The sequence below is a fragment of the Geomonas sp. RF6 genome (assembly GCF_021044625.1).
GTDB lineage: Bacteria > Desulfobacterota > Desulfuromonadia > Geobacterales > Geobacteraceae > RF6.
Genome location: NZ_CP087999.1, coordinates 954,736 through 1,070,078, shown reverse-complemented (window position 1 = coordinate 1,070,078; position 115,343 = coordinate 954,736). Strand labels below are relative to the sequence as shown.

At 59.4% G+C, this 115,343-nt stretch carries 89 protein-coding genes, 2 pseudogenes and 3 riboswitches (1 of these 94 running past the window's edge); of the genes and pseudogenes, 67 read left to right on the top strand and 24 right to left on the bottom strand.

Annotation, left to right across the window (positions count from 1 at the left end):
- Positions 1-49, top strand: partial view of a sensor histidine kinase gene (locus LPW11_RS04520; RefSeq protein ID WP_230996944.1) — the final stretch only. It extends 1,796 nt beyond the left edge of the window; the window shows 49 of its 1,845 coding nt (coding positions 1,797-1,845); its start codon lies beyond the left edge, outside the window; it ends in the stop codon at positions 47-49.
- Positions 50-283: 234 nt separating this feature from the next.
- Here LPW11_RS04520 and LPW11_RS04515 read toward each other — a convergent pair whose 3' ends face one another.
- Together LPW11_RS04515 and LPW11_RS04510 are read right to left on the bottom strand one after the other, a co-directional pair.
- Positions 284-1,384 carry an ankyrin repeat domain-containing protein gene (locus tag LPW11_RS04515; protein WP_230996943.1) on the bottom strand — a complete coding sequence of 367 codons (1,101 nt, stop codon included), beginning with the start codon at positions 1,382-1,384 and terminating at the stop codon, positions 284-286.
- A 33-nt stretch (positions 1,385-1,417) separates the two neighbouring features.
- A complete protein-coding gene (locus tag LPW11_RS04510) occupies positions 1,418-2,704 on the bottom strand; it encodes a heavy metal-binding domain-containing protein (RefSeq protein ID WP_230996942.1) in 1,287 nt (428 codons plus the stop codon).
- A gap of 301 nt (positions 2,705-3,005) precedes the next feature.
- On the opposite strand from LPW11_RS04510, the gene LPW11_RS04505 reads away from it, so the two are divergent.
- From LPW11_RS04505 to LPW11_RS04495, 3 genes are all read left to right on the top strand, one after another.
- The gene (locus tag LPW11_RS04505) at positions 3,006-3,338 is read left to right on the top strand and encodes a hypothetical protein (RefSeq protein ID WP_230996941.1); all 333 of its coding nucleotides are present in this window, start codon (positions 3,006-3,008) and stop codon (positions 3,336-3,338) included.
- Positions 3,339-3,584: 246 nt separating this feature from the next.
- Positions 3,585-5,054 (top strand): PQQ-dependent sugar dehydrogenase, encoded by a 1,470-nt coding sequence (locus LPW11_RS04500; protein ID WP_230996940.1) that lies wholly within the window; start codon positions 3,585-3,587, stop codon positions 5,052-5,054.
- Positions 5,055-5,085: 31 nt separating this feature from the next.
- Positions 5,086-5,430 (top strand): c-type cytochrome, encoded by a 345-nt coding sequence (locus LPW11_RS04495; protein ID WP_230996939.1) that lies wholly within the window; start codon positions 5,086-5,088, stop codon positions 5,428-5,430.
- A gap of 85 nt (positions 5,431-5,515) precedes the next feature.
- On the opposite strand, the gene LPW11_RS04490 is transcribed toward LPW11_RS04495, so the two are convergent.
- The 3 genes from LPW11_RS04490 to LPW11_RS04480 all read right to left on the bottom strand — a co-directional run bounded on the left by LPW11_RS04490 (position 5,516) and on the right by LPW11_RS04480 (position 9,523).
- Positions 5,516-6,442: a DMT family transporter gene (locus LPW11_RS04490; protein ID WP_230996938.1), complete on the bottom strand. Its 927-nt coding sequence runs from the start codon at positions 6,440-6,442 to the stop codon at positions 5,516-5,518.
- A 446-nt stretch (positions 6,443-6,888) separates the two neighbouring features.
- Positions 6,889-8,094 (bottom strand): tetratricopeptide repeat protein, encoded by a 1,206-nt coding sequence (locus LPW11_RS04485; protein ID WP_230996937.1) that lies wholly within the window; start codon positions 8,092-8,094, stop codon positions 6,889-6,891.
- 205 nt (positions 8,095-8,299) lie between these two features.
- Positions 8,300-9,523 (bottom strand): ISL3 family transposase, encoded by a 1,224-nt coding sequence (locus tag LPW11_RS04480; RefSeq protein WP_230996936.1) that lies wholly within the window; start codon positions 9,521-9,523, stop codon positions 8,300-8,302.
- A 351-nt stretch (positions 9,524-9,874) separates the two neighbouring features.
- Between LPW11_RS04480 and LPW11_RS04475 the strand changes: the two genes are divergently transcribed.
- The 4 genes from LPW11_RS04475 to LPW11_RS04460 all read left to right on the top strand — a co-directional run bounded on the left by LPW11_RS04475 (position 9,875) and on the right by LPW11_RS04460 (position 12,649).
- Positions 9,875-10,360, top strand: a complete 486-nt coding sequence (locus LPW11_RS04475; RefSeq protein WP_230996935.1) for a hypothetical protein — start codon at positions 9,875-9,877, stop codon at positions 10,358-10,360.
- Between the two features lie 87 nt (positions 10,361-10,447).
- Entirely contained in the window at positions 10,448-11,779 is a 1,332-nt protein-coding gene (locus LPW11_RS04470; RefSeq protein WP_230996934.1) for an acetyl-CoA hydrolase/transferase C-terminal domain-containing protein, read from the top strand.
- A gap of 52 nt (positions 11,780-11,831) precedes the next feature.
- A complete protein-coding gene (locus tag LPW11_RS04465; protein ID WP_230996933.1) occupies positions 11,832-12,290 on the top strand; it encodes a carboxymuconolactone decarboxylase family protein in 459 nt (152 codons plus the stop codon).
- A gap of 179 nt (positions 12,291-12,469) precedes the next feature.
- The gene (locus tag LPW11_RS04460) at positions 12,470-12,649 is read left to right on the top strand and encodes a hypothetical protein (protein WP_230996932.1); all 180 of its coding nucleotides are present in this window, start codon (positions 12,470-12,472) and stop codon (positions 12,647-12,649) included.
- Between the two features lie 80 nt (positions 12,650-12,729).
- Here LPW11_RS04460 and LPW11_RS04455 read toward each other — a convergent pair whose 3' ends face one another.
- Complete coding sequence (locus LPW11_RS04455) at positions 12,730-13,416, bottom strand: hypothetical protein (protein ID WP_230996931.1); 687 nt, start codon at positions 13,414-13,416, stop codon at positions 12,730-12,732.
- Positions 13,382-14,776 carry a selenium-binding family protein gene (locus tag LPW11_RS04450; protein ID WP_230996930.1) on the bottom strand — a complete coding sequence of 465 codons (1,395 nt, stop codon included), beginning with the start codon at positions 14,774-14,776 and terminating at the stop codon, positions 13,382-13,384. The genes LPW11_RS04455 and LPW11_RS04450 overlap by 35 nt, the downstream gene beginning before the upstream one ends.
- A gap of 252 nt (positions 14,777-15,028) precedes the next feature.
- On the opposite strand from LPW11_RS04450, the gene LPW11_RS04445 reads away from it, so the two are divergent.
- The 9 genes from LPW11_RS04445 (at position 15,029) to LPW11_RS04405 (ending at position 27,265) form a co-directional block, all read left to right on the top strand.
- Entirely contained in the window at positions 15,029-16,156 is a 1,128-nt protein-coding gene (locus LPW11_RS04445) for a DUF3616 domain-containing protein (RefSeq protein ID WP_230996929.1), read from the top strand.
- Between the two features lie 397 nt (positions 16,157-16,553).
- On the top strand, positions 16,554-17,951 hold the full coding sequence (locus LPW11_RS04440; protein WP_230996928.1) for a radical SAM/SPASM domain-containing protein: 1,398 nt from the start codon (positions 16,554-16,556) through the stop codon (positions 17,949-17,951).
- 235 nt (positions 17,952-18,186) lie between these two features.
- Positions 18,187-19,032, top strand: coding sequence for a ChaN family lipoprotein (locus LPW11_RS04435; RefSeq protein ID WP_230996927.1), 846 nt, complete (start codon positions 18,187-18,189; stop codon positions 19,030-19,032).
- A 271-nt stretch (positions 19,033-19,303) separates the two neighbouring features.
- Entirely contained in the window at positions 19,304-21,676 is a 2,373-nt protein-coding gene (locus LPW11_RS04430) for a hypothetical protein (RefSeq protein WP_230996926.1), read from the top strand.
- Positions 21,669-22,928, top strand: coding sequence for a hypothetical protein (locus LPW11_RS04425; RefSeq protein WP_230996925.1), 1,260 nt, complete (start codon positions 21,669-21,671; stop codon positions 22,926-22,928). Before LPW11_RS04430 ends, LPW11_RS04425 begins: the two co-directional genes overlap by 8 nt.
- Before the next feature lie 12 nt (positions 22,929-22,940).
- On the top strand, positions 22,941-23,372 hold the full coding sequence (locus tag LPW11_RS04420) for a hypothetical protein (RefSeq protein ID WP_230996924.1): 432 nt from the start codon (positions 22,941-22,943) through the stop codon (positions 23,370-23,372).
- A 10-nt stretch (positions 23,373-23,382) separates the two neighbouring features.
- Positions 23,383-24,510, top strand: coding sequence for a hypothetical protein (locus LPW11_RS04415; RefSeq protein WP_230996923.1), 1,128 nt, complete (start codon positions 23,383-23,385; stop codon positions 24,508-24,510).
- 36 nt (positions 24,511-24,546) lie between these two features.
- Positions 24,547-24,858, top strand: a complete 312-nt coding sequence (locus tag LPW11_RS04410; RefSeq protein WP_230996922.1) for a hypothetical protein — start codon at positions 24,547-24,549, stop codon at positions 24,856-24,858.
- Between the two features lie 7 nt (positions 24,859-24,865).
- Positions 24,866-27,265: a hypothetical protein gene (locus LPW11_RS04405; RefSeq protein WP_230996921.1), complete on the top strand. Its 2,400-nt coding sequence runs from the start codon at positions 24,866-24,868 to the stop codon at positions 27,263-27,265.
- A gap of 218 nt (positions 27,266-27,483) precedes the next feature.
- Here LPW11_RS04405 and LPW11_RS04400 read toward each other — a convergent pair whose 3' ends face one another.
- Positions 27,484-28,176 carry a M48 family metallopeptidase gene (locus LPW11_RS04400; protein WP_230996920.1) on the bottom strand — a complete coding sequence of 231 codons (693 nt, stop codon included), beginning with the start codon at positions 28,174-28,176 and terminating at the stop codon, positions 27,484-27,486.
- Between the two features lie 580 nt (positions 28,177-28,756).
- Here LPW11_RS04400 and LPW11_RS04395 point away from each other — a divergent pair.
- The 3 genes from LPW11_RS04395 to pssA all read left to right on the top strand — a co-directional run bounded on the left by LPW11_RS04395 (position 28,757) and on the right by pssA (position 30,878).
- Complete coding sequence (locus tag LPW11_RS04395; RefSeq protein WP_230996919.1) at positions 28,757-29,359, top strand: hypothetical protein; 603 nt, start codon at positions 28,757-28,759, stop codon at positions 29,357-29,359.
- A 146-nt stretch (positions 29,360-29,505) separates the two neighbouring features.
- Complete coding sequence (locus tag LPW11_RS04390; protein ID WP_230996918.1) at positions 29,506-30,153, top strand: DUF6448 family protein; 648 nt, start codon at positions 29,506-29,508, stop codon at positions 30,151-30,153.
- Between the two features lie 131 nt (positions 30,154-30,284).
- Positions 30,285-30,878, top strand: coding sequence for a CDP-diacylglycerol--serine O-phosphatidyltransferase (gene pssA, locus LPW11_RS04385; protein ID WP_230996917.1), 594 nt, complete (start codon positions 30,285-30,287; stop codon positions 30,876-30,878).
- A 28-nt stretch (positions 30,879-30,906) separates the two neighbouring features.
- Here pssA and LPW11_RS04380 read toward each other — a convergent pair whose 3' ends face one another.
- From LPW11_RS04380 to LPW11_RS04370, 3 genes are all read right to left on the bottom strand, one after another.
- On the bottom strand, positions 30,907-31,911 hold the full coding sequence (locus LPW11_RS04380) for a L,D-transpeptidase family protein (protein ID WP_230996916.1): 1,005 nt from the start codon (positions 31,909-31,911) through the stop codon (positions 30,907-30,909).
- 130 nt (positions 31,912-32,041) lie between these two features.
- A complete protein-coding gene (locus LPW11_RS04375) occupies positions 32,042-32,383 on the bottom strand; it encodes an Lpp/OprI family alanine-zipper lipoprotein (RefSeq protein ID WP_230996915.1) in 342 nt (113 codons plus the stop codon).
- Between the two features lie 111 nt (positions 32,384-32,494).
- Positions 32,495-33,829 carry a L,D-transpeptidase family protein gene (locus LPW11_RS04370; protein ID WP_230996914.1) on the bottom strand — a complete coding sequence of 445 codons (1,335 nt, stop codon included), beginning with the start codon at positions 33,827-33,829 and terminating at the stop codon, positions 32,495-32,497.
- A 63-nt stretch (positions 33,830-33,892) separates the two neighbouring features.
- Positions 33,893-33,969: riboswitch (cyclic di-GMP riboswitch) on the bottom strand.
- Positions 33,970-34,112: 143 nt separating this feature from the next.
- Positions 34,113-34,189, bottom strand: a riboswitch (cyclic di-GMP riboswitch).
- Between the two features lie 79 nt (positions 34,190-34,268).
- On the opposite strand from LPW11_RS04370, the gene LPW11_RS04365 reads away from it, so the two are divergent.
- The 10 genes and pseudogenes from LPW11_RS04365 (at position 34,269) to LPW11_RS04315 (ending at position 48,602) form a co-directional block, all read left to right on the top strand.
- Positions 34,269-34,418 carry a hypothetical protein gene (locus LPW11_RS04365; protein ID WP_230996913.1) on the top strand — a complete coding sequence of 50 codons (150 nt, stop codon included), beginning with the start codon at positions 34,269-34,271 and terminating at the stop codon, positions 34,416-34,418.
- Between the two features lie 609 nt (positions 34,419-35,027).
- Positions 35,028-36,197, top strand: coding sequence for an IS4 family transposase (locus LPW11_RS04360; RefSeq protein WP_230996629.1), 1,170 nt, complete (start codon positions 35,028-35,030; stop codon positions 36,195-36,197).
- 488 nt (positions 36,198-36,685) lie between these two features.
- Entirely contained in the window at positions 36,686-38,212 is a 1,527-nt protein-coding gene (locus LPW11_RS04355; protein WP_230996912.1) for a methyl-accepting chemotaxis protein, read from the top strand.
- 278 nt (positions 38,213-38,490) lie between these two features.
- A pseudogene (locus LPW11_RS04350) lies at positions 38,491-41,228 on the top strand (methyl-accepting chemotaxis protein).
- A gap of 482 nt (positions 41,229-41,710) precedes the next feature.
- A complete protein-coding gene (locus LPW11_RS04340; protein ID WP_230996909.1) occupies positions 41,711-43,372 on the top strand; it encodes a C1 family peptidase in 1,662 nt (553 codons plus the stop codon).
- Between the two features lie 335 nt (positions 43,373-43,707).
- Positions 43,708-44,490 carry a DUF899 domain-containing protein gene (locus LPW11_RS04335; RefSeq protein WP_230996908.1) on the top strand — a complete coding sequence of 261 codons (783 nt, stop codon included), beginning with the start codon at positions 43,708-43,710 and terminating at the stop codon, positions 44,488-44,490.
- Positions 44,491-44,753: 263 nt separating this feature from the next.
- A riboswitch (cyclic di-GMP riboswitch) is annotated at positions 44,754-44,830 on the top strand.
- Between the two features lie 93 nt (positions 44,831-44,923).
- Positions 44,924-46,192 (top strand): sensor histidine kinase, encoded by a 1,269-nt coding sequence (locus tag LPW11_RS04330; RefSeq protein WP_230996907.1) that lies wholly within the window; start codon positions 44,924-44,926, stop codon positions 46,190-46,192.
- Between the two features lie 36 nt (positions 46,193-46,228).
- A complete protein-coding gene (locus tag LPW11_RS04325) occupies positions 46,229-46,996 on the top strand; it encodes a PAS domain-containing protein (RefSeq protein WP_230996906.1) in 768 nt (255 codons plus the stop codon).
- A gap of 39 nt (positions 46,997-47,035) precedes the next feature.
- Complete coding sequence (locus LPW11_RS04320) at positions 47,036-47,896, top strand: response regulator (protein ID WP_230996905.1); 861 nt, start codon at positions 47,036-47,038, stop codon at positions 47,894-47,896.
- Positions 47,897-47,963: 67 nt separating this feature from the next.
- Entirely contained in the window at positions 47,964-48,602 is a 639-nt protein-coding gene (locus tag LPW11_RS04315) for a response regulator transcription factor (RefSeq protein ID WP_230996904.1), read from the top strand.
- A 205-nt stretch (positions 48,603-48,807) separates the two neighbouring features.
- On the opposite strand, the gene LPW11_RS04305 is transcribed toward LPW11_RS04315, so the two are convergent.
- Positions 48,808-49,065, bottom strand: coding sequence for a DUF2442 domain-containing protein (locus LPW11_RS04305; RefSeq protein WP_230998241.1), 258 nt, complete (start codon positions 49,063-49,065; stop codon positions 48,808-48,810).
- A 338-nt stretch (positions 49,066-49,403) separates the two neighbouring features.
- On the opposite strand from LPW11_RS04305, the gene scpB reads away from it, so the two are divergent.
- The 4 genes from scpB (at position 49,404) to LPW11_RS04285 (ending at position 57,676) form a co-directional block, all read left to right on the top strand.
- Positions 49,404-50,183 carry a methylmalonyl-CoA decarboxylase gene (gene scpB / locus LPW11_RS04300; RefSeq protein ID WP_230996902.1) on the top strand — a complete coding sequence of 260 codons (780 nt, stop codon included), beginning with the start codon at positions 49,404-49,406 and terminating at the stop codon, positions 50,181-50,183.
- A 272-nt stretch (positions 50,184-50,455) separates the two neighbouring features.
- Positions 50,456-52,714 carry a PAS domain S-box protein gene (locus LPW11_RS04295; protein WP_230996901.1) on the top strand — a complete coding sequence of 753 codons (2,259 nt, stop codon included), beginning with the start codon at positions 50,456-50,458 and terminating at the stop codon, positions 52,712-52,714.
- A gap of 1,613 nt (positions 52,715-54,327) precedes the next feature.
- Entirely contained in the window at positions 54,328-56,997 is a 2,670-nt protein-coding gene (locus LPW11_RS04290) for a hybrid sensor histidine kinase/response regulator (protein ID WP_230996900.1), read from the top strand.
- A gap of 511 nt (positions 56,998-57,508) precedes the next feature.
- Positions 57,509-57,676 carry a LexA family protein gene (locus LPW11_RS04285; protein WP_230996899.1) on the top strand — a complete coding sequence of 56 codons (168 nt, stop codon included), beginning with the start codon at positions 57,509-57,511 and terminating at the stop codon, positions 57,674-57,676.
- Between the two features lie 354 nt (positions 57,677-58,030).
- Here LPW11_RS04285 and LPW11_RS04280 read toward each other — a convergent pair whose 3' ends face one another.
- On the bottom strand, positions 58,031-58,777 hold the full coding sequence (locus LPW11_RS04280; protein ID WP_230996898.1) for an SAM-dependent methyltransferase: 747 nt from the start codon (positions 58,775-58,777) through the stop codon (positions 58,031-58,033).
- 817 nt (positions 58,778-59,594) lie between these two features.
- Here LPW11_RS04280 and lexA point away from each other — a divergent pair.
- From lexA to LPW11_RS04250, 6 genes are all read left to right on the top strand, one after another.
- Entirely contained in the window at positions 59,595-60,215 is a 621-nt protein-coding gene (gene lexA, locus LPW11_RS04275; RefSeq protein ID WP_230996897.1) for a transcriptional repressor LexA, read from the top strand.
- Positions 60,191-61,447, top strand: a complete 1,257-nt coding sequence (locus LPW11_RS04270; RefSeq protein WP_230996896.1) for a DNA polymerase Y family protein — start codon at positions 60,191-60,193, stop codon at positions 61,445-61,447. Before lexA ends, LPW11_RS04270 begins: the two co-directional genes overlap by 25 nt.
- Positions 61,448-61,933: 486 nt before the next feature.
- A complete protein-coding gene (locus LPW11_RS04265; protein ID WP_230996895.1) occupies positions 61,934-64,927 on the top strand; it encodes a DNA polymerase III subunit alpha in 2,994 nt (997 codons plus the stop codon).
- Between the two features lie 285 nt (positions 64,928-65,212).
- Positions 65,213-67,510: an ATP-binding protein gene (locus LPW11_RS04260; protein ID WP_230996894.1), complete on the top strand. Its 2,298-nt coding sequence runs from the start codon at positions 65,213-65,215 to the stop codon at positions 67,508-67,510.
- Between the two features lie 18 nt (positions 67,511-67,528).
- On the top strand, positions 67,529-68,923 hold the full coding sequence (locus tag LPW11_RS04255; protein WP_230996893.1) for a sigma-54-dependent transcriptional regulator: 1,395 nt from the start codon (positions 67,529-67,531) through the stop codon (positions 68,921-68,923).
- A 351-nt stretch (positions 68,924-69,274) separates the two neighbouring features.
- Positions 69,275-69,493, top strand: coding sequence for a hypothetical protein (locus LPW11_RS04250; RefSeq protein WP_230996892.1), 219 nt, complete (start codon positions 69,275-69,277; stop codon positions 69,491-69,493).
- A 274-nt stretch (positions 69,494-69,767) separates the two neighbouring features.
- Here the strand turns inward: LPW11_RS04250 and LPW11_RS04245 are convergent, their stop codons facing one another.
- Positions 69,768-71,444, bottom strand: coding sequence for a B12-binding domain-containing radical SAM protein (locus LPW11_RS04245; protein WP_230996891.1), 1,677 nt, complete (start codon positions 71,442-71,444; stop codon positions 69,768-69,770).
- Positions 71,445-71,634: 190 nt separating this feature from the next.
- Between LPW11_RS04245 and LPW11_RS04240 the strand changes: the two genes are divergently transcribed.
- On the top strand, positions 71,635-72,960 hold the full coding sequence (locus LPW11_RS04240; protein ID WP_230996890.1) for a radical SAM protein: 1,326 nt from the start codon (positions 71,635-71,637) through the stop codon (positions 72,958-72,960).
- A 175-nt stretch (positions 72,961-73,135) separates the two neighbouring features.
- Here the strand turns inward: LPW11_RS04240 and LPW11_RS04235 are convergent, their stop codons facing one another.
- Both LPW11_RS04235 and proC read right to left on the bottom strand, forming a co-directional pair.
- Entirely contained in the window at positions 73,136-73,420 is a 285-nt protein-coding gene (locus LPW11_RS04235) for an acylphosphatase (RefSeq protein WP_230996889.1), read from the bottom strand.
- On the bottom strand, positions 73,417-74,229 hold the full coding sequence (proC, locus tag LPW11_RS04230; protein WP_230996888.1) for a pyrroline-5-carboxylate reductase: 813 nt from the start codon (positions 74,227-74,229) through the stop codon (positions 73,417-73,419). The genes LPW11_RS04235 and proC overlap by 4 nt, the downstream gene beginning before the upstream one ends.
- A 498-nt stretch (positions 74,230-74,727) precedes the next feature.
- Here proC and LPW11_RS04225 point away from each other — a divergent pair, with 498 nt between their 5' ends.
- The 13 genes from LPW11_RS04225 to LPW11_RS04165 all read left to right on the top strand — a co-directional run bounded on the left by LPW11_RS04225 (position 74,728) and on the right by LPW11_RS04165 (position 93,619).
- Entirely contained in the window at positions 74,728-75,897 is a 1,170-nt protein-coding gene (locus tag LPW11_RS04225) for an MFS transporter (protein ID WP_230996887.1), read from the top strand.
- A 712-nt stretch (positions 75,898-76,609) separates the two neighbouring features.
- The gene (locus LPW11_RS04220) at positions 76,610-77,530 is read left to right on the top strand and encodes a carboxypeptidase regulatory-like domain-containing protein (protein ID WP_230996886.1); all 921 of its coding nucleotides are present in this window, start codon (positions 76,610-76,612) and stop codon (positions 77,528-77,530) included.
- A 93-nt stretch (positions 77,531-77,623) separates the two neighbouring features.
- Positions 77,624-79,786, top strand: a complete 2,163-nt coding sequence (locus LPW11_RS04215; RefSeq protein WP_230996885.1) for a hypothetical protein — start codon at positions 77,624-77,626, stop codon at positions 79,784-79,786.
- A gap of 153 nt (positions 79,787-79,939) precedes the next feature.
- The gene (locus LPW11_RS04210) at positions 79,940-81,964 is read left to right on the top strand and encodes a cytochrome c3 family protein (RefSeq protein ID WP_230996884.1); all 2,025 of its coding nucleotides are present in this window, start codon (positions 79,940-79,942) and stop codon (positions 81,962-81,964) included.
- 336 nt (positions 81,965-82,300) lie between these two features.
- Entirely contained in the window at positions 82,301-83,638 is a 1,338-nt protein-coding gene (locus LPW11_RS04205) for a hypothetical protein (RefSeq protein WP_230996883.1), read from the top strand.
- Positions 83,635-84,108 (top strand): cytochrome C, encoded by a 474-nt coding sequence (locus tag LPW11_RS04200; protein WP_230996882.1) that lies wholly within the window; start codon positions 83,635-83,637, stop codon positions 84,106-84,108. The genes LPW11_RS04205 and LPW11_RS04200 overlap by 4 nt, the downstream gene beginning before the upstream one ends.
- 9 nt (positions 84,109-84,117) lie before the next feature.
- Positions 84,118-85,833, top strand: coding sequence for a CxxxxCH/CxxCH domain c-type cytochrome (locus tag LPW11_RS04195; protein WP_230996881.1), 1,716 nt, complete (start codon positions 84,118-84,120; stop codon positions 85,831-85,833).
- A gap of 398 nt (positions 85,834-86,231) precedes the next feature.
- A complete protein-coding gene (locus tag LPW11_RS04190) occupies positions 86,232-86,459 on the top strand; it encodes a GSU3473 family protein (RefSeq protein ID WP_230996880.1) in 228 nt (75 codons plus the stop codon).
- Between the two features lie 173 nt (positions 86,460-86,632).
- Positions 86,633-88,123: a glycerol kinase GlpK gene (gene glpK / locus LPW11_RS04185; protein WP_230996879.1), complete on the top strand. Its 1,491-nt coding sequence runs from the start codon at positions 86,633-86,635 to the stop codon at positions 88,121-88,123.
- A gap of 446 nt (positions 88,124-88,569) precedes the next feature.
- The gene (locus LPW11_RS04180; protein WP_230996878.1) at positions 88,570-89,829 is read left to right on the top strand and encodes a hypothetical protein; all 1,260 of its coding nucleotides are present in this window, start codon (positions 88,570-88,572) and stop codon (positions 89,827-89,829) included.
- A gap of 15 nt (positions 89,830-89,844) precedes the next feature.
- Complete coding sequence (locus tag LPW11_RS04175; protein WP_230996877.1) at positions 89,845-90,537, top strand: cytochrome C; 693 nt, start codon at positions 89,845-89,847, stop codon at positions 90,535-90,537.
- A 31-nt stretch (positions 90,538-90,568) separates the two neighbouring features.
- Positions 90,569-92,371, top strand: a complete 1,803-nt coding sequence (locus LPW11_RS04170) for a hypothetical protein (protein WP_230996876.1) — start codon at positions 90,569-90,571, stop codon at positions 92,369-92,371.
- A gap of 174 nt (positions 92,372-92,545) precedes the next feature.
- Complete coding sequence (locus tag LPW11_RS04165) at positions 92,546-93,619, top strand: DUF3108 domain-containing protein (protein WP_230996875.1); 1,074 nt, start codon at positions 92,546-92,548, stop codon at positions 93,617-93,619.
- Between the two features lie 193 nt (positions 93,620-93,812).
- On the opposite strand, the gene LPW11_RS04160 is transcribed toward LPW11_RS04165, so the two are convergent.
- Together LPW11_RS04160 and LPW11_RS04155 are read right to left on the bottom strand one after the other, a co-directional pair.
- Complete coding sequence (locus LPW11_RS04160) at positions 93,813-94,340, bottom strand: DinB family protein (RefSeq protein WP_230996874.1); 528 nt, start codon at positions 94,338-94,340, stop codon at positions 93,813-93,815.
- A gap of 165 nt (positions 94,341-94,505) precedes the next feature.
- On the bottom strand, positions 94,506-95,501 hold the full coding sequence (locus tag LPW11_RS04155) for an IS30 family transposase (RefSeq protein ID WP_230994357.1): 996 nt from the start codon (positions 95,499-95,501) through the stop codon (positions 94,506-94,508).
- Between the two features lie 364 nt (positions 95,502-95,865).
- Between LPW11_RS04155 and LPW11_RS04150 the strand changes: the two genes are divergently transcribed.
- The 4 genes from LPW11_RS04150 to LPW11_RS04135 are packed head-to-tail and all read left to right on the top strand — an operon-like array spanning position 95,866 to position 99,713.
- On the top strand, positions 95,866-97,320 hold the full coding sequence (locus LPW11_RS04150; RefSeq protein WP_230996873.1) for an ATPase domain-containing protein: 1,455 nt from the start codon (positions 95,866-95,868) through the stop codon (positions 97,318-97,320).
- The gene (locus tag LPW11_RS04145; protein WP_230996872.1) at positions 97,317-97,691 is read left to right on the top strand and encodes a response regulator; all 375 of its coding nucleotides are present in this window, start codon (positions 97,317-97,319) and stop codon (positions 97,689-97,691) included. Before LPW11_RS04150 ends, LPW11_RS04145 begins: the two co-directional genes overlap by 4 nt.
- A 1-nt stretch (position 97,692) precedes the next feature.
- Complete coding sequence (locus tag LPW11_RS04140; protein ID WP_230996871.1) at positions 97,693-98,451, top strand: PAS domain S-box protein; 759 nt, start codon at positions 97,693-97,695, stop codon at positions 98,449-98,451.
- Entirely contained in the window at positions 98,340-99,713 is a 1,374-nt protein-coding gene (locus tag LPW11_RS04135; protein ID WP_230996870.1) for an ATP-binding protein, read from the top strand. Before LPW11_RS04140 ends, LPW11_RS04135 begins: the two co-directional genes overlap by 112 nt.
- 426 nt (positions 99,714-100,139) lie before the next feature.
- Here the strand turns inward: LPW11_RS04135 and LPW11_RS04130 are convergent, their stop codons facing one another.
- Positions 100,140-100,622, bottom strand: coding sequence for a helix-turn-helix domain-containing protein (locus LPW11_RS04130; RefSeq protein ID WP_230996869.1), 483 nt, complete (start codon positions 100,620-100,622; stop codon positions 100,140-100,142).
- 104 nt (positions 100,623-100,726) lie between these two features.
- Here LPW11_RS04130 and LPW11_RS04125 point away from each other — a divergent pair, with 104 nt between their 5' ends.
- From LPW11_RS04125 to LPW11_RS04105, 6 genes are all read left to right on the top strand, one after another.
- Positions 100,727-100,909 (top strand): hypothetical protein, encoded by a 183-nt coding sequence (locus LPW11_RS04125; RefSeq protein ID WP_230996868.1) that lies wholly within the window; start codon positions 100,727-100,729, stop codon positions 100,907-100,909.
- 330 nt (positions 100,910-101,239) lie between these two features.
- The gene (locus tag LPW11_RS22485; RefSeq protein WP_442899803.1) at positions 101,240-101,440 is read left to right on the top strand and encodes a helix-turn-helix transcriptional regulator; all 201 of its coding nucleotides are present in this window, start codon (positions 101,240-101,242) and stop codon (positions 101,438-101,440) included.
- Positions 101,441-101,442: 2 nt separating this feature from the next.
- Entirely contained in the window at positions 101,443-102,816 is a 1,374-nt protein-coding gene (locus tag LPW11_RS04120) for an AAA family ATPase (protein WP_269145385.1), read from the top strand.
- A gap of 144 nt (positions 102,817-102,960) precedes the next feature.
- Positions 102,961-103,575, top strand: coding sequence for a hypothetical protein (locus LPW11_RS04115; RefSeq protein WP_230996866.1), 615 nt, complete (start codon positions 102,961-102,963; stop codon positions 103,573-103,575).
- Positions 103,576-103,579: 4 nt separating this feature from the next.
- Positions 103,580-104,467, top strand: a complete 888-nt coding sequence (locus LPW11_RS04110) for a terminase small subunit (protein WP_230996865.1) — start codon at positions 103,580-103,582, stop codon at positions 104,465-104,467.
- Complete coding sequence (locus LPW11_RS04105; RefSeq protein ID WP_230996864.1) at positions 104,464-105,996, top strand: hypothetical protein; 1,533 nt, start codon at positions 104,464-104,466, stop codon at positions 105,994-105,996. Before LPW11_RS04110 ends, LPW11_RS04105 begins: the two co-directional genes overlap by 4 nt.
- A 671-nt stretch (positions 105,997-106,667) precedes the next feature.
- Here the strand turns inward: LPW11_RS04105 and LPW11_RS04100 are convergent.
- The 4 genes from LPW11_RS04100 to LPW11_RS04090 form a co-directional block, all read right to left on the bottom strand.
- Positions 106,668-107,270: a PEP-CTERM sorting domain-containing protein gene (locus LPW11_RS04100; RefSeq protein WP_230996863.1), complete on the bottom strand. Its 603-nt coding sequence runs from the start codon at positions 107,268-107,270 to the stop codon at positions 106,668-106,670.
- 567 nt (positions 107,271-107,837) lie between these two features.
- A complete protein-coding gene (locus LPW11_RS22480; RefSeq protein ID WP_442899816.1) occupies positions 107,838-108,014 on the bottom strand; it encodes an integrase catalytic domain-containing protein in 177 nt (58 codons plus the stop codon).
- A gap of 378 nt (positions 108,015-108,392) precedes the next feature.
- A complete protein-coding gene (locus LPW11_RS04095; RefSeq protein WP_230996862.1) occupies positions 108,393-109,442 on the bottom strand; it encodes an Ig-like domain-containing protein in 1,050 nt (349 codons plus the stop codon).
- Between the two features lie 409 nt (positions 109,443-109,851).
- On the bottom strand, positions 109,852-110,496 hold the full coding sequence (locus LPW11_RS04090; RefSeq protein ID WP_230996861.1) for a LuxR C-terminal-related transcriptional regulator: 645 nt from the start codon (positions 110,494-110,496) through the stop codon (positions 109,852-109,854).
- 738 nt (positions 110,497-111,234) lie between these two features.
- Between LPW11_RS04090 and LPW11_RS22475 the strand changes: the two are divergent.
- Together LPW11_RS22475 and LPW11_RS04085 are read left to right on the top strand one after the other, a co-directional pair.
- Positions 111,235-111,657 (top strand): annotated as a pseudogene (locus LPW11_RS22475) (PKD domain-containing protein); the annotation flags it as partial.
- Between the two features lie 30 nt (positions 111,658-111,687).
- Positions 111,688-113,877 (top strand): HYR domain-containing protein, encoded by a 2,190-nt coding sequence (locus tag LPW11_RS04085; protein ID WP_331001609.1) that lies wholly within the window; start codon positions 111,688-111,690, stop codon positions 113,875-113,877.
- Between the two features lie 193 nt (positions 113,878-114,070).
- On the opposite strand, the gene LPW11_RS04080 is transcribed toward LPW11_RS04085, so the two are convergent.
- Entirely contained in the window at positions 114,071-114,658 is a 588-nt protein-coding gene (locus LPW11_RS04080; protein WP_230996859.1) for a recombinase family protein, read from the bottom strand.
- Between the two features lie 476 nt (positions 114,659-115,134).
- Between LPW11_RS04080 and LPW11_RS04075 the strand changes: the two genes are divergently transcribed.
- Positions 115,135-115,341, top strand: a complete 207-nt coding sequence (locus LPW11_RS04075; RefSeq protein WP_230996858.1) for an SAM-dependent methyltransferase — start codon at positions 115,135-115,137, stop codon at positions 115,339-115,341.
- Positions 115,342-115,343: the final 2 nt, after the last annotated feature.

Genomic DNA, 115,343 nt, shown 5'->3' with positions numbered 1-115,343 from the left:
CAGCGCGCGCAACGCCGACGGGGGCGCGGAGTTCAGGATCGAGGTGTGACTCTCCCCCCGCTTGCCACTACCCGCCTTTTTGAGGCTCATCCGAGAATTCCGGGGAAGCCGTAGTATTTTCCAATGAACGCCGCACGAGGCCTCGCGTCCCCCCCTTTGCGAAGGGGGGAACGCTAGGGCTTCTGCAGTGCTTCGTGGCAATGTACCCACGCTCCCCCGGAATTCCCGGAAGAACCGCTTTTTCGCCATCGATCCCGCTTCCACTCGTTACTTCATTCTCCCGTCACTCAATCGCTCCCGCTTTTTTCAGCAATGCCGTCATCTCCGGGAAGGGGCCGGACGTGGCGTCTCGCTGCGCCGTGCTGATCTTGAGCGGCGTCACCCCCTGGGCGTCTTTTGCTGAAACGTCTGCGCCCTTTTCGATCAAAAGTTTCACGGCGTCGAGATTGAGGGCGGCGACGGCGCAGTGCAGCGGCGTATAGTTGATCGCGGTCTTCACATTGATCTCTGCTCCTGCGTCGATGAGCATCTTGACGATCTCCGTCTTCTTGATCCCCAACATGAGCGGCGTGTACCCCGACTTGTCGCGGGCGTTGACATCTGCTCCGTTGCCGATGAGGAGCTTCACCATGTCGGCCCGCCCGGTCCGGGCGGCCTCCATCAGAGGGGTATTGCCGTAGCGATCGCGGATGTTGGCGGATTTGCCGTGCTCCATCAGCATGCGCACCATCACCAGGTCGCCGTTCTGGACAGCCTGGACCAGTGGCGCATGCCCCTTCGGCGTCAGCTCCTGCAGGGGGGCATTGAGGTTTAGCAGGCACGACACGGAGGCGGGGAGGTCCTTTGCAATGCACTCCTGGATCAGTGAGGGATCGTCCGCCGCGCGGTTGAAGGAGAGGCTCGCGCCCCCCTGCACAAGGAGCGTGGCGATCTCCGTGTATTCCTTCCCGAGCGCGGCCTCCAGCGGCGTTTTCCCGTTCTCCACAAAGTTGGGATCCGTCTTCGCAGAGAGGAGGCGCCTAACCGTCGCCACGTCGTTTTGCTGGACGGCATGGAAAAGCTTCGAGGCGTTCTCCGCCGGCGAAAGAGACCCCGACGTCACTCTCTTCAGCTCTTCCTTTCCGCCGAAGAAAACGATCGGGATCGCTCCTGCCGCTAGAAGAAGGAGGGCCCAGAGCAAGGTTTTCATGCCGCCTCTTGCCGGAGCTCCCTCACCTGCTCCCTTGAGAGCGGCGGACGCGATCCGGGCCTGGCGGTGCAGGTACTTCTCCACCACGATCCCGCAGCGGGGACAGATCGTGAGCGTTCCGCTACTCAGGTAACCGCAGGACGGGCACTTCTCGGCATCTTCATCAACAGGGTTCGTGGTAGGAGCTCTATCCATGGGCCGCCTCCCTGCACTTTGTCTGCCTGCTCCCTAGTGGTGTCGCAACAGTGGCATGATGAAGTTGAAGAGAAAGAAGACGAACATTGCCAGCGTGACGATTATGGCGATCGGCCCCCCCTGGGTGGAAGACGCCGACGCCTTCCTGCTCTCTCCCAGATCCATGGAGCGCCCCCTCTGCGGCACGCCCTCAAAAAAGGTATCACGATCCCGGATAATTGCCTGCGGTATCAGTACCGGTGAGCGCGTAGTGACCCCTTCCATCTTCTTCACCGCCGTCCCGATGGCGAGGAACTCGATAAGCCCTCCCCCCAGCTGGTAGACGTGGATCTTCACCCCGACGACGTGATCGGCGCCGCAGCGGTCGGCGTCGCGCTGCACGCGGTCCAGCGCTTTCTCGCGCGCCTCGTACAGCAGGGAGGTGAGCGGGGTGACTTCGCCGCGCACCATCGACTGCAGTATCGACTTCAACCCCCCCACAATGCCGAGCGAGTACACTGAGACCCCCATGACCAGCCGCAGCGGCAGGTAGCCGATGTTGATCATGTTCCACATCTCCTCGTTCGTCATGTCGCTGGTGACGGGGTTCTGGGCGTAGGCGGCAAGGGCAGGGTGGTTTGAGGCGGTGCCGAGAAGGAGCATCTCCTGCGCCCCCATGAAGGGGGTGATGGTGGTGTTGATGCCGACGACCGCATTCGCCTTGCACTGGCGGGCTTCGCGGGTGATCCTCTCCAGGGCGAGGTGGCGGGTCTGGTCGAATATTTCCGAGTACTCGCGCACCTCCCCGCGGGCGAGGCTGCGGAAGAAGCCGCCGATATTGCCTCCGACGCCGATGGAGTAGGCGACGTTTCCGAGAACGTAGTGGACCGGGCGAAACCCGGCGTCGACCTGGCAGTACAATTCCTGTGCGTCCGCCGAGGTGGAAAAGGCGACCTTCTCGCTTTCCCCCGAGGAGCGGTGGATGAGGGACCCGATGGAGAGGAATTCGATGTTGCTGGCGTGGTTGATGAGCTCGGTGGTCACCCCGGTGACGCCGTACCCGCCGCACGCTTCAGCCTCCTTCAGCATGCGGCTTATGGCATTGACCCGGCCGTCGTGAATCAGTCCCGTCACCTCGGGGATCTCGCCGCCCACGAGGATGTTCAGTCCGGCGGTGAGGCTCCCCTTGATGCCGAGGGCGTAGACGCTGTTGCCGACACAGAGGTTCCCGGGGGAGAGCCCCATCTTCTGGAGGCAGAATATCTCGTTTCCCGAAAGGCCGCTTACCCGGCTGTGGGATCTGGGGTCATATCCGGAGACGTTGGGGGTAGCTCGGTTCAAGAAAGACCTCCTCGAAAGAGTGGGGTAGGGGCCCCGCCGGCACCGGTGCCGGAGAGACGCGAGGTGATCCTAATGTCTTTATGAAAGGAATGCAACTTCATAGGTGGCTGCTGTTCAGTAGCGTCCAAATACCCAAATGCAAAGCCTGACCCCTGGGGTCAGGCTTTGCATTTACGTATTCTTGGCGTGGCATTCGTCTTTCCTGTGATCTAAAACCTTAACTTTTCAGGGCTTTTTCTGTACTGTCTCTGGTGGCGTGCATGGGGTGCGCCGGTGGCGGCGATCGGACGGGAGGTGGAATATGTCAGTGTCGGTGGCGGAAGACAGGTCGATGTGCATTCAGCCGGATCAGGTGGTGAAGTCGGACTGGATCGAGATCGACTGCTGCAAGCTCGGTAATCATGCGATGATGACGCCGGAAGCGGTGGAGAAAAAGTGGAGGCGCTTGCTGCAACAGGGGGATGCCGCCTGCTGGCCGCCGATCGTCGGGCACTGGGAGGGGGAGAGGTTCATCGTCTGCGACGGCCGTCATGAATACATCGCCTCCCTCATGCTGGGACGCACCAGGATTTATGTGGCGTGGCTGGAGAAGAAAATGGAATCGACCATCCATGTCTTCAGGGAAGTAAGCTGAATGACACCGGGCGCATAGATGCGAGGTGCGCCCCCTCCTTTACCAACGATATCCTCAGTCCTTGCACTTCTTTTGAGGCAAAAGCGGCAGCACCCGAAACAGGGATGCTGCCGTTTTCATTTCTGCATCTCTTACTCTCTTGAGTCGACCACAACTCTTACTTCCTGCCTGCCGCCGGCTGCCTTGACAGAAGATGGCACCCCTCTACAATCGTCTTGACTTAAATCTCGCAAATGAGGGGCGATCATGTACAGATTCATTACGACGGCAGGTGTGGCGGCGCTTTGCCTGGTTCTCTCCGGGTGCTTGGGGATGCGCCCCACGTCAGGGGGAGGGAAGATCACGAAGCTCCCGGCGGGGGGTGAGCGGTTGCTGAATCCGGACGACGTTGCCGTGCCGGAGGGTTACCAGGTCGAGGTCGTCGCCACGGGACTAACCTTCCCGACCGGTGTCGCTTTTGATGAAAAGGGGACACCGTATGTGGTGGAGGCCGGCTACTCCTACGGTGAGGTGTGGGAGGTGCCGCGCCTTTTGCGGGTAGAGGACGGGAAGCTCACGGTGGTCGCCAAGGGGGAGAAGAACGGACCGTGGACCGGGGTGGCGAGGTACGGCGAGTCCTTCTACATCGCGGAGGGGGGGGAGCTCGAAGGGGGAAGAATTCTGCGCGTCGCCCACGACGGCACGGTTTCCGTCCTTGCCGACAACCTCCCGACCCGCGGCGATCATCACACAAACGGCCCGGCAGTCGGACCTGACGGCTGGATCTACTTCGGCCTCGGCACCGTCACCAACTCCGGCGTCGTCGGCGAGGACAACCTCAAGTTCGGGTGGCTGAAGCGCTATCCCCAGTTCCACGACATCGCCTGCCAGGACGTCACCCTCACCGGTGAAAACTACCGCACCCCCGATTTTTTGAAGGGAAGCGGCGAGGTATCGACCGGAGCCTATGTCCCTTTCGGCACGTCGACCTCCAAGGGAGAGGTCATCAAGGGGCGGGTGCCTTGTAACGGCGCGGTACTCAAGGTCTCTCCGGCAGGGGGCGCCCCCCAGCTCGTCGCCTGGGGCTTTCGCAATCCATTCGGCATCGCCTTTTCTGCCGAGGGGAAGCTTTTTGTGACGGACAACGGGTACGACGAGCGAGGCGCCCGTCCGGTGTACGGTGCGGGAGACCCCCTGTGGGAGGTGCAGCGCGGTGGGTGGTACGGGTGGCCCGACTTCAGCGGCGGCTTGCGTCTCGACGAAGGGAGCCAGTTCAAGCCGTTGCTTCAGGAAAGACCGAAGCTCCTGCTGGAGAAGTATCCCGCGCGACCTCCTCGTCCGGCTGCCTTGCTTCCGGTTCATGCCTCGGCAAACGGCTTTGACTTTTCCCGCAGCGAAGAGTTTGGCCACCGCGGCGAGGCCTTCATCGCCCTCTTCGGCGATCAGTCGCCGACGACCGGAAAACTTGCCGCTCCCGCGGGTTTCAAGGTCGTGCGCGTCGATGTGAAGACTGGGGTGATCCGTCAGTTTGCGGTCAACAAGGGAAAGAAGAGCGGCCCGGCTTCCGCCCTTTATAGCGGCGGCCTGGAACGCCCCGTGGCTGCGCGCTTCGACCCGACCGGAAAGGCGCTGTACGTGGTCGACTTCGGGGTGCTGAAGGAGACGGAAATGGGCGCTCTGCCGGTGCAGAAGACAGGAGTTCTCTGGAAGATTACGCGGACCGCGACCGGACGATGAGCCGGAAGATATGCAGAGACAGGAGGGGAAGATGCGCGTGAGGCTTTATGTTGCCGCCTTGGTTATGGTCCTGCTAGCGGGGTGCGGAACTGCGCGCCGGGGTGAGCCGATTGCAGAGCCCATACAGATCGATTCCCAGAAAGTGGCGCGCGGGGAGCGGGCCTACATGTACCACTGCAACAAGTGCCATCCCGGCGGCGAGGCGGGACTCGGATTTGCGCTCAACAACAAGCCGCTGCCGGCGGCGATGATCAAGACACAGGTCCGGGTCGGGGCAGGGGCCATGCCTGCCTTTTCGAAAGAACTTCTCCCCGACAACGAACTGGACGACATCGTGGCCTACCTCCAGACGCTCAGGAAGAGCGACGGGAAGTAGAGCATCTTGCCTTCCCCCCATGTATGCTCGGGGCTCACCTTTCCGCACAGGGAGAGCCCCCGGCGGAACTCAAATGACCGCAGCGTCACGGTTTAGCCTCGTCTGCACTGACCATTGGCATTGAAGCCGTTCTCGTCCGGCACCGCGACCGGCTGCCCCAATAGACCCCCATTATCACCATCGCACCCCCCAGAAGTTGAGCAGGGATCAGCTTTTCCTTCAGAAAGACCGACGCGAGCAGTGCGCCGAAGACAGGCACGAGGTTAACGAAGGCTGCGGCCCTGGCCGTCCCGATCCTCTGCACTCCCTGATACCACCACACAAATCCCACCACCGTCCCCAGAAGGGCCAGTTGCACTATTGCCAGCCAGCCGAGGAAGGAGAAGCCCGGGACAGGCGCCCCGGCTGCCGCATGCTCAAGAAGCGCAGCAGGTATCAGGAGGAGCGTGCCGAAGGCGGATGCATAGGCTGTTGCCGCGAGAGGGGTGAAGCTCGCGAGGATCTTCTTTCCGAGGATCGAGTACAGCGCCCAGCAAAGCGGCGCCCCCAGCATGATAACGTCTCCCTTGTTGAACGAGAGGCTGGAGATCACCTGCAGGGACCCTTTGGCAACGACGACAAAGACTCCCGCAAGGGAGAGGGTGATGCCGGCGACCTGGACGGAGTTCACCTTCTCCCGCAGCCACAGCGCGGAGAGGACCGCGGTGAGAAGAGGGTTTATCGCCACGATCAGCGCGCCGCTGGTGGCGGTAGTGAGCTTGAGCCCGGTGAAGAAGATGGCGTTGTAGAGAAAGACGCCGGTGAGGCCAAGGCTGAAGAGACCTGCTGCCTGCCGCAGGCTCGCCGGGACAGGAAAGGAGTGCCCCTGGCGATGTGACTGCAGCGCGGTGAGGAGGGCAAGGACCACCGAGGCGATGAGGAAGCGGCAGCTGGCCGCAAAAAATGGTGGAGCCTCGCTGACTGCATAGCGGGCGGAGACGAAAGTTCCGCCCCAGAAGAAGGTGGTTACCACGAGTTTCCAATATACGCTGTTGATGGTTTTCTCCTTTCCAGCGCCGCTACGGGGTGAGCCTCCGCCAGCCGTTAATGTGGTCACTGTAGGCCGGGATAAGCCGCCGGGCGTTCCCGGCAGTCCACCCATGGACGCAGTCGGCACCAGCGCATGCCGGAAACGCTACGCTTATTCCGGCCTACATATCAGCGCGCCTAACGCGACGCTCTCGCCAGCCGTTGATGTGGTCACTGTAGGCCGGGATAAGCCGCCAGGCGTTCCCGGCAGTCCACCCATGGACGCGGTCGGCACCAGCGCATGCCGGAAACGCTACGCTTATTCCCGCCAACAGTCTGGACGCACTGCCGGGCGCTTTAGCTTTCGAGAACTATGGAAACTATGGAAAAGATAGGGGACGCGCCCGTACAGACACGTCCCCTTCATGTTCCGGCTATAAAGGAAGCTCCCTAGGCCGGCGCCGCTGCAGCGTTTGCCAATATCTCCTGCACGACCGCGTCGTCCGGGGCCTGCGACTGCGCTTTCTTCAGGTGCTCCAGCGCTTCCTCTCTCCGTCCCAGCCGGAGACAGGCGCTGCCGAAGTCCTTGTGAAGGTTCGGGAGCTCATCGTCTATCTGTGCTGCCGCGGAGAAGTGCGACAGCGCTTCCGCGTTGTCGCTGGCGGCGAGGAGGTTCCCCATTGCGTGATGCGCCTCCGCAAATGCAGGGGCAATGGCGATCGCCTTGCGGTACAGCTCGAGTACCTTTTCGATATTGCTGCCGACTGACTGCTCGGCAGAGGCAAGACCGAAGTACGCCATGGGGAGATTGCTGTTCAGCGCGATCGCCTCGGTGAAGCACTCGCGGGCGCTGGCAAAATCCTCCATCAGGAGGTGGATGTTCCCAAGGTTGATTTTTACAAAGGGAGAAGAGGGATCGAGCTTTGCGGCCGCGGTGCAGCGGGAAAGGGCTTCCTCCAGGCGGTTCACCCTCAGAAGCGCCGCGCCGAGGTTGTTCTGGCAGTTCACGTGGTCGGGATTGAGCCACGCTGCTTTTTCGTAATGCGGTATCGCCTCTTCGTTGCGCCCGATATCCTGGAGCAGAACCGCGTAGGTGTACATGGCGCCCCAGTGGTTGGGGGCGACTTTCAGCGCCTGCTGGAGGACGGACTCTGCATACTCGTACATGCGCAGATCGTGCAGCGTGTCGCCGAGCTTGTAGAGCACATTTGCCCGATCCGGGACGAGTGCGGCGGCGACCTCGAAGCAGACCCCGCACTCCTGGACGAATCCCTGCTGTTTGAGGTTGTCCCCCAGCGCCTCGATTATGTTGGCAACTGCAGGGATGCTGATCAGCGGCTCGTGACCAACCTGTGCGACCAGGTCGAGGGAAAGGGCGTGGGACATGCTCTCGCCGGATGCCGCGATGCGCCGGCTGATGGTGCGAAGGGCTTCGGCCGCTTCAGCGGTCTTTCCGGCTGCCGCGTTTATGGCTGCCGCAAAAAACGGTGCAAGATTGTCGTCGGGGACGGCTTCCGCAATTGCCTGATACGCAGTCAGTGCCGGGGCGGTGTCGCCGCGCAGGTGCAGATCGAGAGCAGAAACGAAACCGGCTACCCCAGGTTTGGCTGCGGAATTTTCCTCTTTGTTTCCGAAGATGTTGCTGAAAAAGCCCATGTGTCCTTCCTTTAGTGATTTGCGGCTTACGACGTGGCATCGGTAATTTGCAGAGATGAAGCGGGAGCTAGGTTGGACATGTTGACTATCTTACTTTCATTCGCAAGTCAACTAGATCCTGACCTTTCGAAGATGCGAATTGTCGTCATCGGCCCCCTCCAGTTGGCGCCAAGGCAAATCCCCCCTGCCCCCCCTTCGCGAAGGTTCATCCGGGAATTCCGGGGAAGGCCGCTCTAATCTTTAGAAAGAAGTAGTCATGGTCCCGGAAGCCATAGGCCATTCTCTTGATCACTTTGATCTTGTTGTTGATGCCTTCGAGGATGCCGGTGTGCAGTTGATAAAGGCAGTGATTCAGGATGCCCTGGAGGTAGGGCTGCAACCGCTTTGCAAACGTCGTGAGCTGTTCAATATTGCTTTCCATCGCTCGTCGGTGCCACTGCTCCCAGAACAGCTTCGCTTCCTCGGTACACCTGAAACGCCATAACTGTTTGAGGTCCTCTTTCAGCAGATAAACCGTCAGGAGGTTCTGGTTTGCTTCCAATAGTTCCTGCAAACGAAGCATGTCGTCACCTTTGACATTCCGGCTATTCCGCAGCAACAACCACCGCGAGGTTCTGATTACCTTGCGGGCTTTCTTGTCATCTTTGAGGCGGTCCGCTTCAGCGTTGCGGACCTTGTCCAGGACCTCTCTGCTGTACTTTGCTACGACATGGAAAAGGTCATAGACGATTGCGGCCTGAGGGCAGTTAGCTTTCACCTCCGTCTCAAAGGCACCATTCATATCCATAGCAACGGCTTTGAGTCGTTTGCACCCCTCTTCCCCAAGTTGCTGAAAGAACGGACGAATGCTCTCGCGGCCCCTCCCCGTTGCCACGAACAGCACTTTCCTGCGGTGCGGCTCCACGATGACAGTTGCATAATCGTGCCCCTTTCGAAGGGCAAATTCGTCCATGCCGATTACCTCGACGTCCGAGAGATCAACGCTGCCGAATCCGTTTTGCAGAGACCGTTTGTCGATCTCCTTAACCTGATCCCAGGATAGCCCGTAGAACTCTGCCACCTGCTTTATTGGGAGAACGCAGCACAACTTCGCTACGCTCTCAGCAAGTCTGGCTGTGACGCGAGCGTACTTCTCCAACCATGGCAACGCCTCAAGGACAGGTCCGCATCGGGGACACCAGAGTCTGCGACGCCGAACCCTCAGATACGTTTGGGCATCCAGTATCGGCAGGTCGCGTATGAGTCGGACACTGGTGTCGTGAACCCCTGTGCAGCGCTTACCACAACTGGGGCACAGCAACTTCTCCTGAAACCTTGGAACCAGCACTATCTCGAACCGTTTCTGCTTGTCTGTGCCTGAAGTGGTGACCTTGGCAATACGATATCCTTCCCACCCTCCGAGATATGATATAAGATCGGTTTGCGACAACGGCAGCCTCCTGAGTATTTGATGTTGGGGAACCTCAAAATAACCCAGTGCTGTCGTTGTCGCTTTATTTTTTTTAACTTTCCCCAGAATTCCCAGAAGAACCTTCGCAAAGGGGGGAACGTTGGGCCTTCTGCAGTGCTTCGTGGCAATGGGCCCACGCTCCCCCGGAATTCCCGGATGAACCTTCGCAAAGGGGGGGACGCGAGGTCTCGTCTGGCGCTTCGCCAACCCTTCGCAAAGGAGGGGACACGAGTTCTCGTGTAGCGGTCAGGAGAAGACGCGGCAATGGCGGGAGCTATAATTAGGTACTGGTGCCATAGGCAAGGGCGAGAAGCATGACAGGAGGTTCCAATGGGTGCTACACGGTACCGCGTGAGGCTGGCGCGTCCGGTTTTTCAGACGGTCGTTGTCGAGGTGGAGGCGGAAAACCGGGACGAAGCTTTGGCAAAGGCTGTGAGTCACGCGGGGATGATCCCTGATGAAGAGTGGAGCGGTGCTTTTGACGGCGAGAACTATATCTATGAGACCCAGCAGATAACGGAAGTGGAAGACGCCCCGGATGATGCTGCTGTATTTGCCTACACAGTCGATCGTTACACCCGCTACCTTTTGCTGAAGGCAGACACTTTCCTCGGGGAAGGGAGTGTCATTGCTCAGCCGTGGGTAAAAACCGTTTCCGGCAGTGTCATTTCGGACCTGTGCTCCAACTGGGCTGCAGAACTCGCAAAAGCAAGAGACGGAGGTCCTCTCACCGTTGTTGAGCCGGAGAAAAAACGACCGGAGACCACCGGCCTCGCCAAGGTCATCCCGATCAAACGCTCCGGTCCGAAACGTTGACCTCTTCCAGAGTGTGAATCGCCTCGGCTGGACTGCTGCGCGGTTGCCATTTATCCTCACTTCTATACATCGGAGAGGGCGGACGCGATGGTTTACGAGGAATACCGGCAAAAGCTGGTCTCGGCGGAAAAAGCCGCAAGGGTCGTGAAGTCCGGCGAGTGGGTCGACTACGGCTTCGGGCTCGGGCATCCGGTTGCGACAGATGTGGCGCTGGCTGCGCGCGCGGAGGAGCTGACTGGGGTAAGGGTGAGGGGTGGCATCACGATGTGGATGCCCGCCATCTGCAGCATCCCTGAAGCCTCGAAGCACTTTTCCTGGAATACCTGGCACTGCAGTGCGATCGATCGCAGGATCATCGAAGCCGGGTGCGGCTGCTACAGCCCCATGCGCTATTCGGAATTGCCGCGCTACTACCGGCAGAACCTGCACGTTGATACGGCGATCTTTCAGGTCGCTCCCATGGATGAAGAAGGGTACTTCAACTTCGGGACCCAGTGCTCTCATCTCATGGCGGTATGCGACCGTGCGCGAAACATCATCGTCGAGGTCAATGAGCTGATGCCCTGTTGCATCGGCGGCCCGGAACAGCGCATTCATCTCTCGCGGGTGCGCTATGTCGTGGAGGGGGACAACCCGCCGCTGACGGAGCTGCCACGATCTGCAGTGACCGATGCCGACCGCAAAGTCGCGGAATTGATCATGGGGGAGATAGGGGACGGCGCCTCCCTGCAACTGGGGATCGGCGGGATGCCTGCTGCGGTGGGAATGTTGATCGGGGAGTCGGGGCTGGCCGATCTCGGCGTGCACACAGAGCTGTACACCGATGCTTTCATGGATCTGGCCCTGAGCGGGAAGATCAACGGATCGAGAAAGAATATCGACCGCGGCCGCCAGGTTCTGACCTTCGCGCTCGGCACCCGAAACCTGTACGAATACATGCACAACAACCCGGAGTTGCTGAGCCGCTCCGTGGAGTACACAAACGACGCCCGGACGCTCGCGATGCTCGACAATGTGGTTTCCATAAACGGAGCCCTTGAGATCGATCTATTTGGGCAGGCATCCTCGGAGTCATGCGGCACGAGGCAGATCAGCGGCTCCGGCGGCCAGCTCGATTTCGTTGCCGGAGCGTACCTGTCGAAAGGGGGGAAAAGCTTCATCTGCCTCTCCTCCACCTACCAGAAGTCAGGTAAAACCACATCGCGCATCGTCCCCACACTCGCCTGCGGCAGCAACGTCACCGCCCCGCGCAGCACGGTGCACTGGGTGGTGACCGAGTTCGGCAAGGTGAACCTCAAAGGGCTAAGCACGTGGGAGCGGGCAGAAGCGCTGATCTCCATAGCTCACCCCGATTTTCGTGAAGATCTGGTGCAAGCCGCTGCAGAGATGAAAATCTGGAGAAGCAGTATCCGGATCTAGCGTGTGCGCAGGTGGCCGCGAAGCTCCGACTTCCACTGAAGGAGGCAAAAAAATGGCATCACGAATAGCATTCAACAAGGTAGCGCCGGGAGCGATCGAGGCGATGCTTGGGCTCGAGAGATACCTGCGCGACTGCGGGCTGGAGTCTTCTCTCCTTCACCTCATAAAGATGAGGGCCTCCCAGATCAACGGCTGCGCGTACTGCCTCGACATGCACGCCAAAGACGCCCGTGCCGCCGGCGAGACGGAGCAGCGTCTGTACCTGCTGGGCGCCTGGCGCGACGCGCCGATTTTCACCGAGCGCGAACGGGCGGCGTTGGCGTGGACGGAGGCGGTAACCAGAGTGGCAGAGGGACATGTGCCGGACGAGGTCTACAAAGTGGCGCGTGAGTACTTCAGTGAAAAGGAGCTGGTGGATCTCAGCCTGGCGATCGTGGCCATCAACGGGTGGAACCGCCTCGCCGTCGCCTTTCGCTCCGAACCGGGCGGGTATCGTTCAGGGGGGAGATAGGCGGGGGGGGGGGGCGAAGCCGACCCCCTCATTGCTTCGATTTTCGTTTCTGAGGCGCTCCCGCTATAATGGAATTGTCTCACCCCGCCCGGAGGCGGAAGTGATCGGTTCTTGCAGGAAGCGTAGGGCCGGCGCTGTGGCCGGGGTACCAAGCAGTTGTGACACAAAGGAGGCAACGTATGCCCAACATCGATCTATCCGAAAAAGAGGCTGCCATCCTGACAGATGAACTGGAGTCTTGCCTTGAAGACCTGAAGACGGAAAGAGTGCGGACGGACAAAAGGGATCTGCACGCACAGTTCCTTGAACGCGAAAACGTCCTGTCCGGTGTCATCACTCGTCTCAAAGCCCAGAGATGACAGAGAAGCGGATTGCGCCGTCGCCACTCACGGAGGCGGCGCATCATTGCCTCGACCGCTGCGCCGGAGAAGCCGCGCGATCAGTGATGCCCTCCGCCGGAGAGGGCACCGAATAACGCCACCACCCCTACAGCCAGCAGCGCACCCGCCCACAGCAGGTCAAAGTTCAGCCACCCTTTTCTGAGCACAGCAAGACCGAGCTTCTTGTAGACCACCCACGCCACCAGCCCCATGACCCCGAGCATCGCCGCGGTGTGCACCGATATGGCGAGGAGCATGACGACTGCGGAGGTTATTTCTTCCTCTGCCGCTGTGTGGAGACCGTGCGGCCTTGTCAGCGAGAGGAGAACGGGGGCCACCATGACCCCTGCGCCATGAGCGGAGGCCATCAGAAAGGACCAGAAGAAGAGGTCGCGCATCCCCACCTGCATCCCCACCCAGAGTGGATGGCGATAGTAGCGAAAGAGCTTGTACACGCCAAAGGCCAGCAGCGTCGCTGCCGTTACCACCCGAAGCACCGCCGGGTCCATCAGGTGCCCGGCCGCCAGAACGAGCGCTGCCACCACCGTGACAGCAGCTCCGTGTCCGAGAGCGATGGGGATAAGGGAGGACCACACCGCCCTCTCGCTTTGCAACTGCAGTCCCCTGGAAAGGGAAAAGAGCCATCCCATTCCGGGATTGAGCCCGTGGTAGGCCCCGAACCCGATCATGGCGAGCCAGCTGATCAGCGCGTCATGATGGATAGCAGAATGTATCAGTGGATGCATCGCCACCCTCGAGCCTCACCTGGTGCGCACGAGTCTCTCCAAAATCGACGAAGAAGTTGCCGTCCAGCGCGATCCCGCCGTTCGGGTCGACGTCCACCTTCGCCATCCATCCCGACATCTTGTCCGGATAGAACTGGTCGTCCACTATGCCGTACAGCGAGTTGGTGAAATAGACCCGTCTGCCGTCGCGGCTGATTTCCACCATCTGAGGTCCCCCCAGGAGCGGGCCGCTCTTCGGGTGCGCCATCCGGCGGACGATCCCCCCGAGCTTTATCGACCCGGTCTGCCGGGGGTGGAACGGGTCGGAAACGTCGTACTGCAGTAGCTCCCCTGTTCCCCAGCAGGAAACGTAGAGAAAACGGTCATCCAGCGAGAGATCGATGTCCGTCACCAGGGGGGGGACGGCGCCGAACCCCTGCAGGGGTGGCGGCAGAAGCTTCGCGTCGGCAGGCTCTGCCGGGATGTCGATGACCTTCGTGATCCCCCAGCTGCCGCTACTCTCCCGGTGCCACATCCAGATCGAGCTGGAGAGATCCTTGAGCCCGAGCACCACACAGACGAATCCGTACGTCTTGTTCGGCTCATGCGCGGGGCGCACCTCGAACACCAGCTGGTAGTCGTTGCCAAAGGAGACGGTCTGGACGTTCTTGCGCCTCCTCAGGTCCCAGAAGTGCAGGTTCTTTCCGTAGCGGGAATTGATCAGGTCGTCCAGGATGAGGCCGTTTTCGAACTGCGCAGGCTTTCCCCATTCGCTGGTGATCATAACGTCGTGGGTGAAGTGCCACCAGAAATCGTAGGAGAGGTCCTGGGCGCCGCGGTCCTCTTCCCAGGGGCCGAGCACGTTGAAGTTGAAGTGATCCATCATGAATATGCCGCCCGACCCTTTGCCGTTGGCCGACGCCAGAGCGCTCACGTATATGGCGTCGGGGCCGCAGTGCACCGTATGGGGGCGGCTATAGCCGGACATCTCCATCAACTCTTCCGGCTCGATGATCTTGCTGATGGTGGGGCGCGCGGGATCGGGCTTTGTATCGATGATATAGATCCGCGAGCTCCTGAGGCCCGGAACGATCAGGTAGCGTCGTTCCTGGTGCGGATGGGGAGCGGCGGGGCAGAGGGCTGAGCTGCAGCAGTTCCACCCGTAGTGATGCAACTCGTCTCCGATGTAGGGCATTTCGAGGCGGTGGATTATCTCGCCGTACCCCTTCGACGCCGGGTCGAGGTCGACCACGGCCAAGGCGTCCGGTTTGGGGGCGCCGCCATAGTTGAGTGTTGCCACATAGCCAACCTTCTCCGGCGGAGCGTCCATCGCCATACGCGGAGAAGGATAAAAGGTCGGATCTGGTCTGAATAAAGTCATAGAGCATCTCCTCGATTCGGCACGAAAATCTTTGGTGCCGCGCTGCTTTACGTCTCCTTTTTAAGGAAATCTTATGACCGTGTGGAGGGCAATGCAAGGCTAATGGAGTGGAGTTCACGTTGACGCGGATATCCGGCTAACTGATCTGGATCAGACATGGGATGCATCCCTGAGGGACATGCCCCCATGATGGCAGGATGCTGATACACTCTCATGGCAGGATGGTTTTACTGTGGCGAGAAGAGGTGCGATATGGCGCGAAAAGGGGTTGTGGTCCTCGATTTCGATGCGGCGCTCGATGCCGACGGCAAGAAACTGCGGGACGGGTTGTCGGGCGTGGTGCAGGTCGGCAGCACGCTGTGGGTGGCCAACGATGAGACGGTGACCCTTGAGCGTCTCACCTATAAAGGGAGCGATGCCGGGGGCGTCCACCACTACGGCGACCACGCGCGTTTTTCTCTCGGCGACTATCTCCGGCTTCCCGTACCGGCTCCGCCCGACTCGAAAGACGTGGAGGAGGCGGACCTGGAGGGTCTCGACTACCGTGACGGCTACCTGTGGCTGATCGGTTCCCACAGCCTGAAGCGCAAGAAGCCGGAGGAGGGGGACTCGGCGGAGAAGAACATAAAGCGTCTCGCCAAGGTCTCGCGCGACGGCAACCGCTGCCTCCTCGCGCGCATTCCGCTCGTTGAGGAGAACGGTACCTATGTGCTGAAAGACGCAGCAGTGATCGGCGGCAAGAAACTCGCTGCAGCAAAGTTGCGCGGAGACGACAAGGAGAGCGCCCTCACGGCGGCGCTGGAGTCGGACAAGCACCTGCAGCCGTTCCTCACGGTGCCGGGGAAGGATAACGGCCTCGATTTCGAGGGACTCGCCGTGGCAGGTGCGCGCGTTTTCATCGGGATGCGCGGTCCGGTTCTTCGTGGCTGGGCGGTGATCCTCGAGATTGAACCGGAAGAAGATGCCGACGACACCGCCACCCTCAGGCTGCGAAACCTCGGCAGCGGGCACTCCACCTATCAGAAGCACTTTCTGCAACTGAACGGCCTCGGCATCCGCGACCTGTGCGTGCGGGGCGACGACCTGCTGATACTTGCCGGGCCGACGATGGATCTGGACGGACCGGTGACCCTGTTCCGTTGGCCGGGGGGAGCACAGGCCAAAAGCGAAGACAGCGTGGTGTTTGCCGGTAGTCTGGAGGTTGTCGTCGATGTTCCGTACGGTGAAGGGAGCGACAAAGGAACCGATCATGCAGAGGGAATCACCTGCTTCGCCGCGCAGGGTGTTGCCGACAACTCTCTCCTGGTCGTCTACGACTCCAGCGCCACCGGGAGGAAAGAGGGGGAGAACGGCGTGGCGGCGGATCTATTTTCAACCTGACCGGGAGTCGCCCGCTTCACATCTGTTCATCGGGCGGGGAAGATTGCTACGAGGATGCGGGTGCCCCCGCGCTGGAGCGTACGCATCTTCCCTGCGATGGCGGCGCAGCCGGGCCGCCACAGACCGCGCGGCTGGCGCCGCGGCTACAGGCTGGGGAAGCCTGTGCTCCAGCGCGGCGCCGCTGGCGTCCCCTCCCTCAATGAAGCGTACGCCACGCAGAGCTCCCCTTCACATGACACCGCCTGTGACGTAAACGTTTCCCATCGCCAAAGTTGTTGACTCGGACCTTCCTGCCGCATAGATTGAACCCGATGTCCTCCCCGCAACTCCGAGTATTTCTCCTCATCCGCAGGCATCAATCAAAACTCCGCTTTGCCACCCGCTTTAAGAGGAACAGATGACCCTTCAGAATTGGAACCGCCTGGCAGATCTCTGCAACGGCAGAATACCGTCCAGCGCCCCGGTAGCGACAGCACCCCTTCCCCCCGCAGATGCAGAAGGGAAGGCATTCCGCCCGCACCCGAGCAAGCTCTTTGTCGAGACCACCACCTACTGCAACCTCCAGTGCAGCATGTGCGTGAAATACACCCCGGGAAGCGACATCTCCGAGGGGCACCTCTCGCTGGAAACCTTCAAGGCTCTGGAGCCCCTTTTTCCCACCGCAGAGTCCCTAGTGCTGAACGGCATCGGCGAGCCGCTCCTGCACCCGCGGCTGGAGGAATTCGTGACGATCGCGCGGGCTTCCATGCCTGCAGAGTCGTGGATCGGCTTTCAGTCAAACGGCCTTCTCCTGACCGAGCGCAGGGCTGTTGCCCTCATGGAGGCGGGGCTGGATCGGATCTGCATTTCCGTCGACTCCGTCTCCCCCGAGACCTTTCGTGCCGTGCGCGAGGGGGGAGAGTTGCACGATGTGGAAAAAGCGTTCGCCGTTCTCACGAGCGCGAGGGAGAAGTGCGGCAGACGAGACTTCCGCATCGGAATGGAGTTTGTCCTCATGCGGGAGAATATGCGCGAGCTTCCCGCCGTCCTGCGCTGGGCGGCGTCCCGCGGGGTTGATTTCGCCATTGTCTCGCACCTGCTACCGTATGACCCTGCCGCCGTGGACCTTGTTGCGTACGACCGCAACACCCCCGAAGCGGTCGCGATCTTCGAGAGCTGGATGAGCCGGGCCGAAGCGGAAGGGATCGACATCAGCGATTACTTCAGGATCGCCTTCCAGAGCGGCAGGAGCACCGAAGAGGAAAAGAGGATCATCGCTCACGTGCAGGCCATGATGGCCGACGCCCGCGCCCGCGGGATCTTCCTCAACGTGGAGATGCTCCTCAAGCGTGACGGTGCCTGGTTTGCGGAGGTTGAAAAGACTTTTGCAGCGGCGCGGGAGGTAGCCGAGGAACTCGGCCTGGAGATCACGCTGCCGGCCGCCGCGCCGCAAGACCACCGAAACTGCGACTTCATAGAAAACGGCAGCCTCTTTCTCGCCTGGGACGGCAAGGTGCACCCCTGCTACTTCCTGTGGCACAAGTATGCCTGCTACCTCACGAACCATAAGAAATACGTCTCTGCCAGGTCTTTTGGAGAAGTGGGGGAAGGGGCGGCGCTGGAGATCTGGAATGGCCTGGAGTACCGCTCCTTCAGAGCAGAAGTCATGCGCCACGAATACCCCTTCTGCGCAAACTGCGGCCTCAACCCCTGCGAATACCTCTACTGCGAGGAATTCGAACAGGACTGCTATACCAACACCGTTCCCTGCGGCGACTGCTTCTGGGCGATGGGTCTCTTCAACTGCATGCGTTGAGGCATCAAAGAAAAGGGGACAGGCTACTTTTTGCTGTCCCCTCTCCCCTTTCGTCCTCCTAAAAAAGCCTCTCCCCTTTTCCACCCTCCCCGCGCTGGCGCCGTCATCCGCAAAACTCTCCCGGCCTTGCCGCTACAACCTTGCGCGAAAATACCAAACTCCGTGGCTTTGCACGCCCGTTAGCGGTAGCCTTGAAGGTGAGTGTTTTTTAACCGTAGAGATTGTGGAGGTGCCAATGTCCAGAAAGTTCAGCATCTTGTGCGTGTTGTCGCTGCTCTTCCTTTTCGCGGCAGATTCGTGGGGGCATGCAATCATCACCCGCATGAGCGACAAGCAAGTTATCAGTCTCACAGAGTTTACGGCGGCAGCCTCCGGCTCCGACGTCATACTCATGGGGGAGTCGCATGACAACAAGGATCATCACGACCTACAACTCGAGGTGATGCGCTCCCTCTTTGCGAAGAACGTGCGGTTGTCCATCGGGCTGGAAATGATAGAAGCAGGCTATCAGCGGCAGCTAGACGAGTGGATCGCCGGGAGGATGACTGAGGCGGCCATGGAGAGGATCTTTGAAATGAACTGGTCCGGCTGGGAGCTATACCGGGACATCTTCCTTTTCGCGCGGGACAACCACATCCCGATGGTCGCCCTCAACGTGCCAGCACAAATCGTGAAGAAGGTCGCGCACAGTGGTTTTGCTTCGCTCACCGCAGAAGAGAAGAAAGGGCTCCCGGAGGGAACGAAGTGCGACCTGCGCAATCCGCAGATGGCGATGCTGAAAAGGATGTTCCAGTCATCGAGCAATCACGTGGGAGACGGCAAAATCTTCAACAACTTCTGTGAGGCCCAGACCGTACGGAATACGGGGATGGCGATAAGGGCCTCAAGCTATCTGTCGAAGCACCCGGGGGAGAAGATGCTCATACTGACGGGGATATGGCACGCCGAGAAGCATGCCATCCCGGAATTGATTGAGCGCAACGGGAGGACGCTGTCGTCCACGGTGATCCTGCCGGAGAGCCCTGAGCTGAACCGTGATAACTCGGATGTCAGCGAAACAGACTACCTCGTCGATCTCTGACACTGGATCACCCCGGCCCCTTTCACCCGCCCCCAAAGCCCAGCTCAGTTGCAATAGCCCGCCCCGAACCTTGCCGCATTTCCGGATGCGGCTTTTCTTTTGCCCGTCCCTGCGGGTAAACGTTGGGTGTTTGTCAGGAGATTTTTAGCCAAAGGTTTCAGAGTGCGAGATGTGGTGGTATATATCTTTTGTTATAAGTTGCTAATTAGACCCAGCGGCAACTCCCCAAGAGGCTACTTGCGATCGTTTCCTTCCATAAGGAGAGCAGGCGATGCCCGACCCGACAAAAAGTGTGCAGTCCCCCTTTCTGGACGTGAAAAGCTTCTTCACCACTTCTCCCTCCGAACCCCACCCCGCGACATCGAAGCCGACTTCAGCCCCTCCCTCAAATACCCCCTTCGTTTCAGTGTACGAGATGGAGGAGGGGACGAGTTCCAACCCTCGGGGTGAGGAGTACGTCGCCTTCTTGAACGAGCTGTACAACGAGGAGTTCGATGAGGCGCTCTTCGAACTCATGGCGGATGCGGCGGCGCTCCACGAGGAGCGGGTTTCGCGATTCTCGGGAGAGATGCCTGCCCAGGATCCGGCCGCGGAGCGCTTTCTGGAGGCGCATTTCGAGCCGCTCACCAGAGAGCTCGAGGGGGTGCTGGACGCCCTGGTACAGAAGTACGGCCAGACCAGGGGAAACAGCGTCGACCCGGCGGAGCTGGAGGCCTTCATCGACAATTACGCCTCCGGTGTGGAGGTCCCCCCCGCCTTCGAAAACTTCCTCGGCGGGGCCTTCTGGAAGTTGCGGCAGGTCGCGGCCAAGGCGGCGAGTTTTGCAGGGGACCTCGCCCTCGGGCCGATCTTCAGCAACATAAAGTCGCTGATTCAGCCGTTCCTGAAGGAATTCTTGAGGCGCGGCATCAGCCGGCTCTCTCCCCAGCTCCAGCCTCTGGCGCAAAAGGTGGCCGAGCGGCTCGGCATTCTGAAGGAGCTGGAGGATCCGGAAAGCGAAAGCGAGGCGGAGGTCTCCGGCCTGCAGCACGAGTTCGACCGGCAGCTTGCCGAGCTCCTCTTCGCCCCCGGTGAGGTGGAGCAGGAGCTGGAAGTGTCGCGCGCCCTCAGTGCGAGCCGCTCTCCCGCTGACGATCGGCTGGCCCAGCTGGACCATGCGCGGGAGCGCTTTGTGAACGGGCTCGCGTCGCTGAAGGAAGGGGAAGAACCGGCGCCGCTCCTGGAAAATTTTCTTCCGGCGATCCTCCCGGTGCTGAAGGTGGGGATAAAGCTTGCCGGACGGCAGAGGATCATCGGCTTTCTCGCCGGCTTTTTAGCGAAGCTGATCGGGAAGCTCGTCGGCCCGGAAAACGCGCCGGCTCTGTCGCGCGCCATTGTGGACGCCGGATTCAAGCTCATAAATTTCGAAGCCTCGCCGCAGGCGGAAGCGCTCGCCGCACCCGCCGCGGTAGCGGCGACAGTCGAGGATACCGTGCGGCGCGTGGCCGCTCTTCCGGAATACGTGCTGGAGGACCAGGAGCTCCTGGAGGCAGCGGCGCTGGAGGCGTTCGAGCAGGCCGCGAGCGCAAACCTCCCCCCCATCCTCAGCGAGGAGGCGTACCAGAGGCGACCGGACCTTCGGGAGGCGAAGATAAGGGGAACATGGGTCTCCCTCCCGCTGCACGGGAGGAAGCGCTACAAGAAGTTCGTGACTCCCGGAACGCTGCGGGCGCGGATCACACCGCAGGCAGCGCGACAGATCGAGACCTTCGGCGGCGTTTCCCTTGCCGAATTCCTGGAGGAGCAGCTCGCTGTGCCGGGGGGGATCGACGTGGAAGCGGAGGTGCACCTCTACGAGACCCTTCCCGGGGGCACCGTGCCGGATGTGACCCGTCTGGAAAAAGGGACACCGGGGCTCGGCGACGGGACGCAGCGTGCCTACGGGCAGCTGCACCCCCTCACCCCGCAGGCGGCGGGGGTACTTCTCGGCGAGCCGGGGCTGGGACGCGCCGTAGGGGGAGCGGCCGTCGCGACTCCCCACGCGACGCAGCCGGGAGAGCGCCTCTACTACCTCAACGTGAAGGGGGGGACGCCAATCTCTCCGGCGGGAGGGACGGCGCGGCCGAGGCTGCGGCGCCCCAGCGGGCTCAAACTGGTTCTCGATTTCCCGGGCCGGCAGATCCGCGCCTACCTTTACCTGAGCGAAGTGAAATCGCAGAACGTGGCGGTAAAGCTGAGACAACAGGCGCATCTGGGGAGCGCACTCGCCCCGCTGCGCGCGGTGCTGGACCGCGACCTCTTCCGCATCGGCAGCGGCGCCTGGGGGCGCATCAAGCTCATTCACGAGGCGGTGGCGCCGCATCAGGCAACGGGGGGGGCGCTCGGACGCGTTCCTTCCGTGGTGGTGGGTACCCTCGTCAGGCGGCTGCGGGAGTACATGCTGAAGGGGATCGCCGCCTTCCTGAAAACACCGCAGGAACTTGTCGCGGCAACGGAGGCTCCGGCCGATGGCTGCACGCTGCTGGTGAAGATCGACAATCCCCCCGGCCTTGAGCTGCTGCGGCAGGCGCTGAAGGGGCGCATCCCCTCCCTTGCTTCGCTGCACCATCCCGCACCGGAGCCGAACGTGAGCATAACGGTCACACCCGGGTACCAGCATGGCTGATCTCGCCGCCGCCCTGAGGGCCCAGCTCGGGCGCCAGGTCGCCCACTGGGGTGTCGCCACCGCGCGACTGCAGAAGCCGGGGGACCTCGCCTCGGAGGGTGCCTGGCAAAACCTGGAGAAGTATCTGGGGATCACTCTCAGAAAGCACCTCGCGCTCTCGGTGGAGAGGCTGGAGCGCCACTGCACCGCGCTGAGAGGTGCTTTCCAGGCGGCGCGCAGCGTGGCGGAACTGCAGGAGGTGGCGAACAAGCTCCTCGATTTTCGCCAGAGATATCTCAAGACCGAGACCACCCTCGAATTCTACGCCGACGCCATCAGGTCCCGCACCAGCCCCGAGGTGGGTGCCGTCTTGAGGGGGTGCGACAGCCTCGCGCACCGTTCCATGTCTCTCGTCCTCGACCAGCTCGGGAAGCCGGTCCCGGCGACCCTCACCTTCATAGACAAGGGGATGGGAGCGCTCATCCTGAAGGCGCGGCTGAGGCTGTGGGACGGCTCGGAGAGCCCGGTCGCCTCCATCAAGATCACCCGGCACAACCTGCACCGCCCCACTTCTCTCATCCACGAGACGGGGCACCAGGTCGCACACATCGCCGGGTGGAACGAGGAGCTCGCGGGTGTGCTCAGGGAAGGGCTGCACGGGAGCACTCCGCGGGGAGCGCAGGCGTGGAGCGGGTGGGCGAGCGAGATCGCGGCCGACGCCCACGCCTTCGTCCATACCGGGTATGCCGCGGTTGCGGCCCTGCACGACGTGCTCGCCGGGGAGGAGTCTCAGGTCTTTCGCCACACCCCGGGGGACCCGCACCCCGTCGGGTATCTGAGGGTGCTCCTGGGGGCGGAGATGTGCCGGGCCTTCTACGGGGAGGGTCCGTGGGACGATCTCGCGCTCGCGTGGGGGTACCGGCACCCGCTGGAGGGGGCGCCCGCGGGGGTGGCGCGGCTGATCGAGGAATCGCTCCCCCACCTGCGGCAGATTGCGGAGCTCACCCTTTCAAGGCCGATGAGGGCCTTCGGCGGACGCCCGTTGAGCGCTCTCGTGCGGCCGGAGCGGGTCGCCCCGCACGCGCTTCGGGAGATGGAGAGGGAGATCGGCGGCGCGCTGTACACCTCGACCCACTGGGCCTGGACGGAATCGCTGCGCATCCTCGCCCTGAACGGGCTAAGGCTCGCCACCGAGCCGGAGCGGGCCGCGGAGATAGTGAAGGAGCAGGAGTCATGGATGTTCACACTGGGCGGCACATTACAGGCAGCGTGAGGAGCCAAAGTCATGACAGACAAGAAAGCAATAGCGAGTGAGCTCGAGACAAAGCCGGTGGTGGACCTGCTCGCCTCCATACTGGGCGAGGTCCAGAAGCAGGTTCTTTGCAAGACGCCGCTGCCGCTGACCGGTGAAGCGGCCCGGGCGGTGGAGGCATTCAGGGAGATCACTGGAGCCCTCACACTGCAGTCTCTGCCGGCGGTCACCCTGCAGGCGCAGCCTACAGAGCACGGCGTCAACGGAGGGATCTCGAGGATCACCTGGTCCGCCGCCGCGGCGGATGCCGTCTCCATCACCCCGGGTATCGGGGAGGTAACCCCCGCGGCCGGGGGGACCGTTTCGGTGAACGTGGCCACCACCACGACCTTCACGGCAACCGCCACAAACGCTTGCGGCAGCGCGACGGCTTCGGTCACGGTGACCGTGGCCACCTTGGGATAGGGGGTGACAAATGTTCAGGACCTTCGCGAAATTCATGACCAACGGCGCCAGAGACCTGGTGCGGCTCCACCCGTCCGATCTGACGGCGGTTCTTGAGCTGGCGTGGGACCGCAGGAAGAACCGCCTGGACCTCGAGGTGGGGCACCCCTTTCACAGGAGCGATGTCCCGGGCTTTTCCACGACCTGGCTCGGGAGCCGCGCCCTCACCCCTCCTGCCCCCACGCCGCCGGCGGGACAGCCGGACCTGAACCAGATCATCGATGGTATCAACAGGGCAGGATGCGGCGTGCTGTGGGATCACCTGATCTACGCCTACATGATCGAAAACACCCGCATCTACGAGATCTTCCGCCGCGTGGTCTCGGAGTTCTTGCACGGCGAGAAGCTGGGAGTCCCCGGCTCGGCAGAAAGCCACCTGTGGCTGCGCGCGACGGAGGAGCTCTTCTATCGCGATCCGCCGCCATTTTTCATGACCGCCGTGACGAGCTACCTGCGCAAAGATATCGACGCCGAGCGGAGCGGCATCTACCAGCGTGTATTCGGGATGAACCTGAACCACGGACCGGAGGAGGGGAAGGCCTACCCCTACCTGAGGGCGGAAGCGGCGAACAACGAGTTCGTGGCCACCTTCGAGGAGTTTCTCCGGGAGATCTGGGTGGGGATGGAAAACGTGAACAACACCAGCGGCGCGAACCCGAAAGACGACGCAAAGATCGCGGACCTCGCCGAGAAGCTGCACGACATGCTGAGAACGCGCCGGGAAACCGGGAACCTGTCGCGGGAAGAGTTCGTCTTCGTCTCCTGGATGAGCTGGTTCCACCTCACGGTGGAGAGCGATCTCCCGATCATCCAGGACCTGCGCGCGCAGGCGGCGAGCTCGGAGGAGCGGCTCTTCAAGATCGCCCAGCGGGTCGGCCTCCCCGCCCACGGCCTCTCCAAAAGCTACTTCGACATCGCAGACAGCATCTCGCGGATCCTCATCCTCATCGAGACCGGCGTGTTCAATACCCCCGGCGCGGCTCCCGCCCTGTACACCCCTGCCGCTGGTGGGCCTGAGGAGGCGATGCGCACCATCATCCGGCACTGGTCGATCATCACCGGGCGGGAGATGAAGGCGCGCAGGGTCACGCCGAGCTAGCCGGCGCACCGTACGGCCAGAAGAGAAGGAGGTTCCGTGTCCAGCAATGGTCGTTGGTCCAGTGACGAAAAGGGGAAGCCCCGCTCCCCCTTCCTCGACGGCGAACTTTTCAACCGGGAGAGTAAGGAGGAGTGGCAGGAGCGCGCCTCGGCGCTGGCGGAAATGAGCCCGTTTCAGTCCCCCCTGACGGAAGTGTGGAGGCCGTCCCAGACGCTCGGGCGTGAGGAGGAATCGTTCCAGTTCGACCTCGAGTTTCCTCCCCCTCCATTTTCTCCGGAATCTGCGCTTTCCGCGCCGCTCGGGGGGGGGATATCTTGCCCCTCCGGAGTACGAAGGGGAGGAGGGTGAAGGGCCCGTGGAGGAACGGTTCGACCGCGCCAATGTGCCGAAGGATGTGGCCGATGCCCTTGCCAAGGGGGATGAGCCCCTCGCCCTCAAGCTCGCCATACAGGGGGGCTCGAGGGACGTGAACGATCTCACCAACATGATCTTCTTCACGCGCCACACCGAGCTCGCCGTGGCGCCGCTCGACCCGAAGGGTAAGGATTTCAGGAAGCTGAGCCAGGAGTGGTCGACGATCCAGGACCAGGTGGTGTGGCCGGCGGTGGAGGCGTCCGCGGCAAATACGGACCTGGTGGTCTCCGGGAGTGAGGTTGTCGACCACCACAGGCGCTTTTTCATGGGGAAGAGCGGAAAAAGGCTGAAAAAGCTGGTGGAGGACGCGGCACGGGAGGTGGATCTCAACCCGGGTCTTCTGGGGACCGTCATGATGGCCGAGACCCGCCGCCCCTTGAGTTACCTCTCCAGCGACAAGGTGAGCTCCTACCACATCGGCGCCGACGACTTTTACGAAGGGCGCGCCGCAATCCAGGCGAGGGTCCCGGCCTACAAGAAGGTGAAGTGGGACAAAAACCAGAAGCCTGCCGAGCACCTGAACGACGCCCAAACAAACCGGCGTACCGTAAAGACGATCCTCTTCAACTCCGGCGCCGATGCAGTCCTTGCCACCGCCGTGTATCTGAAATTCCGCGAGGTGCGCCTGCGCGAACTGGCGAAGGAGGCGGGGGGGGACTTCGACACGCTGCCCCTTGCCACGCGCATCGCCCTCACGAGGATAGCGATGGCCGCGGGAACCGGCGGCGCCACCCCGTATCTCAAGGACGCGCTAAAGGGGGTGGACATCTTCGACCGCCGGGCTATTCCGGTCCGGGCGTACCAGACGAAGCGAAACGCCACCGTGCGCACCGCCCAGGCTATGCACCTCTCCGACTGGGTCTTCGGCATCACCGTCCCCCCCGCCGTGCAACCGGAGCTGGAGGAGTATGTCGGTGAGGAGCCGGAAACGGGCGTCTGGAGCTCCTTTGAGGAAGAGGAGTACGTCTATCCGCAGGAAGAGAGCGCTTCCGAGGAAGGGGAGGAATGGGAGGCGGAAGAGAGCTATCGCGGCGGGGAGCCGGTTCGCGGCGCTGGCGGCAAGGGGCGCTGCGCGGACGTCGCCGGCGAAGAGGAAGCCCCCGACTTTGAAGAGACGGAGGAGTACGTCGAGTTCGAGGGGGTGAAGCCCCCGGTGGGAGTGAAACTCACCGAGCACTACCACATTCCAAAGAGTGCGACGGGGACGGCCGGCAGCGTCACGGTCATGGATCAGCAGGGGATGAACCCCGGCTTTGTCAGCACCCTTACCGACGATATACTGGTGGACCGGCGCACCAACGGACTGCAGACCAATCTGGACAACCTGATCCGGACGAAGTACGCGCGCTTTCTCGCCACCAGAAGCAGCGCGCAGGAGAGCGCCAGGGCGGGGGACCGGCTGAGGGTCACCCTTATAGATCTCACCGGCGGGAAGCTCTTCAAGCCGGACCCGGCAGGGTGGGGCTCCACCTTTGCCACCGACGGCGCGAGCACCCCGAAGATCTGCGCCCTCTACGCGGCCCACCAGTTGCGCCGCGACCTGAACCGGCTGGCGGAGCTGAACTCGTACACCAAAAAGGATGACTTGGTGAAGGGTGCCAATGCGGTGTGGAAGAAAGCGGGATTCACCACCCTGCCGCGGGTGGCGGAACTTTTCAAGTTCGACGAAGCCGCCGACCGCTCCCGCCCGGTCTCAGTCGCCTTCAGCACGGCGCTGGAGCGCAATATTACCGCTGCGTATAAGGACAACAGCAATTGCGCCGTCGACCAGATCATCTCCCAGGTCGGCTTCTCCTACATCGCCTCGGTCATGTGGCAGTCGGGATTGCGTCATCAGACACGGGGCGGCCTGTGGCTGTGGGGCGGGTACTGCTGCACAAACAAGGACTTTGTACGCCGGCTGCTGACCCCGGATCTGAGCTCGCTGGAGTGTGTGACAGGGGGGCGGGCAGGGCTGAGTTTCAGGTGGAAGGGGAATGCCATGAAAGAGCCGAAGCCGGTCTTCCCGCACAACGCCACCGCCCTCTCGGTCGCGACCTACTTTGCCCTGTTGAGGCAGGGGCGCCTGGTGGACGACGCCTCCTCCGCGAGCATCGTCAAAACGTTGCAAGATGCCTGCTCCTTCTTCTGGGACGGCCAGTTCGGCGGCCTGGTAATCAACCCTCCACCGACGAAATGCGGCCTTACCTCGAGCCTCACGCACGACGGAATCCTGGTAAAGAGGACGGTGGGGGGAAAGACGATCACCTACGCAGCCGCCGCCCTGACCGTCGGCGCCTCCGATTTCCCCTTCCGCGAGCTCCTCGTCGACCTGGACAAACTGGTGCGGGACAAGAACTAGAGGCCGGTCCCACGCCGGCTACATCAGTAAAAAGGGGACAGGCTACTTTTTCTGTCCCTTTTTTTCGGCTCATCTTCCGGGGAGCGACAGGGACAGCATGGTCCATGTAGGCCGGGATAAGCTGGCAGGCGTTCCCGGCAGTCCACCACAGACGCAGCCGCGCACCAGAGAGTGCCGGAAACGCTACCGCTTATTCCGGCCTACAACTGCTCTTATCCTCAACTCGGTCTGAAATATTCCATCGCCTCCGGCACCAGTCGTTTCAGATTAGCGATTCGTGTAGCATCCGATGGATGGGTGCTCAGGAACTCCGGAGGTGCCTGCCCCTGTTTTTGTGCGGCCATTCGCTGCCAGAATGGAACGGCCAGATTCGGATCGTACCCGGCCATGGCCATGAAGACCAATCCGAGCCGATCAGCTTCGCTCTCCTGGAGCCGACTGTACGGCAGGAGCGCACCGTACTGCGTCCCGAGACCGTAAACCGACATCCACAGCTGCTTGGTGGCGGCGGGCTTGGAGGATAGCGCTTCACCCAGGGCTGACCCCCCAAATTGGGCCAATAGCCCCTGACTCATGCGCTCATTGCCGTGCTCCGCTATGGCGTGGGCTATCTCGTGCCCCATGACTACCGCCAGACCGGCCTCTCCTTGCGCTACCGGCAAGAGGCCTGTGTAGACAACGACCTTCCCCCCCGGCATGCACCACGCGTTGACCTGTTTGTCCTCCACGAGGTTGAATTCCCACTTGTAATCGGCCAGCCGGCTCTGCAGACCCTTAGCGGCAAAGTAGCGCTCCACCGCACTCTGCACTTTCCCCCCAACCCTTTTGACCATTGCAGTCTGCTCTTTGTTGGTGCTCAAGGTATGTTCTTTAAGGAACGAGTCGTATTGCTGCAGACTCATGGAAAGCATCGTGTCTCCGGGGATCAGGTTCAGCTGAGACCGCCCTGTTATGGGGACGGTGCTGCATGAAACGATAAAAGCCAGTGACACCGCGGTAATAACACAACGTAAGATCATTGCAGAAAACCTCCCAGGGTAATGATAGATGGCAGTCGTACTAGCAGCGGTAAGCAATGCATCTGCCGTTTCGATATCGTCACGGCGCCGGATTTTACTGCCTTTATAGCCTTGTGACAACCTTTATGCGACCATCAACCGTCAGAGCTCCCCTGCCAGGAGGGAACCGTGCGCGACAGACCGTTCACTCGCACCCCTCTCGCCCCGGGATAGGTGTAGTCGGTTGGGACCTGCATGTTTCTCCGGTGAACCTGAAAGCGTGAATGGTTTTTGGAATGCAGATCTTCGACTTAAGCATCGTCCCCCTTTGTCGATAAGAGGGTTGCGATCGGTGCCGTCGCCGAGGTATCGATTGCGAAGGGACCAGCCGGTCCCGCCGTGGTCGGAAGACAGAATGCGGCGGGGGAGTGAGTCCTCACCGCGCATTCCAGGCGCTTGAAAGTGGCGATGTCCTCTGCCTCCGAAAGGAAGAATGGGAAAAGAAGACCGAAAAGAGGGGAAGAATCTTCGCGGAGTAACGCTGATAGACGCGCGCTTGTACCGTTTCAATCTCCATAAAGCGAGACAGGTACAAAACGTCCGCGACCGGTTGCGCCAGCAGTATCTGATTCGGAGACGATCGCTGGAGATGCAGGAGGACTACGAAGCGCTGAAGGTTCTGACCTCCATGGTCGGCGACCCGCATCTCAAGTTTGCCCTCATGGGTGATTTTGTGTACCAGAGGCTCCTGCGCCAAACGGAGATCAAGAACGACTCCATCAGTTTCCACAAGATAGTTCACGACGACGACCTGCAAACCCACTTCGGTCTCGGTCCCATCGTTTTCCTCGACTTTCTCCAGCGCAACGGCGCGAAAGATGCGGAAGGAAAGAGAACCCTCCTGCCGGAGTATCCTCGGTGGGAGCCGCCAAAGTCGGACGATCTGCCGCGGGTGGGGCAGTGGTATCAGAATCCGCACAGTTCATTCTGGGAGCAATATACCGAGGAGGACATAGACAGAATGGTAGAGGAGCGCAGGCAGCGGCTACGACATGATTTTGTGGAGATAATCGCTCCTGCTGTCCCTTCGAAATGATCCACCGATTGCAATAACCAGCGCCACCAACTTTTACGGCGTTCCCTTCAAACCTCCCACCTCTCGTCCTGTGACTTGAATCAATATAATTCGGACTGCGGTGCGATAACATATAGGCAGACTGCGGATCACTCTGAGGAGGCCATATGAGATCGAAGAGAGTCAACGCCACAGTAGCTGCCATTTCACTCATAATTACACTCATGGCCTATTCTCTTGCAGCAGCGCATTGTGATACTCTCGACGGGCCTGTTGTGCAGGATGCCCGAAGAGCGCTTGCTGCGGGGGATGTGACTCCGGTGCTGAAATGGGTCCCGGCAACGGAGGAGAAGTCCGTGCAGGGCGCCTTTAAAAGAGCACTCGCGGCACGGGGGACAAAGGGAGCTCAGGCGGAAGAGAGGAGATTCTTCGAGGCGGTGGTGGGGATCCACCGTGCCGCGGAGGGGGCCGCATTCACCGGGCTGAAGCCGGCGGGGGAGGTAGAGCCGGTAATCGCGCTGGCGGACAAGGCTCTTGCCGAAGGGAAGCCGGACGAAGTGATAAGCGCGGTCAACGCGGCGGTCAAGGCAGGAATCGTTCGGCGATACCAGAGGGTTGCCGAGGCGCAGAAACACAAGGATGAGAGCGTCCAGAAGGGGCGGGAATATGTGGCGGCTTATGTCGACTACACCCACTATATCGAGCACCTGCAGCATACGGCGGAGCGGTTAGGCGGGCACGAGGAAGGGGGGGCAGAGCACGACGGAGACGCCGCGAGCCACAAACGGAGCCCGAAGCACCAGCACGAGAATTGAGGTAAAAGTACGGCCGGTAGGCTCAATAAAAATGCCGGAAGCACCTGAAGGATAGATGTAGAAGATCTTTAGTTATGGAATGAGAGGAGATGATGTCCGTGATGAAGAATCCTGACCGGAAGCCTTTTTCAATGATCCGGGAATTTCACTTGGCCGACTGGGTCACGCTGGCGAACGCCACCTGCGGTATGTCTGCCCTCTTTGCCATCATGACGTACCTGCAGACTCTGGACGTCGAGCATGTCTACTTCGCATCCGCCCTGGTTGTGGCGTCTTTTGTGTTTGATGTGCTTGACGGGCGGATAGCCCGCTGGCGGCAGAAGAGCTCCCCGCTCGGCCGGGACCTCGACTCTCTCGCCGACATTGTCTCCTTTGGCGTTGCGCCTGCTGCCATTGCTTACGGCTGCGGGATGCAGGGATTGTACGACCGCATCGTCCTTGCCATCTTCGTTGCCTGCGGCGTTTCCCGCCTTGCCCGCTTCAATGTCACGGCAGACGAGCTCTGCGAGGGTGGTGACAAGGTGAAGTACTTTGAGGGGACTCCCATTCCGACGTCGCTGCTGCTGGTCATCATGATGTGGGTTGCTGCAGCACAGGGGGCGCTGCACGATTCTCTGTGGTTTGGGAAGGTGGTGCTGGCAGGCTTCACGCTGCACCCGATCGTGCTCCTTTTCGCGCTGTCGGGCTCACTCATGGTGACCCGCCTCAGGTTCCCGAAGTTTTGAACTGCAGAAGGGATGGAATACGCATCTTCTACGGCCTTATTTCCACGACCGTTCCGTTTGGTACCAGCCTGTCTATTTCCTCTATTTCTTCATCGGTTACCGCGATGCACCCTTTCGTCCAGTCGATCTCGGTGTGGAGATTTCCGACCCAGGAGAAGCCGCTCTTAATCCCGTGAATCATGATGTCCCCGCCCGGCGAAACACCGAGCTGTTTCGCCCGCTTCTTGTCCTCCTCGTTTGGGTAGGAGATGTGAAGGGAGAGGTGATACTGGCTGCTCTTCTTCCGTGAATCGATGGTGTAGGTACCTTCAGGCGTTTTATTGTCTCCTTGCATTTCCTTCGCACCGACCGGATTTCCCCCCAACGCGATCTTGTAACTTTTCAGGACGGCGCCGTTGGAGAACAGGGTCATCCTTCGCGCGCTCTTTTCCACCACGATCTTGTCCGCCGGGCCCTTGGGCGCTGAAATGACTGTAATCTTTTCCTCAAGCTCCTTGATTTTCTTCTGCAGGGTGCCGATCTCTTCCCCCCGGCTTCTGACGTCTTCGCGGAGCCTCTCGATCAGTGCCTGCTGCGACGCTATCAGACCATCCTTGAAGATGACATTGTTGATGTAGAAGATCATCATCTCGCTGTCTTGCCGGTACGCGCTCCCGGGATAATCCGCCACGATCCTGCTGTAGCACTCCAACGCCTTCTGATAATCCTTCTGCTCATTCCTCGGATGGGAATAGACGACCCCCATCTCGAAGAGTGCCCGGTCGCCTTCCTTCGGGTATTTCAGCAAGACCTGCTCATATTTCTGCACAGAATTTGAGAACTTTCCCTGGCCGAAATCGCGGTCCGCTTCCTCGAAGGCAGCTTTCGACTGGTAGCCGCTCTTGAGGTGGGTGCATCCCGGCAACACCCCGCCTGCGAGCCCCACGCAAAACAGCAGAAGTTGTAGCCGCCTTGAGGCAGCTCTTGCAACATGTGGGAAAGACTGTCTATACGCCACAGACAGTCGGTGTAGCAGCATGCTCAGGACTTTCATTTCCTCACCGCTGGGCCGGCGCTCGCATCGGGCGCAGTTAAAAGGATGATGAGGAGCCAGGGGGGCGTCCCTGGCTCCTCATCATCATAAGCTCTTCATCATCCCAAGCAAAGCACCAGCGATGAATTACCTATTTCCTCATCGATTTCTGGAACGCGGCGGTAGCCTTTTCCGCCTTTTCATCTGCCATCATTTCCTTTTCAACCACTGCCTTTTCCCTTTCGACGAGCGCCTGCTCTCTTTCCTCGGCCATCTTCACTGCGTTGTCGGCACGGGCTGCGGCGGCGTCCGCCTGCTGTTTAGCCGCATCGGCTGCCGCTTTGGCGGCTTGTGCATCCTGCAGCGCCTGATCGGCTTTGGCACCGATCATTTTTTCCTGAGCCTGTACTCTCTCCAGTTCACGGGACGTTGCGCACCCAGTCACGGCACCTGCACACACCAGCATCAATGCGATCGCTAAAGTTTTCCTCATCTCGTTTTACCTCCTCCTCTGGATTCCCGAATCTCTGCGTGTGGGATTCGGCCCGGCTTCACAGCCGAAGGGTTGATATGTCCCGCATGACTGAAAGCAGCGGGGTTGGCTTTACATCTTTTTTCCGAGATCCGCCTGTTGGACCGGCTCGATCAGTATTCCCTCTATTTCCAGGTCTATCTTCAGCCGCTTCACCGCTTCCCTCGCCTCCCCCGCATCGCGGAAAGGCCCTGCGATGACCCGGTAGCTGCTTTCGCTTTTCGGGAGTACCCGCGCCGGAATCGGGGGGCCCTGGTGATTTATGATGGCGGCAAGCGTCGCAGCATCTTTCTCTTCACGCACACTGGCAGCCAGCACGTACCACCCGTCCAGTCTGAGTTCCGGTATCTGTGGTACGCCGTACAGCTTCTCGGGATGCACGGCTTCCACCAGCTCCGGGACCTCTTGCGCACTTCCCGGCACCAGCTCGGCGATGGGAACAGGAATGCCAAGCGCCTGGGTCTGCACCTGTTCAATCTTTTTCCAGTCCAGGGTGCGCCCCGACTTCTTCTCGAGTCTTCTCAGCTTTTCCCTGATCCTTTCCAGCTCGGCGGCGCCGGACCCCTCCAGCGGTACATGGGCCTCGAGATAAAGGACCCCCTTGCGCTGCCCGACGAGGTACGGCTGGTCCACGATAGCCACGGAAGTGTTCACCGGAGTCTCTTCAAAGAGCGTTTTCACGTTTTCCGGGTAGAGCCTCATGCAGCCATTGGTTGCCTTAAGCCCGATGCTCGCGGGCTTGTTGGTGCCGTGGATTAAGTAGCCGGCCTTGCTCAGGTAGAGCGCACACTCCCCGAGCGGGTTCTGGGGGCCCGGTGGCACCTGTGCGGGCAGAGGATCTCCCTTTTTCCGGTGATCTTCTGCAATGGAAGCGGGCACATGCCATGTCGGCAGCATCGCTTTCCGCTCCACACGCATCTGCCCGGTGGGCGTTGGCCGCTCCCTCGTTCCCACGCCGACCGGGTAGGTGGAGACGGTCGGGTTCTGGCCGTTTCCCTTGAACTGGAAGAGCCTCATCGTCGCCACGTTGATCACGATCCCCTTACGGGGAGCATCAGGGAGGATAAAAGCCAGCGGCAGCACGACGCGCCTTCCGGCCTCTGGCACCCACATGTCTACCCCCGGGTTGGCGGCACTGATCGCGTTGATGCCAAGGCTGAAGTGCCTTGCCACATCCGGCAGCGTGTCCCCCGTAGCGAGTCTCATGACCACCAGGCTGCCGATGACATCCTCTCCCCTGGGAGCCGGGAAGTTGCTCCGCTCGACATCCTTCACCATACGGGTCTGATACTGCTCCGGATTTTGCTGGACGGGCTTCAGGGCGGCGCAGCCGTCGAGAAAAAGGACGAGTGCGGCGAGAGCCACGAGTCGAAGGACATTGAATATGAGCGGCTGGGCTACTGACATACTGATTCATCCTGAAGTGGGTCTTTGGGTACAAAAAAGCCGGGTCCGAAAGAAATGGTGACATTCGGCAACCCGGCTGTCTCAGAGAGACCCTGTAGGCTTTCCGCCCCATCCTCGCGGATGGTTGAGTATTATCGTGTACCACCGACCATTGTGATGCCGGTTGCGCCTGTACGTGATACGGCATTTACGTTGCCGTTCACACGCACATCTCCTGCTGCTTGCACCCCTTCTTGTGTGTTTGAAACAAAAGAAAAGCCGGGGCCAATATATCGTATGATATTTCGGCAACCCGGCTGTCTCGGTGAGACCCTATAGGCTTTCCGCCCCATCCTTGCGGATGGTTGAGTATTATCGTATATCTCTCAAAATTTTAACTGAATAATACAGTCGAAAAATCCTTTGTCAATACCTTTCATTGCTCAGTCAGTGAATACAAATGCTTCAGAAGATCTTCATCGAAAAAAGCTGCATCAGGAGCTTCAACCCCGAGATAGAAAGAGGGAGCGATAGCAGGCGCCAGGGACAAGACGCCACCCCCTGCCACCCCTTCATGAAGGCTCTTCCGAGAATTCCGGGGAAGCCGTAGTATGTTCCAATGAAGGGCCGCACGAGGCCTCGCGTCCCCCCCTTCGCAAAGGTTCATCCGGGAATTCCGGGAATTCAGCCCGGTCGCTTCCGTTGACGTGAGGGGACACTAGTGGCGCCGCGCTGGAGCACAGGCTTCCCAGCCTGTACCGCGGCGCCAGCCGCGCGGTCTGTGGCGGCTGCGCCGCCATCGCAGGCAAGATGCCTACGCTCCAGCGTGGGGGCACCCGGATTCTTTGTAGCGCGTTCTCCAGAATTCCCGGAAGACCCTTTGCGAAGGGGGGATAGAGGGGATTTGACTTGGCCAGGACCCTCCTGCAACTGCGCAACTGCTGTGATTTCAAGGGATTTTTTTGATTTCCACTTTGCAAAAAACTGGTGGGGCGTATGTCGTTGATCCGCGGCACTGCGGTTCGATGTCCGAGATGTACTGTTAAACGGGCTGCGGTTCTGGAGGAGACTTGAAGATCAAATCCCCCCTGCCCCCAGCGTTGTCCGGTTAGGTTCTTGCTCTCTGAAATCTTTGATATTGCTGTACTTTTTGCTTGACATCTGTTGAAGGGTGGCGCGCGCCGCGTTCGTAACTACGTAATTCGGGAGTGGTTACGACATGCGTCCCTTCAGCAGACAAAAGCCGCAGAATCCTTATGAATTTAATAGACTTCTCGACCCAGTAAAGAGATCATGCACCCCTGTTTCTCCACTTACATCGAGAGGTTACCGACCGTTGCAACTGTCATTCGACGATCAGCTAAAGGCCCTTGTCTACTACCATCTCCAGGAATTCTCTTCTGGAAGAGAACTGATCCAGGCCCTGGAACAGGACAATTTCGCCAAGGAATGTGTTGCGCCACCTAAAGGCGTTAAAAAATCCGCCTTTTTTGAGGCTATCAACACACGTGGACTCGAACAACTCACTGAAATCTTTGGAGCACTGGCGAAAGAGGCTCGCAAAGTCATTCCCGCCCAACACGCAGAACTTGGCAACCTTGTTGGCATCGATGGATCTGTCATCGACGCTTTGATGTCCATGGATTGGGCGCAGTACTCAAGCACTCACAATAAAGCCAAAGCCCACGTAGGCCTTGATCTGAACCGTGGTGTGCCGACGAGTGTGGTCGTGACTGACGCTAACCAGGTGGAGCGGCAGTATGTAGACCGTATCCTCCAGCCTGGCGAAACTGCTGTCCTTGATCGAGGGTACCAATGCAACGCCGACTTCGATCAGTGGCAAGAAGACGGCAAACTCTTTATCTGCCGCATCCAGCAGAGAGCCAGAAAGAAGGTCGTCCGTCAAAATCCTCTTCCGCACAGTGACATCGTCTTTTATGACGCCATCGTTATTCTGGGCAAGAAGGGGCTCACTGAAGGGCAGAAAGAGCTCCGAGTAGTTGGCTATCGCGTTGACCGAAAGGAATACTGGGTTGCGACAAACCGCTATGACCTTACCGCTGAACAGGTGGCCGAAGCCTACAAACTACGTTGGAACATAGAGACCTTCTTTGGCTGGTGGAAACGATACCTCAACGTCTACCACTTAATCGCCAGAAGCCAGTATGGCGTGATGGTGCAGGTCCTTAGTGGACTTATCACTTACCTTCTCCTGGCCATTTACTGCCAAGAACAGCATAACGAGCGGGTGAGCATCAATCGTGTCAGAGAGCTAAGAAACAAAATCGCTAGTGAAGCTGCTGGAATGGCAGCTGAAGCCTCTAGACTGCGAAAAAATGAGGCCAAAAAAAACCGAAAAAAGCAGAAACGACGCAAAGCAAAAACCTAACCGGACAACGCTGCCCTGCCCCCCCTTCGCAAAGGGGGGAACGTTAGGCCTTCTGCAGTGCTTCGTGGCAATGTACCCACGCTTCCCCGCATTTCCCGGATGATCCTTCATGAAGGAGTCATGGAACCGGTCGAGTTGCCGTGAGGAACAGGGGAGGGGCGTGCGGTGATGCCACGGGAGCCTGGCTGACCCCACGACCTCGGTTGTTCCTTTGCTGTGGCCGAATTATTTTTATTTTGTAAACGCGACGCCGCCGAAGCTGCCTTTTGCGCACTCCCGTTAGCAATAGAACGGCATTCACAAAATAGATGACTCAAAAATCTCAATCTCCTACGCACCTGGAGGTATGGTGGTCATACCAATTCTGTATGCATAAACCTTGTTATACCGACGGCGGCCTCGAACGTCTCTCCAGCGGGTCTCAAGGAGCGGACACAATGCCCGATGAGTGTTGTGGCTACAGCCTATTGACAAAGGAGACATGACACGTGAACAAATGGACGCTAAGCCAGAGACTGATTGCAGTCTTCGCACTCACAATTGCACTTTTTGTCGCAAGCATCTTCTACACCTCTTTTGAATTCCGGAAGATCCAGAAAAGCAGCAATCACATCATGTCCAGCAACCTGCCAAAGATAGCCATGATCACCACGGCGGCGAACTCCATTCAGTCCATAACCAGGACGGTCGCCCTCTTTGCTGCTATTCAGGACGAGGCGTTCAGGAGGGACGCTCACCGCGCCATTGAGGCCGAGCGAAATGTTTACCGCGAGGTGATGCGGAAACTGGACGAGACGCCGGTAGCAGACACGCCGGCAGGAAAGGCCTACAAGGAGCGGCTTGCCGTCTTCAAGGACGCCATAAAGGAGTGCTCGGCCCTGAACACCAACGTCCTCGAGATAGCCGCTTCCGGGAACCAGGCCGAGACGGTGCGCGCCCTGAAGCTCGCTGTGCCGTCGCTGGCGAAGGTGAACGACGCGTCTGCAGCACTGCTGAAGTCCCAGCAGGACGCCGTCACGGGGCGCCTGAAGAACGACGTCGCTGGCGCACTCGAGCAGGCGCAAGGAGCACTGACGGTGATTAGCATCCTGGTCATCGCCCTTTCCATCCTGAGCGTCTTCCTTCTTATCAGGAGCATCATGAAGCCGGTAAACGTTCTTGTCGAGGTCGCCGGCCGCCTCGGTTCGGGGAGCCATGAGCTTTCCTCCAATGCCGGGCAGATGTCGCAGGGGGCGAGCGAGCAGGCGGCTGCGGCGGAGGAGGCCTCTTCCAGCATGGAGCAGATGAGCTCCAACATCAGGCAGAATGCAGACAACGCCGCGCAGACTGAAAAGATCGCCGTCAAGTCCGCCGAGGACGCCAAAGAGGGGGGACAAGCAGTCGAGGCAACGGTACTCGCCATGAAGGAGATAGCCTCCAAAATCAACATAATCGAGGAGATCGCCCGGCAAACGAACCTTCTCGCGCTGAACGCGGCGATTGAGGCAGCCCGGGCAGGCGAGCACGGCAAGGGTTTCGCCGTGGTGGCGAGCGAGGTAAGAAAGCTTGCCGAAAGAAGCCAGCGAGCGGCGGCGGAGATTTCGCAGCTCTCTGCGAACAGTGTGGGGATTGCGGTGAAGGCAGGGGATCTGCTGGCGAAGATAGTGCCTGACATCCAGAAGACCGCCGAACTGGTCCAGGAGATCAGCGCATCGAGCAGGGAGCAGGACTCCGGCGCCGAGCAGATCAACAAGGCCATCCAGCAGCTTGACCAGATCATCCAGCAAAACGCCAGCGCCGCAGAGGAGATGTCCTCCACGGCGGAAGAACTCTCTGTTCAGGCGGTGCAACTGCAGAGGGCGATAGCCTTCTTCAAGGCAAAGGGCGACAGCAGCCAGGAGATCTCCGGGAGGCCGCGTACAACCGCCAGGGTGGCCGCTGCCGGGCCCGGCGCCGCCGCCAAAAGGGTGGCGACGCTAAGGCCGAAGGCTCGCGGCACCGAGCTGGCCATGGATGAAGAATTCGAGAGGTTTTAGGGGAACACCGCCTGGGGTCAGGCTTTGCATTTACGTATTTCGCCAATAGCAAAGCAGCATATCCAAAGCCTGACTCCCACCGCTCACCACCGCGCGTGGGGGCAGCACCGCGCGTGGGGTCAGGCTTCGCATTTGCGTATTTCGCCAGGAGCAAACCAGCATATCCAAAGCCTGACTCCCACCGCTTGACCCCCGCCGCTTGATCCCACCGCGCTGACAACAGCAAATCACCAAATGCAAAGCCTGACCCCATCGCTTCCGCAAAAGCAAATCACCAAATGCAAAGCCTGACCCCACCGCTTCCCTTAAAGAGAAGCCCTCTCCTGAAGTGGCACACCCTGTTTTCGCCGCACAATTCCACTGTTGCGCCCGCCTGCACGCAATTTGCAGCTTTCATTAATGCTCAGCTTGTAGTAGTATCCGGTCCCTGCATTTGCCATGGTCTTCGTCTCACGCCTTTCCCGTCTTTTCCTCCGGCCCGGCCTGCCACGCTGCGGAAGGAACCTGTGACGCAGCCTGCCGATTTCCCGGAGGACCCCCCCATGCTGAAGAACCTCACCATCAAGAAGAGGGTGTTCTTGACGCTTGCCTGCATCTGCGTCATGAGCGTCGCCCTCATCAGTCTCATCACGTACCAGAACCAGATGCGCCAGTTGCGCGAGAGCGTGAAGGATCTGGCCCTGAACGAGCACCGCCTTTTTCAGTCGATCGTCAGCGCCGACGCCGAGGGCCTTGCCAGGGCGCATGCAGGACTGGACCGCCTCGAGCCTCTCCTGCGCCCCTTCGCGGCGAAGAACAAGGATGAGCTCCTGCGCGTCGCCGCCCCTCTCTTCGCCGACATCAAGGCGCAGAACAACATCACCCACATGTACTTCATCGAGCCGGACGGGAAGGTGCTCCTCAGGGTGCACAAGCCGGAGCAGTCCGGAGACCTCGTCGCGCGGGCCACTTTCAAGCAGGCGGTCTCCTCCGGGAAGACCGCGAGCGGGGTGGAGATGGGGAAAAACTTCTTCTCCCTGCGCTCCGTGAGGCCTGTGTCGTACAACGGCAGGGCGGTCGGCTATATGGAAGTGGCCGAGGAGATCGACCACGTCTTCACCCAGATGAAGAGCATCACCGGCAACGACGAAAGCCTCCTCCTCACAGAGGAGTTCCTGGCCGGGAAGAAGACGGAGGTGCAGGGTGGGAAGGTCGGCACCTTCAGGGTACTCTACCCCACCAACGAGAAGATCACGCTGAAGCTTGCCTCGCGCATCCTGCCGGAGATGCGGGAGTCGCTGCAGACGCCGAAGGTGCAGATCGTCTCCATCAGCGAAGGGAGGTTCGCGGTCGGCATGGCGCCGGTGCGCGACGCCGAGGGGAAGGTGGTGGGGATTCTCTTTTCCCAGAAGGAAGTAAGCTCCCTCTTCGCCTCCTTCTGGAAGGGGGTGCTTCTCAACGTCCTCACCATCTGCGTGATCTTCGCCGCGGCCCTCGGGATCTTCTACCTCTCGGTGCGAAAGAGCCTGCGCCTCTTCGAGACGCTGCAAAGACACATCGTCGCCGTCACAACGACCTGGGACCTGTCGCGCACCATCCCCGTCGAGACCCGCGACGAGATCGGCCAGCTCGCCGAGGACTTCAATACCATGAGCCGCCGCCTGTCGGAGCTGGTGTCCCAGGTGGGGCGCTCCAGCGGCGAGCTCGGCCGTGTTTCCACAGACATCTTTCAGGCCGCCGGAACCGTAATGGCTTCCGCGGAGCAGCAGGCGTCCTCGGTGAACGAGGCATCGTCTGCCATGACCCAGATCAACACCTCCATCAAGGGTGTGGCCGAAGGGGTGGAGGGACTCTCGCGGTCGGCGCACGAAACTTCCTCCTCCATCCTGGAGATGGCGGCGAGCGTGGAGGAGGTCGCCCTGAACGCCGGGGAGCTGGCGCAGTCGGTCGAGGAGGTCAGCTCAGCCATCGGCGAGATGGCCGCCTCCATAAAGGAGGTCGGCTCCAATGCCCGGACCCTCATGGAGGCCGCCTACGCCAACGCCTCTTCTGTGCTGGAGATGAACAGCTCCATCAAGGAGGTCGAGCTGCACGCGGTCGAAACGGCGGCGATCTCGGAAGGTGTGCGCAGGGATGCCGAACTTGGGAAAGAGGCGGTGGAGGCGACGATCGTGGGGATGGCACGCATCCGCGAGGCCTCCCGCGTCACCTCCGAGTCGGTCCAGGCCCTCTCCCGCAGGGCGGGGGACATCGGGGCGATGCTTTCGGTCATCGACGACGTGGCAGGACAGACGAGCCTCCTGGCGCTGAATGCAGCGATAATCGCAGCACAGTCCGGGGAGCACGGCAAAGGATTCGCCGTTGTGGCGGACGAGATCAAGCACCTGGCGGACAGACCAGCAGGTCGACCCGGGAGATCGCCGAAGTTATAAAAGGGGTGCAGGACGAAACGAAGAGAGCCGTCGCCGCCATCGCCGTCACCGAGCGGAGCATCGAGGAGGGGGAAGCGCTCTCGGGGCAGTCCGGCGAGGCTCTGGAAAAGATCGTGGCGGGAGCCGAGCAGGCGACAGCGCAAGTGAGCAGCATTGCAAGGTCGACGGCGGAGCAGGCGAACGGGAGCAGGATGATCAGCCAGGCGATAGAGCAGGTCTCCACCATGGTGAATCACATCGCCCGTTCCACCGCGGAGCAGGGGGAAGGGAGCGTCCAGATCATGGGCGCTGTAGAGCGGATGAAGACGCTCACCGAGCAGGTGAAGAACTCGACCCGCGAGCAGAGCACCATGGGGAACTTCATCGCCAGGTCGACGGAGCACATCACCACCATGATCCAGCAGATCCAGCGGGCCTGCGACGAGCAGAGCCGCGGCAGCGACCAGATTGTCCCCGCCGTCGCCAACATCATGGAGGCCACCGATTGCAACCTCGGCGCGGTCCGTATGCTGAACGACTCCGTCGCATCCCAGAAGGCCCAGATCGACTTGCTGCAGCTGGAGATAGCGAAGCTGAACGTCTCCGGCAGCGCCCCCCGCACCTGAGCCAGCGACCCGGGGTCAGGCTTTGCATTTACGCATTTGGCCACAAAGCAAATCACCAAATGCAGAGCCTGACCCTGCCCCGTTTCAAAGCAAATCACCAAATGCAAAGCCTGACCCTGCCCCGTTTGCAAAGCCTGACCCGGCCCCGGCCCGGACGTTGTCGCGGACCGGCCATTCCATTCCAGGGGCTCTCCCTCCCCCCCCGACATCCCCCCACCTCATCCTCACTCGCGCAAAGCACCTACAAGGCAGTACTCCTTTTCGGAAGGTGCGGCCTATCGCCTTGACATCACTCCGCCGGTAATGAAGTCTTTTTCTCCGTAGCACAGAAGGCGGAGGGGGCACCGGGTGATGCCGGCGCTCCTCCCTCCCCGGATTCAGGAGCCGGATGCAGCCGGGGCTCCGGTTCCTCGATCGACACCACGAGGCCCGGCCTTGCCTGCCGCAGAGTCAGCTGCTCTGTGGCGAGAAGGAGAAACGGTATGCCAGTTCTCGACATCCGGACACTGACAGCGAACCTTTCACAATCCAGGGCGCGTTGGACGGCTCGACAGACGGTGCAGGCCACCTTGAGCGATGCTCAGAAGAAAGCGATGCTCGGCGTCATCGTCAATCCGCAGGCGCTTGCTGCTGCGATGGCACACCCGCCAGCCGCGGCGGCTCCTAATTTTGCGCCGGCCGTTGACTGGCGCAACCACAACGGGAACCACGTTACACCGGTAAAGGACCAGGGTGGGTGCGGCTCGTGCGTCTCTTTCGGCACTTCGGCGGTGGTGGAGTCGATGGCTTCCGTGGAGAAGGGGCAACGGCTCGACCTCTCCGAGGCTGACCTGCATTTCTGTTCCAGCCACGGCGCAAACTGCAACGGCTGGTGGCCGGACGACGCCTTCACGCAGATCAGGGAGCGCGGTCTGCCGGACGAGGCGGCGTTCCCCTATGCCAGCGCTTTCGAGCCCCCTCCGCCAAATCCGAAGTGTGTGGTAGTGCCGGACCGCAACACGCGGTCGGTGAAGATCTCGAGCGCGGGGACCGTGGCGGGCATCGTGGACCGGAAAAACTATCTCAGCAACACAGGGCCATGTTGCGGCGTCTTCCACGTCTTCAACGACTTTTTCTCCTACGGAGGCGGCGTTTACCACCATGTCACCGGAGGGGACGTCGGCCTGCACTGCGTGCAGATCATCGGCTACTCCGAAGCAGAGCAATGCTGGATATGCAAGAACTCCTGGGGGGCCGGCTGGGGGGACGGCGGCTTCTTCAAGATTGCCTACGGAGAGGCGGGGCTCGATTCGGAATTCCCGTTCTGGACCGCGCAAGGGGTCGTTCTTCCCTCAAAGGGGGGCTGGTCCGGATGGGAGGCACTGGGGGGTCAGATATCATCGCGGCCGAGCGCCGTCTCCTGGGGGGCAAACCGCGTAGACGTCGTCGCCCGCGGCCTCGACTCAAGGGTGTGGCACCGCTGGTGGGACGGCAGCAGCTGGCAAGGATGGGAGTCACTCGGGGGGCAGGTGCAGGGTGCCCCCGCCATCTGCTCCTGGGCCAGCGGGCGGCTGGACATCTTCGTTGTCGGGTTGAACCACCATCTGCATCACAAGTGGTTTCAAGGAGGGTGGAGCGGTTGGGAAGACCTCGGTGGAACACTCACCTCCGAGCCCGCGGCAGTATCGTGGGGGCAGGACAGGATCGACGTCTTCGCCCGAGGCGTGGACCAGGCGATGTGGCATCTCTGGTGGGACGGCGCGGGGTGGCACGGATGGGAAAGCCTCGGGGGCGGCCTGACCTCCGGCCCGGCCGTTGCGTCGTGGTCCGCCAACAGGCTCGACACTTTCGTGCGCGGCTACGACAGCCACCTGTGGCACAAGTGGTGGGACGGGCATACCTGGAGCGGGTGGGAGGACCTCGGCGGAACGCTCCTGGGGGAACCGGCCGCCGAGTCGTGGGGGGCGAACCGGATTGACGTCTTCTATCCTGGACGCAGCTCGCACATGTGGCACAAATGGTGGGATGGCTCGAAGTGGAGCGGAGAAGAAGACCTTGGCGGGATCCTCTGCTCCAGCGTAGGCGTCAGCTCATGGGGGAGCGGCCGCCTCGACTGCTTTGTGCAGGGAACGGACTCGGCACTGCATCACAAGTGGTTTTCCTGAGAGGCTCCTGTATCAGGGGAGTTGGAATGCCGTCGGCAGTTGCAGATGCCGGCGGCATCTCATTTTTATGGTTGCCGCAACCCAGTGGTGGGGAAGGAGAAAAGTTCCCCGGCCACGCGCTGGGAATGTCGAGGACGGCACTGAGTAGACTGGACTTAAAGCAGGACGAGGATATCCGGTCCCTTCTGAAGTCGGACAGTGTCAGCTTTCTCTGTGCATTAGCTCAAGCGAATCACCAAATGCGAAGCATGACCCCGCTGCTCTGACCTACCCGCCCGTGTTGTTTGACAAGGAACCCCTCAGCCGTAAGATGGATGTGCCACGGAAAGGAGGGAATGACGGTGACAAAACATAGGACAGGGACAAGAGAAGAGTGGCTTGCAGCCCGGCTCGAGTTACTCAAGGCGGAAAAGGAGCTAACGCATCGCAGCGACGAGTTGGCTCGGCGACGGCAGGAGTTGCCGTGGGTTCCAATCGGCAAGGAATACCGGTTCGAGACCGACGAGGGAACCTCCTCCCTGGCGGACCTCTTCCGAGGGCGCTCGCAACTCATCGTCTACCATTTCATGTTTGGCCCCGACTACACGGCGGGGTGTCCGTCCTGTTCAGCCATTGCCGATGGCTTCAACGGTTTCGTCGTACATCTAGCCAATCATGACGTGATGCTATGGGCGGTTTCCCGGGCGCCGCTTGTGAAGTTGCAGACGTACAAGCGCCGGATGGGATGGACGTTTCCCTGGGCGTCGTCACAAGACGGCGACTTCAATTTCGACTTCTGCGCCTCCTACACGGAGGAGCAGCAGCGCGAGGGGATGGAATACAATTTCACTCGCGAACCGGTGCAGCAGTGGCGCCAAGGCGAAGACGGTGGAGGCGAGGATGCCGAGGCCAAATTTGCAGCCATGTGCGGGATCGACGCACCCGCCTACCTGCGAGAGAGGCCGGGGATGAGTGCGTTCGCGCTTGAAGACGGCGTCGTCTACCACACCTATTCTGCCTATGCCCGCGGCGTGGACATTCTGTGGGGGATGTATCAATGGCTTGATCGCGCCCCCAAAGGGCGTAACGAGGATGCGGGGGTCTGGTGGCGCCGCCATGACGAGTACGACAAGCGGTGAAGGTGGTCGGCAACTCCGTCGCCTCCAGATCGACTTGCTGCAACCGGAGATGGCGAAGCTGAACGTCTCCGGCAGCGCCCCCGCACCTGAGCCAGCGGCCCGGGGTCAGGCTTTGCATTTACGCATTTCGCCATCCGGCAAATCACCAATTGCAAAGCCTGCCCCCACCCTCTTTTCCTGGCACCGAGAGTGCGTGATTTCTTTTTTATTGACATCGTTTCACTTTGTTGATACTTCAGCTGCTAATTCATCCTACAACTGATATACGAAAATACTAAACAGTCCGCGAGGACGGGACGGAAAGCCTACAGGGTCTCACGCAGACAGCCGGGTCGCCGAAATATCACCAGATATACGGCCCCGGCTTTTTTTATTGCCAAAAATCCTGACCGGGAAGAGGGCGAGGGGGGCGTATCCTTCCGGAGAGGTTTTCATGGTCAGAAGCGTGACCCCCACAATCAAGCTGAGGCAGATCGTCTCCACCGGTCTGGCCCTCTCTCTTATATCCTGCCTTCTCTGCATCGTCGCAGGCCCCGCTCTGGGTCCCGGAAGACGAGCCCTGCTCTTCACCATCGCCGGCATCCTCATTTTCGTCAGCATCTACATAGTGGCACTTCTGCTCAGGGGTAGGCACCTTGAGACAGTGCTCAACAAATACCAGGCGGGTATGGACGCCGCCATCGACGCCATTTGCCTGCTGAATGAGAAGTACGAATGCATCTACGTCAATACTTCCTTCGTAAAGCTTTACGGCTATGACTCTCACGTCGAACTGATAGGAAAGCGGTGGTGTGATTACTTTGACGGTCCTGACTCGAGACGGTTCGAGGAGGAGATATTTCCTGTCCTTGCCAGGGAGGGGGAATGGCGGGGCGAGGCAATCAGCATGAAGCGGGACGGAACCCCCTTCACTCAGGAGGCGTCCCTGACGCAGATGACAGACAGAGGCATAGTCTGCATCGTAAGAGACGTCACAAGGCGCAAGGCGTACGAGGACGAACTGCAGCGCAAGGCCCGGGAACTTTCCTTGGAAAACGTCGAGCTGGAGGCGTTCGGTTACTCCCTTAGCCACGATATCCGTTCTTATCTGACCCGCAGCTCCTCAGCCCTTCAGATTCTTCAGGAACACAGCACACGGTCGCTGGACGAATTCGACCGCTATCTATTCGGCATGGTTTGCGAGGCGAACGCTGCCATGGAAGAACTGGTCAACGCGATGCTCACACTGTCCCAAATCAGCCGCAGGGGATTGAACCGCGAATTGGTAAATGTCACCGAAATGGCGCTTGGTATCGCCGCGGAACTGGCGCTGAGCGAACCGGTGAGGCCAGTTGCTTTTTTGGTCGATCCCAGGCTGGAGGCGCGTTGCGATCCGCACCTGGTGAAGATCGCGCTGGAGAATCTCCTTGGAAATGCCTGGAAGTTCACGCGCCACCGTCCTTACGCGCGGGTGAGGTTGGGCGTGGTGGATCTGAACGGCAGGGAGACCTTCTTTTTGCGAGACAATGGCATCGGCTTTGAGCTCGAGGATACCCCGCAGTTGTTCGAGCCATTTCAACGACTGCAGAATGCCAAATCCTTTCCCGGTTGCGGGATCGGTCTGGCGACAGTGCGCCGTGTCTTCCAGCGTCATGGCGGGGAGATATGGGCGGAAGGGAAAGCAGGAAAAGGAGCCACATTTTATTTCACCATACCGCAGTAGCGTGATTCCAGAGTACGCATCAAGGAGGGCAATGGCATGCTAAACAGCAATCACAGGGACGGCCTGAGCAAGGCAGCGTTCCTGTCCTTGGCCGGTCGTGCGCTTGAGTCGGCACAGGATCAAATTATTTGGGCCGATGCGCAAGGGAAGATCGCCTACGCAAACCGGAGTGCCTGCACGGCGCTGCACTATCCGGGCGAGGCCCTGTCGTGGATGAGGCTGGGCGAGATCTTCCCGGAGATTACTGACGAGGAGTGGCCTCATTACTGGCAGGAGCTTGAGACAGCCGGGCACATGGCGCTTGAGGTTATACAGCGGTCATTTACCGGCAAAGGCACCATGCTGGAGCTGTCCATGACCTTCCTGCAGCACAACCACAGCCGGTACGCTGCCATAATCGGGCGTGACATATCCGATCGCATGGCTGCCGAGTTTGATCTTACCGAGGAGAAGCACAATCTGGAGAGCCTTTTTGACAACATGCAGGCAGGTGTCCTGGTACTGAACCCGGAAGGGATCATCACCTTTGCCAATCATCGCATGGCGCGCATGCTCCATGCCTTTCACGAGGATCTCATCGGCTCACCGTACAGTCAGTATGTGCATCCCGACGAGCGCCCGGTAAGTGCAGAGTGGATGCGCCGGCTCGTTGAGGGCGAGATTGACCATTTTCATCACGACCGGCAGTACGCAGGGATCAATGGCTGCAATTTCAGGGGACATTTCTGCTGCCGGCGCATGGAGGACGTCAGGGGAAATCTGATCTCACTCGTGGGCGTGATCGCCTACCTGCCTGCCGCTTGAGGGCGTTCAGGTGCCAACAACAGATATGAGGGTTGAGATATGAATGGTGCACGGCCTGCAGGAGCCTCCTCGCCAAGAAAGAGGCTCGGGGAAATCTTCGTGGAAAACGGGATCCTTTCTCCGCTGAGTGTGGAACGAGTGGTGGCTCTTTCGAACAAAAAAGGAAAACGTTTTGGCAGCGTTCTGGAGGAACTGGGACTCGTTACACCGCACGAGCTGGCCGAGGCTCTGGCGCTGCAATACAACCTCAAGGTCGTGCGCGATTTCTGCCACTTCAAGTACTCTGAAGAGCTGCTGAGTACAGTGCCGGCGAAGATGGCAATGGAAAATTTCCTGTTTCCGCTGAAGATGAAAGAGAAAAAGCTGGCGATCGCCATAAGCGACCCCACAGCGATACAGGTTACAGCCGCCATAGCTGAAAAACATGGATTAACCATACTGCCATACGTAGCGGCGCGACAAGAGGTGATGATGGCTATAAAGCTGCACTACCTCAGGTCTGCTCCGACAACAACAACTGATAAAAAATGTGTTCTTGTTGTTGAAGATGACAAGGCTGTAAGGGAATCCGTAGCATCATCATTGAGACGCAAAGGATATTACGTGGTCTCGGCATGTGATGGAATGGAAGCTTTCCGTGAAATAGTATCAGCAAGACCTGATCTTGTCATAACTGACAAGGAAATGCCCAAACTGAACGGATATGCAGTGCTGGAGTCCGTACGCAGCTTTCCGGAGACAGCAAAGACACCGGTCATCCTCATAACGTCGACTGCCACAGTAGATGAAGAAGCTGCAGCCTTACGGCGCGGCTTTTTCGACTTTATTTCAAAGCCGATAAGGGAAGCGACTCTTGCTGTAAAGGTAGGGCGTGCCCTGGCTATGGCTGAGGAGTTCTGAATATGGGGACTCGGGTCCCGCGCAGGTCAGGCCTGGAAGGAATGTTCAAGATCATAAGGAAAATGCTATGTCGATACGCGTAGTCGTCGCAGACCACCACCCAGTTACCCTTGCCGGTTTGAAAACGATACTCGCACAGCAAAGCGGGATTGACGTTGTCGCGACGTGTGCAAACGGCAATGAGGCGATTGAGGAAGTGCGGAACCACAAGCCGGACGTGCTACTTCTTGAACTGGGAATGCCGGGGCTGACGGGACTGCAGGTTGCGAAGATGGTTCTTGGCCAGCATGAGCACCCCAAAACCGTAATCCTGACGGCTGCGATAGGCGAAAAAGAACTGATTGAAGCTATCGAAACAGGAATCAATGGCATTTTTCTCAAGGAACTGCCACCAGACATGCTTATAGAGTGCATCGAGAGAGTCCACAGCGGTGACATGTGGCTTGACCCGGGCACCGCTTACCAAGCCGTGCGTGCCTTCGCTAGGCGCGAAAAGAGTCGCGATATTGCGCTGCTTTTAAGTCCGCGAGAGATGCAGCTTGTGGAGATGGTAGTACAAAACAGGCAGAACAGAGAAATTGCAGAGTGCTTCTGCATCACTGAAGGCACTGTAAAGGTTCATCTGCATAACATCTACGAGAAGTTGAACGTCAATGGCCGGGAGGGACTCCTGAAATTCGCGAAGGAACATTTCCTGGTTTCTTAGGCAAACAGAGAGGCGGGAGTCGAGATCAGGCGGGGCCTGGGCAGGGGCAACGCCACCTCTTGCTACATGCTTTAAGCAGCTTGTTCAGAGTGTAGTACCTCCCATCCAACGCAAGCGAGCCTGATATAGATGGGAATGGGTTTATGTCCACCGTGATAGTAAATGACCGTGCGCCGAGTTATTCCCAGAGCCTTTGCTGCTGCACTTAAAGAAAGTCCATTCCGTTCCATCCAGGCATTGAATTCTGAGACTGGGAAGGCAAGGCCCGCCTGCTCTTTCCCAGCCGATACAACGAGTCTGCATCGATAGTAATTTCACCATCATTCCACTCGACACCATGCCCCCATTCCTTAGTAACAACCCTTTTAAAAGTGCTCTCATCTTTGAGTTGGGTATATCCAGGGGAATCGAGGTATTCGGAGATATCAATTCTGGACTGTTTCCGACTGCGCCAATTAACGATCAGTACATTTGGGGCTTCAGTTGTTACCGATGCAATAGTTTGCTACTTCATACGTGCTCCATTTCTTGGCTGGGACATGGCGAAGCGTCAGGTCTCGTGGGAAACGGAGGGGGCAGGGCTCGACTTTCATAAGGATACGTCGAGCACCACCCTTGACACCCAACTGCGGGCCGATATCTATAGAACGTCTGGTTCCTCTATGGCTACCGCGATAAGCCGAACCAATGGGCCGGTTCCACAGGCATCCGTCTCCGGGCCGTGAGCAGTCGCTGAAGCTACTTCGCCATCTTCACTGGTCTTGTTCATCCGCAGCTCACTCAACCACATGAGGGAACGATATGGCATTAGTAGAAATGAAAACAGTCGACGGAGTAGGGACGATTACTCTCAACAATGTCAAAAAGCATAATTCTCTCAGCAAGGAACTGATCGATCACATCTGCGGCGCACTCAACGAAATGAAGACCCAGGGTATCCGCGTGGTCATTCTCAGGGCGCCAGCCGGCGTCAAGGTATTCTCAGCCGGTCACGATGTTCGGGAGTTGCCGATGAACGGGCGTGACCCCCTAACCTACAATGATCCCCTCAGGCTGGTGGTAAGGACTATAGAGCTTTTCCCCGCCCCAGTGATCGCCATGGTAGAGGGAAGTGTGTGGGGAGGGGCCTGCGAGCTCGTCATGAGTTGCGACCTCATCATTTCAGCCGAAGACTCAACGTTTGCCATAACTCCAGCCAAGCTCGGGGTTCCCTACAATATTTCCGGAGTCCAGAACTTCCTGAACACAGCTGGAATCCCAGTGTGCAAAGAGATGCTGTTCACTGCGAACCCTATACCTGTAAAGCGGCTGGTTGACCATGGGCTCGTAAGTCACGCTGTGCCGAAAGATCAACTTGAAAGCTTCACTCTTAGCATTGCTCAAGATATCGCGAAGAACTCACCACTTGTTATAAGCCTACTCAAGGAAGAATTGAGAATACTGTCAGCAGCTCACAATCTTAGTCCCGAGACCTTCGAGAGAATTCAGGCCATGCGTCGCCAAATCTATGACAGCCATGATTATCAGGAAGGAATCAAATCATTTTTCGAAAAACGGCCAGCGAAATTCATTGGGAAATAGGGCGCCGCACTTCCACAGGAGTCTCCTCCCCCTGCTCACAGGAAGAGCTTACGGCGGCAGCGCCGGTCCGGTGCCGGGGCAGGGGTAAACGGAACTGCCGACCAGGACCACCGCAAAGAGATTGGAGCGGAGAGAAATTGCCGAGCCATATCAAGTTCAACGGGAACAGATATTTTTTTTCTTCCTGATCGTTGTAATCTATCTAGAACTACCTCGGCTGTCTCGGCCCAAGGTTCACTCTGTTCACGAAGTGCGCCGTAAGGAGCGAGTGGATGAGTCGCAACTTCAAGAACATACCTGAATTGCAATTTTCCAGGTCCGCTTTTCTCCTCCGGCTTATTGCGATCACTCTCCTGATCAATCTCTTCGTTATCGGCATTGCGGCATGGTCGCTGCGCCATAGCTGGCTGGATAACCATGAGCGGACCGTCGTCTCCACCGAAAATATCTCCCTGGTCCTTGAAAAGTACCTGAGCGGCACTATCGCGAAAGTGGACCTGATGCTAATGGACCTGAAGGAGAATGCGGAGGCCCAACTGGCCGGCGGGCGGATTGATGAGCAACGACTGAACAAGCACATGTCCCACCAACTCGGACTGCTTCCCGAACTTGACGGCGTAGGTTTACACGACCGAAGGGGCAATGTGTTGTACGGAACAGGATTACCAGCCGGTAGACAGGTTAACATTGCCGATCGCGACTACTTCCAGGTTCTGCGGAAAGCCCCAAAAACGGGGTTGGTGATCTCACCGCCTGTCATGGGAAAGATTAGTGGAAAATGGGTTGTCATCATCGCCAGAGCCCTCGAGGGACCCGACGGCTCATTTGGTGGAGTTGTATTTGGAGCTTTTGCTCTCGACCATTTCACTGCGCTATTTTCCAACATAGACGTGGGGCGCCAGGGGACGATCATGCTTCGCGATGAAAAGATGCGTGTCATCGCCCGCTCTATCGGAAAAGATGCCTCTTGGGCTCTCGTCGGGAGACACGATACTGCGCCGGAGTTGACGGAGCTGCTCAAGGAGGGGCGATCGTCAGGTACTTACTATGCGACATCTCCTCTAGATAACATCAATCGAATCACCTCCTTCCGGAAAGTCGACGGCTACCCTATTTTTGTGTTCGTGGCGAAGTCCAAGAACGAGGCGTTCGCTCAGTGGCGCGAAGACGCGGCCAAAGTGGTGGGAGTTGTCACAACCTTCACCTGTCTAAGCCTTTTTTACGCGTATCAATTTTTTGTAAGACGAATCCGCGAGAAGGAGGCTGAGGCCGAACTTCGCCTTCATCACCATTATCTGGAGGACCTCGTCAAGGAACGAACGTCTGAACTGGAGAGCAGAAACAGGGAGTTGGAAGCGTCGGAAGGCTTGCTGAGATCGGTGTTTGAGAACATCTGTGACGGCATAGTGATCCATGACAGCCAAGGCCGCATCGTTCATGCGAACGAACAGTGGCTGAAAATGCTTCAGATCACAAGAGAAGAAGCCACCAACCTGACGATCGCCGACGTCTCAGATGACCCACCCCCCCAGGAAGAGCTGACGAAACTCTGGGAATCGGTGATTGCGGGTGATACCCGTTTCTTTGAGTGGCGCACCCGCCGCCCGCACGACGGTTCGGTCTTCGACGCAGAGGTCTTCATTTGCCCCTTTACTTCCCGGGGGCGGCAGTTGGTCATGGGGTCAGTGCGGGACATAACCGAGCGCAAAAAGGTTGAACAGGAACTCAGTAAGCACAGGGATCATCTGGAACTCCTTGTAATGGAGCGGACCGAGGAATTGGCAAAGGCGGTTGAGGAGACGCGAAGGGAGACGGAACAGCGCATCGGCGTAGTGGAGGAGCTGCGCCGCAAGGACCAACTCCTCATTCAGCAGAGCCGGTTGGCAGCTATGGGGGAGATGATGGGCAACATAGCGCATCAATGGCGGCAGCCACTCAACGTCCTCGGCCTTGTCATCCAGGAGCTAAAGCTCTCCTACGAGGTGGGCATTTTTGACGAAGAGTTGCTAAGCGCTTCAGTCTCAAAGGCTATGAATGTCATTGAACACATGTCGCAGACCATTGACGACTTCCGGTATCTCCTCGACTCAGACAAGAGGAGGGTCAGGTTCAGTGTAAACGATGTCGTTCAGAGAGTTATTTCAATGGTGGAGCCTCGGTCAAAAATAGAAATCATTGCCGAAAAAGAATGTATGATAGATGGAATGCGCAATGAGTACTGGCAGGTGCTTATCAATATAATCAACAACTCAAATGACGCATTCTGTGAGCGAAACATTCAAGACCCCAGGATCACGATTCACATTGAAAGCGAAAACGATCGTTGTATCGTTACCATCTCCGATAATGCCGGCGGGATTCCGGATGGAATTATAGAGAAGGTTTTTGATCCCTATTTCACCACCAAGGGTCCTGACAAAGGAACTGGAATAGGACTATTCATGTCCAAGACTATTATCGAGCAGAGCATGAAGGGAACTCTTACCGTCAGAAACACCGCAGAAGGTGCTGAGTTCAAGATTGAGGTTTAAAGAGTCTGATCGTCCACACTCTTTACCCCAGTGGCACCTTTCATCATCTGCCCATAGTAACGTAGGCCAGCAACAGTCTCTCACCGCGATCGCCCAGGCCCGGGTCGCTGTTCTCGACTAAATCCTGGCTGATCAACAGGTCCTGGGGGAACAACTGAACCTGCCCCGGTTATTCCACGCAGCTCTCCGGCTCCCAATTGAGATCCGCTGCCGAGGTGACCGCCGCTGTGGAGCACTTCGAGCAGATGGGGGGGGCTGGATGACCACCTTGATCTTGATACGGGACATCCAGGACCTCCACTGCCCGTCCCCTCCCTAGTGTCGCCCGCGATGGGTGAATCTTGTGCAGTCCAGGTTCAGCATCGGGTACGGGCTCAGGGGTAGGGTTTCCTCCCGTCGCTGACCTTCCGCCTCGACCATCCTTCGCGTCGTTCCAACGGAGGGGCGAGGCCTGCCACTCCTAGACACACCGGCTCCTTCTTTAGTCGTCTCATCTTTTTTGGGGCAAACGGAAGGCTCAGTGCCCCACATTTTACGAGGATGGTTGTAGAGTCGTGCAATGTGGAGCCCCGACCCCAGTGATGTTCACTACTTGCTTAAGCAGCTTGCTCAGAGTGTAGTACCTCCCATCCAACACAAGCGAACCTGATATAGATGGGAATGGGTTTATGTCCGCCGTGATAGTAAATGACCGTGCGCCGAGTTATACCCAGAGCCTTTGCTGCCGCACTTAAAGAAAGTCCATTCCGTTCCATCCAGGCATTGAATTCTGAGACTGGGAAGGCAAGGCCCGCCTGCTCTTTTCCCAGCCGATACAACGAGTCTGCATCGATAGTAATTTCACCATCACTCCACTCGACACCATGTCCCCATTCCTCAGTAACGATGCTTTTAAAAGGTGCTTTCATATTTCTGTAACCAGTGTGCGGATGCCACGGTTTGGCGAGTGTTGAAGATTCGCTTTGCTATAGAGAGATTTACGGAAAGGCTCCATGTTTCAGACGGCCCCCAAAATGATGGCTCTACGGCGGCCGTAAATTGCTGTGCAGATTCAAATGGGATCTCCTAGCTACAGATCCAGGGCTAATTTTTACATTGTTTATCGTCCAAGGATCCTGTAAAATGAAATTCTCATTCTACAGTTAATAAAGTCTCCTCTATCTTTCTTGATCCCTGCCGTTTCCTTGCTGCACCCGTCCTTGATGATATTTCGTTGCCCGTAGGCACATCTGTACTTCCTGCGTGTGGGCAAGAGAACTAGCATCCTAAAAGGTACATGTATGTCTCTGCTGAACCATTATCGACTAAACCATCCTAATCTTAAGCCGTACCGAGGTTCGGGTAAAGATTTGTAACACACTTTCAAACCACTACCCTCACTTTAAAATTAAGACTGCGGCTGGCTGTAATGAAGCACTGGAAGCCCTCAAAACATGCAACCATGAAACCTTGCTGATATTACACGAACTGACCTGTTAATAAAGTCTCCTCTATCTTTCTTGATCCCCGCCCTTTCCTTGCTGCGCCCGTCCTCGATGATATTTCGTTGCGCGTAGGCACATCTGTACTTCCTGCGTGTGGGCAAGAGAACTAGCATCCTAAAAGGTACATGTATGTCTCTGCTGAACCATGTTGTCGACTACACCATCCTAGTCTTAAGCCGTACCGAGGTTGGGGTAAAGATTTGTAATACACTTTCAAAGCACTACCCTCAGTTTATAATTAAGACTGCGGCTGGCTGTAATGAAGCACTGGAAGCCCTCAAAACATGCAACAATGAAGCTTTGCTGATATTACACGATCTGACGCCGAACGGTGATCTCTGTCTTGTCGAAAGAATGAAAAACATCGCACCTGACGTACCACTGATCGTGCTCGTGGATGACCAGGACACGGCGTCAATGAGTCGCTGCATCCGTTTCGGGATTCGCAATATTGTGCTGAGTCCGATCGAAGACGATGTGCTTTTCAGTGCCGTTGACACGTGCCTCCAGCCGATCGCTGTTGAAAGCAGGATGAAAGATAAAATAGAGTCGCTCGAAGCAAACCTAGTGCTCTACGAGGCGTTATTTCAGAACAGTCTCGATGGATTGTTGATCACCTCAGAAGACGGCTTCATTCTCGAAGCAAATAGAGCGGCCTGCGCGATTCTGGGACGATCATTGAAAGAACTGCAGGGTGTGGCGTGGCGCAATCTCGTTGATCCTGCGTCGTGTCCGGTCGCTGGTGCATGCCAACACACCGGTTTACACCAACGGGACCACGAATGCAGAGCTATCCGCAACGGTGACCGCACCGTCTTCTTGGAAGTATCATCGGCGCCGTTCACTGGTGCAGCCTCCCATAGGCACTTCACCGTCGTGTTGCGCGACATGACCTCATGTAGAAAAACGCAGAAGACTCTACAGTTACGCGAGCAGCGGCTGCGCCACGCCCTCGATGCTGCGGCGCTTGGCTGCTGGGAGTACGTCTTTGGAAGCGGGGAGGTCTTCCTCGATGACCGATGCCGCGCCATCTTTGGCTTCGACCCTAAAGCTTCCGTAGACTACACCTCATTGCTGCACTGCCTGCACCCTGCGGATCGCTCCGCTGTGCACGGGTGGATCAAAAGCGCGATGGAGGAAAGTGTGGGCGACTACCGCAAGGAGTACCGCATCATCCTCCCCGATGGTCACATACGCTGGATCGAGTTGCATGGCCGGATCTATTCCATGGACGAGCCAAGCGGAGACGGCAGCCGTTTCGTGGGGGTCGCAGTCGACGTCACTGACAGGGCCAGGGCCCAGGAGGCACTAAGAGAGAGCGAGGCACAGTACAGAAGGCTCTTCACTGCGGTCCACGAGGGCTTCTCGCTGCACGAAGCGGTGGTCGGGACAGCGGCCCTAGATTATCCCCTCATCGAGGCAAACCCCGCTTTCGAGACGTTGGCCGGCATGCGCAGGGAGGAAGTGGTTGGCAGGTCCCTTTTCGATATTTGCCCTGAATTTAACGACTTACTGCTGCGTCGTCTGGACGAGGTGGCCAAGAGCAGGACCCCCCTCCGTCTGGAGTGCACGGCTTGGGGGCGTGACTTGAGCTTACAGCTCTACTCACCGGGCAAGGGGCAGATCGCGATCCTCTACAGCGATGTGACGGAACGGAAAAAGCTTCAGGAGGAGCGGGAAAAAACGGAGCGGCTGGAATCTCTCGGTCTCCTCGCAGGAGGGATTGCACACGATTTCAACAACATCCTCACCGCCATTGCCGGCAACATCACTCTGGCAAGGCTGAAGATAGAGAGCGGTAGTGACCCGACGGAAAGGCTGGTGGAGAGCGAGTCGGCGATATCAAAGGCCGCCGCCCTTACCCGGCAGCTACTTACTTTTGCGCAAGGGGGTGAGCCGATCAAGAAGCCGCTGGAAGTCGCCCCTTTGATCCGCGAGGCAGTCTCCCTCTTCCTCAGGGGCACCGCCTGCAATGCTCAATTGCGCCTTGGTCCCGACCTGTGGCTCCTCGACGCAGACGGAGGACAGATCCAGCAGGCGCTCAACAATCTTGCGATCAACGCCGTGCAGGCCATGCCCGAAGGCGGTACCATAACCGTCAGCGCCGAGAATGTGACAGTTGAGGGAGGGCGCGGCGATCTTCCAGCCGGGGCATATGTCGGCGTCTCGATCTCTGACGCGGGAGTCGGGATCGCACCGAGCGTCCTCCCGCGTATCTTCGACCCCTACTTCACTACCAAATCGACCGGGTCCGGGCTCGGGTTAGCGTCCGTATTCTCCATCGTCAGGAAGCATGGCGGCACGATTACCGTGGCGTCCGAGCAGGGCCTAGGGACCACCTTCCGTATGATTTTGCCTGCACTGACTATGGAGCGTGAAGTCCACACCGACGATCCTCGTTGCACCATCGCAGCCCGAGGAAAGGAAGTGCTTGTCATGGATGACGAGGCGCCTGTACGGGACGTTGCCTGCGCTCTATTGGAAGAACTCGGTTTTTCAGTCTCGCCGTGTGCCGACGGCAAGGAAGCCATCACCCTGTACCAGGAACGGTTTCGGAAAGGGATCCCGTTTGCCGCAGTCATTCTCGACATGACTGTCCCCGGAGGTCTGGGCGGGAAGGAGGCGGCATCGCAGATTCGGCGGATCGACCCGAACGCGGTCCTCATTATCAGCAGCGGGTATTTCTCCGAGGCCTTTTCAGAATGGGAGAGCGATGTAGCCATCAACGGGATCGTAGCAAAACCTTATACGATCAGCCAGTTATCGGAGGAGCTGTCACAGGCGATGACTAGAAGTTGAGAAAGGTACAAAAGCTTGTCACAACGCAGGACTTATTGAAGAGGTGGTATGCCCGCGTAAGTCACTCACTACTCAATGAAGAGAAAGCTGGCTCAATAACGAAAGGGATAGGAACGCGCCAACAAATCCCAGTGGCTCTGAAACGACAGACAGCGAGATAGAGCAGAGTCGACTGGAGAAGATAAAACAGGTTCGTGCGGTTTGCGAGGAGTGGTAAGTGCGGAGTCGAAGTCAGTGGCGGTAATGTGCTGTGACGGCTCCGCGGTAATCTCCCGCGATGGCTCCTTCCTCCCCCTGCCCCTAAGCTACAAGCTGTTTCTCATTAAATTGTATTTCGCCACCTCGCTGTATCTTCCATTCTCAGTCGCACCTACTTCTTTCCAGTCGCACCAACTTCTACCGTCTTCCAGGACTTGGAAGCACTTCCTGATTCCCTCCTTGACTTACGACAAACTTACGACTACCCTCCTGCGCTGACGGCAGCCATCCCTTTCATCCCACGGAGCCCGCTTTGACGCCTAAGCAGAAGAAGGTCCTTGATTTTATCAGCCGTTACCGCGAGAGGCAGGGGTATCAGCCTACGCAGCAGGAGATCGCTCGGGGGTGCGGGTTTGAGAGCCTTGGGACGGTACAGCATTACCTGCGGGTGCTGGAGCGGGACGGGCACCTTTCGCGGTAGGGGCAAACGGAAGGGTCAGGGCTCCACATTGTACAGAGATAGCAGCAAACGGAAGGCTCCGTGCCCCACATTTTACGAGGATGGTTGTAGAGTCGTGGAATGTGGAGCTCCGACCCCAGTGATGCTCACGACCCCAGTGATGCTCAGTTCATTTTGGCTTGGGTGTCCAGTTTAGACAGGATTTCGCACCGGACGGCAAAAATATCGATTTGATGTGTAAGAGGAGCCAAAATGTTCGAGGAGTTAGACTGGTGCCAGCAGTGAATTGTGCCAAGCGTGAGGGTACTTTTTCAAACATGAAGGTGCGACCCTGAGGCCGCCAGCCGTTGACGATGCGCTGGATGCGCCAACGCATCACTGCGGCATCAGCGCGAACACACCCCACCCCAGGTATTCACGCGTGTAAGCGGCGTAGCGCTCGGGTTCCGAGGTCAGTTTGGCTCGAACATCTTTGGCAAACTCGTCGTCGGGATTGGCTTCAAGCCATCGGCGCATGGTGAGCCATTTGGCGGCCTCGTATCTGTCCCAGCCGTCTTGGTCAGCCAGAACCATTTCAACGACGTCGTAGCCAAGGTGGCCGAAAGACGCGAGAAGTTCTGGAAGCATGAGAAAGTCGGAGATTGAGTTGGCAAGACACCTCTTGGCAACATCTTCCGTCGGCGGTAACTGCCGCCAGTAGGGCTCGCCGATGAGGATGATCCCTCCGGTGCGTAGGCTCCGCGCCAGAAGCTCGATAGTGCCGGCGACCCCCCCGGCGATCCAAGTGGCACCGACACAGGCTGCCACACCGGCCTTGTCGTCCGAGACGTAGCCTGCAGCATCGCCATGGATGAACTTGACTTGATCCGCGACGCCGAGTTCTTCAGCGCGAAGTTTCGCTTGCTCGGTGAACAACTGGCTCATGTCGATGCCGGTGCCGATGACTCCGTAATCGCGTGCCCAAGTGCACAGCATCTCCCCCGAACCGCTGCCGAGGTCGAGCACTCGGGTCCCCGTTTCCAGACGCAGCGCCGCGCCGAGAGTGGCGAGCTTTTCTGGTGTGAACGGGTTATGGATGCGGTGAGCGCTTTCGGTGATGTTGAAGATCCGTGGAATGTCCATTTCGGGAAATCTCCTAGATTTGGTCAAGCCTAACGCGTTATTGATGGGAAATTGTCACCAAGTCCCCTGCCGCCGTTTTGGTTCGAAAAAACCAAAGATGGCGGTTAACCCAAGCTGTTGATATGCCACAATATGGACGTCGGATAACGTTCCGATCGGAGGGATGGCCAGAATTCTCGCTACGCCCCGCGAGCAGCAGCTCGCCCTGATCCAGGAGCTGACGAGGCCTTATGCGCGGCGACTCTCAGGGGCGTGCCCTCCCATTCATTTCCAAAATGAGCGTCGATGACGAGGCGCTTTGAGATGTGAGCAATGTGTGAAATGTCAAATTGGATTGCAATATATAGATCCTTCTTATTTTTGTCAAAGGTGAACCTATGGACGGCATCCCGGCTCCGCTCATGTCAAGATACCTGGGCTATCTGGGAAACCTAAGGATTGATTCCAGCGTCCTGCCACGCAGAGTATCTGTAATGAATCAGGTACTATCTTGATTTTGTGCCAAATATCCCATGCCCGATTCCAACGCTTGGGCATGCAAGCCTCAAAACCACCATGATCTATACCCACTGCGTTCCGGTCAGGACGGTGAAAGAGCCAAGAAGCCCTCTCGACTTCGAAGCATAAGATGAACCTTGCCACCGGCGCCACCCCACCTCGCCATCACTCATTGGCTTCTCTTGTCTCCTCTGGGATCGTCTTCCCGTTGTTGCCCACTTGTGTAGTCACTTGTCTTATTCCCTCCTTGACTTACGACAAACTTGCGACTATCCTCCCTGCACTGACGCCAGCCATCCTTCGCCCAACGGAGCCCGCTATGACGCCTAAGCAGAAGAAGGTCCTTGATTTCATCAGCCGTTACCGCGAGCGGCAGGGGTATCAGCCTACGCAGCAGGAGATTGCGCACGGGTGCGGGTTCGAGAGCCTTGGGACCGTGCAGCATTACCTGCGGGTGCTGGAGCGGGACGGGCATCTTTCGCGACAGTGGAATGCAAAGCGCGGTCTTCAGCTTTCTCCGGCGCAGCCGATTTCTACCTCATCTGAACTCCCTCTGGTGGGGATCGTGGCGGCGGGGTTGCCGGTGGAGGCTCTGCAACTGCCGGATGCCATGGAGGTTCCGTCGGCTATGGCTGGTCCCGGCAATGTGGTCTACGAGGTCCGCGGCGATTCGATGGTGGAGATGGGGATTATGGACGGTGACTATGTCGCGGTTCACCCGCAGCCGGTGGCCGAGAACGGGCAGACCGTCATCGCGGAGGTGAACGGCTCCATCACCATCAAGAAGTATGTCAAAAAGAAGGATCGTATCGAGCTCCATCCGGCCAACGCGGCCATGTCCCCCATCATCGTCACTACTGAGGACGAGTTCCACATCCGCGGGGTGCTGGTCGGTTGCATGAGGTTTTATCGCAAGTGGACAGGGAAATCCTCCACATAACGGTTCCCGCTTTTCCTATCGCTCTTTCCCGCGTCGTTGACAGCGCGCTGCGCGGCAGGCCGGTGGCGGTGGCGCCGCTGAACTCCGAGCGGGCCCTCCTGCAATGTGTCTCCTCGGAGGCGGCTTCCGATGGCGTCTTTGCCGGCACGCCGATCTTCCGGGCTCGGAAGGTCTGTCCTTCCCTCATCGTCATCCCTCCCGACCCGGATCTCCTCGCTCGCGGCAGCCGCGCTCTTTCGGAGCTTTCGGGGGAGTTCACGCCGGTCGTCGAGCCGGGGCAGGGGCGGGTCTTTCTCGACCTCACCGCGTCGCGCCGGCTTTTCGGGCCTGCCCGTGACGTGGCGGCGCGGCTGGAGAAGAGGATTGCGGGGGAGATGGGTCTCCAGGCGATGGCGGGGGCAGGGATCAACAAACTCGTCTCCCGTGTCGCGGCCGACGCTCTTCCCGAGCCGGGGGTCTTCGATGTCTTTCCGGGGTCGGAGAAGGATTTTCTGGCGCCCTTTCCGGTTTCGGTCCTGCCCGGTGTCGGGGAGGCGCGGCAGCAGATCCTTTTTCGGGACCTGAATCTCCAGTTTGTGGAGCATGTGGCGCGGCTTACGGTGCCGCAGCTGCGGCTGGCGGTGGGACCCTTCGCGCCGCTTCTCCATGACCGAGCCTGCGGCATCGATCGCTCGCCGGTGCAGCCGCCGCGTCAGAGCGGGGAGATCGTGGAGGAGGGGTTGCTGTCGCGGGAGGAGAATGACGACGAGGTCATCCTTTCGGAGCTCCTGCGACTGGTCGAGGGGTGCGGTCTGAGGCTGCGGCGTCTCCGGAAGGGGGCGCGGGAGATTGCTCTTGCTGTGACGTATGCGGATGGCGTCACGGAGGAGGGGAAGAGGCTCCTGAAGCGGCCGGTGTCCCTTGATCTGATGCTGCTGGCGGAGGTGGAGGAGCTCTTTTACTCTACGTGCAAGAGACGGCAAAGGGTGCGGGCTTTGCGCCTTTCGTGCGGACGCATTGGTGAGGATGCGGGGCAGATGGAGCTCTTCGCGCCGGAGGTGGGGGAGGTGTCGCCGAGGCAGCTGGCGCTGCAGGAGACGCTCGATGCGCTGAGGGAAAAGCATGGCAAGGGCGTGGTGTGCTGGGGGAAGGGGATTGTGCCCGGCAGGGAAAGCGTTGCTGTCGCGGAGGATGCTCCGGAGTGGGATCCGGAGAGGACGCGGTATATGACGCTGACCAAGAGCGGGAAGTAACGTGCGTGTAGGCTTTCAACGATCAGAGGCGTAATGCGTTAACCGCAAAGACGCAAAGGACGCAAAGAGTGGCAAAACCCTAGATCAAGATGTTGGATCGTAAGCGCCGCTCGGAGTCCGCGCGTGAAGGACGCGCGGAGATACTCGTTCCCAAGGTCATCTTGGGATGGGAACGCGCTTGGGTCCAAAGCTCCGGCTTTGCATCCGCGTCAGCGGATAATCGCGCGAGTGGCGAGGCTGAGCCTCGCGGGCAATTGCATTCCCAAGCTGGAGCTTGGGAACGAGTCGGAGGCTTGAGCCGTTTCGTCTTTTGTTCATCCGCTTTGTCCCTTCCTCGGTAAAAGCTTCTGGCGGTAATGCCGGAAACGCTTCGCTTATTCCGGCCTACATGGCCACATGCCTACATGCCCCCACAGTTGACGTTCTCTTTGCGTCCTTTGCGTCTTTGCGGTTAACCGTGCTTTTCAGTTTTCGAGGTTTTGTGTTTTGTCTTTTACCCATCTCCATGTTCACTCATCGTTTTCCCCCAGTTGGGGGATCCATTCGCCGGAGGCGCTGTGCGCGGCGGCGCGGGGGATGGGGTGCTCGGCGCTCGCGCTCACGGACCGCAACGGCCTCTACGCTATCCCCCGCTTCGTCGATGCGGCGCGGGATGCCGGTATGGCTCCGATCATCGGGGCGGAGGCGGTGACGGCGCGAAACCGCGCCCTGCTCCTGGCGCGCAGCGAGGAGGGATATGCCAACATCTCCCGCCTCCTGTCCGATCTCCACTGCCGCGCCGACTTCGACCTCGTCCAGTCTCTCCTCCTTTTTCGCGCCGATGTCGTCGTCATCTCCGACGACGCCAAGATCGTTGGCGCACTGAAAAAGGAGAGCCACCCGGCGCTCTTTGTTGAACTCTCCCCCGGTCACGCGCTGCATCGCTCCCTTTCGCTCGCCAGAGAGCTGAAGCTCCCGCCTGTCGCCACTTCCCGCGCCCTCTTTCTCGCCAGGGAGGATTTCCACCTGCACCGTGTGCTGCGCGCCATTCACCTCAACACCAAGCTCTCCCGGCTGAGACCTGAAGATACCGCCTGCGACGCGGACATGCTCTATCCGCCGGAGAGGCTTGCGGAGTTCTTCCCCCATTGCCCGGAGGCGCTGGAAAATGTCTCCCGCGTCGCCAGCTTGTGTCGCAGCGACTGGGATTTTTCCCGCACCATTTTTCCCGCCTTCCGAAACCTCTGCGATATTGATGCATTCTCCGAGCTGGAACGGCGCGCCCGGGCGGGGGCGCTCTGGCGCTACGGCTCCATCACCGACGCCGTCGAGACGCGCCTAGTGAAGGAGCTCTCCATGATCCGCGACAAGGGGTTCTCCCACTACTTCCTCGTGGTGGAGGAGATTTCCAAGCAGTCGGAGCGGACCTGCGGTCGGGGGAGTGCCGCGGCCTCTCTGGTCGCCTATTGCCTCGGCATCACCCATGTGGACCCCATCCGCCACAACCTCTTCTTCGAGCGCTTCCTCAATGAAGGGCGCACCGACCCTCCGGACATCGACATCGACTTTCCGTGGGACGAGCGGGACGAGGTGCTCGATTTCGCCTTTGCCCGCTACGGCGCGCGCCGGGCTGCGATGGTGTCGAATCAGGTCGGGTTCAAGGGGCGCTCGGCGCTGCGCGAGGTGGCGAAGGTGTACGGGCTGCCGGACACGGAGATAAAGGAGATGACGGAGCGGATTTCCGGCTTCTGGAAGGCGGACCAGTCTGCCGCGGCGATGGCGGGACACCCGCTTTTCCGCGGCGAGACGCTGTCGCGCGACTGGCAGGAGATCCTCTGGACGGCGAAGCGCCTGAACGGCCACCTGCGCCACCTTTCGCTGCACTGCGGCGGCCTTGTGATCGTGCCGGACGAGATCCGCCGCTACGTGCCGGTGGAGATCTCGCGCAAGGAGCTCCCCCTCATCCAGTGGGAAAAGGACCAGGCGGAGGATGCGGGGCTGGTGAAAATCGACATCCTCGGCAACCGCTCCCTCGCCGTGATCCGCGACGCGATGGCGGCGGTGAAGAGCCGCTACGGCATAAGCATCGATTACGCTTCGTGGAGCCCGCTGGAGGACGAAAAAACCTGCACGCTCCTTCGCCGGGGGGGCACCATCGGCTGCTTCTATCTCGAATCCCCTTCGATTCGCCTCCTTTTGAGAAAGATCTGGGGGGAGGTGCCGGCACCGGGGACGGAGGAGCTCGATCTTTTCGAGGTGCTGGTGCAGTCCTCCTCCATCATTCGCCCTGCGGCCAATTCCTTCATTCAGGAGTACGTGGCAAGGCTGCAGGGGAAGCCGTGGCAGCATCTCCATCCGCTGCTGGAGAGCGTGCTGGACGAGACGTGCGGCATCGCCATCTATCAGGAGCAGATCACCCAGATCGCCATGGCGCTCGCGGGCTTCACGCCGCACGAGGGGGATCAGCTGCGCAAGATCATCACCAAGAAGCACCGGGAAAAGAAGCTCGCGGACTACCGCAGGCTCTTTTTCGAGGGGGGGATGAAAAACGGCGTGACGGAGGTGACACTGGCGGCGATCTGGGACCAGATCCTTTCCTTTTCCGGATACTCATTCTGCAAGCCGCATTCGGCAAGTTACGCCCATCTCAGCGCCAAAGCCTCGTACATGAAGGCAAACCACCCGGCGGAGTTCATGGCGGCGGTGATCTCCAACCAGGGGGGTTACTACTGCGCCTTTGCCTACATCTCGGAGTCGCGGCGGCTCGGCCTCGCGATCCTCCCCCCGGACATCAACGAGAGCGCCTACCCCTACACGAGCGAGGGGGAGGGGATACGTGTGGGACTGATGCAGATAGACGGGCTCACGAGAGACGGGGCCGGGAAGATCCTGAAGGAGCGGAGCGAGCGGGGGAGATTCAGCTCCTTCAGGAATTTTATGAACAGGACCGCCATGACGCGGGCGGATGCGGAGCGGCTGGTGCGGGCGGGGTGCTTCGATGCGCTCGAGGGGGTGGAGCGGCGCCCGGCGCTGGTGTGGGAGATCCTCCATTTTCAGCAGCAGTCGTCGGGTCTCCTTTTCGAGCAGCAGACGGAACTGCCGCAGGCGCCGCCGTACGATGAGAAGACCGTGCTGCGACAGGAGGTGGAGAGCCTCGGTTTCCTGGTGTCGCGCCACCCTCTTACCCTGTACCGGGAGGAGTGGTTGCGCCACAAGCCGCTGAAGGCGCGCGATATGCTGAAGGCGTCGGGGAAATGGGTGACGATGGTGGGGTGGTGGATCACCACAAAGACAGTGGAGGACAAGCACGGCCGCCCGATGGAGTTCATATCGTTCGAGGACACGACGGCGATTTTCGACACCACCTTCTTTCCCGATGTCTACGCCAGGTTTTGCCGGAAGCTGTCGCAAAAGCGGCCGTATCTTCTAAAGGGGGTGGTCGATGTGGAGTTCGGCGTGCCGACGTTGCGGGTGAAGTGGGTGGGATTTCTCGGGGGATAGACTCTGTCTGCCGCAGAAACCGGGAGTCGCTACTGAACAAAAGCGAAATCCCCCCTGTCCCCCCTTCGCAAAGGGGGGAACGTGTTATCGCCTTCCCCTCTGAGTTCACACAAGTGGTGATTCCTGCGTGGTGCATTCTACGAGCGAGATATTAGCTCACGATATGATGCCGCTTGAAGCCGCCCCCCTTACTTCTGTCAACCATTACAGCTCTTTCACTTTTTTCTTTGTATACTTCTCTTCGTCTGTATACTGATGCCTACGCCGGCAACCGGGGAGAGTATGATGGCTGAGACTGCTTCAGACAGTAGACTGACTCCATTCAAGATAACTCTCATCTATGTCGCCTTCGGCATCTTCTGGCTCCTGTCCGATTCCTACCTCAAAGTATTCTTCGCCGATCCAATAGCTTTTGAACGATTTTCCACCACGAAAGGGTGGTCCCTTCTCGGGATCACTGCGTTTTTCCTCTACCGGATCGTGCAGCGCCACGAGGAAGAGCTGGATGCCTCCCAGCACTCCCTTGGGCGGATGAACCGCGCCCACAGGGCGCTGAGCGCCTGCAGCCAGGCGCTGGTGCGCAACACCGAGGAAGAGGAGCTGATGAAGGAGGTTTGCCGCATCATCGTGGAGTGCGGCGGCTACCGGCTGGCGTGGGTGGCGGCCGCCCAGCACGATGAAGAGAAAAGGGTGCTCCCGGTGGCGCAGTGGGGGTTCGAGGAGGGATTCCTCAACACCCTCAACCTCACCTGGGCGGACACCGAGAGGGGGCAGGGGCCAACCGGCCACGCGCTGCGCTCGGGGCAGCCGTACGTCGTGCAGCAGATCCAGACGAGCCCCAACTACGAGCTGTGGCGCGACGAGACGCTGAAGCGCGGCTATGCCGCCTCCATCGCACTCCCCCTTCTCGAGGACGGGCACCCCTTCGGGGTACTGAACATTTATGCTGCGGAGCCTGACGCCTTCGATCCGGACGAGGTCGAGCTCCTGGAGGAGCTGTCGCGCGATCTGGCCTATGGTGTGGTGACGCTTAGGCTGCAAAGCGCCAAGAGGCAGACGGACAAGGCGCACAAGGTCCACGCGGCTGTGCTGGAGCAGTCGCCGCTAGGGATCATCCTGTACGGGACCGACGGCTCCATCAACTACGTCAACGCCTCCTTCGAGCGGCTGAGCGGCTATGACCGCATGGAACTTGTCGGGAGAGACGGCCGCATCCTCGCCAACAACGACCGCAACGAGGCCTTTTTCCGCTCGGTGACCGATGTCTTCTCCTATGCGGAGGACCGGCGCGCCAAGCTCACCTTTCTCGCCCGCAACGACGCGCGCCAGGAGCTCGATGCCGTATTCTCGCCGGTACGGAACGAGCTCGGCTCGATCATAAGCTACGCGGCGGTGCTGCGGGACATGACGCACGAGGTCGAGCTGGAGAGGCAGCTCCTGCAGGCGCAGAAGATGGAGGCTATCGGCACCCTCGCAGGGGGGATCGCCCACGACTTCAAGAACATCCTCGGCGCGATCATCACAGCCACCGAGATGACCCTGACGAAGCTCCCTCCGGGAAGCGGCCGAGAGATGCTGGAGGTCGTCCTGAAGGCGGCGATGCGGGGAAAGAGCCTTGTGCAGCAGATTATGGCCTTCAGCCGCCAAAAGGAGCAGGAGCGGCAGCCGGTGAGGCTGGAGCAGGTGCTGAGGGAATGCATCGTCTTCCTGCGAGCCTCGCTCCCCTCGACGATCGAGATCCGCCACGACCTGCCGGACGGGCTGGGCGCGGTGCTGGCGGACCCGACCCAGATCCACCAGGTCATCTTCAACCTGTGCACCAACTCGTCCCATGCGATGCAGGAAAAGGGGGGAGTGCTGGAGATCGCCCTCTCCAGGGTGGAGGTCACGCCGGAAAACCTGCCCTTTCCCTCCATGCACTCCGGCGAGTATCTGAGGATCACGGTGAGCGACACCGGGCACGGCATGAGCCCCGAGGTGCAGCAGCACATCTTCGATCCTTTCTTCACCACCAAAAAGCCGGGGGAGGGGACCGGTCTCGGGCTCTCGGTGGTGCACGGCATCGTCAAGAGCCACGGCGGCACCATCACCGTGTCGAGCAAGCTCGGGGAGGGGACGGTATTCCAGCTCTTCTTCCCCCTTCTACTAACGGTCGCCGAGGGGGTGGAGCCGACGGCGATCGGGAAGATCCCGGGGGGGACGGAGCGGATCCTTCTCGTGGACGACGACGAGGATCTGGTGGTGGTCGTGGAAAAGATGCTGCAGAGCCTGGGGTACGAGGTGCTGGCAGCTACCAGCAGCGTCGCTGCGCTGAAAAAGTTCATCGCGGAGCCGGGACGATTCGATATCATCATTACCGACCAGACGATGCCGCAACTGACCGGGTGCGAGCTCGCGACTGCGATCAGGAACGTGCGTCCGGAGATGCCGATCATCCTCTGTTCCGGGTACAACGACGAGTCGCAGGGGAGCATTTCCCCTGAGGAGGTGGCAGCGGTCGGTTTTCGGGAGATGCTGCCGAAGCCTGTCGACTGCGCGCAGATGGCCGGGGCAATACGGCGGGCGCTGGAGACGCACAAATAGCGGGACGGAGGGACGCGGGTGGCAAACATCCTTATCATAGATGACGATGACCTGATGAGCGCGGTGCTGCAGCAGATGGTGCGGGACATGGGGCACGATGCGCTGTGCGCCCGCACCCTGCGGGAGGGGCTGGCGAGCGTGTCGGCGCAGCCTTTCGACGTCGTCTTTCTCGACGTGCACATGCCGGACGGCAACGGCCTCGATCACCTGCCGCGCATCCACGATCTGACGAATGCACCGGAAGTCATCATCATCACCGGATCGGGAGATCCGCAGGCAGCGGAGCTCGCCATCAAGAGCGGCGCCTGGGACTATATCGAGAAGGGAGCGACGCTGAAGGAAATCACCCTGCCGTTGGTGCGGGCAATCCAGTACCGGCAGGAGAAGGTGGAGGCGCGGGCCAAAGGGGTGACCTCCCTGAAGAGGGAAGGGATCGTAGGGAACTCGTCCAGAATTGCCGAGTGCCTCGACCTCGTCGCGCAGGCCGCGGCAAACGACTCCAACGTGCTGATCACGGGGGAGACCGGGACGGGGAAGGAGCTTTTCGCGAGAGCCATACACGCCAACAGCGGCAGGGCGTCCGGGACATTTGTGGTGGTAGACTGCGCGGCCCTTCCGGAGACGCTGGTGGAGGGACTTCTCTTCGGCTACGAAAAGGGGACCTTTACCGGCGCGGAGAAGGCGAGGGAAGGTCTGGTAGGACAGGCAAACGGCGGCACCCTTTTTCTCGACGAGGTGGGGGAGCTGCCGATGGCAAACCAGAAGGCGTTCCTGAGGGTGCTGCAGGAGAGGAGGTTTCGCCCGCTGGGGGGGAGCAAGGAGGTGGAGAGCGACTTTCGACTCGTCGCCGCGACAAACCGCGATCTCGATGCCATGGTGCAGGAGGGACGCTTCCGCGGGGATCTCCTTTTCCGGCTGCGGGCCTTCACCATAGAGCTGCCGCCGCTGCGGGAGCGCCACGACGACATCAAGGAGCTGGCGCGCTTCCAGACCGACCGGCTCTGCGAGCGATACGGGCTCGGGCCAAAGGGGTTTTCCCCCGACTTCCTCTCGGCGCTGTGCGAGTACCCGTGGCCCGGGAACGTGCGTGAGCTCGTCAACGCCATGGAGCGTTCTCTCGCCAGCGCGCGCTTCGAGCCGACCCTCTTTTCCAAGCACCTCCCCATCGAGATCCGTGTTCGCGCAGCGCGGGCGTCACTCGATCATGAAACCTCTGTCGGGGTCTCAGTTCCCCAGCCAGAGCTGCCGACCTTCCGGCAGTGCTGCGAGGACGCCTGTGACAGGGCCGCGCAGGAGTACCTGCACAATCTTCTCGCCGCCACGAGCGGAAATTTCGCCGAGTCGTGCCGCATCTCCGGGCTCTCCCGCTCCCGCCTCTACGCGCTTCTCAACAAGCACAAGATAAAGCTTTAGCACCTTCCCCTGCCGACGTCGGCCCCTACCCACAGCGACCCCCACCTTTTCGCCGCAGCGATATTTCCACCTGCGGCGCGTGTTGTCCTGTTGCACAGGACAGCGTCCTGTCTCGCGAGACGCAATCTCACCCCATAGGACGTATACGAGGGGGCCGAAGTCGCGGCTTCAGCGATCTCTCAGTCATTGCTGGGACTTGTCGTTTTTCGGCGGAGTTGGTATGCCCTGTGCTATGTAAGGTGCTGAAAAGTCGAGGGATCTGGTATACACGTAGACGGGTATACAGGGGTGATAAGAGAGTCGAGGTTGTGATAAACACACAGGGGTCAAATACAGTAAAGGAGCTAAAAAATGACACAGACTAAGACGAAGTTCAAAATGCCTGCCTGGTTGGGGATCCTTCTGGCGCCGATTATGATAGTTTTCTCCGGCGTAGCATTGGTAGCCTACGTTTCCACGATGTCCTTCACGGTCCTTGCCATCCAGGTCGCCGGCGTGTGCATGGCCGCCCATTCCTTCGTTCACCGGCTCGTTCACCCCAGAGCATCCCAGAAACTCTCCCCTCAGTGATGGACACTCATTATGATGCGGAGGTGCATGTAGTAGAAGAGCATGCACCTCAGACACATCGCTCAGTGCAATCCCTTCTCCGGGATTCCTGGATTCCGTGCACAATCAACGAGCTGTCTGTTTTCGTTTCCCGCCACGGGTGCCTCATATCGGCTGACCTCTATTATGCGGACGAAACCATACCCTCGCGGATCCGGAAAAGGGTCGTGCTGAAACAGTAATTCCTCCTGCGCCAGTACCTCCGCCTCCTTTCCTGTTGCATTGCAGATGCTCGCTATGTCTCAGCTGTTTCGACCTTTAACCCTTCTCCTGGAGCCGAGCGGTAGATGAAGGTCAGCTCGGTCGCCTCTTCGCGCCACGGCGTCTCCCGGTAATCCCTTTCGAAAGTCCACTGGAAGTAGCGCACCCGCTCGCCGCTTCGTGCGGGCTCGGCCGCTGCCACCTTCTTTTTCTGTGCCGGTCGCGATGGGAAGAAGGAGGGGAGGTTGCCGCCGGGATAGCCGGTAAGGCAGTAGTCGAAGCATAATGCATCCTGCAGCCGCTCTCTTTGCCTGTCGTCCAGCACCTCTTTGCCGAAGCGCCAGAGCGTATCGAAAAGACCGGAAAGGGAGATCAGGCCGCCGTTTCCCTCTTCTTCGAAAAAGTCCGCTGCCGCGGCAAAAAACTGTGCAAGCGGCATCGCCTCGCCAAACACCTTCAGTGAGGCGGCAAACCTTTCGCTGTTGTACAACTGGTCGACGAGCCGGGAGATCCCTTCGATGCGGCGAATCTCCTGGAAGGTTAGCCACGGGGTCTGCAGCACCTTGTACGGCGCCGCTTCCGAGTAGCGGTACTTCTCTTCCCGCGATATCCCCCGCATCGGAGTCCCCTTCAGCACCTTGAGCACCTCGACCTGGATGTGGTGCGGATGGAGATCGATCAGCTTCTGCAGCGAGCCGAGAAAGGCGGGGAAGGTTTCCCCCGGCAGGCCGGCGACGAGATCGAGATGCACCGTCACCGCGGTCTCCTGCAAAAGTCTTTGCACATTGGCAAAGAGCTTCTCCAGATCCGAGCGTCTCCCGACCCGGCTCAAGGTGTCCTCCCCGGTCGACTGCACCCCTATCTCGAAACGGAAGGTATCGGGCGGCACCTGACGCAGAAGCGCCAGAAGGGGCTCGTTCAGAAGTTGTGCCGCGATCTCGAAGTGAAAGGAGCTCTTCCTGTTTTCCTTCAGGATGAAATTCCAGATCTCCTCGCTTCTCACCGCATCGTAGTTGAAGGTGCGGTCGACAAACTTCACCGTCGGTACCCCTGCCTCCAGCAAAAGGCGCAGATCGCTCTTTATCCGGTCCATACCGAAGGTGCGGACGCCCTCCTGCATGGCGGACATGCAGAACGCGCAGGAAAAGGGGCAGCCGCGCGAGGTCTCCAGGTACACGAGGGGCTTTTGCAGGTCAACGAGTCCGGCCGCGAAAGGGGAGGGGATGGTATCGAGCCGTGCTATCAGTTCCCGCTCCGGATTGGCTACAATGTCGCCGTCTTCCCGGTAGGTGATCCCCTCTACCCCCTCCAGCGGCGTGCCGTCGCGCAATGCCTGCAACAGCTCCCGGCAGGTGACCTCGCCCTCGCCACGCACGATGCAGTCGATCCCGGCGTTTCGCTCCATGATCTCGAAGGCGCCATACGATGCCTCGGGGCCCCCCAGTACGACGAAAGTTTCCGGCGCGACCTGCTTCAGGTCCGAGGCGATCTTCAGCGTCAGCTCCATGTTCCAGATGTAGCAGGAAAAGAGAATGACATCGGTTTCGGCGGCGACAAGTCGCGTCAGAAGGCGGTCCTGCTGCTCGTTGACTGTGAGCTCCATGATGCGGCAGTCGACCTTTTCGAGGTCGCGGCAGGCGGCGGCAAGGCAGGGGAGGGCAAGGGATGCGTGGACATATTTTGCGTGCAGCGTTACCAGAACGATTTTCATGGCGGCGATTGTAGCCGATAGCGGCTGCTATTAGCAAGGTACACGGCTTCACCAATTTCAGAGCCATTTCGCGGCGTCTTCCTGCCATGACACGCGGCCTTGTTTGCGCTCGCCTTTTTTGCTACTGTAGCAGCGGCCCTCTCCATCACGACTGTGCTGGCGGGGGACTTTTGCTTCAGGACTACATCACATGAAAAAGAGAGCCCTCCCCAAACTCCTCTACGCCGACTCCCGAGGCAATATTTTCGATCACCCGTATCTCACCATGGCAGGGATGAGCGGCAATGAAGCGGTGCTGCCGGAGTCGGTTGAACTGATTCCGCTCCCTGACGACAGCCGGCTGTTCACCATTCCGAATACCCCTCCGATCGCCTGGGATGCCAGGAAACGCTCGTTTGAGACGGTGGAGCGGGTAAAGGACGGCCGGCGCAGCATTCCGGTGCAGGCGGTTTCCGCCTTTATGGCTCCGGGGTACATGCGTACGCTCCTTCCGGCGTGCGACTACAGCAAGAAGAAGGTTCACCTCCCGCTTTGGTCGTACACCGCTGTTGGCTGGGATGAGGAGACCGAGCGCTTTGTGGTGGCTGCGTCGCGCGTCGATGCGAATGAAAACTGGCTGCCGAAGAATTACGACGACCGCAAGCTCGATCCGCTGGTGCGCAAGATGGCGGCGCTCTTCCCCAAGAACAGGCTTCTGGAGCAACTGGCCCGCTGCGCTGTCGACTACCACTGCTTTGCGGCGAAGAACCTGTTCTTCCGCCGCTGGGAAGCGCCCATTCCCACCTCGCCGGTGTGCAACTCCCGCTGCCTTGGCTGCATCAGCCTGCAGCCGTCGGACTGCTGCCCGTCCAACCACGAGAGAATACCGTTTGTCCCCACACCTGAGGAGATCGTGGAGCTCATGCTCCCCCACCTCAATGAGGCGCCGGAACCGATCGTCTCCTACGGGCAGGGGTGCGAGGGGGATCCGATAATGCAGGCCGAGACGGTGGCGGAGGCAACGAGGCGGCTGAAGAGAGAGGCTTCCCGCGGGACGGTCAACTTCAACTCCAACGGGTCGATGCCGGAGAGGATCCGCATGCTCTGCGATGCGGGGATGGACTCCATGCGCTTCTCCATGAACTCCGTGCAGGAGAATCTGTACAACCGCTACTACCGTCCCAACGGTTACCGCTTCGCCGACGTCGTGCAATCGGTTAAGACCGCCAAGGAGCGCGGGCTCTTCACCATGATCAACTACCTCGTCTCACCCGGTGTCACGGACAGCCCGGCAGAAGTGGAAGCGCTTCTTCGCTTCATCGGGGAGACAGGAGTGGACATGCTGCAGATGCGTAACCTCTCCATCGACCCCGCCTTCTACAACGACAGGATGGGAATAGAGGCGCGCGGCATAGGAATGTACCGCCTGCTGGAGACGATCAAGAAGGAGTTTCCGAAGATCCAGTATGGCTACTTCAACAGGACCCGGGAGAAGTTCTATCCGGAAGGGTATGAGAAGGGGTGGCCGATCGAGTGAGTGCCTAGCCAAACCTCTGTCCGCAGATTACGCAGACTTACGCAGATTGCGAGTCGTTAAAAATAAAGGGGAAGACAAAGTGGCTGTCGTAATGCCTCTTTGCTTCCCCTGTTTTTTATCTGCGAAATCTGCGTAATCTGCGGACAACGCCTTTTTGTTTCACCTGTGGCGACAACTATTCGCCGCCGTGCCGTATGCTGAAACCGGAAAATTCTCCGGTGTACTCCCTTTCCTCTACCTTCAACTCTTCCACCCAGGCTCCCCGAGGTCCCTTCCTGCACCACTGGACCAGGTCGAGGACATCTTCCTCTTCCCCCTCGAAGCACCCCCGCACCGAATCGTCCGGCAGGTTTTTCACCCACCCGCTGACATTGTGCAGTGCTGCCTCCTCGGCGCACTGGTAGCGGAATCCGACTCCCTGGACCCGCCCGCGTATGGTAACCATTACCCTCAGTTTCACTTTTGCCCCAGTTCGATCGATTTCGCCACGCACACGTCTACGGCATTCATAACCGCTGCGCGGAAACCGTCCTTGTCGAGAGAATGCATCGCCGCGATGGTTGTTCCACCGGGCGACGCGACATGCCCCTTCAGGACCGCGGGGTGCTCCCGGGTCTCCATGAGGAGCTTTGCGGAGCCGTACACCGTCTGCACCGCCAGCGCGGTGGCGACTTCACGGGTGAGGCCGTTCTTTACGCCGGCGTCGGAAAGGGCCTCGATGAAGGTGAAGACGTAGGCGGGGCCGCTGCCGGAGACGCCGGTCACCGCATCAAGAAGTTTTTCCTCCACGACACAGGCGGATCCGACGAGCTCAAAGATGTGCCTGGTCAGCGCCAGGTCGTGGTCGGTTGCCTGGGAGCCGCGTGCGATGGCGGCTGCCCCCTGCAGCACGAGGGCCGGGGTGTTCGGCATGACCCGGACGACGCGTGCGCCTATGGGAAGAGCCGACTCGATGGCCGCGCACTTTACCCCTGCCATGATGGTGATGAGGAGCTTCTCGGTGGAAAAGGATTCGGAGATCCCCTTCAGGACGGTGCCGGCAACCTGGGGCTTCACCGCCATGATAATGGTATCGCACTTCTCGCACAGCCCGATGTTGTCGTTGACGGTGCGCACCGAGTAGCGCTCGGCGAGGTAGTTGCGGCGCTCCGCAGACGGCTCGGAAACGGTCAGATCCCCCGCCGGCACCCCTCCGGACAGGAGCCCCTTGATGATGGCCTCAGCCATGTTGCCGCCGCCGATGAACCCTGTCTGCTTTTCCTTTAGCATCCCGTATCCCCCAAATTTTATTCAATAAATCATTCATTATTTCAGTAATAAATTCAGGGTGGAAAGTCAATATAATTGCGCCGGTGCAGGTGGACGGGGAGGTGGAGGTGGGGCACGTGCGAAGCTCGGCAGCTACCAGGCTTACCCTGAAATTATATGAGGATTCCGGGGGAGCCCTATGTATAGAGTGGAAATCATGCATATGCCTTTCCTTTAGCAGAGCAAGAACTCGAATGTCCCCTCCCTTTCAAGGGGAGGGACAGGGTGGGGATGGGGTAGAGGTCGGTTGCCTGCCAACCCCATCCCCCTCCTGTCCTCCCCCTTGAAAGGGGAGGGACGCGCTGCCGACGGATCAGCTTTGACTATCTTCTCCCCGGCGCCCGCCGGTGGAGGGGGCGCAAAGCCGCGTCCAGAGGGCTCTCGCGAGCGCGAAAAAAGGGGGCGTGCCATTGCGGGGGCCCTTTTGTCCGATAGACTCTTGCCAGAAGGAGGAGTCACATGTTCAGCGGGATTACCGGCAATGTCCTCATCTTCGGGCTGGTGAGCTTTTTCACGGACGTCTCGAGCGAGATGATCTACCCCTTGCTCCCCGTCTTTCTCACCACGGTACTCAGCGCCGGTCCGGCATTCCTCGGGGTGATCGAGGGGGTGGCGGAGTCCACTGCGTCCTTTCTCAAGCTCTACTCCGGCGTCCTCTCGGACAAGGTCCCGCAGCGCAAGGGTCTGGTACTTTTCGGCTATTCGCTGTCGGCGATCATGCGCCCCCTCATCGGCCTTGCCACTTCTCCTTTTGCAGTTCTCCTGATTCGCTCCGCAGATCGCATCGGCAAGGGGGTGCGCACCTCCCCGAGGGACGCACTCATCGCGGATTCCGTGGAGGCGTCCTTCAGGGGGAAGGCGTACGGCTTTCACCGCTCCATGGACCACGCGGGCGCGCTTCTCGGTCCTCTTGTCGCCACCGTCATCCTAACCTGGTTCGCTCCCAACAACCTGCGCCTGGTCTTCTGGCTCGCCGGCATCCCTGGCATCCTCGCCGTCCTTCTCATCATCTTCAAGGTCACCGAGGTGCCGCGCGCGGAGAAGAAGTCGAGCGTCTTCCGCCTCGGCGTCCTCCCCGCCGGGCCGGTGAGGACCTATCTCCTCATCCTCCTCCTTTTCACCCTCGGGAACTCTTCCGACGCCTTCCTTCTCCTGCGGGCGGGGACGCTCGGGGTGCCCGCCTCGCGGATCCCCCTCCTGTGGGCGTACTTTCACCTGGTGAAGATGCTGTGCACCATGCCTTTCGGCATGCTCTCCGACCGGGTCGGCCGCCGGGGCGTCATCGTGGCCGGGTGGTGCGTCTATGCCCTTTCCTATCTCGGATTCGCTTTCGCCACCAACGAATTGCAGGTGTGGTTGCTCTTCGCGTTCTATGGCGTCTTCTACGGCCTAACCGAGGGTGTGGAGAAGGCATTCATGGCCGACATGGCCGATCCCGCACTCCGCGGGGCGACCTTCGGCTGGTACAACTTCGCCATCGGAGTAGGGGCACTGCCTGCGAGCATGATCTTTGGATTTATCTGGCAGCGCGCCGGCGGCGTGGCTGCATTCCTCTTCGGCGCGGGGCTCGCGGCTGTCGCTGCTGTGCTCCTGCTGGCGCTGGTACGCCCTCCGGAAAGGGTCTCCTGATCCCGGCGCGGGGGAAAAGCCCCTTCAGAATCTCCCCCCGCTGCTCCCGCGAACCTGCATCATGTCAAAATGGTGACCTCTTCATCCTTCCCTCGAGCTCGCAGCTGCGGTAGCTTCATTGCCTGCCGCCCACTTTCCATCGCCTGACAATAACCACCCTCTTCTTAATTTCCTCCAGCTCATTTCAAGAAGTTGCTCCAGCACATCCCACTCTTTCAACTAGCCGAAATGATGTCTCAGAGGCTCATGCTCGTCCTCACGGCTCTGTGGTCTCACTATGTAACAAATTAAGGTAACCGTAATATTAAAATGATTATCTTTCTTCGGAGCCGGCCGATGACTTCCTCAGGTCCTCTTCCTCTCAATGATTATATTTCTCTCAAATTGGCGAAAAACTTGTCCTAAGTCATTTTTTTTCTAAAGTATCCGCCCCGCTCTCCGAGGAGTGTGTAAACACCACGTGCAGACCTATTTCTGCGCGTGAGCAATTGGAATGAATTAATGCAATGCACCTCCCTTCCTTTAAGTATTCTCCCATACCTCAGATGAGGAACAGATAAATAGTAGTAGCAGTTGTTGGATAAAAACAGGCCGAGCAGACAAATCGAGCCACCTGGACCCGGAGAAGCTGATGCACCTGATAGGTTGCCAGCTCGACTTGCGCAGTACCACGCTTTCCGGCCCAGCGGGCACAGCAAGGAGCTACGAAACGATGTCTATCAAAAGAAATGTGGCGGCAGTCGTGCTGCTGATACTCTCCCTCCTCGTTGCCGGGTGCGGCGGCGGTGGCGGCGGCGGTACGGCAACGCCTGCGGCCCCCTCCACCTTTACCATTTCCGGCAGGACGATTCTCAACGGCTCCGGCCTTTCCGGCGTAACCGTCACCATAGCGCAGGGAAGCGCCGTCTCCACGGCGACTACCGATGCTTCCGGCATCTTCCAGGGGGGTGTCGCCGACGGCACCTATACCATTACCCCCGCTCTTGCCGGCTACACCTTCGCCCCCGCCAGCCAGACGATCACCGTGTCGGGTGGGAACCTCTCCGTACCGCAGAACTTCAGCGCAACGGCGGCTGCAACCTCCTTTACCGTATCGGGCAAGGTCACCGTCGGCGGTACCGCGCTTCCCGGAGTTGCCGTAACCATCGCCGGCGCGAAAAGCGCGAGCACGGTCACGGACGGCAGCGGCAACTATTCCTTCAGCGGCGTGCCCAACGGCCTGTGCACCGTCACCCCGGTCCTTTCCGGTTACACCTTCTCCCCGCTCAGCCGGACCGTTACCGTGAGCAATGCCGACCTCACCGTCTCCGATTTCGCGGCGACTGCCACCCCGCCGGCGACGACCTTCACCGTCTCCGGAAAGGTCACCTTAAACGGCAGCGGGCTTGGCTGGGTCAGCGTGCAGATCTCCAGCATGTCCGGGCTCTCCGGAAACCTCATCACCAACGCCACCGGGAACTTCAGCTTCACCGACGTCCCGAACGGCGACTACACCATAACCCCGGCGATCAACGGATACATCTTTACCCCCGCAAGCCGGACCGTGACCGTTACGAACGGCAATGCCACGGTGGCAGATTTCACGGCAGCATCGACCGCCGGTTCGACCGGCAGCGTCACCTTCACCTGGTGATCCGCTCCCCCTTCCGGGGGCGCCCCGTCCGCTTCGCGGACCGTAACGTGACCGTCGCATTTCACACAAGAAGCAGCAAGGAGGGAGTCCTGTATGTGGATTAGCTGGAAAAGGTACTGTGTTGGAGCTCTGATGCTCGCCTCTTTGTCACTCATTCTCTCCGGGTGCGGTGACTACGGCGGGTCGGCTTCGACGACCGCACAACCGACTCCCGCCACGAAAGTAATTTCCGGTTTCGTCTCGGATGTCACCACCGGTCTGCCGGTTATCGGCGCCTCGGTGACCGCCTATGCGGTTAACTCCGCCGGCGTGCAGGAAACCACCCCCCTGAGCCTTGCCCCCGAGAGCGTTCTCAGCGGGACCAACGGAAGCTACACCATAAAGATTCCGGAGGCGTATGCCGGGTCCGTCATCGTCGAGGCGACGATCACCCCCGCAACCCTCGTCTCCAAGCTCGCCAGAGCCCTTGCCCTCACCACCGGCACGAAGATCAGGTCGGCGGTCCCGGGGACGGTGGTGTCCCAGCCGACTCTCCCGCCGGTCATGGTGAGCTTCGCCACCGAGGCGGTCGTGAAATTCCTCGAGGCGAACGTGCAGGGGGCGACCGTGGCCACCGGCTTTACCGCCACCGGCCTCAGCGCCGACAACATCGAGAAGGCGACTCTCGTGATGGAGACCTTCTTCGGGCAGAACTTCACCCAGACTCCGCCCCCGAAAAACGAGCTGGAGATCGCCAGCAGCACGAAGGCGCAGCAGGATCTCCTCGTCATGACGCAGGCGCTCAACTCCGTCGCCACGACCTCCAACGTCACCATGACGGACCTTGTGACCTCCATCGCCACGACCGGTATCGGCTCCGCGGCAACGGCGATCCAGACCGCCATCTCCACCACGGTAAACGTCTCCCTCGCCGGCGTCGTCCCCCCCGAGTACACGACGAGCCAGGTCATCACCACCGCAATCACCAGTGCCGCGACGAAACCGGCGCTCCCCCCCGATCTCACCGACACGACGGCGCCGACCGCTCCGGCGAACCTCGCCGCGAACAGCACCATCGCCACGAAGGTGAACCTCACATGGAGCGCCTCTACCGACACGGCACTCGCAGGGTACACGGTCTACCGCTCCGTCGCGGGGGCCCCCTTCGAGGCGATCGACACCGTGGCGAAGGAGACCACAGCATACTCGGACCTTACCGTCGCCGCCCAGACGAGCTACCTCTACCGCGTCGTCGCCTTCGACGCCTCCCGCAACCTCTCGGCTCCGAGCAATGACGCGAGCGTGGTCACCCCGGCGGCAACTCCGGTCGACCCGAACCCCATTCCGGTGGTGTACAGCGTGACCGGCAAGATCACCGCAAACGGCGTCGGACTCGCCAACGTCCTCCTTACCATCAGCGGCTCCGGCACCGGGACTGTGGTCACCGGCACGGACGGCACCTACAACATCCCGGTCCTGAACGGCACCTGCATCATCACCCCGTCCCTCTCCGGCTACCTCTTCACCCCGGCGAGCAAGACGGTGGACGTGAACGGCGCGAACGTCTCCGGCCAGGACTTCACCGCGACCGGCAGCGGATCCGGAAGCGTGGGGACCGGCTACCCGAGCGGCACCGTCACCGGCGGGGTCACTTACCCGAACGGGATCGTCACCGGCTCGGTGAGCTACCCGGTGAGCACCGTCATCGGCGGGGTCACCTACCCGGCGGGGACGATCATCGGCGGCATCAGCTACCCGAGCGGCGTGGTCATCGGCGGCGTGACCTATCCGACCGCCACCGTGATCGGCGGGGTCACCTACCCGACCGGGACCGTCATCGGCGGCATCACCTACCCGAACGGCGTGGTCATCGGCGGCGTGACCTATCCGGCAGGGACGATCGTCGGCGGCGTCGCCTTCCCGGTGGGGGCGGTCACCACCGGTCTCACCTACCCGAGCGGCACCGTCATCGGCGGCGTGATCTACCCCACGGGGACGGTAACCGGCGGGGTCATCTACCCCGGCGGGACGCTGATCGGCAGCGTGACCTACCCGACCGGCACCATCATCGGCGGGCTCACCTACCCGAGCGGCACCGTCGTCGGCACCCTGCGCTACCCCACCGGAACCGCCATCGCCTCGGTAACCTACCCGAGCGGGAGCGTGGTAGGGAGCGTGACCTACCCGACCGGTACCATAGCCGGGGCGGTTGCCTACCCGAGCGGCTCCGTGACCGGGGCGCTCTTCTTCCCCTTGGGCGAAACGCTCCTCTTCTAGGGGCAGGGTGAAACTGTCAGCGCAACAAAACGAGTGACTGGAGTGAAAAAAATAAGCAAAGGAGGGCTTAGCTCAAGGAAGGTCATCGATTGCAATAGAAGCGGAAGTTATGAAATTTCAGTCGGCAAACAAAGAGTAAAGGAGAGTAGCAAGATGAAAAAAGCTGGCATCTGTAAGCTGAAAAACCTGCTGATCGTCATGTTCCTGCTCGCAGTCACTGGCTGCGGCGCAAACAGCAGCAGCGTCACCGGTTCCCCCTCCGGAGTCGGCAACGCCTCCCTCGCAGCTAACCTGCAGTGGGGGACTACTACGAGCGGTTCCGGGGCAAGGGCTCTTGCCGCACCCGCCGGCGTGGCAAAACTCCGCCTCGCTGTCACCGGTTCCACCATTCCTGCCGTGAAGAAAGACTTCGACGTCTCCGGCGGGGCAACCTCCGGCCAGGTTGACGGCATCTATGCCGGCAAGAACCTCACCCTGACCGCCCTCGCACTCGATTCCACCGGCGCCGTCCTCTATGAAGGTTCCGCTTTCGGGATCGACCTCGCTTCCGGCGAGAACAAGAACGTCGGCACGATCTCCATGGTGCAGCCGCACACGAGGACCGCTGACGCTCCGTGCCTCTCCTGCCACGAGACCGTCTCCGACAAGTTCTCCGGCAGGAACCTGATCGCAGATTTCAAAGCGTCCGCACACTACACCAACGACAGCTCCACCGGCTGCGTCGGCTGCCACGGCGCAAACCACAACGACACCAACCCGGTTGCCAGCGGCAAGTGCTTCAGCTGCCACACAACCCTCGGTGCCAAGCACCAGAACGCTGCCTCCATCGGCAACGATACCCCGGCACGCTGGCTGAACGGCACCAACACCAACTGCAACGCCTGCCACCAGTCCCACAATCCGATCAAGGGTATCGGCTTCCAGGAGCGCAAGGACTGGGCCGCTTCCGGCCACGGTGACGTGAACGGCGCCGCATGGGCTCACTACGACTTCACCACCAGGGACACCTGCAACGCCTGCCACACCACCACCGGCTTCCTGAAGGCGCTTGACAACAACTGGAACGACACCACCAAGCTGAGCTCCACCGGCTCCGGCAAGGAAGTTGCCGCCTGCAACGCCTGCCACGCCAGCAACGACTTCAAAAACGGCGGCATCCGCACCATCGCAGGCGGCTACAAGGCCGGCATGGGCGGCTACGGCGCAGGCGCCAAGGCAATCATGACCTTCGCTGACGTCGGCGAGTCCAACGTGTGCATTCCGTGCCACGCTTCCCGCGAGAACGGCGACTCCATCAGGGCAACCGTCACCACCACCGGCACCAGCAGCTTCAAGAACCCGCACTACCTCGCTGCAGCGGCAGTCTTCTACGGCAAGGGCGGCTTCCAGTTCTACACCTCCGGCGTCCGCTACAACACCTACGGCGCTGCCGGCAAGATCGGCCGCACCGCTAACTGGAGCCACGGCAAACTCGGCATCGACAACTACACCACCACCACCAGCGCCACCGTCAAGGCTTCCGGCGTGATCTACGACTCCGGCAACAAAGGTCAGTGCGTGTCTTGCCACCTCGGCCCGAAGAACACCCACACCTTCGGCGCTGTTGAGACCGCAAAAGCGACCTTCGGCACCTCCGTCAACACCAGGGGCTGCTACGGCTGCCACACCGGCACCGACATGTCCATGGAGGCCTTCGTCGAGGAAGAGAAGGAAGTCTGGGATCGTATGTTCGACTTCCTGACCTGGCAGCTCCAGCAGTACAACATCTACTACAACGACGCCAACAACCCGTACTTCTTCACCGCTCCGTACGTGACCGGCGGCACCAACACCGCCTTCACCGCCTGGAACACCCCGGTCGGCAACAACGTGGTCAACTCCCAGAAGACCATGGGTGCAGCCATGAACCTGAAGCTCCTGAAGGCGGAGAAGGGCTCCTTCGTGCACAACCGTAAATTCGGCCGCGCACTCATCGCCGACTCCCTCATCTACCTCCAGAACGGCACCGAGGGTGATCGCTCCGTCATCTCCCCGACCCAGAACGGCGTCATCAACTTCACCGCTTACTCCACCGCTCGCCCGGTCAGCTACCCGGGTCAGGTCGGTGCAAACGTGAGCATCACCGTTCTCAAGTCGTACCTCACCAGCGCAGTCACCGGCGGGTACGTCAGGAAGTAATCGCAACCCGGATACCCCCCGTCCCGCAAGGGGCGGGGGGACTTCCGGCAGATTTTCGGGAAGCGCCGCCACTCCGGGGCGCTCTCTCCTTGCCCCCTCCCGCAGGGGAGGGGGAATTTTTTCAAAGGTGCCGGTAAACGGCGCCGCCTCCCCCAAGGCATCACCCGGAAAGATCCTGCACTATCTGTCGCACCAATGATCGAAAAGCCGGACGCAGCACGTTTCACCGCCGTACCTCCAAATGTGCCTACAACACTCCCCTGCGAAAGCGGGGGCGGTTTCAGGATAGCAGCAAAAAGAGACATCGCCTGACAGCTCGAGGACTGGAGAGATCCCATGAAAAAAGTACTGACACGCCTCTTTACAACCGTATCGCTCCTGGCCTTCCCCGCCGCCGCGGTCGCGGAGACCACCGTCGACTCGACGACCGTCTTTCGCCTCTTCCAGGACAGCCGCGCCGGATATGACACGAAGGAGTTCGCCCCCGCACTGCAGTTTTTGGGGCTGGACGTAAACGGCCTGCACGGGGGGGACCTCTCCCTGCACTTCTACGGCTGGGGGCGGGTCGATCTCGCCGAGAAGAGCTACAACAACCAGCAGGCGGATGGAAACCTCACCTACGGCTACGCGCAGTACCGCTTCAAGGCGGCCAACGCCCAGGCGCGCGCCGGCCGCTTCTTCGTGCACGAGGGGATCGTCAACGAGCAGGTCGACGGCGTGAGCGCCCGCACCGACCTTCCGTACGGCTTCGGCCTCTCCACCTTCGGCGGCGCCACGGTGCACACCACCGACATCCCCGGGGAGAGCACCGACGGGAAGGGTGACGCGGTCTTCGGCGGGCGCGTCAACTACCGCTACGGCGGGCTCCTGGAACTCGGCCTCGCCGGCGTGTACGAGACGAAGGCCCCCACCCTCACCTCCACCGCCTATGCAGGGCGCTTCGGCGACCACCGCCTCGTGGGGGGGGACATCTGGCTCTCTCCGCACCGCATGGTGCAGCTCATGGGGCGCACGAGCTACAACACGGAGACCTCAGGCATCGCCGAGCAGAGCTACCTCCTGCAGCTGACGCCGCTGAAGGATCTCGTGGTGACGGGCGAGTTCAACGACTACCATGACCGCGACCTCTTCTACTCGTCGGCCTTTTTTGCGGGGCTTCTGAACGGGAACAACCTGAACCAGGACTCCCGCTCCTACGGCGGCACCGCGACCTACACGGTGAACAGCCAGGTCGAGGTGGGGGGCGACTTCAAGCACTACACCCGCGACATCGGCAAGGCGGACCGCTTCGGCGGAGAGGTGCGCTACGCCAACGCGAAGAATGCGGTGCGCGCCGGGGCCGGCTACCACTACCTGCGCACCAGCCCCGACTTCGCCATCATCCCCTCCTCGGACGCTTCCGGCTCCTTCCACGAGGTGCGCGGCTACGCCATGCGCGACACGAAGAGCTACTTCACCGCGCTCGATCTCATCGGCTACTTCTTCAAGAAGGACGTGAAGGGGCGTGACGCCGCCTGGGAGGCGACCGGATCGGTCGGGTACCACTTCACCCCTGCGCTCGCCATTTCCGGCGATGTAAGCTACGGCAGCAACCCGCAGTACACAGACGAGTTCAAGGGGCTGCTGCGCCTCACCTACACCATGAAAACAGCCGCAAAAGGAGACACGAAATGAGACGCTCCCAGACCGTAACCGCCCTGTTGCTGGCCGGGCTGGTCTTTGCCCTTGCTGCCTGCGCCCAGTTGAAGGCGCTCCCGAACCTGCCGGCCAGCCACCCCGAGGAGCTGGCCACCGGGCCGGTGAGCTGCACCGAGTGCCACGAGGACCAGCAGAAAGGGACGATGAAGCCGTTTTCCGCCTTCAACCATAGCCGTGCCTTCATCGCCAATCACCGCTTCTACGCCTCCAGCGGCAACGACGTGCTCTGTGCCAGCTGCCACAAGGTTTCCTTCTGCGCCGACTGCCACACGAACCAGACGGAGCTGAAGCCGTCCCTCAAGAACGCCTTCAGGCCGGACCGGATGATGCCGCACCGCGGCGACTACCTGACGATCCACAAGATCGAGGGGAAGGTCGATCCTGCGAGCTGCTTCCGTTGCCACGGCAGAGCCAACAACGAGCGGTGCGTAACCTGCCACCGATAGGAGAGGTACATGTCTAGCCTGACTTCCTGGTTAACAAAGATGACCGTGCTGTGTGCAACCGCGCTCCTCTTCGCCTGCAGCAGCGGGAACAACAGCAGCAGCGCACCGGTGGTGACCGACTACAACGGCAATCACCCTGCGGACTGGGTGACCAGCCACTATTCGGCATACAAGACGTCCATCGCGGGGGGAGCAACCTCTTCGTGCACCGAATGTCACGGCAGCGACCTCAAGGGGGGGATCTCCAAGGTGAGCTGCTTCACGGCACAGCTCGCCAACGGGATGCAGTGCCACGCCACCCGCCTCGGGCACCCGGAGAACTGGGCGAACCCGACGATGCACGGAAAAGCCGGCGCCATGGGCGCCCCCGGTCTTTCCACCGGCTTTGCCTACTGTGCCACCTGTCACGGCTCCGACCTGAAGGGTGGGGCAGGGAAGGCGGTATCGTGCTATTCCTGTCACACCAGCGCTCCGCACCCGGCGAAGCCGTGGATCGGCGGGGGGCTTACCCATGCCACCACCTCGCCGGCGAACGCGGCGCTCTGCTTCCAGTGCCACGCGGGGGGGAGTAACTACGGGGCGGTGCTTGCCTCGACTCCGCTCCCCTCCAGCCCGGCCGCTCCGACTCCGGACTGTTTCAACAACACCATGTGCCACGGCGGGAACGTCGCGCCGCCGCACGTGAAGGGGGTCGCCTACATGCAGGGGGGGCAGCACGGGGCCGATGCCGCCGGGAAAAACTCCCCCGAGCTCGGGATCGCCACCTGCAGGTCGTGCCACGCCGGCTCCGGCGCCCGCTTTAACCTCGGGACGAACAACATGTCCAACGGCTGTGAGACGTGCCATGCTGCGTACACCGCCCACCCGACCCCGTGGCTCCCGGCTCGCGCCGGAAGCTCCAGCGAGATCCCGAAACCGGGGGGGGTGCCGAACACCACGAGCCACGCCACGGTCCCGGTAGCGCAGCTCACCACCTCGTGCACCATGTGCCACGGCGCGGCTCTCGACGGGATAGGGGCGAAGGGGAACGCACCCTCCTGCCTCTCCGCTTCCGCGAAGTTCGGGATCAGCTGCCACGTCAGCAGCCCGGTAGCAACGCCGAGGGGATGCGCATCGTGCCATGTCGCGACGCCCACCTCCGGGGCTCACGCGAAGCACCTCGCCCTTCCGGGTGTGACCTGCGACGCGTGCCACACCGGCGGCGGCGTCGACGCCACCACGAGCCTCGGGCGGGCGCTGCACGCCAACGGCACGGTGAACGTCGCCTCCGCGGGGTACTGGGGCAAGACAGGAACCTTCGGGCTCAACTCCGACAAGACCTGCTCCAACGTGCGCTGCCACGGAGGGGGGGATCCGGTGACGCACAAGACCCCGGCCTGGACCGGCACCCTCAACGTGGCTGAGTGCGACAAGTGCCACGAGCAGGGGAACTCGGGTAACACTCCGCAGACCCCGCAGTTCAACAGTTACTACTCCGGTCTGTACAACCAGGTCACACCGGCGGTGAACCTGCACCAGTTCCATATCACTGCGGGGTACGCCTGCACCGAGTGCCACACCATGACGGAGACGAACCACTTCTCGGGTCTGGCCTCCCCCGGCTTCGAGGCCCCCGGCAACACGGTCGTATCCGCGAAGATCACCGGCGGCTACGACAAGAACCTGGCCCGCTGCAGCGGAGTCGTCTGCCATACCGTCGTCCCCCCGACCTCCCTCTGGCGCTAGGCAGGCCAGGTCATAGCTGAAAAAGGAATGCCCCTCCTGTTGCCGGGAGGGGCATTCCTTTTTCCTTTTGACACGCCTGCGCAGAGAGACGGTCGGACCGTCCCCTCACCCCTTGCGGGGGAGGGACAGCTTCATCCACCCCCTGACCCCCTCCCGTCAAGGGAGGGGGACCTTCCTGCCGCTGGCGCCCCGGTATTCCTTTCATCAATCCCTCTGCCGTCCATGATGTAGGCCGGGATAAGCCGGAGGCGTTCCCGGCGCTGCGGTGCATGAGTCGCCGGAAACGCCGGCGCTTATTCCGGGCTACACTTTTCTTTGCAGCACGCATTGCAGGCGTTTGAAAAGTTGTTAAGCTTGGCTGCGAAATATTAGCGTGGAGTTAATGATAGGGGGGCGTCATGCTAATTAGGGTCGTGTACTGTGATGGCGAAACCGGGCTGGTACGTGCTTCCGAGATAGAAAAACTGATCAAGACAGACGAGATCTCCGCCTTCTGTCGGTCCGACGGATGGGTCCGCATCGGCACCGACCCCATCAGGGAAGGGCAGGAGCCGTACGAGGGGCTCGGCAGGCGATGGTCGGACATCGCCAGCGAATCTACCAAGGCAGGGCCTCGCTACAGCTGAGGCTGTGCCTCCCTTTCTCCTTCTTCCCATAATCGACTTTCTGGTTCCCTCTGTTGAGACGTGCCCCCGGCACGTCTCGCTTTTTTTTCAGGGAGGGGCGTTCCGGCCGACTGGTCTGACTGGTCTGACTGGTCTGACTGGTCTGACTGGCGCGGCCCCGAAAGGAGAACCGTATGCCGCACCTTCTCGCTATCGACCAGGGGACCACCAGCAGCAGGACGACCCTCTTCGACTCCGCCGGAAAGGCGGTCCGCACGGCACAGCGGGAATTCCCCCAGCACTACCCCGTTCCGGGGCTCGTGGAACACGATCCGGAGGAGCTCTGGGAGAGCCAGCTCCTCACCCTCAGGGAGGTCCTCGCCTTCGCGGGGGCGGAGCAGAAAAAGATCGCCGCCATCGGCATCACCAACCAGCGGGAGACGGTCCTTCTCTGGGAGCGCGAAGGGGGGCGGCCGCTATACCGTGCGCTCGTCTGGCAGGACCGCCGCACCGCCGACTTCACCCAGCGCCTGCGCAGGGAGGGGACGGAGCCTCTGGTCCGTGACAAGACGGGGCTTCTGCTCGACCCCTATTTCTCCGCAAGCAAGCTCTCCTGGCTCCTGGACAACGTGGACGGGGCACGGGAGCGTGCTGCCCGCGGGGAGCTCTGCTTCGGAACCGTCGATTCCTTCCTCATTTACCGCCTCACCGGCGGACGCAGGCACGTCACCGACGTCTCCAACGCAAGCCGGACCCTTCTCTTCAACATCCACACCCTTTCCTGGGACGACGACCTCCTGCGCCTCTTCCGGATCCCGCGCGAGATCCTCCCCGAGGTCCTCCCGAGCGGCGCCCCCTTCGGGGAGACCGACCCCGCTCTCCTCGGAACCGCCATACCGATCACCGGCGTGGCGGGGGACCAGCAGGCCGCCCTCTTCGGGCAGGCGTGCCTCGCCCCCGGAATGGCGAAGGTAACGTACGGCACCGGCGCCTTTGTGGTCATGAACACCGGCCAGTGCGCCGCTCTCGCCGACGGGGTCCTCACCACCGTGGCGTGGCAACTCCCCCGCGAGGGGGTGTGCTATGCACTGGAGGGGTCGATCTTCATTGCGGGAGCCGCCGTGCAGTGGCTGCGGGACGGCCTGGGGCTTCTGGCCAGCGCCGCGGAGAGCGAGGCGCTCGCCAGAAGCGTCCCCGACACCGGCGGGGTCTACTTCGTCCCCGCCCTCACCGGAATGGGAGCCCCCTACTGGGACCCCTTCGCCAGGGGGGTCATCTGCGGACTCACCCGGGGCACCTCCAGGGGGCACCTGGCGCGCGCGGCGCTGGAGGCGATCGCGTACCAGACCCGCGACGCCATCGGCGCCATGGAGCGGGGGAGCGGCGTCCAGCTGCGGGAGCTCCGGGTCGACGGAGGGGCGGCGGCGAACGATCTCCTGCTGGAGCTGCAAAGCGACCTGCTCGATACCCCTGTTCTGCGCCCGGCATGCACGGAGACGACGGCTCTCGGCGCCGCACTTCTGGCGGGGATAGGGGGGGGCGTGCTCGACCTGGAGGGGGTGGCGCGGCAGTGGGCGCTCGACCGGCGCTTCATACCCGCCATGGATGCTCGTCGCAGGGAGAAGCTGTGCAGCGGCTGGCATCGAGCGGTCGATCTGGCACTGGGGTGGGATCGATTGGCTTAGAAAAACGTTCTGCTTCCTTGATATTTGTCAAAGCCATGTTAGAAAAGACAAGCATCACAAGTAGTAATGCACAGGATCATCGGCATCACCTGCATTGACTTGCACCAGGGAGGGGAATCCAGAGTCCCGCCGACTTCTTCAATTCCCCGCACGATCAAATAATCACCACAATCTTCTATAAGTACCCTTCTTTTAAAAGAAGTGCCGGCTTGTAATGTCTTTGTCTGCTCTGAATCTGTGTCGTGTCAGCCGGAATAGTAAACCCTTTCCCCTGGGCTTCCCGCCCCAGGGGAGGAATACCAATTCTAAGGAGGACATGCAGATGCACAGGGACATTCTTGAGAGCCTGCGACGTCGCTGCTGTTTGCGGTGTTAACCCGGCACGCGAGGCTGCACGGACTGTCAGCCACGGTTCCGTCACTACTTTGGAAAGGAGGGTCCGATTAATGGGGGTCAAAAAGGTTCTGGGCCTGCTTTTGATGTTTCCCTTGCTCTGTGCTTCCTGGGCACAAGCCGCGGAAATTCACGGCAGAAGCTCCACACAACTGATCTGGTACGAGAATGATCTGCTGAACAACGGGATTCACAACGGAAATGAGACCAGCGTCGAGTTGGCGGAGTACCTGAGGCTCGGTATCACCAACATCGACAAGGCCGGCAAGTTCTCCATCTACGGGTACGGACGGGGCTCCCAGGACTTCACGTCCGGCCAGGGGCTCAACGGCCGCCTCTACTACCTGTATGGCGACCTGCGCGACCTCTTCGACAACAGGCTCGATCTGCGGATCGGCCGCCAGTGGGTCAACTATGCCGCCGGGAGCGCGATCATCGACGGCTTTCTGGCGGACGTGAAGAATCTGGGCCCGGTTCCTCTCGTCTTCACCGTCATGGGAGGGCACGACGTCCGCTTCAGCCTGGACGGGGAGTTCGGCAACATAACGGACACGGCGATGGGGGCGGGGGTGGCCCTCGCCCTGAAGGACCCGCCCAAGTTCTTCCGCAATACCCAGGCCGAGTTCAGCTGGTTCAGGAGGATGCACCAGGACGAGATCATCCGCGACGTGCTGGGCGGTACCTTGACGCAGTACCTTCTGAACAACCTGAAGCTGTACGGCAACGCCCGCTACGACCTCGTGACGGAGAGCTTCAACGAGGTGCAGGGGGGAATCAAGTACTACCCGCTGTCGAACCTCGTCTTTACCGGCGAGTATTATGAGAGCTTTCCCGCCTTCGACACCACCTCCATCTACTCCGTCTTCGCGGTCGACCAGTACCAGGAAGCGGTGTTCCGCGTCGACTACACCTTCAACGACATCTTCACCGTGCACGGCGGATACACCAGGGAGTGGTTCGGCGAAGGGGCGACCGCCAACGTGTACCTCGCCGGCGTCGGAGTCCATCCGGTCGCGCCGCTGCAGCTCAACGTGGAGTTCGACCAGCGGACCGGCTATTACGGGAGCATCACCGGCGTCCTCGTCGACGCGCTCTTCGACATAAACAAGCAGTTCCAGCTCGCCGCGGGCTTCAACTGGGACGTGTACCAGCGTCAGGAGTCGACAGGGGAGGAGATCGCCCGCCAGTACTGGTTCGGCGGGAAGGCGAAGCTGGCGAAGAACATGGCGGTGTCAGCCCGACTGCAGGATGACGTCAACATTCGCTACGAGAGCAACTGGTCCGGGCGCGTCGTCCTTGACTATGACTTTTAGAAAGGGGGTGTCACTGTGAAGAGACTGCCGTTTGTCGTTTTGATCTTAGCCATGCTGGCCATGTACGCTGGGCAGGCGTTGGCGGTGAGACAGTCGCACAAGGAGTACGCGGAGATGAAGATCACCGAGTGCAACGACTGTCACAAGACGGAAGGGGTGGCGCCCAACCACACCGCCGACTGGGTTCGCAATCACCGCACCTTTGCGAGCAATGCCGGTCACACCTGCGCCGACTGCCACACCCAGGCGTACTGCCTCGATTGCCACCAGGGGGGTGGGATCAGCGCGGACCTGACCATTGAGAACTACAGGCGCGACTACGTGCCGAGGAGCCACCGCGCGGATTTCGTGAACGAGCACCCCATAAAGGCCCTGGACAACCCGCAGACCTGCTACCGCTGCCACGACCGCAACTACTGCGATGCCTGCCATGCGCGCTTCCCTCGCGGCTTCATGAGGATCAAGTCGCACATGCCGCGCGGCACGCAGGCGGGGGGGATCACCCAGAACTACGTATGGACGAACGACCACGCCACGGAGGCGAGACGTAACCTCCAGTCGTGCCAGAGCTGCCACCCCGAAGGGGACGTCTGCCTCCGGTGCCACAGCTCGAAGAACTCCACCGCGAGGATCAACCCTCATCCGAAGGAGTTCAAGGCTGGGAACTTCAAGGCCAGAAGCGACAAGACCTGCAGGATATGCCACTAGAGCAAAGCCAATCTAACAGGAGGAAAAAGGAATGAAAAAAGCCAGAGTACTTGCGTATTTTATGGGGTTGGCCGCTGTCCTTTCCCTGTGGGGGTGCGGCAGCGACAACCGTGAGACTTCCACGCAGCCGCCACAGGTCGTCGCTTCCCAGGCCTGCATCGGGTGCCACAACGGGAACACCTCCACGGTCACCGGCAACAACATTTTCCAGGAGTGGCAGCGCTCAGCCCACGCCTCTGCCGACGGCGGGGCCGGGTGCGACGACTGTCACCACGTCGACGGGCACCCGCAAAACGGGTCGATCCCGCCGCTGCCAAACAGCCTGACCTGTATCCAGTGCCACTCCAACACTGTCGCCTTCGCCACCCAGCGGGCCCACTTCTCCAACAGGACGGCGTCGTACATGGGCTTTGGCCTGAACCAGATCAACCGCTCCCTGGCGAACCCGGTCCAGGGGCAGCACTCCAACGGCTGCAACGGCTGCCACAACCCGCACGACGTCACCACCCTTTTGCCGGTGAACAGGCAGTTTGCACAGTCCGGGCACGGCCGCTTCACTGACGAGGCCTTCTCCGAAGAGGTCTTTATCGACCGCAACCCCTGTGGTCGCTGCCACACCGGCACCGGCAACAGGTACTACGTCCTGAACGGCCAGAGGGTCGCAACTGCAGCAGTCCTCGGAACCTACAGCTCCGCACTGGAAGTCGTCGGGTGCAACGGCTGCCACACCGATTACAGCTGGCAGAGGCTTTCTTCCGACACGAGGCCGGCGAACGCTGCGGCCGGTTTCACCCCGCCGACTTTCGTGACGTACTCCACCCCGTACGTCCGGTTCCCGGGTGTCAGCAAGCGCTTCCCCACCGGAATCGGCGACACCCAGCTCTGCATCCCCTGCCACGGCGGACGTGAAGGACGTGTCGGCGCGGCGGTGAACGGCCTGCCGCAGAACACCACCACCAACCGCACCATCACCACCGACCCGCACTACTATCCGGCAGCAGGTACGATGTACGCGAAGATAGGCTTCATCAACTTCACCACCCTCACCGCTCCGATAGGGACCTCTACCTATGGCAGGAGCCTCATCGCCTCTGACGATGGCGGCGGCCTCACCAGCTTCCACCGCCAGATCGGGACTCCGGCCATCACCGGCTTCGACAACCTGCCTCCGGGCAAGCTCGACAGCAGAGGCCCCTGCGTCACGTGCCACATGGCCCCCGGGACCACCGCCGGCCACACCTGGAACATCACCGGGGAAACCTTCAACGCGGTCTGCGTGAACTGCCATACTTCGGAGCTCGGAACGCCGCTCACCGCCTCCAACTTCATGAGCGTATTCGTCGATGCAAACCGCGAGCTTATGCAGAACACCCTCGGCGTCGCGGTGAAACTCCTGGAGACAAAGTACGACATCACCGTGCAGCTTGCCGACATCGAGGAGCCGCAGGAGGCAGCCTTCAGGGTGAAGAGCACCGGTCAGGCCATCAACTGGACGACATTCACGGTTCCTGGTGGCGAGACGGAGATGAGAAGGCTGAGGGGCGCGATGTTCAACATCATGGTGGGCTACCGCGAGCCGAACTCCTTCCTGCACGCGCGTACCTACATGAGGCGGCTCCTGTACGACAGCATCGACTGGCTGGATGACGGGATCATCAACCTCTCGGCAGGCGCGACGGCGCAGGCCGTAGACCCGGCGCACTTCACCAAGGGTGCCACCGCCTTCACCGACGCCACCCTCTCCGCCCTCGCCCCGGGCACCAGCGAGAGCATGACGTTCCTGATCAACTTCAGCCGCGCCACCGGCGCATGGGCGCCCGTGGAACGCCCGTAGCACTCCAGTCGGCCACACTCCGACCCCGCCTCGCAAGAGGCGGGGTTTTTTTCTTGCCATTGCACACCATCCATGACCGAGACCCTTCTGAAGAGACGGCCACTTGCCACTTTTCTCATTCTCTCCGTCGTTGCACATCTCGCGGCGCTCCACCTCCTGTCCCGATCAGGAATAATGGATCTTTCAGCTCCGGTCGGAGTGGCGAGGCAGCTCAGCGTGGAGCTCGGGGAAGAGGGAACTTCTTCATTCTCTGACGGTGGCTCGCAACGGGATGTCGATCCCGATGACGTGCACCCGGCACAGGAGGGGGCGCCGGAACCCGAGGGTGAGGGAGGAGGGGGAGGAGCGCCCGCGCCTCCGACTGACAAGGGCGAAGAACCGCGGGTGGCGGAAGAGGCGGAGCTTCCTCCGGCGCCGGACGATGGCGGCGAGGGGGGAGCGGCAGATCCTTCCGCACAAGGAGAGAGCACGCAGGTCGTAATGTCCCATCAGGCGCAGGGCAGCGCCGCGGGGACACAGCGGAAGACGCTCAATCTTCCTCCACCTCTGCGCCGGGGGAAAGAGTTCGTGCCCGCAGCGATGGAGAAGCTCACCTACCGCATTACCCTGCATGGAATCCTGATCGGTGAAGCGGTCCTTCTGGCGACAAACGAGAAGGGGGCGGTGCGCATCTCGGTGAAGGTGACCTCCTCCCCTCTCATCACGCCATTCTACCCGGTGGACGACCTCATCGAGACGCAGCTTGTCATGGGGAACTACCTCGTTACCTCCATCCGGCAACGCGAGGGGAGTTACCAGAGAAATACCGGCTTTACTCTGATGCTGCGGGAGAAGAAGGCATTCTCCACAGCGACCTTGCGCGAAGGGGTGTTCACGCCTCTGCCCCGCAGCGACGTCACCGACCTCGTCTCCGGTTTCTACTACATGCGGAACCAGCCCCTGGAGGTCGGCAAGTCCCTCTTGCTGCACATCTTCGACTCCGGAAAGTATTCCCTTGCCACCGTGGAAGTGCTCCGCCAGGAACGGGTTTCCGTACAGGGACTGGGGGATGTGGAGACACTCGTCGTCGTGCCGCGCCTGCAGACGGAGGGGATATTCCGCAGGACGGGAGAGATGCTCATCTGGCTTACCGCAGACGGCAGAAAGGTGCCGGTGAAGGTGGAAACGACGATACCGATAGGAAAGGTTCGGGCCGAACTTGTCTCATCCGAGGTCCAGAGGGAAGGGGACGAGACATTGAAAAAATAGGTTCTTCGCAAATTTCGGTAGGAGTCGCTGCAAACGTCCCCTCCCCTCCCACCTTGCGGGATGTCTTGATAATAGTGTTACCTATGTCCCCGAACGGTTGTTACCTATGTCCCCAGTCTTTACAGCGGGAAAGGCCATGGCGGGGGGCAGGTGCCGCCAGTTGAGCCCATCGCCATCCGTCGCCGAGGCTGTGTTACTGGATCCTGCTGATGAGGGTGATGTGGTAGCGGGCATGCTGGGTGATGAAGTACAGCCACTGGTACAGGTCGATCGTGCCGAGGCTGTTTACCGACATGTGAAGGATGCACAGACGTCCCTCGCCCGAGGGGATCTGTGCTAGGAGCTCGAGGATGGTGTGATACTGAGCGAGGAGTTTTTCCCTGACAGTGGAGATGCTCTCGCAGCCGGTCGGTATCATGTGGGTGGGGGGGAGCCAAAGGAAAGCATCGGGGTCCGCTATGTCCGCGAGGACAGCCAAGTCTGTCTCCCCCTCCGGCACCCGGCCTCCGGCGGCGCGCCTCAGCGCTTTCGCGGTCCCCTTGGTAGCGGTGAGGAGGAGAAAATGGTTGGCGAGGGAGACGTGCTCCAGGTGCTCCGCGACGCTCCAGGCATCCGTCCGGTCCTCCCGCGCCGCGAGCCGCTCCGCAGGGAGCTGGCAGAGCTCGTCCAGGGCGGCGAAGACCTCGGCAGCACGATCACGGACCTTCTCCATGCACGTCATAGTCACCTCCCGCATTGTATGTGGGGTCAGGCAAATCGCGGGGTCAGGCCTTGCATTTACGCATTAGGGCAAATCGCGGGGTCAGGCCTTGCATTTACGCATTAGCCTAAGTCAAATACCCAAATGCAAAGCCTGACCCCGCTCCGAAGCCTGACCCCGGTGAATTCAAGTTGTAAATGCACCACCGAATGATGCACGCAGAACTTCCGCAGGAGTCCGGTAGCCGAGGCACTTTCGTGGTCGATCGTTGACCTGTTTCACGACCTGCTGAATTTCTTCCTCTGATAGGGTCCTGAAGTCGAACCCCTTCGGAAAGTAGTGCCGCAAGATGCCGTTTGTGTTCTCATTGGTGCCACGCTGCCAAGACGCATAAGGATCCGCGAAATACACGGTAAGCCCTGTCTTAGTTTCCAGATCTTTGAATTCCGCAAACTCACTACCGTTATCAACGGTTACTGTCTGGCAGAGGATCTCGGGCAGAGGGCTGAAGCACCTCGCGCTATGATCCGTCATGGTTGCGGCCCTTCTGTCTGCGAGTCTTGCGGCAAGTAAAAAGCGGCTCTTGCGCTCAACGTACGTGGCAAGGTTTCCTGCGCCTTTCGCACCGTGCAGCGTGTCGCCTTCCCAGTCCCCAAATCGTTCTCTGGTACCAACTACTGCCGGCCTCTCCTTAATTGAGACTCGACCCGGAATGAACCGCCGTCCTGCGCAGTAGCGCGTTTGCCTACGGCGATTCCGCCTCCGACGGCGAAGATGCTTGTGAAGCTCGCCACCTTCTCTGGCGTCTAGGTAAATCCAGCGGTAGATGGTTTCATGACTGATGCGCATCGCCCGGTCCATTGGGAAATCCATTTTGAGCCTGGCGGCAATGGCTTCAGGTGGCCAATCCAGCATCAATTTCTCTTCAACGTAAGCGACCAGATCGGCGTTGTCCTGCCGCCGGAAAGACCTGGGCTGGTGACGACGTTTAAGCGCAGTGCCATGCGTGAAGGTGTACCAGTAAACTCCATCGGGGTATGTCGGGCCGTTGCGCGCAATCTCGCGCATGATGCTTGTGTGATGGCGTCCAAGCCTACGGCCGATTTCGCGAAGGCTAAATTTCGCCACCTTCAAATGGCTGATGACATATCGCTCATTTTCTGTAAGATGGGTGTGGGACATGGCGGGCTCCTCCTGGGGTATGTGTTGGTCGCGCTTCACACACTACCAGATTTGCCTGTCATGTCCTGCTTTTACATCAACTGGTGCAATTAAGAATAGAATCCACCCCCGCTGCTGTATTCGGATCCCAGTTTAGCACCTCAGTGCATTCCTTTCGCTAAATCTGCTTCAACCACAATCCTTTCCCTCCCCGATATCGCTGCGGATTTTCTGTCCGTACTGGATGTGTGAAGAGAAATATAGGAGATAAAGCCGATCTCTCACAATTTTCTTAACTTTACTCAGAGAAAACTGCCGAAATCTTTGTTACAACTTCCTCACTATACCACTGATACTGTATCAGCATCAAATGAGGGGGGTGTGAATGAGAGAAGCAGGTGTGCGCATTTCAACGGGAGTCGGTGGGCTGGATGAAATTCTGGAAGGGGGGCTGATAGCTGGCAAGACGTATGTGGTGCGAGGCGGTCCCGGGACGGGAAAGACTACTCTGGGGATGCAGTTTCTCGCGGAGGGGGCGCGGCTGGGTGAGAAGACCCTCTTCATCAGCCTGGACGAGGCCGAAGAGAGCATCCGGCAGAGCGCCCGGACGCTGGGGCTTCGATTTGACGACGTTGCCTTCCTCGACATGAGCCCTCCCTCCGACTACTTTACCGAAGTACAGACATACGACATCTTCTCCCCCGCTGAGGTTGAAAGAGAGCCGTTCGCCAACCGCGTCACCGAAGCTGTCCTCAAGCACAACCCCACCCGGGTCTTCCTGGACCCGCTCACCCAGTTCAGGTACCTCTCCACCGACATCTTCCAGTTCCGCAAGCAAGTCCTTTCCTTCCTTCGTTTCCTGACGGAGCAGGGCGCTACCGTCGTCTTTACCTCGGAGAGCAGCACTGCCCACCCCGACGAGGATCTGCAGTTCATGGCTGACGGCATCCTGGACCTCCTCTTCGACGAGGAGGGAGGACGCAGCGTCTGCGTCAAGAAGCTGCGCGGGTCCGATTTCATGGGCAACACGCACTCCATGCGGTTGAGCGTGCACGGCATGGAGGTGTATCCCCGGCTCGTTCCCAAGGCTCACAACGTGGTCTTCTCTCTCGACACCATTCCCTCCGGAGTGGCGGAGTTGGACGATCTCATTTCCGGGGGAGTCGAGAGAGGGACGGTCACTTTTCTGTCGGGCCCCACCGGTGTCGGAAAGACAACCGTCGGGCTGCAGTTCATGAAGGAGGCGGCCGAGCGCGGAGAGCGATCTGTCCTCTTTTCCTTTGAAGAAGAGGTAAGTCTCATGCTGTATCGCGCGCAGTCTATCGGAATGGACGCCCGGGAACTGGTGGACCAGGGGATGCTGCGCATAGAGCGGATCGAGCCGCTGCGCTACTCTCCCGACGAGTTCGCCAAAAAAGTGCGGAGTCAGGTCGAAGAAGACAACGTGCGCGTGGTGATGATCGACAGCGTGTCCGGCTACAGGCTCTGCATGCGCGGCAGCGAGCTTGTCGCCCATCTGCACGCCCTCTGCAAGTACCTGCAAAACATGGGCGTCGCTGTACTTCTGGCGATCGAGACGACTCAGCTGACGGGGGATTTCCGTGTCACCGACGTCGATATCAGCTATCTGTCGGACAACATCATTTTCCTCCGTTACCTCGAGATCGACGGGCATCTCCGGAAGGCGATCGGCGTGCTGAAGAAGCGGCTCAGCAATTTCGAGAAGACGCTGCGCGAATTTGAGATCACACCGCAGGGGATCCGGATCGGGGAGCCGCTGTTAGAGCTGCGGGGCATTCTCAGTGGCGTCCCTGCATGGAACAAGAGGGGTGAGGCATGAGCGGCAGCCGCGGAGCTGTACTCATCGTGGGGAGCAACAGGCGCAACCAGGACATTCTTTTCAACTTCATAACGAGCCTCGGCTATGCCGTGAGCCGCGCCGACTCCCTGGAGGATCTGGACGCCGCGCTTACCACAGGATGCCAGAGTGGATTTGCCCTCGTTGACATCACCGGCTTCGACCGGGCCATTTGGGAGCGGTGCACGAGGCTCAATGCCGACGACATCCCGCTGCTGGTGATCTCGCCTCGCCAGAGCTCGGAGGTTACCAAACTCGGCATTGCCCACGGCGCCCAGTCGGTTCTGGCGAAGCCTCTCGTGATGCGTGAACTGGCGGATACCATCCGCGGCTTCATGAAGGAGTCAGAGTAGTATGGAGAGCAAAAGGGCCACAATACTGCTGCTGCTGGACAACTGGCGTGACCGCACTCTCCTGACGGAGTGTATAGGGCAAGAGTACGACGTCTGTGCCGCCGAAGGCGATGGCGGGCCCCTTCCCGACGGGTGTGATCTTTGCGTCGTGGATGGGCCGACGCTGGCGCGGATGAAGGCGCATATCGCTGAATGGCAGCAGATGGAGGAGACCATCTACCTTCCCGTCCTGCTGCTGACGACGCGCCAGGAAGTCACTCTTATCACGGCCAGCCTGTGGCACGTGATAGACGACGTCATAACAACGCCTGTCCTGAAGGCTGAGTTTCACGCGAGGGTGGAGGTACTGCTGCGGTGCCGAAGGTTTTCAGAGGAGGTCCTCCGCCAGCGGGAAGTCCAGGCATGCCGGGAGCGGTTGCATTCCGCTGTCGAACGGGATCGCCTCATGTCAGCCATTGAGCAGGCCGGAGAGGTCATTGTCATCACTGACAGGGATGGCTCCATCCACTACGTCAATCCCGCGTTCGAAAAGCTTACCGGATACACGCGGGCCGAGGCACTCGGCTGCAATCCGCGGATTCTGAAAAGCGGAGAGCACCCCGCGGACTTTTACGCGGAGATGTGGCGGACTCTTCTGGACGGCTGCCAGTGGCATGGCCGGCTCGTCAACAAGGCAAAGGATGGAGCGATCTTCTGGAGGAGGCAACGATCAGTCCCGTCTACGACTTCGAGGGGGAGATCGTCAACTTTGTCGCCGTGAAGCGGGACATAACAGACTATCTCAGGATCCAGAACGAGAAGGAAAAACTTCAAGAGCAGTTCAACCAGGCGCAAAAGATGGAGTCGATCGGCAGGCTCGCCGGCGGTGTCGCCCACGATCTCAACAACATGCTGGTACCGATATTCGGATACAGCGACCTGCTGCTGCGGCACCTGGACAGCGGGGAGAAGCCCGCAGCCTACGTCCACAACATCATGGACGCCTGCAACCGCGCGCGCGACATCGTGAAGCAGCTTCTCGCCTTCAGCAGGAAGCAGCCGCTGGAATTCCGCAAGGTCAACCTCAACGATGTGGTGGCCAACTTCATAAAGCTTTTGCGGCGCACGATCCGTGAGGACATCACCATAGAGCTGAAGCCGGCGGCTACCCCGCTCGTGATAGAGGCGGACGTGGGCCAGATCGAGCAGGTCATCCTGAACCTTCTCGTCAACGCACAGGACGCGATGCCGAGGGGCGGGAGGCTGATCATCGAGTCGTGGAGAGCGGAACTCGACGAGATGGAGGCTGCCATCCATCAGGACGTCACCCCCGGCCTTTACTGCGTCCTTGCCCTCAGCGATACCGGCTGCGGCATGGATCAGGATACGCAGCGCCGGATCTTCGAGCCGTTCTTCACGACGAAGGAGGCGGGGAAGGGAACGGGCTTGGGGTTGGCGAGCGTCTACGGCATCGTGCGACAGCACTCCGGCTCCATTTTGGTGTACAGCGAGCCGAGGCGCGGCACGACCTTCAAGGTCTACCTCCCGTGTGCAGGTGAAACAGCCGTCGAGGCGGCAGAGTCCGGCAGTACCGAGATTGTCGGCGGCACGGAAGTCATACTTCTGGTTGAAGATGACGAGATAGTGAGATCTCTCACTGAGACCGTGCTTGGCAGTTTGGGTTACACAGTGCTTGTGGCTGAAGACGGAAAGAAGGCGTTAAAGCTTCTGGAAGAGCATGGGGGGGAGGTACAGCTTCTTCTGACGGATGTGGTCATGCCGCACATGAGTGCCAATGACCTGTATTGCTTCGTGCAGTCCAGATTCCCCGAAACTCGGATTTTGTACATGTCCGGCTATACAAGCGACGTCGTCGCCGAGACGGGACTCCTGGAGAAAGGGATCCACTTCATCCAGAAGCCCTTCTCGGTGAAGGCATTGGCCAACAAGGTGCGTGAGGTCATTGATGATACAGCACGATCGCGGTTGGGCTGGTCATGTGACGATGGCGGTGGAGAGCGAGGTGAAAGTAGGCCGGAATAAGGGAAGCGTTTCCGGCATCTGCCGGTTGAAGTAGGGCGCCGGGAACGCCATGTGCGGGGTCAGGCTTTGCATTTTCGCATTTGGCCATCAAATCACCAAATGCAAAGCCTGACCCCGCAAGTGGTGCAAATGTGACAATGTCAAGCCTGACGCCGCGCGCCGGGAACGCGTGGCGGCTTATCTCGGCCTACATCGTATGTGGCCAATGCACGTGGGACCGCAAAGTCCGCGGCTGCAACGAAAAAGCCTGTGCCCCTTCTCAGAGGCACAGGCTTTCGCTTCTTTTCACTTGTGGAAGTGAGATCTAGGTGAGGTTCCAGATCAACAACTCCTGTGGAATGTAACTCCTTTACATAGAAGGACTTAGCTCCGGGTAAATCTGTCATAGGTAGTTCATAGGTAGGATGCTACTTGTATCCGACGGGATCATGGGTGCACGTCTATTTCAGCCAGACTCTCTGCGTATTCCTTAAATTCCAGCAGTTTATCATCCGGTACCCTTTCGAGAATTGGGAGCAATTCCTTTAGGAAGGCAAACTTTTCGTGACTGAAGGCCTCGCTGTCGTAGGAGGCTCCCTCAAATCCGCGACAACTTGCTATTGCCAGCATGCACCTAAAACTCGGGACAGTTTTCTCGGGTTTAATCTGGTAAAGCAGGTCTTCGAACCTGAACCGAGGCATTTGCTCCTCCACCCCCAGCAGCCACCATATTGATACTCCGAAGAATGTCGACAATTTACTTAGAGTCGCAGTCGTTGGTTCTCCGATGCCCTTCAGATAACGCTGTACAGTAAGCAGCGTGAGACCTGCCTCGCGAGCTACGGCGCTTTGACTCTTCGCGGCCACAGCCTTCCGCAGGAGATCAACTACCCTAGGTGGTGTAACTCCGCCTCCTCTTCCCTTGCCCATCAAAACCTCTCCACACGTGCCCACTTAAAAATAAGTTGACCTCCACTTAATTATGATGTACTACACATATCCACTTATAAATAAGTAGTCAAGGAGATGTTGCAATGAAACTCACTATCAAGCAACTCGCTCACACCCGGCCGTATCTTACCGAGGCTTCGATCCGCTGGTTCCTGTTCAATCGCGCACGAAATGGCCTCTCCTGCGCTGTCATCAAACTTGGTAGGCGCCTCCTTGTTGACGAGGAAAAGTTCGACGAGTGGGTGAATTCCCACCGGGAGGCGTAAATGGCTTTGCTCACCGAGCAGGAGGTAGTCCAGATGATCAATATGAGTGTCCAGTGGTTGCGGCGGATGCGTTGGAGTGGCGGCAGCGCAATATTCGTGAAAAAGCCGGGCGGACAGGGTGGTGGCTTTGGGTCTTCGCAGCCGCCACAGTGTCCCGGAGGAGTTCAACTACCCGTAGGCGGCCTAACTCCGCTTCCTCTTTCCATTAAAACCCCTGTGCCACCTCAACTGGCAGAATATGGGGCCTGCCGCTGGGGGCAACATGGTAAGCGACTCCTTGTTGACGCTGAAAGCTTCGACGACTGGGTCAATTCCCACTTGGAGGCGTAAATGGCTTTGCTCACCGAACACGAGGTATCGCAGAGGGTCAAAATGAGTGTCCATTGGTTGCGGCGGAAGCGCTGGAGTGGCGGCGGCATTCCGTACGTGAAGATGTCGGATGGACGGGGAGGTGCTGTGCGTTATAGGGAAGAGGATGTCGAAGTATACATGCGCAGCAGAGGCCGGCGTTCCACGAGTGAGGAGGGCTAGCTTTGGCTCCCGCGTCTGTATCCGCTGAGCGAGAACTGTTAGGGGCGGTTATGTCCGATGGCAGCATTCTCTCCCAGATGATGTGGCTGGAGCCGCATCATTTCCAAGACGGTGAAATCCGGACCATCTTTTCCGCAATTCAGAGGCTCAAGCCCCTGGCAGGTCCAATCCCGCTATCTCTGCTTGACGAGCACCTCGCAGATAAATGCAGGCGGAGGGACCTATTGGCGCTGGCGGCAAAGCTTTCGGAAACGGATGTCCTTTCCATACATGCTCCACGCCTTGCCAAACTCGTTGTACAGCATGCTAACGAAAGCTCCGTACAGCAACTTGCCTCTCAACTGGTAGAAAATCCAGGTGATCTCGCGCTGCAGAAACAAATTGTGAAGGCTCTGACAACGCCTTTGCCGGGAAATAGCGAGAACGGGGTGTCACTGCTACGGACTGGAGAGGACCTTCGTGCACTCGACGTAAAAGTTGAATGGATCGTTGACAATCTTATTCCTCGCGATTGCGTGACTGTCCTATTTGGAAGAGGTGGGATCGGGAAGACTACTCTTTCTATGATGATGGCTGCGGCGATCGATAAAGGTGTTCCGATTTTTGGAATGTCTACGGTGAAAACAAAAGTCATTGTGATCGACTTCGAGAACAGCCTGCCGGTCCTAAGTGAGCGTGCCAAGAGGACCGCTGTTGACGGTGTCCTTTTTTGGGACTCCAGCTCTAATCCTCCTGGATTGGATGAGCCGGGGTGGGTGGTATACAAGGAGATCCTCAAGAAGTATCCAGGTGCCCTCTTCATCTTCGACACGCTCAGGAGCGCCCATAGCGGCGACGAGAATGATTCGAAGGTGATGTCCTTGGTCATGCGCAGGCTTCGAAACCTACGAGACGCCGGCGCTACGGTCATTGTTCTGCACCATACACCAAAGTCGAATGATCGGCAGTTCAAGGGCAGCGGAGCCATCCTTGATTTGTGCGATCACGTAGTAGCTCTCTTCCAGACACGAAGGGATGGCGATGAAGAGGAGGTCGATGACATTGATGCAATTGAAAAAATCTACCGGTTCGGCACAGGAAAGAAGTCCCGTTACCGACCACACAGAGTGTATCTTAGATTCGACAAAGAGGATGAGCTCTTTACTCTGGCAGAGGATCCGGAGGCGGTGGCAATTGACCATCTGCAGTCAATTATAGGCACCATGTACGATGGCATAGGCCCCAACCAGTCTGCAGTTGTCGCAGCGGCAGAGCGTCACGACTTTGATTTTGGGAGCGCGAGAAAGATTCGTGCGCTTTTAAAAAAGGGGGAGGGCGTCCACTGGGCGGTCACCACCCGGGGAATCAATAATGCCATCTCATACGCACCAATTTAGGTTTTCCGGTTTTGCATCCTCTATAGAGGTTGCAAAACCGGAAAACGCACAGGATGAGGCGCCGCGCACCAGCAAAGCCTCATCTTGATGCGCCTATAACTTGGAGACGTAGATCAACTAAAAGAGACGAAGGAGAGCATGAACATGAGCACGAACATCGATCAGCAGGATCAGGTGGTGGAAGGCCTGGTGCAGGCGGAGAAAACAGGCACCACTGAAGGGCAGAGCAACGTGGCGTTCGTCGACCGCCCGGTGAAACTGGATTTAGAGCTGTGCGAGCAGATTTGCAATAGGGTCTGCAAGGGGCAGTCGCTGCAGTCCATCTGTGAGGAGGACTGGCGCTGGCCCACGTTCCAGGTGACGCTTCGCTGGCTCTCTGAATCTGAAGATTTCGCTGCTTGGTATTCGCTAGCCCTTTCGGAGCAGAAAGACCGCCTCTCGGGGAAGAAATTCCAGTGGGCAGACGCGGACAACGGGAATGGAGGGAAGCCTGTGGACGAGAGTATGTGTACGGCGGACATGACGTATGAGGAAATTGTGGATGGCTTGAAAGCACTTGCCGCCACGAAGGTCGGTGATACAGATGCACTAGCGCTTCTGATCAAGGAAATACAGGCTGATCCGGAGCCGCTGATCCATTTCTCCACGTTGTACCGAAATGGGCTAGCGGAATCGCCCCCTGAGGGAGCCGATGGCGCCGCGCTAGACCTGTGGGGCGCCGCCACCGAGAGCAAGCACGGCAAGAACGAAGAGGATTGAGCCAATGTCCCCGGCACTTACCCCTCAGCAGCAGAAGTTCGTGGACTATCTGCTAGCGTTGCCGCCTGCGGACCGCGCCAAGGCGAAGACCGCTGCAGCACTCCAGGCTGGTTACTCCAAGGCAACCGCCCGAGTGCAGGGGGCACGCCTATGGACGAACAAGAAGGTGGTGGAGGCGCTGGGCGGCGTGGGCAAACCTGTTACAAAGCCTGTTACAAAACCGCCGCGCAAACCTGTTACGTCTCACCGCATGCAGACGGCAGCGGCGCCCGCACCTGCCCCAGAGGCAATGCCCTTAGAAGACCGTCACCAGCGCTTTTGCGTGGAGTACCTGATGGATGGGAACGCCACGCGCGCGTATCAGCGGGTGTACCCTCACAGCTCCTATGAGGCGGCGCGAAGAAGCGCTCACGAGCTCCTGACAAATCCTGACATTTCTGCGCGTATTGCCGAACTCCATGCCGCTCGCATGGCCAGGTTAACTCTCAGTGCCGACCAGGTGCTTGAGCACATCGCCCACATCGCCACCTACGACCCCCGCGAAATGTTCGACGCGGATGGGCGCCTCAAGCCTCTCGATGAGCTTTCGCCGGATGCGGCCCGTATGATAGCGGGTTTCACAACCAAGGCGACAGTGATAGGGGAAGAGAAAGACGGCATCTGCGTGATTTCGAACATCAAGCTTCCCGACCGGCTGCGCGCCCTAGAGATGCTCGGCAAGAATCACCGGCTCTTCGTGGAGAAGGCGGACACCAAAGCAGCTGGGGATGTTCTCGGGGACTTGGCCGAGGTGTTGGCGGAGATAACTGACAGCGCCCCGCCCCTTATGGCGCTCTCCAAACGGTACAAGGTTATCGAAATGAAACCGAACGACGAGGGGGAGTACGAATGACGCCGGAACAGATAGAACTAAAGGAGAAACTTGGGGATCAGCTTTGGCGCTTGAACAACCTCTACAGCGTGATTGATGAGGACGGGCAGAAGGTAACCTTCAGACTACGCCCGGTGCAGCAGATGCTCCTGGACAACCTGTGGTATCAGAACATCATCCTGAAGAGCCGCCAACACGGCGTCACAACCTTTATCTGTATCCTGTTCCTGGATCTGTGCCTCTTCTCCAAGGGGGGCAATATTCATTGCGGCATCGTCGCCCATCGGCAGGATGACGCGAAGAGCTTCTTCGAGCACAAGATAAAATTCGCCTACAACAATCTTCCCAAGTGGTTGCGCACGCTGATTCCGGCAGGCAAGGCGGCGGGGGGACGAGACTCCTCGGAAGAAATTATGTTTGCCAACGGCTCATGGATCACCTGCGGCGTGTCACTCAGGGGCGGTACCTACCAGTACATCCATATCTCGGAGTACGGCAAAATTTGCGCGCAATTCCCCAAAAAGGCGCTGGAGATCAAGGCGGGAGCCCTCAACACCGCGAAGGTAGGACAACATATCTTTATTGAGTCCACGGCAGAAGGTAGATCCGGCGACTTCTACAACTACTGTGAGGCAGCTAAGAACCGCGCGCTGGAGGGGAAAGTCCCCTCCATGCTGCAGATGCACCTGCACTTTTTTGGCTGGCAGCTTGACGCCAAGAACCGCATGGACCCCAAGGGTGTGACAATCACTCAGGAGCTGCACGAGTACTTTGCAGAGCTCAAAGAGAAACACGGGATTGATCTCGATGACCAGCAAAAAGCTTGGTACGTCCACAAGCGGGCGCAGCAGGGCTTGGACATGATGTTTCAGGAGTTCCCGTCCACGCCGGAAGAGGCATTCCAGAAGACAATCAAGGGGGCGTATTACAAGCAGCAGATGACCAGGCTGCGCCAGCAATTTCCGCCACGTTTCGCCGAGGTGCCATGGGAGCCGCGGCTCAAGGTCGATACCGCGTGGGATCTGGGAATGTCGGATACCACATGCATAGTGTTCCGGCAGAAGGCGGGGAGCGAGAATCGGATCATCGACTACTATGAGTGCTCCGGCGAAGGCTTGGCGCACTACACCAAGATGCTGCAGGACAAACCGTACACCTACGGGCGCCACTACCTGCCGCATGACGCCAGCGTGCGGAGCCTAAACGATGCGGTTTCTCGGGAGGACAAGCTATACGAGTTGGGCTTGAGGAGCATCATCACCGTCGAGCGCACGCAGTCAATCGAGGACGGTATCGAGGAGGTCCGCAACTTCCTGGCGTCGTGCTGGTTCGACTCCGCAGCTTGCGAGCGGCTGATCGCCGCGCTTGACGAGTACCGCAAGAAGTGGAATGTGACCACCGGGGATTTTACCTCGCAGCCGCTGCACAACTGGGCCAGCAACCCCGCCGACGCTTTCAGGTGCCTTGCCTGCGGGGTGGCCTCCAACGAGCCCACGATGTCGGACGACTTCCTGAGGCGTGAGCCCGGCTTGAATTGGCGCACTCTGTAAGACGGTGACCACCTAGAGGGGAACAGCAAGTGTGGTGTCGAAAGGATTTTGGGGGCTCTCTTAGGGGCCAACCCTGGGAGTTCCCGAGCTAAGCTCCTCCGCAAAGTCCGGGATCCCGTGGACCAAGAGTGCCTAACTCAAATACCCTTCCCCAGCCATAGCACTAGCCTCTCTTAAGGGGTGCCTGCAAGCCCCCGGGAAGAACCGTCTTCTTAAGGACTTTGGCAGTACAAAGCTATGGCTTCCGGCTATCGCTGAGGATGGAAACCTTCTCTTCTCGGGCTTCTTGCGATCTGCTTTCCTCCGTTCGCAATTGTTCATCACAAACGGCTCGAACGTCCAAATCATGCTGAAATAAAACAGTGGTCCCATTTCACTCCCTGCAGAAGTTCAACTTTAGCGCCATCGACGGGCTATGGCACCCTAGATCCATGTAGGGAACATCCCCAGACATAGCAGACCCCCTACCATAAAAATGGGCAGGGGGTCTGTACAAAAGGCTGAGAATCCTCGAGACGTAAAGTGAGCCCCTGGGTCATCCTTTCTCGTCTTGATGACCTGGAAAAGGTAGAATCAGGTTCATTGAGTCGGTCACAATGGTGGAGTGAACAATTGGGTGAAAAGTCATACGGTAAAGGCATAGCGTCACTCTTTTCTGTTTATCTCTTAGCTCACACGTCTTCTGTTCGGCCCTGCATCCGCCGGTGTCTGCAGATGGCTATGCCGAAGATACCAGCGCCCAGAAGAAGGACGGTGCCCGGCTCCGGTACTGGCGCCGAGTCGTTGGTGATATAGGCATGGACAGTTGCTGTATTGCCGAAACCGAATGCACATCCGTTTTCGAAGTCAACGGTAACCACGTTGCCGTCTGCAAGGTGGAAGGTATCGGGTAAGGTGGCTGGATTCCAGGTAAGGGTTCCCCCGGAGAGGACTCCGAAAAGGGTCGAGAAAACGCCACCGCCACTTCCAGTTGCAGTGATGAAGGGGTCAAGAAACGCGAGGGTTGCGGCAACAGTGTAGCTTCTGTTTATAGCCAGCCCCGATGCTGAGAGGGTGAAAAAGTCGAGCGACTTGATTGCACCGTCGCCGAGTGTGAAAGAAGCCGGACTCAGAACCAAATTTGCAGTAAGGGTACCGAAGGGTGCCGAGTCGGAAACGGTTACTGACGACCCCGCCAAGTCGGGGGTGAACGTTATCGGAGTCGCCCAGACACTCCCGACGAACGCCAAGCCAACTGCCAGTGTTGCTACTAATCCTCTAAACAATTTCCTCATTGTGGAACCTCCCGAATATGAAGTGACGACTATCGCCCTTGGCCGCAGTACTGCAACTTCTATTCCGGTAATGGCCATATTAGAATTGCTGAGCCTTTCGAGTCATGAAGGAGGATCAATGTGGTCCGTGTAAAGCATGAAAAGGGGCAGTATTTGTAAATACTCCTTTACATGGTTTACACCCACACACTGTGCCTAGACCTGCAATCCTTGTATTCAACAAAACATGTAGCTGGAACCATAGAGGCTATTCTCATCTTCGGGGCAGACGTTCTCATTATTGTAGAGGCTGTGAAAAAAACTGCCGACGGGGCCGATCGCGCAAAGCGTAAAGAAGGGGCATACACTTTCCGCAAGAGGCGAGGCCAGGGCTATGAGAGTTCGTGACCTCCCGCCTTTTACAGGACCACTTTAAGGACGCGCCAATCTTCGATCCTACGCATGGCATCGTGTAGCGCCCTGGAGACATTGTCGTTCAGGATCCCTCGCGGAACTTGCCGTTAAACCTTTCTATGAAGCAACTCTGCACGGGTTTTCCAGATCCGATGAAGCGCAAGCGGACGTTGTTTACAAAGCCCATTCATCCATAGCTTTGCTCATAAATTCCGGACCGTCATCGATAATGATCCTCTCGGGCAGTCCGCGAGTCAGTGCGAGACGGTCCAGGACACGGGTTACACGCTGCGCTGGCAGCGAGTGGTCCACCTCCAGTGCTGGGCACTCTTTCGTGAAGTCGTCGACAATAGTGAGGCGCGGCGAGGCTGACAGCGCAGGGCAAAATTAAGGATGCTTCCATGACGTTGTCGGGAATTTTGACGGCTCAGGGTGTCAGCCTGGGGGCGGCGATATCGAAAGGGTGGTTCTTGTGCCTCGGAGCTTTACAATACTTCCGGTCTTGGTATTCATAAACAGCCCAGATGATATGCGAGCTTTCCGCATTTTTGCCTTATCGCTGCATAGTCTGGCTATTGTATCGGTTCCTTCTACTGTCTAGCGGATGTACCGTGCCAAGTCGTGTCTTTGAAACGGTCGCTGGAGGCGGGACACGTCTTGGGCAACGCGCAAAAGGGGACATGTTCCCTTTTCCTGTAGAGGAACCTGTCCCCTTCTTATCGTTGTATGTCATTGGGAGGCGACTGTGAACGTCCAAGTAAACGGTTTGGTCATCTTGTTCGATGAAAGGTCCTTCGCCTGGATACTTGAGCTGTAACGACCTGGAGCGAGCTTCTGCGAAGGGATCATTGTGAAGCGGTAGGCTATGTAATCATAAACTATGAGGCCCGGGACGCCATTCACGTTGCCAAAGATGAATGGGTAGACGGGCTCATTGAAGGCAACCGAAATCGGTGAAACACCCGAAGCGGTAGTTGCCCCGTTGGCTGGTATTTCTGAACCGTTTATCACTTCGGGAGGGGTAACGTCTGGACCAGCACTGGAGGTGAAAGTCCACGTGGCATTGGCTAGTACGAGTGGGTTCCCTGCCTGGTCCGTTGCACTTGCGGCTATGCTCGCGGTATAGGTCGTGTTGGGCTTGAGGCTCTCTGATGGCTTAAAGGTGGCGGTTCCCGCAATGTACTCAATGGAGCCGCGAACAGGTTGAAGTGTCCCTTGTTCAACTAGAGAAAAGGCGTCTTTGACAGATTCTACGTCCATCGGTTCTGTGAAAACAGCCGTAACCGCAGAATTGACCGGTACCGTCGCCTGCGCCGCTGGCACCCACCCTTTCACTGACGGCGCCGTTGTGTCGGCGGACTGCCCCGTGGTGAACGTCCACGTGTACGGCTTAGCAAGTCCGTTGCCAGCCAGATCTTTTACTGTGCTGCTCACAGTTACCGTGTAGGTGGAATCGGTGATCAGTCCGTGATGTGCCAACGTCGCGGTCTTCGACGCTGCATCATAGGAGACAACCCCTTCTACCCCCACGATACTGAAGCTTTCCTTAGAGATCGTGGCAGGGTCCACGGGCTCTGAGAAGGTTACCGTCACGGCACTGTTGATAGTTACACCCATCGTTTCGGCGGCAGGTGTGGTGTAGATGACTGCTGGAGGTGTAGTATCTTTGTTAAGCTCAACAGGGGGATCGCTGGCGGTTCCGGCACCTCCGCCACCTCCGCAGCCTAAAATAAGCCCGGCTAGTATTACGGGAAGAACTCTCGAGATGCTTGTCCACATGACACCCCTCCTGAAATAAAATTAAAATGAACAACAGTGTATATACATTAATACCGCTCTAACACAAGTCAACATCAATGATGATTTTGGGTGCTTCACGCGTGACGCCGGCGCCTCAACCCCTTGTAGGCTTTTTAGTCATCGCTTCAGAGCCGGTGCTACACGTCCAAGCCATTGTTCTTTGCCCTAGGGGGCTGCTAGGGAGGTGCTCAGACAGGGGCAGGGAGGGGCAGATGACCTCAGACCCGATGACTGATACTCCTGACTGGCCCGTAGTGCATCCTTGAGATGAACTCCTTGAGGGTGGAGCAAAGTGTATGCGTCAACCTCCGGCATATCTCAGACCTTAATGTACCCAGTCTCGACCCCACGACTTACCTCTCTTTTTGAGCCGAATGAATCTACTCCGTCACCACATCATTGTGTGGTAATGAGCGACAGGAGAACACCAATACTGTAGGAGTCCGATGCGGCCATCTACCCGTAACTTTTTGTAGATATTGTGCAAGTGGACCTTTACTGTTCCCTCACTTATGCAGAGTATGTCTGCTATTTCTTTATTTCTGTGTCCTCTGGTTACCATCCTTACTAAGTCAATCTCGCGTCTGGTTAGGGACTTTTCGAACACTTGGGCCTTAAGCAGATGTTCCACCGCTCTTATGGCTGTGGAGCGCCCGAGCCAAGTTTGTCCCTCATGCACCGTTCTGATGCACTCCAGGATCTCTTCTGGCGCCATCTCCTTGGTTATGATTCCCTGAATGCCTGCAGCCATCGCTTCGACGGTCTCCCGTTCTTTCTGCTGGGCCACCAAGAGAATTAGCCGGGTCGGCAGGATTTCAGTATTGATGACCCGTGCTACCTCCATTCCACTACTGTCATTTTCCAGATGTAGGTTAACAATTGCGATATCCGGCATGCGTCGTCTAACCGCCTCGACCGCTTCATTGGCACCGGAACAGCTTTCCTCTACGAAATGCCCTTCGGATGCCAATATGCTATTAAGACCCATAAGGTACATCGGATGATGGTCTGCCGTCACGACCCTAAGGCCCATGTCGTCGCCCTCCATTAGATATAGATTAGCTTTCTTTTATGTATATCATTGGTAAATAGATGTCAATCCCGCTCCGCGGAGACGGGTATCGGCATCAGCCTCACAAGAGTCCTGCCGGCAAGGCATGTCCGTATTGCGTAAAGTCATGAGTAACGAGTAAAGGCGGAGGATAAAAGGCCGCTCTGGCGGCTGGTTACCGTTAGTACCGGCTTTCATCCCCCGATGGGTAAAGGCGGACCGCCTTGGCGTGTTTCACCCTCGATGGTTGATCCCTCTGTCACGTCCTTGTCGCAATGGTTCAGCAGGCGCTGAAGGACGGGTGTGCTTTTTCGCATCCCCCGGCAAACCCTATTCCCATCGGTGCGACCGCTTTTTTTAGTCTTCCCTTAATAGTCTCAGCACTTCGCACTCTTCGCCCTCGGTGTGGCCACGGTCCCCTGTTTTCCCCCTGACTTTAGCCTAAGCCGCCCCCCTCGTGCTGGCGCTCCAACTCATTTCACCTTCCAGTGTCGCGGTCGCACGTGGCATGGTGAAGATGAGCTGATCAGCGATGTCTGCTCGTACAGCTTTGAGGCGAAATGGCTGTCGGGATTATTTACACACCCTCTGACGTATTCAGTTATTACTGCCGGACTTTTTTACATTCCTGATTTTGCTATTCTGTTCTTCTTGATTAAGTGTACGATCTCTCATAGCAATTTTGATTGGTATGAGTTTTGCTCGTGGCACCGTGGCCATATGCTCGGTGTTACGGCTTTCTCCGGGGGGATGAGCACGGGTGTAAGGGTGTGGTGGAGAAGCAGGCTGGATTTGTGTAATGCCACTTTCAAATGGAGGGGGAATCAAGTGAGAACTAAAGGAATTCTACTGGGTATTGTCGCAGCGCTTGCGGTACTGCCAGCACTCCCGGCCCATGCGGGAGGTTCGTGCAAAAGCCCGACTGCGCAAATCAGTCCAACGATGCAAACAGTACCGGAACTTACCCGCGGAAGTGCGACTGTGGTCACGCTAAATGGGCAGCCTTCAAAGGATGCCGGAACCTACGAATGGACCCAGATAGGCGGACCTGCAGTTACGCTCTCCGAGAGTAACGCATCGCACGTATCGTTTACTGCTCCAAGCGTGGGCCCGGCTGGAGCTACCCTCAATTTCCAACTGAAAGTCACCGGAGTCGGCGAGTGCTCCTCGTTGGTGAATACGGTTACTACCGCGGTTAAGGTAGAGAACACAAACGGCAGTCCCGTCGCCTCCGCAGTCGTAGTGCCGAGCGAGGCGTTTGAGGGGACAACCGTCACACTTGACGGCAGCGGAACCTCCGACCCTGAGCGTGACTTCTTGACCTATTCCTGGACGCAGGTAGGGGGACCGCCCGCCGCCCTTACGGTAAGCCCATCGAACCCGGCGACTGCAACCTTCACAGCGCCCGCCGTCCCGTATCCAAACGGGGCCTCACTTACCTTCCAGCTCACTGTTTCCGACGGGTACCTTACCTCCTCGGTCACAAAAACAGTTACGGTGAGGTGGCTCAATGACCCGCCGGTCACGCAGCTAAGCTGTGCCTCGAGCGTAAACGAGGGCGCCTCGCTAACCCTTGACGGTGTCACCTCGAGCGACAGCGATGGGGATGGCATTGCCTCTTACGAGTGGAAGCAGCTCCATGGCCCCCCTAACGCCGACATTCCATCCTACGACCCAGCATCGGCTTCCTCCATCACTCTTGTTGCCCCTCTTCTTACGAATGAGTCCGACAGCATGAAGTTTGAGCTGAAGGTTACAGACAAGGGCGGGCTGTACAGCACTGCCGAGTGCGACGTCAAGGTTCTCGACGTCACCGCCCCCGTAATAGATGGCGCCGCTGATCTTAAGAATGAGGCGACGTCGCCCTCAGGAGCCAAGGTAGCCTTTACTTTGACTGCGACCGACAATGTGATCGGTAGGGTGGATGTCAGCTGCACGCCGGCTTCGGATGCGCAGTTCCCACTTGGAAGCACCGAGGTCAATTGCAGCGCCACCGACAGGGCAGGAAATTCCGCTGCGGCTGCCTTTAGAGTCACGGTGGAGGATACGACTCCGCCGGCTATAGCAGAGCACGGCGACTTGTCCGCCGACGCAACCGGCCCCTTCGGAGCCGTAATAACCTACAGCACCCCAACCACCTCGGATATGGTGGACGGAGACGGCACTGCCAACTGCATTCCCGCCTCCGGCAGCACCTTCGGTTTGGGGACCAGCGAAGTGATCTGCAACGCAACGGACAAAGCAGGTAACGCTGCCATGGCGACGAGGTTCAACGTGGTGGTAGAGGACAGGACGCCTCCGACCATTGCTGCACATGTCAGCGTGACTGTTGAAGCAACCGGTCCCGGCGGCGCTGCGGTGATCTACGATAGCCCCGAGAGTGTGGACCTCGTAGACGGAAGAAGCAGTGCTACCTGCATTCCCGCCTCCGGCAGCACGTTCGGCTTGGGGATCAGCGAAGTGATCTGCAACGCAACGGACAAAGCAGGTAACGCTGCCACGGCGACGAAGTTCAAGGTGATGGTAGAGGACACGACGCCTCCGACGATTGCTGCACATGGCAGCGTGACTGTTGAAGCAACCGGTCCCGGCGGCGCTGTGGTGACTTATGATAGCCCCGAGAGTGTTGATGTCGTCGACGGAAGAAGCCGTGCCACTTGCGTTCCCTCTTCTGGCACCACCTTTGCGCTGGGAACAACAATGGTTACCTGCAGTGCACTCGACAAAGCCAACAATGCCGCAACACCCACGATCTTCCTGGTAACTGTTTCCGACACCATCGCCCCTGTAATTGAAGGACGTGAGGATGTCATCTCTACGGCCACCGGTGTCTCGGGCGCGGCGGTCACTTACCTTAGCCCCGCCACCACCGACACCGTCGATGGCACTGGCAGCGCCACCTGCACGCCGACATCCGGGAGTCTCTTCCCGATAGGCGCTACCACCGTTACCTGTACTGGGAAAGACAGGGCGGGCAACGTAGCGAAAAATACCACTTTTGCGGTGAAGGTTACTTATGGAATCAATGGCCTGCTCGCTCCATACGATCCCAAGAAGGTATACAAAATCAAAAGTGCCGTCCCGCTCAAATGGCAGTACACGTCCAATGCCGGCGCCGTGTTGCCCACGTCGACTGCGAAACCAACGATGCTGATCTACAAGTCAGGAAGTAACGTTGACGATTCTGAGCCGATTGCGTTGGACGATACCGGCACTAGCGGGTACCAGTACGACAGCATCACCAATAACTGGCAGTTCAACTGGAAGACCACAGGGTGGAGTGCCGGAACCTACGACGTGTACATCCGAAGTGAGGTCACCGGGCAGCTGAACGGGCCGTACAAGGTTCAGCTGGGCAATTAACGGGAAGGAGAGTTGTTGTAGATGAGGCGGAGCCGGGTGGCTCCGCCTCCGATACGCTAGCGGCGAAGTCCAGCATGAGGATTGCGAATCGAGCAGTTTTCATGGGCGAATCAATGATAGTAGCAATGGGGCGATAGGCGGGGGATGGCAGGGCCGTTGACAACCCTGCTGCCGAAGGAAGTTATGGGAATACTTATCCCCTAGCGGCCTTTGCGATCCGATATACACTGGCAACCCCTATGCCTAAAGTGACAGCAATCGCGTTTTTCGTCTTCCCCTGCTCCAGTAGTTGCAGCACCTCGGCACTCTTGGCCCGCGCTGTAGGTACCCGGCCCTTGTACTTGCCCTGAGCCTTAGCCTTGGCAATCCCTTCTCGCTGCCGCTCCAGCATCATCTCGCGCTCAAATGTGGCGATTGCGCCCAACATGGTCAACATGAGCTTCCCGGTAGGCGTGCCGGTGTCCAGGTTGATGTTCAGGATCTTGAAACTGACTCCCTTGGCGGTGAGCACATCCACGATGTTCAATAGGTCCTGTGTGCTCCGGGCAATGCGGTCCAGCTTACAGCACACCACCTGGTCCCCTTCCCGCACATAATCCAGCATGCTCGCCAATTGGACTCTCTTCGCATCGACCCCGCTCTTCTTCTCGCTGAAAATCTTACTGCACCCTGCCGCCTTCAACTGCTCCAGTTGGACTTCCAGATGCTGCTCCGTGGTGCTCACCCGAGCGTAACCAATTATCTTGCCGTCCCTCATGGCAGCCTCTCTTTCTTCAATCATTTATCCTTAAGATGTTCTGATAGTACTATCTATCAAGCGTAAAAGCAATGTGTGTGATAGTTGTTTTCGATGCTAGTGCGTCTATCGCTTGGGCATGGCCTATTGATACGCGAGCTGCTTCCGCTCCGTCAGTTCTCCTTCGATCGTGCGGTAGACCAATATGCCCCAAAATTGCCTTGAGTGCAGATGAAGTTGGGGAAGTCGCTGCGGGCGAGGCGGGAGTTGGCGTCTATGCGTGTAAAATTGCCCCTTGCTCTTGCCGCTCTCGCTGGCAAGTGCCGCAGAGGTATTCGTAGGCGTCTCCGAGGATGTCGTCGTGTTCGGCGCAGTTCTTCGAGAAGTCCGAATAAGCTCGGCGAGGAGCGGTCGATGGTGGACCGCCACCAACGTGATCAGCATCTTTAAGAAGCCGGAGCTGTCCCTCCGAGGTCAGCCGCATCATCGCCAATGTCGTCGGCATCTCCCCTTCCAGCTCCGTGGCGTCCACCAGCGCCTACGACCCTCGGTTCGGGGTAGTTGCTGCTGGAGGTGTCGGATCAGGGCGGGGACAGCACATCACCCTGAAAGGGCAGGACGTGAGCACCGCCGGTCTCGCCCGGATGAACATGATCCTGCACAACTTCCCAGTCCTTTCGGGCAACACGCTGGCGGCACCGAAATTTAAATACATGACGAGCAGGTGAGA

Coding starts and splice junctions, on each gene's coding strand:
- LPW11_RS04515 (WP_230996943.1), bottom strand. CDS start 1,384: ATGGATAGAGCTCCTACCACGAACCCTGTTGATGAAGATGCCGAGAAG.
- LPW11_RS04505 (WP_230996941.1), top strand. CDS start 3,006: ATGTCAGTGTCGGTGGCGGAAGACAGGTCGATGTGCATTCAGCCGGAT.
- LPW11_RS04500 (WP_230996940.1), top strand. CDS start 3,585: ATGTACAGATTCATTACGACGGCAGGTGTGGCGGCGCTTTGCCTGGTT.
- LPW11_RS04495 (WP_230996939.1), top strand. CDS start 5,086: ATGCGCGTGAGGCTTTATGTTGCCGCCTTGGTTATGGTCCTGCTAGCG.
- LPW11_RS04485 (WP_230996937.1), bottom strand. CDS start 8,094: ATGGGCTTTTTCAGCAACATCTTCGGAAACAAAGAGGAAAATTCCGCA.
- LPW11_RS04475 (WP_230996935.1), top strand. CDS start 9,875: ATGGGTGCTACACGGTACCGCGTGAGGCTGGCGCGTCCGGTTTTTCAG.
- LPW11_RS04470 (WP_230996934.1), top strand. CDS start 10,448: ATGGTTTACGAGGAATACCGGCAAAAGCTGGTCTCGGCGGAAAAAGCC.
- LPW11_RS04465 (WP_230996933.1), top strand. CDS start 11,832: ATGGCATCACGAATAGCATTCAACAAGGTAGCGCCGGGAGCGATCGAG.
- LPW11_RS04460 (WP_230996932.1), top strand. CDS start 12,470: ATGCCCAACATCGATCTATCCGAAAAAGAGGCTGCCATCCTGACAGAT.
- LPW11_RS04455 (WP_230996931.1), bottom strand. CDS start 13,416: ATGCATCCACTGATACATTCTGCTATCCATCATGACGCGCTGATCAGC.
- LPW11_RS04450 (WP_230996930.1), bottom strand. CDS start 14,776: ATGACTTTATTCAGACCAGATCCGACCTTTTATCCTTCTCCGCGTATG.
- LPW11_RS04445 (WP_230996929.1), top strand. CDS start 15,029: ATGGCGCGAAAAGGGGTTGTGGTCCTCGATTTCGATGCGGCGCTCGAT.
- LPW11_RS04440 (WP_230996928.1), top strand. CDS start 16,554: ATGACCCTTCAGAATTGGAACCGCCTGGCAGATCTCTGCAACGGCAGA.
- LPW11_RS04435 (WP_230996927.1), top strand. CDS start 18,187: ATGTCCAGAAAGTTCAGCATCTTGTGCGTGTTGTCGCTGCTCTTCCTT.
- LPW11_RS04430 (WP_230996926.1), top strand. CDS start 19,304: ATGCCCGACCCGACAAAAAGTGTGCAGTCCCCCTTTCTGGACGTGAAA.
- LPW11_RS04425 (WP_230996925.1), top strand. CDS start 21,669: ATGGCTGATCTCGCCGCCGCCCTGAGGGCCCAGCTCGGGCGCCAGGTC.
- LPW11_RS04420 (WP_230996924.1), top strand. CDS start 22,941: ATGACAGACAAGAAAGCAATAGCGAGTGAGCTCGAGACAAAGCCGGTG.
- LPW11_RS04415 (WP_230996923.1), top strand. CDS start 23,383: ATGTTCAGGACCTTCGCGAAATTCATGACCAACGGCGCCAGAGACCTG.
- LPW11_RS04400 (WP_230996920.1), bottom strand. CDS start 28,176: ATGCTTTCCATGAGTCTGCAGCAATACGACTCGTTCCTTAAAGAACAT.
- LPW11_RS04395 (WP_230996919.1), top strand. CDS start 28,757: ATGGGAAAAGAAGACCGAAAAGAGGGGAAGAATCTTCGCGGAGTAACG.
- LPW11_RS04390 (WP_230996918.1), top strand. CDS start 29,506: ATGAGATCGAAGAGAGTCAACGCCACAGTAGCTGCCATTTCACTCATA.
- pssA (WP_230996917.1), top strand. CDS start 30,285: ATGATCCGGGAATTTCACTTGGCCGACTGGGTCACGCTGGCGAACGCC.
- LPW11_RS04380 (WP_230996916.1), bottom strand. CDS start 31,911: ATGAAAGTCCTGAGCATGCTGCTACACCGACTGTCTGTGGCGTATAGA.
- LPW11_RS04375 (WP_230996915.1), bottom strand. CDS start 32,383: ATGAGGAAAACTTTAGCGATCGCATTGATGCTGGTGTGTGCAGGTGCC.
- LPW11_RS04370 (WP_230996914.1), bottom strand. CDS start 33,829: ATGTCAGTAGCCCAGCCGCTCATATTCAATGTCCTTCGACTCGTGGCT.
- LPW11_RS04365 (WP_230996913.1), top strand. CDS start 34,269: ATGCTTCAGAAGATCTTCATCGAAAAAAGCTGCATCAGGAGCTTCAAC.
- LPW11_RS04360 (WP_230996629.1), top strand. CDS start 35,028: ATGCGTCCCTTCAGCAGACAAAAGCCGCAGAATCCTTATGAATTTAAT.
- LPW11_RS04340 (WP_230996909.1), top strand. CDS start 41,711: ATGCCAGTTCTCGACATCCGGACACTGACAGCGAACCTTTCACAATCC.
- LPW11_RS04335 (WP_230996908.1), top strand. CDS start 43,708: ATGACGGTGACAAAACATAGGACAGGGACAAGAGAAGAGTGGCTTGCA.
- LPW11_RS04330 (WP_230996907.1), top strand. CDS start 44,924: ATGGTCAGAAGCGTGACCCCCACAATCAAGCTGAGGCAGATCGTCTCC.
- LPW11_RS04325 (WP_230996906.1), top strand. CDS start 46,229: ATGCTAAACAGCAATCACAGGGACGGCCTGAGCAAGGCAGCGTTCCTG.
- LPW11_RS04320 (WP_230996905.1), top strand. CDS start 47,036: ATGAATGGTGCACGGCCTGCAGGAGCCTCCTCGCCAAGAAAGAGGCTC.
- LPW11_RS04315 (WP_230996904.1), top strand. CDS start 47,964: ATGTCGATACGCGTAGTCGTCGCAGACCACCACCCAGTTACCCTTGCC.
- scpB (WP_230996902.1), top strand. CDS start 49,404: ATGGCATTAGTAGAAATGAAAACAGTCGACGGAGTAGGGACGATTACT.
- LPW11_RS04295 (WP_230996901.1), top strand. CDS start 50,456: ATGAGTCGCAACTTCAAGAACATACCTGAATTGCAATTTTCCAGGTCC.
- LPW11_RS04290 (WP_230996900.1), top strand. CDS start 54,328: ATGTCTCTGCTGAACCATGTTGTCGACTACACCATCCTAGTCTTAAGC.
- LPW11_RS04280 (WP_230996898.1), bottom strand. CDS start 58,777: ATGGACATTCCACGGATCTTCAACATCACCGAAAGCGCTCACCGCATC.
- lexA (WP_230996897.1), top strand. CDS start 59,595: ATGACGCCTAAGCAGAAGAAGGTCCTTGATTTCATCAGCCGTTACCGC.
- LPW11_RS04260 (WP_230996894.1), top strand. CDS start 65,213: ATGGCTGAGACTGCTTCAGACAGTAGACTGACTCCATTCAAGATAACT.
- LPW11_RS04250 (WP_230996892.1), top strand. CDS start 69,275: ATGACACAGACTAAGACGAAGTTCAAAATGCCTGCCTGGTTGGGGATC.
- LPW11_RS04245 (WP_230996891.1), bottom strand. CDS start 71,444: ATGAAAATCGTTCTGGTAACGCTGCACGCAAAATATGTCCACGCATCC.
- LPW11_RS04240 (WP_230996890.1), top strand. CDS start 71,635: ATGAAAAAGAGAGCCCTCCCCAAACTCCTCTACGCCGACTCCCGAGGC.
- proC (WP_230996888.1), bottom strand. CDS start 74,229: ATGCTAAAGGAAAAGCAGACAGGGTTCATCGGCGGCGGCAACATGGCT.
- LPW11_RS04225 (WP_230996887.1), top strand. CDS start 74,728: ATGTTCAGCGGGATTACCGGCAATGTCCTCATCTTCGGGCTGGTGAGC.
- LPW11_RS04220 (WP_230996886.1), top strand. CDS start 76,610: ATGTCTATCAAAAGAAATGTGGCGGCAGTCGTGCTGCTGATACTCTCC.
- LPW11_RS04215 (WP_230996885.1), top strand. CDS start 77,624: ATGTGGATTAGCTGGAAAAGGTACTGTGTTGGAGCTCTGATGCTCGCC.
- LPW11_RS04210 (WP_230996884.1), top strand. CDS start 79,940: ATGAAAAAAGCTGGCATCTGTAAGCTGAAAAACCTGCTGATCGTCATG.
- LPW11_RS04205 (WP_230996883.1), top strand. CDS start 82,301: ATGAAAAAAGTACTGACACGCCTCTTTACAACCGTATCGCTCCTGGCC.
- LPW11_RS04200 (WP_230996882.1), top strand. CDS start 83,635: ATGAGACGCTCCCAGACCGTAACCGCCCTGTTGCTGGCCGGGCTGGTC.
- LPW11_RS04195 (WP_230996881.1), top strand. CDS start 84,118: ATGTCTAGCCTGACTTCCTGGTTAACAAAGATGACCGTGCTGTGTGCA.
- LPW11_RS04190 (WP_230996880.1), top strand. CDS start 86,232: ATGCTAATTAGGGTCGTGTACTGTGATGGCGAAACCGGGCTGGTACGT.
- glpK (WP_230996879.1), top strand. CDS start 86,633: ATGCCGCACCTTCTCGCTATCGACCAGGGGACCACCAGCAGCAGGACG.
- LPW11_RS04180 (WP_230996878.1), top strand. CDS start 88,570: ATGGGGGTCAAAAAGGTTCTGGGCCTGCTTTTGATGTTTCCCTTGCTC.
- LPW11_RS04170 (WP_230996876.1), top strand. CDS start 90,569: ATGAAAAAAGCCAGAGTACTTGCGTATTTTATGGGGTTGGCCGCTGTC.
- LPW11_RS04165 (WP_230996875.1), top strand. CDS start 92,546: ATGGATCTTTCAGCTCCGGTCGGAGTGGCGAGGCAGCTCAGCGTGGAG.
- LPW11_RS04160 (WP_230996874.1), bottom strand. CDS start 94,340: ATGACGTGCATGGAGAAGGTCCGTGATCGTGCTGCCGAGGTCTTCGCC.
- LPW11_RS04155 (WP_230994357.1), bottom strand. CDS start 95,501: ATGTCCCACACCCATCTTACAGAAAATGAGCGATATGTCATCAGCCAT.
- LPW11_RS04150 (WP_230996873.1), top strand. CDS start 95,866: ATGAGAGAAGCAGGTGTGCGCATTTCAACGGGAGTCGGTGGGCTGGAT.
- LPW11_RS04145 (WP_230996872.1), top strand. CDS start 97,317: ATGAGCGGCAGCCGCGGAGCTGTACTCATCGTGGGGAGCAACAGGCGC.
- LPW11_RS04140 (WP_230996871.1), top strand. CDS start 97,693: ATGGAGAGCAAAAGGGCCACAATACTGCTGCTGCTGGACAACTGGCGT.
- LPW11_RS04130 (WP_230996869.1), bottom strand. CDS start 100,622: ATGGGCAAGGGAAGAGGAGGCGGAGTTACACCACCTAGGGTAGTTGAT.
- LPW11_RS04125 (WP_230996868.1), top strand. CDS start 100,727: ATGAAACTCACTATCAAGCAACTCGCTCACACCCGGCCGTATCTTACC.
- LPW11_RS22485 (WP_442899803.1), top strand. CDS start 101,240: ATGGCTTTGCTCACCGAACACGAGGTATCGCAGAGGGTCAAAATGAGT.
- LPW11_RS04115 (WP_230996866.1), top strand. CDS start 102,961: ATGAGCACGAACATCGATCAGCAGGATCAGGTGGTGGAAGGCCTGGTG.
- LPW11_RS04110 (WP_230996865.1), top strand. CDS start 103,580: ATGTCCCCGGCACTTACCCCTCAGCAGCAGAAGTTCGTGGACTATCTG.
- LPW11_RS04105 (WP_230996864.1), top strand. CDS start 104,464: ATGACGCCGGAACAGATAGAACTAAAGGAGAAACTTGGGGATCAGCTT.
- LPW11_RS04100 (WP_230996863.1), bottom strand. CDS start 107,270: ATGAGGAAATTGTTTAGAGGATTAGTAGCAACACTGGCAGTTGGCTTG.
- LPW11_RS04095 (WP_230996862.1), bottom strand. CDS start 109,442: ATGTGGACAAGCATCTCGAGAGTTCTTCCCGTAATACTAGCCGGGCTT.
- LPW11_RS04090 (WP_230996861.1), bottom strand. CDS start 110,496: ATGGGCCTTAGGGTCGTGACGGCAGACCATCATCCGATGTACCTTATG.
- LPW11_RS04080 (WP_230996859.1), bottom strand. CDS start 114,658: ATGATTGAAGAAAGAGAGGCTGCCATGAGGGACGGCAAGATAATTGGT.